The organism is Legionella gratiana (assembly GCF_001467695.1).
GTDB lineage: Bacteria > Pseudomonadota > Gammaproteobacteria > Legionellales > Legionellaceae > Legionella > Legionella gratiana.
In genome coordinates, this window is sequence record NZ_LNYE01000022.1 from 1 (window position 1) to 115343 (window position 115343).

Here is a 115343-nt window from a genome sequence, read left to right on the forward strand (position 1 = left end):
TCAAACGACTACTGAAGAAGACTGGATGTATGATACACCCAAACTCGATGATGTAGTAACGACGGTATCTGTGAGCCTTGATGGGGAACTTGTGTATTTATGTGTCAAGAAGGATGGCGAGAAGCTATGACTGGAACGATTGCGCTTTACAATAAAGCAGGGGAACGCTTGCATACGATTTATTTGGGTGCTGCACCCGAGTATGGTAAAGCCTCCTTTTTAGAGAGGCTTGAGCGAGAGGTTTATCACATTAATTTGTTGGATTAGCAGAAATCGGCTAAATTTATAAGGGGATAGTACATCAATCGGAGGTCACACCCAGTAATTCAGGCTGTACTTTTAACTCACTAAGTTTCAGCTTATCTATTAATGGTTGTATATTCATTCTTTACTGCCGCGAATTAAATTCAGAATAAAGTTAACCCGATCTTTGATGGGGCCGAATGGGACGTCAACCAGTTGGTATCCCAGTTTGGTATAAATCTGTCTCAAGTCATCTTCAAATAATTGCGCTTCTTCAAAGCTTAGCTTTCGTTCAGCATCATTAACATAGATGTCTTGCCAAGCTGGCAGGAAAAATACTGTAGTGTTGTATTGATAAATCTGACTCGCTTGAAGTTCTGCGCCACTATTCAAACCAAAGTTTTTACTATAAGCAATGATGTCTGGAATACCTCTATCAAAAAATACGATGTCATATTTGGAAGCATTTTCATAATCCATGAGCATACAAGAAAGCATCAGCTCCTTAAATAAAAAAGGATTTCTATCATAAACACCCTCTCCATCAATGAGTCGTTGTTGAGCCAATATCTTCCTGGCAGGTTCTTCTATCACTGAAAAGCCCTTTTTAGATAACGCTGTCAATATAGAAGACTTACCACTACCTGGTGAGCCAGTTAATATATAAAATCGATTCATTAAATGGTTCTCAAAATATTTCGTGGTTAAAAAACATCATCGTAAATCTTTGCGTAAAAAATAAAAAATTGAATTTTTATCAAAGCCTTTTCTTTCAAACTCAACGTAATATCCCAGTTTTTTATAGAAATCGAGTGCTTCCCAGTCAAATGTATTCACTGCTATAAAATTACATTCGCTTTCTTGAGCAAGCATTTCTGCTTTTTGCATCAATTGAGTGCCATAACCCATACCACGTAGGCTTTCTTTTACCCAAAGTTGCCCAACGAAAAGGCCCCCATACATATTATCTCCACCACACCCTCCAATTATAGTTCTATCCTTATCACGGATAAAAAAAGCAAAGAAATCCAGTGCTTTCATTCCCTTTTTTTGTTTGGCTATAGCTGTAATAGCATCGTTTAATAATTGGATATCTTTTGGTTTTGGGTTTGATTCATAGCTTATTTCATAATTCATGTCTATTTCCCTCGTTTGTTGCAGAAATATCAATCTATTTTGTGAAGTTTATATGACCGGGGCTATTTTTTCTTTCTTCAATCAGATTGATATAATTTGTTATCAAATCAGTAACTTCACCAATAGAAAAATTGGGGCAATATCGAGGATACTTTCTATTCAAACCACCTGAGTGCTTTTCTAATAGTTGCAGGTCATATTGGAACATATCCACTATATCAAATTTGTTTTTATCCCATCTATCATCTGGATGAACGCCAATACCACCGTCAAAAAGTAACCCATTTGGTAACCTAATTAATACATGCCAACACTCATCAGAATTTTTTACCATGATAAAGGCAATGTTTACTCTTTCAGTAAACTTTTGATTCCAAATAGTATAAAAAGCATTAGCAAAAGGGCCACATGGACCGGAGTTTATTGCCGGTTCTCCAAAATTTTCACCAGCAATTTTGACAAAGCCGTATAGGTTATTGATTTTTTTTGATAGTTCATTTAACAAAATCAAAGTGTTATGTTCCTTCATATTTAAGCCCTCTTAATCTATGCATGAGACAACAGAGGAAACATCAACTGATTTTCATCAAATAAAGCAGTTTTGCCTGTCTCAACAAAAAGCATTTCATCTTTTTCTTTTTCATCGATAGGAATTATCTCATAGGATGAACAATCCTTAGGGACAAAACCAAGTCGCACAGTATCTATGGTTTCATCGCTTAAAGCATGGATAATATCATCTAAATTTTGCTCTTTTTTGATGCTAAAATCCATAATATTTACTGAAACATTGGCAATGGCATGCTCCCCATCAAACAAGGTATAGGGGATGTATTTATCTCGCCAATAGCTGGATTGGTACCATTCTCCAAACGATAGATCAAAGGTTTTAACTGCAAGGTGATTAAACGCGGCGCGCTTTTGCTCATCTTGTTGATAACCCTTAAAAAAAGTAAGTTCTTTCATTCGCTCACCTTGTAGGCTATTTTGTTTGGATTTATGGATAATTTGATTGTGCTAATTTCCTGTAGCATCCAATCTGCACAAGGTTTTAACGATGCTTTGATATCTTCCCAATATTCATTTTCATCGCCGATGCAGATGGATTTAGCTCTGTACATTACACCTTGGTGAATTTGGGGCAAACGTTCTATTACCCAATCCGCAGCATCTGGTTTGGAGCAAATTGTATTAGTTTCTAAAGTACACCAAATTCGTGCCAGGGTGAGTAGCACATTTCGAGTATCATCCTTGATATCGGCTGCAAGTCTATCGAGATCTTGAAGCATCGCTTTAATAAAATCAGCGTAGGGAACTGGCGCTAAAATTTTTTCTGGCTGCTCCCCAAACAAGGTCTGGCTCTTCAATAAAACCTGAGTGATAATCAAGGCAAGATCAGGCATTTCAAGATTCGGGGGTTCAATCTCGCCCATTTCAAAAGAAGCTCTTAGCCATTCTCCATATTGAAAATCAAAACGAGGGGGATAATGCCAGGGGTTAACTGCTCCTTTTTCAACAACCGTCATTTCTATAGGCCGTTTTGCGCTTTTCATGTAAAGGCCTGATATGTGAAGCAGGTGTTTCGTCAATTCATTCTTTTCACTCAAGGTTGTGGCATGATGGGTTACAACGAATAAGTCAATATCACTGTATTTTTGTAAACCACCCACAAGGGCTGAACCATAGAGATAAACGCCCAAAAGATTGTCACCTAAAACTTTAGTGACTAAATTAATACATTCATTGATTTGTTGCGCATCAGGATTGGGTTCTATTTTTTCTTTAGGATAATTCATGGCAATAATCCAATTAAACGCATAGGTGCCTCGGTTGCTTGTTTGATTTTCAGTGGGAAGGCCATGACAAAACTACCTATAGAGGGTAATTGTTCACTATTTGCAATGTTTTCTATAATGTATCTTCCTGAGCTTAACAAGATGCGATGCACAGGATAACCAACATCTGGCCTGTCAGGTGACAATGTATCTATGCCTAATCCCACAATGCCCCGTGACACCAGCAAGGTGGCTGTTTCTGCCGAGACAGAGGGAAAATTAAGATTGTTACGATATTGAATCGGATTGTTCCAGAAGCGTGACCAGCCTGTTTTGATGATGACAAATGAATCAGGTTGAATAAGGCCATGCTTTTTTTCAAAATCAGCGATATCTTGAGGTGCCACACTGTAAAGATCATGTGCCTTTTGAGATACATCAATCACCACACAAGGAGCGGCTAATTGATCTATAGGAATTTGGTCTATAGATAGTCCATCAGGACAACAATGCGCGGGGGCATCCATATGTGTTCCCATTCCTGCTGGCATGGTGAGATGTTGCACGCGAAATGAGGTTTCGCTAGTACAATCTGCATAATCCAATACTATTGATGATGAAAAACCACAGTTTGCCTCCCAAGAAGGGCTGGTTTCATCTAAAGTATGGGTTAATTCGATGAGCTGATAGGGAAATTTCATTTTATTATTTCACTTTTTTGGTAAACCATAATATCAAATCATCATCCAAAGAAACCATTTTTCCTGGAGCAACTGGCTTATAGTCATAAGTGACTCCTTGCCCATCAGGAATATAGCCGCGTTTGATGTAGAGTCGTTGCGCTTGTCCGTAGCCCCCATCTTGTCCACCATATAAGCCAACGCCAAGACCTACATGAGAGTGTTGACTTGCTGCTTTTTCTTCAGCGACTGTTAGTAAAGTACTTCCTATTCCAAATTTGCGAAAAGAGGGTAATACATTTAAGTCCATAATTTCGGGGATTTGTTTCTGAGCAAAGGGTTCATAGAGTGATGTCCATTTTAGCGTAACATAGCCGGCAATTTGGTCTTGAAAATAAGCCAACCATACGACTCGCTCAGCCAGTTGTTGTTCTTGGTAATACTTTTCAAATAATGATGCAGGTTTTTGCCAATTTGCTTTTTGAAAGGCATCGACCAGAAAGGGGATATCAGATAAAGCCAGTGCTTTGATAGCAATTGGCTGTTGGTTTATTGCTAAAGGTTTAAGCTGTTTCATCATATATGCCATATTCCACTCATATCCGGCGGGTTTTAAATCAAAAAGAGATTTAAAACCAACCGACTGATAGAACCGATACGTTTTAAGATAATTCTCTTCTGATTCAGAAGGGCTTAGAGTTTCAACGGTTATAGTTTTAGCACCTTGCGTTACAGCAAAATGACAAGCTGCATCTATTAATTGCTTCCCAACACCTTGACGGTGAAAATCAGGTCTTACAGCCATCCAATAAATATTGGCATTATTCGGATAAGGAAAATCAATTGAAATGAGAGCAATATGGTTATCATTCCTTTTCGCGGCGAAATTTACACGTTTTGTAACACCTATGGCGTAATGTTCATTTGCTTCGGGTAATCCGAAGTACTCAGGTAACTCCGTAGTAATTGTTTGACACAAGGCTTTAGCTAGCTCACCTGTTATTTTTTCAATTTGAATCATAATATTTCCCTCTGTCGCAGTACTTCGAGCATCTCCTTCATATGATTTGATGGATAGGGTATTGACTTATCTTTCTGGATTTCTTTATAAAATTCATGCATTTTTCCCGCAATAGGAGCATTTATAGATAGTATTTCATTTATTTTATCAGGCAACTTAATTGAAAATTTATTTGTTAAGTAATCACTTAATGTTTTATCCCAATGTTCTTTTCCTGCATAGGCAGTTAGGACACCATGCAGCACATTGACTGAATAACTACATCGATCATAATATTCATGATCTTTTACAAAATTATGTTCGGTTATTGATAAATCAAATTTCTTTGACAATGCCAAACCAAAATCACTGAGGTAAATGTCATCCTCATCAGCTAAAATGTTATGAAAATGAGCATCCATATGAAGAAAACCTTTTTTTTGCATAAATTCTAAAGCCGTTCCAAATGATTTATTCAATTTTTCCAGATGGTTAATTGAATCCAATTCAGCGATACTTGATGACAAAACTTCTTTTAAATGTTGGTGTAAATTTCTCGGAAAATGCTCAAGAAATAATAGCACACTGGTGTTGGCGTTATTCAGACTATGTATACGCTCTTGGATGTTTTAGTTGTTTTCCCAATAATTTAAATATTTTTGTAATTGTTGATTGCTCATACACGCTAATGTGTTAGAGACAATAGTATATTTCTCAATTCGTTTTGATTCAGTATTCATTCTGGTGCATTTCTGGTTTATACCCTTAGAACTAAATCTTCATTAGGTGATTGTAATATAATGCTTTGAATAAATTGTATCATATAGTGCGATTGAAGTAGGTGCTGAATATTTGCAATGGTGTTTTAGTCTGTTTTTTACAACTTATTGGTAGAGGAATTCGAATTTTGTATAGTTCTCCACCATTTACTATCATAAAAGCTTGTCCTTTAGGTAAAGAAATAACATCATCCACTCCAATCATCGGCACAGAAGAAGTTTGAACCCGATCTTCATTAGTCGTATTAAAATAAACACCATCATCCCCATGAGGGCTATCATTGACCATAGAAACTTGCGTATGCCCAACAACGCCAACTTGAGCGTAGCACTTTAACCAGTAAATTGGCTGTTTCTTCATTTTTAACAGGCAGCATAATTAGGGTATTAAAATATCGCGCTAAAGTGGATGAATTATTTTTTAAACACCAAGCTTAACCAAGCAACGGGTCAAAATAAATGGTAAAAATAGTTCGAGTCAAGACTATTTTTTTATTTTTTATTTGTATAAGATAGCTAGGTCTAAATTCTTTTTAATATCCTTTTCTGTGGATATCTATTTTTACCAAATAATTAATGATTAATCAGCAACATATAAGACATCCTTGATGTGTCTGATTTATATCGCTTTTAAATCTCCTCAACTTCATTTAAGTTATTCACATTTTCTGTGGATAAGTCTGTTTATAGGCAGTCAAACATCTTGTGGAATTAGAGATTAATCCGATGATTCATCATTTACCAATGTGTTGTTTATATCAATGTATAAGGAAAATTAAAAGGTACTACACTTAAAAAAACGGTTGAGAACATAATTAACTATCCTTATCTTTTTTCAACCATTGTATCATCAATTTTCTTTTAATCTTCTCAACAAGAAATAGATAACTAATTGCGGCAAAGATTAAAAAAATAAAGAAAGTCATAGGAAGAGGTACAAATCCTAATGAAGCTGCAAGCGGACTAAATGGTAAATATATGCTTATGGCAACTACTGAACATATCGTAAGAGTTAACGGCAGACTAGGTTTACTGCTCAATGGTGAATTAACGGTACGAATAACAAAAATAACCAGTGTTTGTGTTGTTAAAGACTCGATAAACCAACCTGTCTGAAATAACGATTCTGATGCTTTAAAATAGCTTAACATGACCCAAAATGTAATAAAATCAAAAAGAGAGCTAATAGGTCCAATATAAATCATAAAGCGCCGGATAATATCGATATTCCAATGTTTGGGTTTGGTAATAAAACTAGGGTCCACATTATCAGAAGGAATAGTAATTTGTGACATATCATAAAGCAGGTTATTAAGAAGTATTTGAGTAGGTTTCATTGGCAAAAAAGGTAAGAAGGGTATTGCAAATGCCATACTTAGCATGTTACCAAAATTTGAACTGGTTCCCATCATTAAATATTTCATTATGTTTCCAAACGATTTACGTCCTTCTATAATGCCATTTAATAAAACTTTTAAATTATGCTCCAATAAAATAATACTGGCAGTTTCTCGAGCAACATCCACTGCCTCAGAAACAGAAATACCTACATCAGCAATGTGAAGCGATGGTGCATCATTAATGCCATCGCCAATATAACCTACTACGTGATTGTTAGAGCGAAGTGCCCGTATAATTCGTTGTTTTTGCTGGGGAGAAACTCGAGCAAAAATTTCAATTTCTTCGACAACTTTTTCTAGAGTTAAATCTGACATTTGATCTATTTGTTCACCGATTAGAATTTTTTCAGTAAGAAGACCAACTTTATTACCAATATGTTGAGTAACAAGCTCATTATCACCTGTTAATATTTTAACTTTTACCCCAGCATTCTTAAGATCAGAAATCATCTCTTGTGCATCCTCCAAAGGGGGATCTAAAAAAGCTAAAAAACCAACTAAGGCCAAATCGGTTTCATCACTGACCTGATAACTTGCTTTCATTTTTGTTTCATTATATGCAATTGCTAAAACACGATAGCCTTCTTGGCTTAATGAATGAAAAAGATTTAAATATTGTTCTTTGATTTTGTCGTCTATTAATTTATTTTGATCTCCAATTTTATATTTTTTACAAACTGTAAGGATGCTTTCAGGAGCTCCTTTGGTGATTATTAAATTGGTTTTATCTTTTTTAACAACGATACTTGAGCGTCTTCTTTCGAAATCAAAAGGAATCTCATCAATTTTTGTATAACCCTGTTGAATAGGGTGTTCATGATGTAGAATTGCTGCATCAAGTGGATTAATTCCTGATTTATTTAGTAACGCATTATCTAAAGGATTTTTTATATTTGTTGCAAATAAACTGCTAAGATAAGCGAGCAATAAAACATATTCGGATTTTCCTCCCAAAATATCGATGTATTGTTCCAATGTCATTTCGCCTTTAGTTAGGGTTCCTGTTTTATCAGAACATAAAATATCGATACTACCGAAATTTTGTATGGCTGCTAAATTTTTAACAATAACCTTTCGCTTTGCCATATTTAAAGCGCCTACTGCCAGAGTTACTGTTGTAATCATTGGTAAAAATTCTGGAGTCAGACCTACTGCCAACGCAATAGAGAATAATAACGATTCAAGTGCAGGACGCTTAAGGAATATATTGATTAAAAAGACAAAAAGAATGAGAAAAATAACTGTTCTCATAATAAAAAAACTAAAATGTAGAACGCCTTTCTCAAATTCGGTTTGAGGCGCAGTCACCGATAGAGTCTGTGCAATTTCACCAAATAAAGTATGCTTTCCTGTTTTCAAAACTAAGGCAGTTGCATGACCACTCACTATGGAAGAACCAGAGAATACCGCATTTATTGCTTCAGCAGGATTTTTAGGGGCGGTTGAAAGTACAATTGATTCTTTTTCTACAGGTAAAGACTCCCCTGTTAGTGCTGCTTGTTGAGTATGCAAATCTTTAGATTGAAGCAATAAACAATCAGCAGGTACTATATCGCCAGCAGTTAAAAGAATAACATCACCCGGAACTAACTCACTGCAGATTAAATTACATGTTTTACCGTTTCGTAAGACACTGGTTTTTATTGCTACATGTTGTTGTAATTTTTGAGCGGCTACTAACGAGCGATGCGTCTGAAAAAAATCAAGCACAACACTTACACTGATTATTATGAAGATGATAAATGCATTCGTTGATGTACCTGTAAAAAATGAAATTAAAGCAGCAATTATTAATATAATTACTAGTGGATTTATTGAGTGAGAAATTGCTTCTAAAATATGAGAGCGAACTGGCTTGGTTATAAATTTATTAGGTCCGTACAACTTAAAGCGTAGTTTAGCCTCTCTGGTAGTGAGTCCATTTAGTGAGCTTTTTAATTCACTTAAAGCTTGCTGATGCTCTAATGTTAAAAAATTACTCAAACTTTTATCCATTATTTAATCCAACAAAGAGCTGTTTATTCATTGTAGCCATTTTTATATTTTTTTTCTTATAGTTATAGCTAATTTGCTATAGCTATCATGGTACTTATGTCCATCTTGAATTAAAGGATGGCTTTTTACGTGCGAGAACGGTTTCGGTGCTTAATAATGATTGGCTTACAGCAATTTTTTAGCTGTCTCAAAGTCTTTTGCTACTTGTGCCATTCAAATTTGAAGTGAGTTTTGTTTTCATATTTGTTTTCTTTCATCATTTAGTATGGAGGAGATATTGGTTTCTGTGCAAGTTCATCTTTTAATGATATTTTTAATATAGACTTTGCTCCTTAAGATTAAATTATTATAAACAGCCATAGAATAGAAGAGATAAGTCTCTGTGCTAATGGAGAAATCATTGATTGACCAAAAGTATAAAAAGGAACGAGTAACCATAACGAACATTTTTCTAATTTTTTTAAAATTGGGATGCATAAGCTTTGGTGGCCCCATAGCGCATCTTGGTTATTTCCGTGATGAGTTTGTAGGTCGATTAAAATGGCTGAGTGACCATGCCTACGCTGATTTGGTCGCATTATGTCAATTTTTGCCAGGGCCAGCGAGTAGCCAAGTGGGTATTGCACTTGGCCTGTCAAAAGGTGGTGTTCGTGGTGCCATTGCTGCCTGGTTTGGATTTACTCTGCCTTCTGCTTTGCTGATGGTGATATTTGGCCTTGCTCTTATCAAGATGGGTATTCATGATAATCCTCCCTGGATTCATGGCTTGAAAGTAGTTGCTGTGGCGGTTGTTGCTCAAGCACTTTGGGGCATGAGCGTTTCTTTATGTTCTGACAAAACAAGAGCAAGCCTTGCAGTATTGGCTTGCATTGGTTCAAGCATCATTCCTTATGCCAGTGGACAAATAGCGATGATAGTGCTTGGAGGTCTTTTTGGTTTGTTTTTTCTTTCGCCTGAACAATCACTCCCAAGCAGCGAATTGACTGTTAAGCTTAGCAGGCGAACAGGGATTATTGTGTTGCTTACTTTCTTTATATTGCTCACTCTATTACCGCTTTTGTCTTTTTATATCGCAAACTATCCTATGCAATTATTTGAATCCTTTTATCGTGCTGGTTCTTTGGTCTTTGGTGGGGGACATGTGGTTTTACCTCTATTACAAGCCAAGGTTGTTCCGAATGGTTGGGTCGATAATTCTCTTTTTCTTGCGGGATATGGTGCCGCACAAGCATTACCTGGCCCTCTTTTTACGTTTGCAGCGTTCCTTGGAGCAGTATCGACAAGTACCCCAAATGGATGGCTTGGGGCAACTATTGCCTTAGGTGCTATTTTTCTGCCTTCGTTTTTATTGATAATTGGAGCATTACCTTTATGGGAAAACCTGCGTCAACACCCCTCCATGCAAAAAGCCATACTGGGAATTAATCCATCCGTTGTTGGTTTGTTATTAACAGCATTCTATCAACCCGTTTGGACCAGCGCGATTTTCTCGTTAAATGATTATTTGTTAGCAATGACCGCTTTTCTTTTGCTGCAATTTTGGCGTGTTCCAGCATGGATTGTTGTCCTTTTTTGTGCGATATCGGCCGGATTAGGATGGCATTAAACCAGATTAGTCGCTTGGAAATGCCCCAAGTAGGCTGATTTTAACATAAGGCACTATTTATGACTGAAGCAATTAAAATTCCAAATCTAGATGAAATTCGCGAAGCCAGAAAACTTCTTGGTGATAAAATTTTGCTAACTCCTGTTTGGGAATGGAAGGGGCAAGAAAAAGATAATCTTTTTGAAAAGAATACTGAATTATTTCTCAAGCTTGAAACACTTCAATATGGTGGTTGTTTTAAACTTCGTGGCGCCTTATTAAACATGATGGCTCTAAAGGCTAGTGAATTAAAAAAGGGAGTTACTGCTATAAGTGCTGGAAATCATGCAATTGCAGTAGCATATGCTGCAAAACAATTAGGTATTAATGCGAAAGTTGTTATTCCAAAAACAGCTAACAAATTTCGGGTTCAACGTTGTCAATCTTATGGTGCCGAAATAATTTATTGTGACACCATTAATGAAGGCTTTAACATGGTTCAAGAAATTGCAAAGCAGGAGGCTCGAGCCTTTATTCATCCATTTGAAGGTTATCATACTGCATTGGGAACTGCTACATTGGGTTTGGAGTTTGCGGAACAAACTAAAGGATTAGATGCTGTTGTTATAGCTATAGGAGGTGGTGGTTTATGCGCCGGGGTTTCAAATGCATTCAAGCAAGCCCAACTATCTTGCAAAATCTATGGAGTTGAGCCAGAAGGTGCAGATACAATGAATCGAAGTTTCAAAGCGAATCAACCAATGGCTATTAATAAAATTCAAACTATTGCAGACAGCCTTGGTGCACCTAAAGCGGAACCCTATAGCTTCCATTTATGTAAACTGAATGTCGATAAATTAGTAACCGTTAGTGATCAGGAACTGATTACTGCAATGAAATTAATTGCAGAAGAACTTAAAATGATGGTTGAGCCAGCTTGTGCAGCCGGTATTGCCGCATGTCTTGGTCCTTTAAAAAATGAGCTTCATGGAAAAAGGGTAGGGATTATTTTTTGTGGGAGTAATATTGATATCAGTACTTTTTGTAGTCATTGTAATTAGAAGATTACTCTAATTCAAAGTTGATATTTTATTCGAGTACGCCGCAGAGCTTTCCCAAGGTTTAGTTAATTTAAGTCTTCGAAAGGTGGAGTCTCTTTTACGAGTATTATCAATAATTAGGTTTAGCAAGTAAAAATGACTTAGTTAAAAAAATATTCTCAAACGAACAGGCGAACTTAAAGCGACTCGTTATTTTTTAAATCTCAAGGGGTTTCATCAAGTTATATTATGAATCCGTCTTCTGGGGGACACTTTTTAAGGTCTTACTTTCACAGTACAAACCTGGCTTAGTTTGTCCTACCTATTTGACATTAAATTGTTCGATATTTATACTGTCTCAAGTAATTTGCAAGAGAGTTCCATGCTAATAACGATCCATTCCTTTTTCAACGTCCTTTTTAGATTGCTAAAATCTTCTGGTAAACAAGTATTCTTTTTTGGAGTAGCTGCAACGTTAATTTCAAATGCTCTTTTTGCAGATACAAATTATCCGCATGAACGGTTAGAACTTGAGAATTTTTACAAAGCAACTAACGGGTCAAATTGGATTAGACAAGATAATTGGCTTTCTGATTCCATTTCATACTGTGAATGGCATGGGGTACTATGTGATACAAATGGGCATGTAACGGAACTGCAGCTGTATGATAATGGGCTAGAGGGATCGTTGCCAGAGACACTATGTAATTTAACAGAGCTGAAAACACTATACCTGAGCTTTAATCACATAGGAGGGCGTATTCCTGCAACGATAGGTCAATGCAAAAAACTTGAAAATATTTGGCTTAAATCCAATCAGATAGGCGGTGAGATTCCTGACAGTATTGGTGACGTTGAAAATTTGAAATGGCTTGATTTACATGTCAATAAATTATCGGGAGCTATTCCGTCCTCCATCGGGAATTTACACCAACTTGAAATATTACGACTTGATGATAATAAACTGAATGGAATCCTGCCCGATTCTCTTTATATGCTTAAGAATTTGAAAGAACTTTATTTATTTAACAACCATATTTCAGGTTCCATAAGCACTAAAATAGAACAACTAATGCATTTGGAACATATTTATATTGGACACAATCAATTCAGTGGGATTCTGCCGGATACAATCACAAAACTCCACTTTCTGAAAACATTGCGTGTTGAACATAATGCGTTGGAAGGTACACTTCCTGTTGACATTGGCAATATAGCTAACCTGCAAGTATTGCGTCTTGATCATAATCAATTCACAGGCAAGGTCCCGGACAGTTTATTAAATAGAGAGCATGAACTTCAAGTTGTTGATTATTCAAATAATAATTTTGAGTAATTCTTCCAATGTTAGAAAAGCAGCTTAAAGTGCGAACTGTTATGCATAGTTGCTATAATCTTCGATACGCATTGGAAATGAAGTTATTGGTTTTCACTCATATTATTTTTAATAAGACATTTGAAAAACCTAGTTCTTCATGTGCAATTGCTATATTACCTAAGATAGTTTAGGACCTCTTATCATATGATTTTAGTTAAGATAAGCGACTCCTTAGTCCTGTAAAGACGCAGATGGAATTTTGTTGGAGAATAGATGGCTATTTCATGGATTAGAAAATTCATTAAGCTTGAAGCAGTAGATGGCATTCTTTTATTGGCTGTAGCTGCGTTAGGGATATTCTTTGAAAATTCACCGTGGAGGTCTATTTTTGTTTTTGCCTATTCGACTCCCTTATTTGCAGTCGAGAATATTCATTTTCCAAACTCCTTACAAAGTATTATTAATAATGGATTAATGACAATTTTTTTCTTAAGTATTACTCTTGAGATTAAACGTGAGCTATTAAAAGGTGAATTAAGTACCTATAGAAGAGCAATATTGCCTGTTATTGCCGCAATAGGAGGTATGGTAGTTCCAGCATTTATTTATATAGTAATCAATTTTAACAATCCTCAATATTTTCCTGGCTGGGCCATTCCAACTGCAACCGATATAGCATTTTCGTTAGCTGTATTAACACTACTAGGTTCACGTATACCGTCTTCTTTAAAAATTTTTTTATTAGCATTAGCACTCATCGATGACTTGGGTGCCATTATCATCATTGCATTTTTTTATACACATCACTTGAATTTATGGTGGTTATTTTATTCTTTAGGATGTATTGGATTTTTATTTGTACTTAATTATTTTCGTGTTAGTAATTTTTTTCCTTATGCCATTATTGGAATACTTTTGTGGGTTTGTTTTATTTATTCAGGTATCCATGGCACTCTTGCAGGAGTGTTTGTAGGATTTGCTGTTCCCCTAACTTCATCATTTACTCGTTTAGAGGAGCAGTTAGACGATTGGGTTGCTTATGGGGTATTACCATTATTTGTATTCGTAAATGCGGGTTTCCCGTTGTCAATTTTTACGCTTAATAATTTATCTCTTAGCGTTTCCATTGGGGTAATTTTGGGATTATTTATTGGTAAACCAATTGGAATTTTTGTTGCAAGTTGGATAAGCACGAAATTAGGCGTAGCTCATCTACCAAAGCATGTAACCTGGATTCAGATGTTAGGTGTAGCATTTCTTTGTGGTATGGGGTTTACGGTGAGTCTGTTTATTGAAACCTTGGCGTTTCCAGCTCAGCAGCAACAGTTGCATCTCATAATAAACGCTGCAATCGTGTTGGCTTCATTACTTTCTGGACTTAGCGGTTATTTAATTTTAAGGTATTTGACGCCAAAGCATCCTCGATAGATTTAACTAAATAATTTATCTTGGCTTGTTTCTAAAAAAGAGATGAGCTTTTTGAAATCAAAAGTCCTAATCACCTATCAAGCTAAACGTGACTCCCTTAAAAATGATCTTAAGCAGCCAGCGATAGAGCCGGGATGTTCCTGTTGTACAGTACGAGTTTGAGTCATTGTCGCATCATACATTCGCTTATAGCCCAATGCTGCAAAAATCCCAGTTAGTTGCGTGGCAATTTTTAGAGCGTCTAATAAATCGTGTTCTTGATGTAGATCTAACCATGGTGAAATCCATTTTCTTTGTAAGACTTCATAAATTTTGTCGCCTGGTTTTATTCCATGAAAATAAGTTATATTCCATAAGCAGCCGCTTAACGATAAAAACGGATGAGCGATAACGGTTTCTCCCCAGTCAATAATACTGATATTTCCAGTTTTTTGATTGAGCACCATATTATTTTCCTGAAAATCACAATGATTCATTGTTTCAGGAATCTGATATTTGGCTAGGGATTCACAGAGAGTAGTACCAAATTCGTCAGCATTCTCTAGCTCTGTAATTTCTTCCTGGGACAAACCATCACTTAGTAACAGCTCTTCTTGATCTATTAACTCATGATATAACAAAGGGATTTTTCCAATCCGCCAATCAGGAATTTTCAAGCCTATTAATTGGGGTATTTTGTTCTCTACAGTTCGTTGAATTTTTGTGTAATTTAGAACCCCAGTATTAAGTAGGGCAGCATCAACTTTTTCTTTAAACAGTTGTCGTAAGGTCACATCACCACAAGACGTCATCAAAAAACAACATAACTGTTTATTTTCAGCGATTGGTGTTGGAATATGAGAGCAGTCTTGTTCATACAGGTATGTTAATATCTGAGATTCAGTGGATAATTCTAGTGGTGTTTTTTTTAGGTAGAAAGTGTTTTTTGAGGTAGTTATTTTATATACTACGGAATAAGAAGTTTCAGTAATTTTTTGATGACTGATAATGGTACTATCATTGTGAGATACCAAATATTCAAGAGCCCATTTTAAAGCGAGTTCAATTTCTATTTGCTCTTGATTCACTATTTTCTCAAAACAACCTTCACTTAGTTTGACTTTAATATATAAAATCATTCAAGTCCAAAAATTGGAACTATTTATTTTAGTAATGCCAATCGATATTTTCCTATTTCATAAAAACCAAGAGATTTATAAGCGCAAATAGCAGAATTTTCATTGGTGAACAAAATTGCTCTTTTGACTTGTCGGGCGGCAGCTTGTTTTAGGCAAAGATACACAGCAATTCTGGCAAAACCTTTATTTCTTAATGAAGGCGGGGTATAAACGGGGCCGATCTGTACAATATCAGGTAGATTGGCATTAAATCCACATAAGGAAACTGGGGTATTATTTACAAACAAAACCCATCGATTTTGGCTAAGCTGAGTATCTTGAATTTCATCAATAATGGATTGTTCAAGTTTGGGATTATTCACATCGTCGCCAAGCGCTTCTATATGATAAGCGATCAGCCATTTTTTTATGACATCCACTTCACAATCTTGCACTGTTTTAAGTGAGCAGTTATATGAATGAATTGCTTGGGGTACTATCATTTTTTCAAGATTCAGTAAGAATAATTTTTCCTGATAATTAATAGCAAACAGTGATGATTGTAAGCCAAGCCTCTCAATGACAAAGTTGGCTTGAGAGTCTTCACCAAGTATCCCAGCAATTGGTCTTGACCTTTTACGTTTAAATTCATCTATTAATGCTGATAATGCAGCAAAATTTTCAGCTTGCATCATCACATTACCATTCCAATAATGAGCTAAAACACCATTCAGTTGGCTGTGATTGAAAGAGCCGTAATATTCTCCGTGAAATGGTGCATCTTGGTAGGTAATTCCTGAGTGGTATAAATTATTTCTAATGAACATGGTCGTTTCTTGATAATGATTGAGATAGAATGACAATTCATCCATATGCAATTCCTCTAGTTTTTTTATCACAATCATTTTTTTCCTCGGTATGATCAATATTTTTAATACACTTTAAGACCTATGTTAAGATAAACTGAATTTCAAAAAAACCACAAACCAAATAGATGTACCCTGCTTTTTAAAGAGGAGATTCTTAAAAATGTTAAAAAAGGAAATAATTTCTCATTATATGGGCAAAGAACATGTTGTTGTAGTATTGGAAGAGGCTGTGAATTCCTAATAGAAGAGGTAAATCATTATGTTAGCCAAATGTTCTGTTTTTATTGCTACCAGTCTTGATGGTTTTATTGCTAGAGATGATGGGTCTATTGATTGGTTAATAAAAGCAAACACGGTAGTGTCGCCAGGCGAAGATGGTGGCTATAAAGAATTCATATCAACAGTCGATGGACTGGTTATGGGAAGGCATTCATTCGAGAAGGTATTATCGTTTGAACCTTGGCCATACGATGATCTTCCAATCGTAGTCATGAGTAGTCACCTCATAGAAATACCTAACCACTTAAAAAATAAGGTTTCGACATCATCCGAAGCACCCACTGATTTAGTCAGGCGATTAACAAGAGAGGGTTTTAAACATCTTTATATTGATGGCGGTATTACTATCCAAAACTTTATTGCTGATAATCTAATCAATGAATTAACGATAACAATCGTTCCAGTATTGTTGGGCTCTGGTTGTTCGTTATTTGGCCCATTGACCCATGATATAGAGCTTGATCATATTGAAACTAAATGTATTGGCGGTGGTTTTACTCAATTGAAGTACCGTATTCATTCTATTGAAGACACCAGAACTATAAAGCAAAAAAATAAGAGCAACGTCTATCTTGTTTATGATGAAATTATCGATTGGTTTGATAGTCATCGTAATAAAGAACTTGATATGGAAAAATTCTATTTAGAGCTATTACAAAATTATATTTCGTCAGGAGCTGAAATATTAGATGTTGGCTGTGGAACTGGGGAACCAATAGCACAGTTTTTAATTAAAAAAGGTTATAAAGTAACCGGTGTTGATGCCAGTGAAAAAATGATTCATTTATGCAAAAAGCGGTTTCCAAATGGGGAATGGCTGCTTGCTGATATGCGTACTCTAAATTTACAAGGTAAATTTCATGCGATAATTGCCTGGCACAGCCTTTTCCATTTACCTCATGATGATCAACGAATGACATTAAAATCTCTTGCATCTTTAGTGGAACCAAATGGTTTATTAATATTTACATCAGGACCCGAATACGGAGAAGTCTGGGGTGATAACGGAGGACATGATTTATATCATGCTTCTCTTTCTGCCGAAGAATATACTCAAATCCTTCTAGATTGTAATTTTAAAGTACTTATACACAAAGTTAGAGATCCGGAATGTGGGGATGCAACTGTCTGGGTTGCCCAAAAGAACGAATAAAAATAATTTATAAACGGGTCTTTTCAGAAATGAATGATGATGATTTAGTGTTGTGGTTTACGAAATTCCGAGAGCAAACATGGCATCGCGGCGGCTTCATATCTATATCGGAGTGCCACTTGATTTAACAACGATAAACGTAACTAAATAGTTCTAAATAAAAGCAGTTCGATATAAAAAATCACTTTATTTTTTATATCGAACTGACGTTAAATAACTCACCTTATGCAGTAATAGCTTGACTCTATAGCTAATCCTTTGTTTATACAAAAGTTGAAAAGAACTCATTTACCCGTTACCATAATTAATTGTTTGCATACAAATGATTTGAATAAAAATAAAAATGGGGGGTATTTGTAGTATCTGAGTATTCAACCTAGAGAGATCTTCTCAAAAAATATTGGAAGTAGCTTTCAATACATCAATTACTAGCACTCTCTAAAAAATTAACCAGGGGAGGATTATCAAATGGATAATCAAATGAACAATCTCTTAAAATTAACTAAGAATATTTCGCAATTGGCTTGTACGCCTGAGCAGGAGGAAATTTTTTTTAAAAGTAATGGCGTTTTGACATTAGGAGTAGAAATTGAGCTGCAACTCATCGACTCTGAAAACTATAATTTATGCTCAAGAGCTACTGATGTATTGGGTGCTACAGCCCACCTCGAAAAAATTAAGCCAGAATTTTATTTAAGTACCATAGAAGTGAATACGGATAAATGCATTACTACCCAGGAAGTTGAAGAGGATCTCTATAAAACACTTGCTTCCCTACAAGAGGCAACAAAAAATTTAGGAATTTTATTTTCAACAACAGGTTCTCACCCCTTCTCAAGATATGTTGATTGGGTTATTTCGCCGACAGCTCGCTATCAAGATTTAATCGATCGCAATCAATGGCTTACACGTCGTATGAGCGTATATGGTCTTCATGTGCATCTCGGTATGTCCAGTGGTGAAGATTGCATTCGATTTAATAACTTTTTCATGTATTTTTTACCTCATTTATTGGCATTTTCCTCCAGCTCCCCTTTTTGGCAAGGAATTGATACTGGACTTGCTTCATGTCGTCCCACTACTTATGAGGCTCTTCCGACTGCAGGGCAGCCCTATCATGTCCGCACATGGCAAGACTTCGAAAACTTATATAAAACATTAAAGTTATGCGGTTCAATTAAATCGCTTAAAGATTTATGGTGGGATTTAAGACCAAGCCCTGGTTTTGGAACATTGGAAATTCGTGTATGTGATGGCGCTGCAACACTTGCGGAAACATTGGCGTTAGTTGCATTAATTCATACTCTTGCGCACTGGTTCGCTGATAATGGAAGTTGGCTTGAATCAGTAGCTTATCCGCCTTATTGGCTTTCTCGGGAAAATAAATGGAGAGCGATCCGTTATGGTTTGGATGCTGAATTAGTAATGAATACGGAGGGAAAAACCAAGTTAATGCGTGAAGATATCAATGAATGGATTGAAAAATTAAACCCATATATCAAACAGTTAGGCTATCAAAATTATTTTTCTATACTGCAAATGATTCTGGACTTTGGCACAAGTTCCGAACGCCAACGAAAAGTATTTGGCCACTATCGTTGTCTTAAAGAGATAGTCAGGCACAACGTAAACGAGTTTTTATTACAAACTCCTTTATACCCATGTAAATCTGCTCTTACAGAAGCCCAATAAACGAATCATTCTTTAATAAAAATAAAGTCGAGGAAGACATCTATGACACAAGTGACCTATACATCAAAAAAACTAGGTGATGTAATCATTAAAAGTGAATTGAATCAACATACAATTTGCTCAAAAAGATTGGTGGCCAAATCCCTTAACCAAGATGAAGCGCGTTTTCTAGTGGATAAATACATTCATCTTTTAGAAAACCCTGAAAATACACGGTTGTTTGGTGAAGGAGAACCCTGGACACCTACTGCAGTAGAAAAGTTTATCCAAGATGAAATGAACTGCTGGAACTCCGGTAACAAGTTTTCCGTGTTTTCAATTTACCTTTCTGCTACTCAAGAGTTTATTGGGTATCTCCATATAAAACATTCTTTAAAAGATTTCTCGAATGTAGGAATTGGTCATCCTAATGTTGGGGAACTTATTTATATTATTGATCAAGCGTTTTGGGGAAAAGGGTATGGAACAGAAATTGCAATCTTAGGAAAAAAATTTATTAAACACATTATTTCTGAAAGTGCTAATGAAACTTTAGAAAAGAACATTAAAGAAATTGTTGCTACAGCTCATCCATTAAATGAAGGCTCAAAAAAAATTTTACAGAAAACACTAAAAAATCAGGAGCAACACGAGTTTACTAAATTTAATGGTCAGCCACGTCTATTATTTTTTAAGCCCTTAAAAACTAATGTTATTTGGGCAGATGAATCTAACGCTTTAACTGCAAAATTAGACCTATAGACGCTGTGACGATTTCTGGAGCTTGTGTTGTCTAGGAAATCGATTATAACTCATCAAGTCTTAACGATTGTTTGATCATCCAAAAATCCTTCCAAGGATCTTCTTTTAATTGTTTTAATCGTTTGGGAAGGGTTTTTATGGTATAACTATTTTCCTCTTTATTATCACTTAATTCATTCCATGAAAGTGGAGTTGCAATAGGTGCATGAAGTCTTGCTCGAGTAGAATAGGGGCTTATGGCAGTTGCTGTACGTTGATTGCGTAAATAATCCACAAAAATTTTTCCGCCACGTTTTGATTTAGTCATTTTGCTGATGTAGTTTTTAGGATTTAATTTCTCTAAAAACTGGACAAAAATATGGGTAAATTGCTTTACTTCCTCCCATTCGTATTCAGGTAAAATGGGAATGACTACGTGAAGTCCTTTACCTCCAGTACTTTTTACAAACGATTTTAGCTTATATTGGTCTAAATGGTCGCGAATGTCGAATGCAGCCTTAACTACATGAGACCAATGCACATCAGGAGCTGGATCTAAATCAATAATAATGATATCGGGCTGTTCCAGATGCTTAATTGTACTGCCCCAAGGGTGAATTTCTAAAACACCCATTTGGACAAGACTTAATAACCCTTGCCTATCATTTAAATAAATATAGCGTTCATGCTCTTCGTCCGTAGGATCTTCAATGGGATGAAGTGCTTTTTCAGTAGCTTTAGTGTAATGGCGTTGATAAAAACATTCGTTGTAATGCGAAGGACAACGCACTAAGGTTAAGGGTCTTAGAGATAAATAAGGAAGAATATAATCACTTACTGTTTCATAATAGTTCAGCAGATCTTGTTTGCTAATACCATCTTCAGGATAAAGAATTTTATCAGGATGCGTCAGTTTAAATGTAGAATTTTTCTTGATTTTTGGTGTAGCTTTCTCTTTTTTTGTCTTTCCTAAGAGAAGTTCAGATTCACGAACTACTTCGATGGCTTTTTTATCTAATCGCATTCCCTTAAAACTAGGATGGCGCAAAAGACCGTCTTTAGTCCATTGCGTAAATTCTACTTCACAGACCAAAAGAGGTTTTAGCCAATGGGCCTGAGTTGAACCAGGAGGATTGCTGGTAAATGGATTGGTTTTGGCTTTATTTTGCGATAGTAGTTGATTGATTTCATTTAATGATTGGGTATTAAAACCTGTGCCCACATTTCCAGTGTAATCCAATGTACCTTCTTTATTGTATACGCCTAGAAAGAGCGAGCCAAAATGTGCGCGTCCTTCTTTAGGGGAGGTGTAACCTCCAATGACAAACTCTTGTCGTTTAAGGCATTTAATTTTTAACCAATCTTTGCTTCGTTTCGAAAGGTAGGTTCCATCCACACGCTTAGAAATAATTCCTTCTAAGTCATAATTACAAGAATATTCATAAAGCTCTTTCCCTTCTTTAATGATATGATCACTGTAATGAAGATGAGGTATATTAGCAGTTAGAATATTTTTTAAAATTGATTTGCGCTCAATCAAGGGGAGTCCCCGTAAATCATAACCCTCAAAATACAGTACATCAAAAAGAAAATAAATGAAGTGAGCTTGTTCTTTATTTTGAATGGAGTTTTGTAATAATTGAAAATCAGAACGTCCATTAGCATCTAATACGACTACTTCTCCATCAAGAACGATTTGCTCAAAAGGCAGTTGATTTACTGCTTCGGCAATAGGCTGTAATTCATGAGTCCAATCTTTATTATTTCGCGATTTCAAGAGTACTTCAGAACCATTTTTAAAGGCTAAAATACGATAACCATCCAATTTAATTTCATGAGCCCATTGACTTCCTTTTGGTGGTTTGTCGACTAAAGTTGCGAGTTGGGGCGTAATAAACTCAGGAAAGTTAGTTTTGTTTAGTCCTTCAGGTAAGACAATTGTGGGTTTTACTTTAGTTCTTTGTTTCGATTTCTTGGATTTAACTGCTTTGGCTTCGGAGTTTTGCCAGAGATGGGTGTAATGTTCTGCAATTTCCTCTATGGAATAGTCTGATTTAACACTTTTCGTTAAAGTACGCGTGATATCATAGTCTTTTTCTTCTTTAGCGTATTTATCGTCGTATTTAATCAAAAACCAGTGTTTTTCATCTTTAAATCGAATTAAATCCCAACGACCATTTAATTTTTGAGCATGAAGCTTAAAACGCAAATGTCCTTTTTCATAGGCTGCATAAGGATTATCATCCAAAGGTTCCCATGTTCCTTCATCCCAGAGCATCACCGTTCCTCCTCCGTACTGGCCTTTAGGAATAATGCCTTCGAATGAACCATATTCAATAGGATGATCTTCCACGTGTATGGCGAGACGTTTGATTTTGGGATCTAGACTTGGTCCTTTAGGAATTGCCCAGCTTTTTAAGAGACCATGCAATTCAAGACGAAAATCGTAATGAAGATGGCTTGCTGCATGTTTTTGAATCACATAGAGGCGGTGATTCTCTTTGGTGACCTTACCTTTAGGTTCAGAAGTTTTGGTAAAATTTCTTTTTTTATGATATTGACTAAGCTCCATTGCACACTTCCTTATTTTTTAGCACTTTTTTTAGGTGCAGGAGATTTGCCCGATTTTTTCTTTTTCATGCTTTCTTTTAAAAGCGATACAAAATCAACCACAGCATCATGACTTCGAACAGTTTTAGTTACTTTTTTACCTTGTTGTGTTATGCCTTTAATTTGTTCATCAAGCCATTTTTGCATCGTTTCGCGGTATTCATTATGATATTTTTCTGGTTCCCAAGTGGTACTCATATCGTTGATTAAATTTACCGCCATCGTTACTTCTTTGTCTGAAATTTTATAGGTTTTTATATTTTCTTTGGGAACATTGAGCTCTTCTTCAGAGCGCAGTTCATCTTTAAAATGAATAAGATATAAAAGGAGAGCATGGTCATGTGGAAGAATAATACTCAAATATTCTTTGGTATGTAATATGGTTTTAGCGACACCCACTTTATTTGTTTTTTTTAAAGCCTCACGTAAAAGCACATAAGCTTTTTTATTTTTTCCTTCTGGAATTAAGTAATAGGGCTTTGTGTAATAGAGACTGTCAATTTCTTTGCTATCCACAAATTCTTCGATATCAATGGTTTTAAAGAGATCCGGACTTGCTTTTTCAAATGCTTCTTCATTGACGATAATGTAATTGCCTTTATCGTATTCATAACCTTTAACAATGGCATTCCATGGCACTTCTTTTCCTGTTTCTTCGTCTACTCGTTGATAGCGTACACGTGCTTTCGTTTTGGAATTTAATAAATGAAAGTGTATTTCATTGTTTTCTTCTGTGGAGACCAATGAAATTGGAATAGAGACCAATCCAAAAGAAATATCACCTTTCCAAATTGAGCGCGCCATCCTTAGCTCCTAATTTATGGGGTACATGAGCATTATCTTTTAAAAAATAATACAGTGATTGTTTAATTTTAGAACAAAATTGAATTTTATATTGGATAAAATCGTTTTCATCATAAAAAAATGAAGAGTACCAAGGATAAATCCATGCTAACCTCTTAAAGGACCTGAAAATTCCCTAGTATTGGTTGTCTAAAATTATAAGTTTTCACGGATGATAATATTTTGACTTATGGCTTACCTTAGCTTGTATTATGATCGTTATTTATTTTAACTTAGTTTTTAAAGGAGATATCTGCTATGGAGGAGGGGGATGTTTGGGGTATTCATTATAAAAATATCCTAGAAATCCGTTTGGTAGGCAAAACAAATTTTTTGATTGCTTATTAATTCCATAGCTCTTCATGCCATAAACTTTTATTGAAAGAAAGGAGAGTCGGAATGCCATATAAAAAAACCAATGAATTACCTGATAGCGTTAAGGATAACTTGCCTAAACATGCACAAGAAATTTATAAGGAAGCTTATAATAATGCATGGGATCACTATGATGAGCCTGATAAAAGGCAGGGTAATCGTGATAGAGAAGAGACTGCTCATGCAGTTGCCTGGAGCGCAGTAAAAAAAGAATATGAAAAAAACTCTGCAGGAAAGTGGGTAAAAAAATAACTGATTTCAAAGAGATGCTTTGAAAATGAGTAAAGTTTTTTGATTCACATGAAGCCACTTAAATGAGCGGCTTCTTATATTGGATGATGCAGCTCATTGATGTAATGAAGATCAGATTGCTGCAAGCAGCCTAATCAACTTCCTATTTTAGCATTCTAAATAAGAACAGTTCGAGATAAAAAATTACTTTATTTTTGTTGAACTCACGTTAATTAATCATTCTCTTCCGAAATGTATTATGAATTTTATTCTCTTTGACATCACCTGGGCTTAAGTCTTTGTGTGCAAAATATAAGCATATTTAGGTTGGAGAATTGAATATGAATACAGAAAATTTATTACAGACTAATGAAGAAACAAAAATTGACAAAAAAATCCATTTTATATGGGTCGGTCACATCATGCCTCAAAAAAATATCCAGGCTGTATCCGAATGGGCTGAGAAGAACCCAGGATATGAAACGATTATTTGGGTTGATAAAAAAATAGCACCTTCAAAAGAACTTGAGTTTTTTATTGAAGAAATGAAAGCCAAAGGCATCACGGTAAAAGACATTAATGAAGAAGGAGTATGCCGAGACAGCATACGTCATGAACTCGATCAGGAATCACCTAATTATGGAATGGCAAGTGATATGTTACGATTAAATATTCTAACTGCAGAAGGAGGAATTTATTTAGATTCAGATATCTTATGTTCTGCTCCTTTCCCAGATGAAATTCATGCTCCTTTTGGATTTTTATTATCTTCCTGGTCTCAAGGAACAAATAATGCTTTTTGCAATGATATTATTTTATGCAGCAAAGGAAATCAAATAATTCGGCAATTAGCTGATGCAATTGAGCAGTCCTATATTGAAAAGGATTCCTTTGAATTCAATAATGAGTATGCATCAATGAAGGAAACCAAAGGGGAAAAAGTCGCCAAAACATTAGGGGTAACTGGTCCAGGATTTTTGTTTCATCAATTAAAAAAAATGAGAATCTTGAACGAAAAAAGTCAATTAGATGAGGTTCATTGGGAATTACAAGATCAACGTTATTTAATTGATGGGAGTGCAGAGGAACCAAAATATTTTTATGTACCTTATAACAATAAAAATGACGCCAGCTGGATTCCCAGCATTAAAAGACCAGGGATAGAAAACATGAGCTTTCAAAAAAGACTGGAAAATGCAGTTCAACTGATAACTTTTGATATTGAGCATACTGGTATTTTTAATTTGGATCATTATTCGAATGAACTAAAAGAGAAAAAAAACAGCTGGTGTATTGCTGAAGAAATACCTTCAGAATTGCAGTCTGATTCTTATTTGCTAATTAAGCCTAAAAATAAAACTGAAGCATGGGTTCTTTATTATGTTAGTGAAGATAAAAAATTAAATCCGATAACCTTACCAGCTATTAGAGGTGCTATTAAACTTTCCGAGCTCTCGGATCCTCTTAGAAAATTTCATATGACATTGAGTCAAGTTTGTGATCCTGTAAATCCAACAGTTTATGAATTGAAAAAAATTGGAAGAGCTCTGATGGAGCTTCAACCTAATCAAGATCAATATCAATGCAAAAATAGATGGCCTGGTGTTGAAGACATTGCACAGGAACTTTGGCAAAGAATCACTTCAGATAAAAAGTTAAGTGAGAAAATTAAGCAATGTTCCACTCAATTTGAATGGTTAACACCTAAGGTGATTGAGTTAACTTTGGCAAGAGCGCCGGAAATCGAAAAAAAGGTTGAAACGGAGACTGCTTTTAAAAAACAAAAAAGGACCTCACTGAAAATGGCTGAAGAGGATATAACTCAAGAAGAGGATTTGGAACGTGGGCGTGTCAAATTAGCCGCTGAAAATTTATCTGAAGAGAGGAATAAAGCTGCTGATGCCTTAATTCATGATATTATCCAGGGTATTATTAAATTGGATGGAAAATTAGGTCTATTTGGTGGAAACAAACGCCAGTTGGAAGACGGTAAAGTGATTAAAATACCAAATGGTGCTGCTCTTATATTTGATGATTATAAAAAATATAAACGAGAAGAGTTAACAGCTGAAGAAGCGTTGCAATCTATGATAAGAATCGCGAAACTATCTGATAAATTTAATAGCCATACTTTCTTTAATCAAAGACAACCAGAAACAGGTCAACTTTATAAGAGAGTAGCTTCATATTATCCACTAACTCTCATACCTATCTCTTTAAAGTAGTTTAGTACTTCTTGGCTATTCAATTTATCACTCTGATAAGCAGGTCTGATTAAATAAACACGTCCTGCTTTAGCCTTGTAAATTGCTTTAAAATTATTTTCTAAATCGCTTAGTAAAGTCAGACTGGAATTTTCCGATAAAGAAAAGTCAGTGGGTGCAATGAGGTAAGTATTCGCTAAAAATCCCAAAGAACGCCGTAAGTCTTCACTTTCTGCAAGTATAGTGTCTTGCTGAACCATGAGCCTTCTCCTGAATAAATAGTAACAAGTGAAATGGTAACATAAGATTGGAGCTTGGTTGATATTTTTAAATAAAGAACAATTAAAGATCGGCTTTCTTATCCTTCATTACTTTTTAAGTCAAATGGAACGTTGGTTCACCTTCATTTTTGGGGAAATGTTAGTAAGTGGACTAGAATTATCAGTAATCCTACATTATTGGCAGATATGTTATGGAAAACTATTTGATAAAAACCAAACATCTGGGTATACGCTTAATTAGAAAAGATGATGACAAATATTTAAAACTTATAGAAAGAGATCCCGAAGTAAAAGAGTTTTTTCCTGAAGGTCTTTTAAGCGATAAAGAAATAAAGGATGGTATTAATAAATGCTTGGCTATTTATAAGGAAAAGCATTTGCCTTGCCTGATTATTTTTAAGCGATTTACTGACGAATTTGTAGGGGAGTCCTATTTCAATCAATTAGAAACTGGAGAGATAAAAGTAGGGTATCTTTTACATCAAAAATTTTGGAATAAAGGCTATGCCACAGAAATATTAAAGGCACTTCTTAACTGGGCAAAAGAACATATAGATACAGATTATATCATAGCCTATGCTGATAAAAATAATACTGCTTCGTTTCGGGTTATGCAAAAATGTGGAATGAAATATTATAAAAAGGGGCGTTATCGGGATATGGATTGTTACTTTTACCGAATTCGCAACCAATAAATTTAGGATCTGTTTATAGAGCCTAAACTTTGTGGATTAACACAGAAAAAAGTAATCACATTTTTAATTACTTTTGCACCTATATTAAGTTGTTCGATAGCTATAAATTCATTAGGATTATGGGCTTGCTTGATATCACCAGGACCACAAATAACAGTAGGTATATGCGCATTTTGAATGATGCCCGCTTCCGTTCCATAAGAAACTTTTAAGCGTTCTTTTATTCCAGTCACTGCACGAACTATCCTCATAATCGATGAGTTTTCAACGGCATGAAATCCAGGTGCATCAGAAGTTTCATCAAAATAAATCGTTGCTTCAGAATAGGTTTTTCTCATCTCAGGTAAGAGTTCATTATTCATATAATTTTCAATTTGATTGCGAAAATTAACAATAGGAAATTGATTGATATAACGAACCTCAAGAATAAATTCACAAACTTCAGGAATGACATTCGTTGCTATTCCACCACTGATAATATTGGTGGTTATAGTACTGAATGGACAATCAAAATCATAATCAAAGGGTCCATTTTCTTTTACATAATAAGCGATTGAATTGATATAAGAAATTAAACGACTTCCATATTCAATTGCATTACATCCTTCAAAAGCAAGAGAAGAATGAGCTGCTTTTCCCTGTATCTGACAATGATACAGTTTTCTAGCTTTTCCGCCTATTATTGGTCGCATATTAGAAGGTTCACCAACAATACAACCCTCTGGCTGAATACTATTTTTTTTCAAAAAATCAATTAAATACGTCACTCCAACACAACCTATTTCTTCATCACAAGTAAACGCAAAGTGAATCGGTTTCACTAGTTCTAATTTTTTAAATTCAGGCACAAGAGCGAGAATAACTGCAAGAAACCCCTTCATATCACAGGTGCCACGGCCATAAATTTTATTATCTAACTTTGTGGCTACAAAAGGGTCGGTATTCCATATCTGCCCGCTTACAGGGACTACATCAGTATGACCAGAAAGAAGAATACCTCCTTGTGTTTGACCATTACTTGCGGGAATCGTTGCAAATAAATTAACTCTGGATTCTGCTGGTCCAGGTATAATTTGGGACTGAATATCATGTTGTTTAAACCAGGCATCAATTGCATCAATGATTTCTAAATTCGAAGTATTGGAAATAGAATTGAAGCTGATAAGCTGAGTGAGCCATTGTAATATATCCATTGCATCCCTTTATTGAATAATTTATAGTCAATTTGGTCTATAAATCACAGATAGTCAAGGTCATTGGACGCTTATGCAAGGGATGCCCTGATAATAAAGGATTCTTCCCAGTCTGTTTTATCCTATATTCATAGGATACTCACTTTTTCTAAGTTTATATGTATCCCTAATTTAAAAACCTAGTCTATTTTATTTAGATTATAATTAACTCAAGGAGTGCTTAGTTCTCAAGGAGATTTTTATGAGAAGACTGCCATTTAAAAAGTCCTCAGTCCTATCAATTGGTGTTGAATTAGAACTTCAACTTATTGATCCCCACTCCTGTTCACTCACTTCTAAAGCCAAGGAGCTAATCAGAACTATTAAAGCTGGTCCGTATCAAATTAGAATCAAACCTGAGATAACGCAAAGTATGATTGAAATTAATACTTCGATTCATCAATCACCCAAAACCATGTTACAAGAATTATTTGAATTGCAATCCTATTTGTTAACACAGGCTTCTGGTCTTGAGATCGCTATTTGCGGTGGCGGAAGCCATCCTTTTCAAACATGGTCTATGCAAAAAATATTCCCAACATTAAGATATAAAAATATTTTAAGAAAATATCGCTATTTATCCAAAATGGCTACCGAATTTGGTCAGCATATACATATTGGCTGTGGCAGTTCCGATGATGCACTTTATCTTACTCATGCGCTCTCGCGATATGTTCCCCAATTAATTGCAATATCCGCTTCATCCCCTTTTTACCAAGGGGTTAATACCTATTTTTGTTCATCTCGATCGGTATGTTTTAATGCATTTCCCTTAAGTGGGGTTATACCTTATTTAATTAATTGGAATGAGTTCTCGGATTATTTTTATAAAATGCGTAACCTAGATATTATAAACAGCATGAAGGATTTTTATTGGGATATTAGGCCTAAACCCGAGTTTGGTACAGTTGAAATTAGAGTTTTTGATACACCATTGACGATCAAAAAAACGGTTTTAATTACTGCGTATGTGCAAGCACTGGCAATGTATTTATTGGAGGAAAGGCCCATTCAGGTAAACCATGATTTATATTATCTCTACAATTATAACCGATTTGAAGCTTGTCGATATGGTTTTGAAGGTAGTTTTATTAATCCTTATACAATGAAGAGTGATTTAATTATTAACGATATAGCTAATACAGTTGAGACAATCAAAAAATATACAAGTCAATTGGGAAATACTGACTATGTTGACCAATTATTTGATAACGTAATCAATAAGGTGAATGATGCCTTTATATTATTACAAATATTAAAGCAAGTAGGTACTTTGCCAAACGTTGTTGCAGAGCAATGCAAAATATGGTCCGAAGAAATGAACAAATAAAACTCATTTACTGAGGGGATATTGATGGATAATATGATGATGGAATTGAATGAAAAAGAAAATGAGTTAAACCTTACTCAACTTCTAGCAAAAAGTTTGGGTGGTTTTCTGAAGCAGCCTGAGCTGGAGCTTTTAACCAAGCATGCTAAAATTTCTTCATTCGTATCCGGCGAAACTATTTTTCGTCAAGGAAAAAGAACAGGCGGTGTCTATGTTATCCTTGAAGGTACTGTTCTTGTAACAGCGCAAATAATGAACCAAGGGGTGACTAATATGGAAACCCTACAGCCAGGTCATTTTTTAACAGTAACTTGTTTTATTGAGAATGCTCCTTGTCCTACATCGTTTATAGCATCCAGTACGGTTCAATGCTTACTAATACCTCTTAGTTACTTTGAATTGCTTTCTTCTGAATTTCCGGAAACCAGATATAAAATATTACAGGTTATTGCAAAACAGAGTTGTAAACGTTTAAAAACAATACATGACACGATTACTTCATTTATTTCTGATTCTGATATGACGAGTTTGTCATTTTTTGAACGAATTATTTATTCATTAAATCAACCTAAAAAAATTATTTTTAACGAAAGTATTATCGATAAGAGCCAAATAGAAGATCTATTTTTATTTAAATCATTTACTAAAAATGAAATTGAGATTTTGCTGAAACATTTCGTTATCCTGGATGCGCCAAAAAATTGTAAATTGATCAATGCAAGAGATAAAACTGCCTTATGCTATCTGGTTATCTATGGTGCTATTCAATCATGTATCATGAAAGACGATAAACTGGCTAAATTGTCTGTGATTGGTCCTGGAACGTTACTTGCCAGTATTGGTTGTATTGAAAATAAAGAGTTATTTAATTTTACATACATTACCTGCGAACAGACTATTTTATGCAAGTTATCTGAATCAGCTTTACAACTGATTCAAGAAAATCATCCTCAACTTTGGTATAAATTATTTGATTTAATTTTTGGCTCACTGGCAGCACTGAAGAAATCTATTTATAAACTGGATATAAGACTAAATATAGAAAACTACAATAGGTAAAATAATATGTGCAGAATATTGACTTATCTTGGCAAACCGATCGTGGTCGAAGAGTTACTCTATAAGCCAGATAATTCATTTATTAAACAAAGTTATAATCCAAAATACATGTCACATTTACTTAATCTGGCGGGATTTGGGATGGCTGCTTGGGATTATACCTCGCATAATCCCAAATTTCCTTATTTATATAAAACTCCTCAATTGCCTTTTTATGATAGCAATTTACATAATCTTGCTTCTAAAATTACACCCTATTGTTTTTTAGCTCATTTACGTGGAGTTACTTATCATGAATCACAGATTATCTCCACCCAAAATGTGCATCCCTTCATTTTTCCAGGATCAAATGTGGTTCTTGCTCATAATGGGTCGTTAAGCAATTTTGACATGATGCGTTATGATTTACTTGAATACATCGCTCCTGAATATAAAAAATATATTTATGGAACTACGGATAGCGAATGGATTTTTTCTATTTTTTTGTCCCAATTACCAAGTCCTACAGGCGTTTATCAAACTGAAGATATTATTAAAGCGATTCTTGAAACTTTAAAAATACTTCAGCGTGTTCGTCAAAAAAGAAAAATAAAATTCAATTCACCCGTTAATCTCTTTATAACAGATGGAGAGTTCATTGCGTCCACTCGATTTGTTCTGGATTATGGATGGCCTGAGCCAGATGAATTTCCCTCCACCCATTCGGAGTATCATTCTTTGTGGTATACCTATGGTGAGAGTTATGGGGTGTATGATAATGAATACAAAATGAAAAAAGGCATTACAAAAAAAAGCATCATTATTGCTTCTGAACCTTTAACTGAAGATACAACGACCTGGCTTGAGGTCCCCGAATATACCCTTATTGTTGCAAGACAATCTGGAGATGAAATTAATATAACCTCTCAAGATATTAATATATAATTTCTTAATGAGCATTAGAAAAATAAATAATACACTCTATTCTACTCTGGAATATCTTTAGGGTATCGGTTTTCTTTTTTCTTACACGGTTTAAGAAAAAAATTTTCTACTACCTCACTTTGATTAATAAAGCCTTAATAATTGATCGATAAAATATCAATAATTGACCAGAGTGTATTTATTTTATATGACAGTAAGCAAGCGTGAGCCTAAAAAATCCATAACCCACTTTGTTGTATTTGGCGATAGCCTTTCTGACGGTAAAAACATGGGAGAAAAGTTTTCTTTTCTCGGTTCATGGGTAAAAAGCTTATGGCTCAAAGCATTAGGATTAGATAAGTCTCCTCATGAGCGCTTTACTAATGGTTATACGTGGGCAGATTCGCTTAGAGCAACTCTTATTAGCAAGTTTCTTAATGACGACAAAATAAAAAAAGATTCAATACATCGTTTTGGAAAATATAATCTGAATAATGCAGATATCAGCGATGATGTTCTTTCTCAATCACCTTATAAACGAAAAAGATATACTTTGGATGAAGTTAGAGCTGAATCAAACGAAGTGAAACGTAAGAAACGCGTAGAAGATCGAGAAGAAGGGCATCTATTTACGACAAGGCAAGAGGATGCCCCTGAGGACCTGATAAATCCTGGGCATATAGTCGATAATACCGATATCGCTGATGTTGCAATCGCGTACCGGCATAAAACGAAGTCCCAACGTACCGCTCTTCATAAAAAATTGGGACTTTTAAAAGCTCCTGTTCTTCAAGAATCTTCTGATGATGTATCTGATCAGGTCATTACTGATCCTCGTTACAGCAAATACATTCAAGAATATTACTCACTCGATGATGGCCGTACTGCTCAATATAATGGGCAAACGTTCTTCAAAAATTACAGTCAGGGCGGTGCAACATCTTATGATTACAGCTGGAAGGGGCTTTTTCTTTCCTTGCTTTCACCGTTTACTTCGATAAAGCTATTTTTTACCCGCTTAATTGTATCCAACTTATCAAAGCAGGTAGATCAGTTCTTAGCTGATATTGAGAAACAAGAGGATTATGAGGATAAAGAAAAGACACTGATTACTGTATTTTCTGGCGCTAATGATTTAATCACAGTTAACTCCGAACCCACAAAAGAAGCAGCGGATCTTGCAGTACAAAGTAATATCGATAACATTGAGAAATTGATTCAACAAGGTTATAAAAATATTGTTCTTTGTAATTTGCCTGATTTATCATTAACCCCGCGTTTTCAGGGGACATCAAAAGAAGGCCAAGCTCACGAAATAACAGCATATTTTAATACGCAGCTTGAAGAGAAATACAAAGAATTACAAGATAAATACCCTAGCTGTTCCATTGATTTTTTCAATATCAATTCTGTCTTTACTAAGATATATACTGATGTTCGCGATAACCCACAATCAGAATATGCTCAATACTTTGACCGCAAAAAACTAAAAGAAGCTTATAAAGATTCAGCGGACTATACAATGACTCCTGAAAGAACATCTCCAGGTTCTAAACATATGTTTTGGGATGATGTACATCCAACTGCTACGATGCACGCCTTGTTGATGTCTGAATTTTATAAAAGTAAAGAAATTTTAGGTAAATATAAAATTGCAGCGCCATTAGAACAAAGTCCTGAGCAATTATGCAAAAAATTCAGACAAAAATATCATGAAAAATTAAATGATTCTTGGTTTGGATTGTCGCATTCAAATAAAGAACTTTCTATTAATTATAAAGAACCAGCTAAAGCGCTGGAGACTATATTGCGCTTTGCACTTGATAAAAATAACAAAAAAGCAGACTACATACGCAAAGCAATGATTGATCTAGGTTGGTGGGTAAATAATGAGCCAAACATGTGTATCCCTGCTCTGGCCGATGCCATGTGGATTTTAGATCCTAATTTAGCACGGAAGTTAGAGGCAAAATTGGATCCTCATTTGGAACAACCACAATCTAATTCGCCTAGAATGATGATGGGAGCCTTAAAGGGGGAAGTACCTCATCACAAAACAGTTTCTTCAGACCTTGCTTTGCCACCTGAAGTTGAGAAAAAATTAAAAATGATGCAAAAGTCTCCTAATAAAGATAAGGAAGTTACTTTGCCTAAACCAAAAATAAGTTCCACTTTGGAAACACAGGAACATTCAACAAGAGATACTGCTTTGACTTTCATTTAAGCATTCATTTTAGAGCCCGAATTCATAGTTCCTCTTTTTATTGGTTGAAAGGTGAATACAACGGCTCTAATCTCAGAGTAGTTATTACGTTTCTTTACTCGTAATGAAAACCCATTAATACTATAATTCATTAGTATCTGTTGACGATTGGTTCCTATTGCCTACGTGTCGCGCTTTATGCGCAACATTCAGTGTTGCAGAAATCTAAATGTTGGTTCAATAGACTTACACCGTTTGGATCCCGTGTAACGCAGGGACGTAGGGGAGCAGAAACTCTAATCAAATGAGGATAAGTTTTAATGTATCTTGAATCCAATCAAATTGTATTCTCGCCGTCAGATCTGACTCTATTTATGGAGAGCCCTTTTGCTTCATGGATGGAACATCTCGCAATGACTCATCCACACTTAGTACCTACTCCTGACGAATGTGATGAGCTGCTCAGTGTTTTGCATGAGATGGGAAATCAACATGAATCAGAAGTATTCGCTGCATTTGAAGCTAGAGGATTAACGATTGCTAATTTGTATAAGCGGACTGATTCATATCAAGCCACTATGGATGCTATGAAAAATGGGATAGATGTAATTTATCAAGCCCATTTGGAATTGTCTCCATTTAGAGGATATGCTGATTTTTTGATTAAAATCCAAGGGAAAAGTATTTTTGGAGATTATTGCTATGAAATTTGGGATACTAAATTAGCGAAGTCTGTTAAGGTTGATTTTCTGGTGCAATTATGTTGTTATGCTGAAATGCTTGGCGTAATGCAACAAGCAAGAGTAAAGCATATCACCCTTGTTCTGGGTAACAAGGAACAAAAACGATTCCGTCTTAATGAGTATTTTTACTTCTACCAAAATCTTAAACACAAGTTTTTGTCGGTACATCAACACTTCGATCCTGCTAAATATCCCGATCCGGCTTTGTCTAAAAGTTGGGGAAGATGGAGTACACATGCCGAGAGTCTTCTATTAAAAGCAGATCATCTGATTCAGGTTGCTACGATTACCTCAGGACAAATCAAAAAACTGGATCAAGCAGGCATCCATACTATGACTGCTTTAGCAAATTCTGATTATAAAACTGTAAAAGGAATAAAACCTGAACTATTCGAGCGGTTAAAAGCTCAGGCTAAAATTCAAAAAGAGAGTATTGGAAAGGATATTCCAGTTTATCAGTTAATTCATCATGAAAATGGAAAAAAATTGGGATTGGCTCTGCTACCTCCAAATTCAAAAAATGATATCTTTTTTGATATCGAAGGATTTCCTTTAGAAGAAGGAGGCTTGGAATATCTTTGGGGTGTGACTTATTTTGATGATAATCATCAACGTCAATACATGGATTTTTGGGCACATGATCACGATCAGGAAAAAGAAAGTTTTAGATCATTTGTTGAATGGGTCTATAAAAGATGGCAGCAAGATCCTTCCATGCACATATATCATTATGCAAGCTATGAAATAACAGCTTGCCGCAAACTAATGAGTAGATATGGCGTGTGCGAGTATGAAGTGGATCAGTTATTGCGCAATGAAGTATTTGTTGATTTATATAAAATCATAAAGGGTGCGCTATTAATTGGTGAATCGCGTTACTCCATTAAAAATGTGGAACACTTATACCGTGCTAAACGAGATACAGAAGTAGGTTCTGGTAGCGATTCAGTAGTTGTTTACGAGCGGTGGCGAGAAAACCCTGATGGTGATACTTGGCAAACATCAAAAATACTAAACGATATTCGCTCTTACAATATTGATGATTGTAACTCTACTCAGGAGTTGGTTGTCTGGTTAAGAGAAAAACAGGAAGCTTATGGTATTTGTTTTCTTGGCAAAACGGAATTGATCGAACCCGAAATTAAAGAAGAAATCAACGAGCGTATTATACTTCGTGACAGATTGCTTGAACAAGCATTACAAGCACATGTTGAAGGCCAAGAACAGTTATCTAAAATTTATTCTGTTATGGCATGGTCAATTGAATTTCATAGACGTGAATCCAAGCCTGTTTTTTGGCGGCTATTTGATCGATTAGGGTTAAGTGAGGAAGAGTTACTTGAAGATATAGATTGCCTGGCCTATTGTCTACGAACTGAAAAACCAGCCTATAAGCCTACTCCAAAAGCTCGTAATTTAGTTTACGAATATTCGTTTGATCCTGATCAGGAATTTAAAGGTAATGCAAAAGAGTATTACTTGTTAGGCTATGAGGCATCTGATGGTAAAAACTTAAAAGCTACTTACTGTGATGAAGGCAGTGATTTGGATCAGGGGATTATAGCACTTCAAATAAAAAATGAACCTGAAAGCCCTATTACCTTGATTCCAAATGAATATGTTAATCCTGATCCAATACCTCAGGCGATTATAAAACAGGCAGAGAAATTTGCCAAAGGAGCGTTAGCTCAATCTGCTATTGTTGATTTTTTAGGTAAATCTATCCCAAGGATTAAGGGACACACATCGGGTCAAGCAATAGCTTCAAGCCATGATCCCAATCAACGATTGAATGAGATTATTCAAGCAGTTATTAATTTGAATAATAGTTATCTGACTATTCAAGGTCCACCGGGGTCTGGAAAGACCTATACGGGTAAACATTTAATTGCTGAACTGATTAAAAAAGGAAAAAAAGTAGGTATATCTTCCAACAGCCATAAAGCCATAAACAATTTATTGATTAACACCGCCAAGTACTGCCATAAAGAAGGAATTATTGGGCATTTTGCGTGTACACGTAATACGGATTCAGTTATTGATGAATTGCAGATTAGTGTGCTGGAAAATAAATGTATAGCTGGCTTTTTGCAACCAGGATGTGTCGTAGGAACTACGGCTTGGGGTTTTTCCAGAGATGATCTTGAACATGCGTTTGATTATCTTTTTATTGATGAGGCAGGGCAAGTTAGTGTTGCAAACTTGATTGCTATGAGTAGATCAACCTCCAACATCATTTTAATGGGGGATCAGATGCAATTGGGGCAACCTTCTCAAGGCAGCCATCCAGAAGATAGTGGGTTGTCCATTCTCGATTATCTGTTGCATTCGACTCCGACTATTCCTGATTCAATGGGCGTATTTTTGGGGACAACTTATCGTATGCACTCGGCGGTCAATCAATTTATAAGTGAGGCTATATATGAAGGTAAACTTGAAACTGCTTCAGACAATGATGAGCAATTAATATCTATTCCTGTTGGATATCAGGGAGTTTTGAACAAAGAGGCAGGAATTATCACGGTACCCGTTGTGCATGAAGGTAATACTCAAGCCAGTGATGAAGAAGTAGAACAAATAGTTTCTTTAGCCCATGAGTTATTGGGGCGGATTTTTAGCACCAAAAACGGTCAACAAAGAACAATTGATTGGGAAGACATACTTTTTGTTGCTCCATATAATTATCAAGTTAATAAACTAAAAGCAGCCCTTGGAGATAAAGCAAGAGTAGGTAGTGTTGACAAATTCCAAGGACAAGAAGCACCAGTTGTATTTTTAAGTATGTGTGCAAGCAGTGCTCATGAGTCGCCTCGTGGTTTAAATTTTCTTTTTGATAAAAATCGCATTAATGTTGCAGTTTCAAGAGCACAATGTATGGTTGTGATTGTGTATTCTCCAGCATTGTTGGATTCTATACCAAAAAATGTAGAACAAATCAGTATGATGAATATTTTTTGTCAATTAGTAAAATCACCTTATTCAAAATAATTCAACATTTCTATCCTCCTCTTACTGTAACATAAGACGCTATACTCTTAGGGGTACCAAATTCTATTTTATCTCAACTGAAGCATTTTTATTGTCTTTTATGTCGAGCTCACGTTAATGGCACTAAGTGAATCGTTTTTTGACTAAATCCTTCTCATGTCGACTTCCCTCGGGAAGTAGGGCCGGCCTTAACTTAGTGCCATTAGAACTCACGTTAGTCAGGAACAATATGTAATGCGACTCCTGTAAATTCTTTCTTAAAGTTTTCGAAACTGTCATAATATTCTGCAAATGAAGGATACAGTTTCACTGCACCATTCTCAGGATCAATGACTTGAAACTGATCTTGCCATATCCTTGCAAACAAGACATGAAGGCCCTGGTTACTCAACGATCGAGATATAAGAAAGGTAAATCCTCCTTTAAAAAACTCGTTGTTTATCGAATAGGGATCTTCTATTTTTTGTATACTATATTGATTTATTTTATTTTTATTCTGATTAAACAGAGTATATTGATTTATAATATGTTGCGATAATTCAGGACGATTATTTTTAATTCTATTGCTTAGGTCTAATAAATCTTCAGTTTTTTCTACAAAATCTAGGCCGATCATTTTTATTTTATATTGGCTTAGATAGAGAATTACCTTTTCAATATCTGATTGTTTGCCAGGTTCTAACCAAATTTGCTTATAAATTTGCAGTTCTTGAGTCCGCGTGGGTTCATGAATCAGTTTAAGTTCTTTCAAAACCATTAAAATACTACAGGCAAAACATGAATTTGGAAAAGTTTGTGTCAAAGGGATAAACTCGATATCAGAGAGGCTGTATAATGATTTTTCAATGCTATTTAATATTTTCGATAATTCAATATCTTCTAAAGCATAATCAGTCAATTCATTCGATGAGACAATTAATTCTTCCAGACCCGAGATTAAGTGCCTACACAGTGCTTTGTTTTCAACCAAAATATGTTTTTTAATCTCTTGAGCAATATATTTTGTCTTATTAAAGCTTAGGTTGATATCCATTTTTTTTTGTTCTATCTCAAGACATATTTCGTTAAGACAATTTATAATTTCTCGTTGAAGAGAGATAGGAATATCTTTACCAAATGTGATAACAATATTCTGTTCCAAATCATACTTACCTAATGAGTGAGTAGGCTCTCTCATTTTTTTCAGAAAAGACTGCAAAGAAATTAAAATCGCATCACAGTTTGATTTTTTAAGATAAATGTTCATGGCCTTTTCCTATTCAAAATAATAAAAAATACGTTAATTCAACGTTTTTTGGGTTGATTATTATGTGATGTTCATCTTTTTCCACGCTTTGTTAAATTTTTTAGTAACCAATGAAAAAAATCTCGGGCGAGTTGCCTCACCAACGTATTCTTGCTTATTGTTACCAAGAGAGAAGACTCTGATGTCGTTGCTTTCTCACGTGAGGTCTGGGGTGTAGGTGTATCGATTGCTGTGCTTTGTTTTTCTGTAAGTATTTCTGCAGCGGAATGTGGATTTTCCGGACGGGAATAGCGTTGGTACAAATGAGATTTGTTAAGTATTTGTTGTACTTCATTATCAGTTAATACACCCATTCTCGATTCTGGCGGCCTAATCATGCAGTGAATTAACGGAGTTGGTTCTCCTTCAGCGTCAAGAGCACTCAAAAGTGCCTCTCCAATGCTTAAAGCAGTTAGCATTTTTTCTGTATCATAATAGGTTGATGGAGGGAAGTTTTGTGCCACTAATTTCATTGCTTGTCGATCTTTTGCCGTAAATGCACGTAGTGCGTGTTGAATTTTTAATCCCAGTTGTCCTAAAATAGCATCAGGAATATCGTTTGGCGTTTGAGTACAAAATATCAAACCAACCCCTTTGGAGCGAATTAATTTAACGATAGTTTCTAAAGTATTTAATAGGACTTTGCTGGCATTTTTGAAAATTAAATGCGCCTCATCAATAAATAAAACGAGTTTAGGCTTATCAGGATCCCCTAACTCAGGTAGTTGACGATAAATATCAGTAAGTAACTTTAACATAAACGTTGAAAACAACTGAGGCCTATCCTGCATGTCCATTAAACGAACAATAGAGATCATTCCCTGGCCGTTTTCGTTATATTGTAATAAATCATCAATTTTAAAAGCGGGCTCCCCAAAAAAATGCTGGCCGCCTTGAGATTCTAACTCGACAATTTTGCGCATAATAGAACCTATCGAAGCTGTAGCAACACTACCATATTGTGATTCTATTTCTGCATTACCTTTTTTACTTTGTACGTATTGCAATAAGGATTTAAAATCGTGCAGATCAACTAGAGGCATAGAGTGGTCTTTAGCATATTCAAAAATAATAGTGATTACTCCAGCCTGAGTTTCATTAATTCCTAACATCCTTGAAAACAAAAGGGGACCAAAGTCAGAAACAGTTGCACGTAAAGGAACACCAGGAACATCGCTTAGTGTCAGCAGCTCCACTGGGTATCCACGAGGCGTATAGGATACTTGCAGGGATTGGCATCGAGCCTCGATATCAGGCGTATCATTTCCTGGTTTTGCCAAACCGGAAATATCTCCTTTAATATCCATCACCAGACAAGGTACTCCAGCCAAGGACAATTGCTCGGAAAGCACTTGCATGGTTTTTGTTTTTCCACTACCTGTTGCGCCGGCAATTAAACCATGTCGGTTAAATGATTTGAGTACGAGATGAACAGGGGCATTTGTTACTACTTTATCTTCAATAAGAATGCCTCCCAGTTGCAAGGAAGCGATACTTTTGGGTACTTGATAGGGAGTACTTAGATCCTCATACATACAAACATCCTTGTTAGGGTTCATATGAATTAATTATACGCATTAATTTAAATTCTTGCCGTATATAAAAGCATTCCAGCTCCAAATATTCTTGAGAGAAAAATTGTTGAGAATTAAGTGAGAAGTCCAGGCTAGTAGAAAAATTCATCCGAATTGGAATGACTTATTAACTTCTTGTTAATGTTACACAAGTAAACTTTCTATATAACACTATAGAACTCATGGAAATTAAATGAAAATTCATTATATTTTTGATGTTGATGATACCTTTATGGTAAATGTTTCTGGAAATTTGATTTTCAATCAATCTATTATCGATTGGTTAAAAAAGAATGATATAAAATCCATTTCTTTATTAACTAGAATGGATGCCAAAAATTTATCAATTACTAGTCCTATTCGAGTTGAACTCATTAATTATCTGAATCAAAACGGAATTAAGGTAGAGCGTGTATATACTCCTTTAGACTTATTATTCAGATCCATTAACCCTAATTTACCTCTTGGGGGAGCTTATGAGAGTTATATGTTCCCAGTAGAGGTTGCTGTGATGAGCATCAAACAAATTGATGAAAAAATATTCAACTCTTGTGCGATTGCTCATGGAAAATACAATGAAATAGAAGCAATGAAATTTTTATTAACTCAAGGCATTCTAAATCCTAAAGAAAAGTTAATAGAAATTAATGAAGAAAAGAAAAAGAAAATTATGGGTGAAGTGGATAACTATTTTAATGAGCAGTATCAAAATGGTTATAAGCATCAAAATGGTGTTGTTGATTTTGATGTGATTCATGAATTGTTCATTCATTTTAAATTGGCCGCCCAAAAAAATCCGAATATAGAATTTCAAGAATTGTTAAATCAATATGAACAAGATTATCAAGAGAGGCAACAAGCAATACCTCAATTAGAGCCAAAACAACAATCAGCTCTTGATAACTATTTTAATGTCTTAAAGAAATACAGAAATTTAAATTATCATGCGCATTTAATAAAAAATAGAGTGCAAGCTGATGATTGTGAGTTTAGCAAAGGACAAGTTTATGAAACTCTTGTTACGGAGTCAGCGATTGGTTCTCAAGATGTTGTTTTTTTTGTTGATGATTCGAAAAGAGAGCATGCTTCTTTAATTGAAGCCCATAAAAATAATAATTTTAAACATCGACTGCTCTATTCTTTTCCTCCATTATCCATGGAATTTAATCAAGAAACATGTGTATCAATGGATAATTTTGAAAGTATTATTACACTGCAAAAACTTAGAGTCGATCTTGGTACTCATATTAATGGCACAGATCCCCTAAGCGTGAACAAGCTTAAAAGCTGCGTTGCACTATTAAATAACTATGGAATAGAATTGCAAAATAAAGGGCAACATCAGATCGCCGCTAATTATTTTAAAGCTGCTTTTATGTTCAGCCCAGCCACAGATGATTTTGCTTTTATTCGCGAGTCAATAATTAATAATTATCTAATAAACTATGATTATCTTAACAAAAATGCCGTTCCTGATAATGCTGATGAAGATAATCTACTTATTACTTCCATTCTGAGTGATATCAACAATCAACCCAGTTTTGCGACTAAAATAAAAGGCGTCGAATTTGAGTTGGCGTTACATCGCAAACAGCATCCCTTTTTCTATGCAGAATCACAAAGTCGGTTTCAGCTTCGTCAAGTCTTCTTTAATAAGTTCACTTCGGTCCAAGTTGATGAAGCCTTTGAACAAAAAATTATTAACAAACTCAGAATGATTCATGAGGAACATAGTGAAGAGGCACGTATGTTTATTAAAGAATTGGAGAATAAAATCTTGCCTCAAGCCTTTAAAACATCTTTAGAAAGTCTTTTACAAAGAGCGGATGCAAACAATCATCCAATTGACTATACGAGCAGCGGCTGACATTTGTGCCTACTTCAAGCGGGATAACGTGAGTTCGACATAAAAGGCATTTTCTATACCTTTTATGTCGAACTCACGTTATTGAACAACTTTCTGACGATCGTCATCTTATGGTTTTTTGTGTAGGGTGACAAGATTTCTATACTAACCTAATTCGTTAAACTCTAGGGTTATGCAATAGATTTTTTGATAATTTCATATGAATTTCTTAAATTAAAAATATTACTCTATACTATAACATAAGTAAAAAGGAGGTATTAAACATGACATCTGGAAGACCTGGTAGCGAAACAATCGATGATACCATCATCAAAACTCTAAATACCTTATTAGAGCTTGAGATGGCAGGTGTAGTGCGTTATACCCATTACTCATTTATGATCTTTGGTTTTAATCGTATCCCTATCTGTAAATGGATGCGTGATCAAGCTCAAGAATGTTTAAATCATGCTCATTTGATAGGCGAACTAATTACCCATTTTTCCTATCATCCTACGCTTAAAATTGGTAAATTATTAGAAACTCATGAACATAATATTAGCCATATTTTAGAAGAGTCTCTTGAACATGAAAAACAAGGTTTGAATTTATACCATCAATTATTACATCAGGCGGAAAAAAAATCGGTGCTCATTGAAGAGTTCGCAAGAAAAATGATTCAAGAAGAAGAAATGCACCTTGGTGAAATATATAAAATGCTTAACCCTCAAGGAGTTTTCAAAGACTAAGGGAGAGGGTAAATGCCCCCCTTTGAATGTTGAATGGACTACAAAAGGAACTATGCGTTTATCAAAAGGAGAAATCTTAATAGGTCAGTAATAAATGTACGTTTACATGAAATACGTGCATACCTGTTTTTTGCTAGGGACAAGTTCGTTTAGCCACCATAAAAGGCATAGATATGCCTTTTATGTCAAACTCATGTTAATTGTAAGTGTAATTGATTTCGGGTTCAATACTGCTGTTTTCAAGTGTAGGAGGCTTGGATAACAATCCATAATGAAGCATGCTTGATATTGGCCATTGTAACTGTTGTATTTAACGTTCTCATCCTCGATAATTTTATAATTAATACATATGCATCATTTTTTGACCCAATTAAAATTGAAAATATGTATAAGCAGAGCTTCCTAAATATCTATAACTTTCTTCATCCTGTCTGACGCTCATCTTTAAATTTTGCTCAATCAAAAAAATGTTTACGTAGAATGGCTATGCGCACATTTTTTTTCAATCACAAAATATAAATATGAACCCCATCCAGGCGAATAAAATTATAGATATTTCGTGAGCTCTGCTTATCTGGCTGACTGTGAGATGATTAATAATTTACCTTTTGCATTACTTTATATTATAATTGCCAATTTTTTGGAATAAGAGAACTATAATGCCTTCAAATCAATTGTTTTTATTATGCGAACAAATTGAAAAGCAAAATACGGATCATTTCGGTAAATTTTATATGTATGTTGCTTTGTTAAATACAGTAACGGTAAGAAATAAATCTTTTGCTGATAGTTTACCTAAGTATTCAAGGGGATTAGCATTTTGGAGAGATAATCGTTTAAACATTGGAGAAATACCTATTGAGTTTACGAAGCAACTCGATAGGTATGCTCGTGAGTTTATTAATCCACAACCTCATTGGTCGAACACTGTTCATAATCTTGTTCTAGCTTATGTTCGTAAAGGGAAGGTTTCAGATCTCACGTATATTATTGATCAAATGCTCCATCATTTAACAGCGATACAAGGTCACCAAAGTCATAATAATAATATTTACAATCACATTAATTTTGAAGAAAAAAAAGAAGGTTTGATTGCATTTATTCAACAAATTTCAATGCTTAATCAGCAATTACTGTCTGCAGTGGATAGTGGTTGTAATACTGCATTATCTTTATTAGTGATTACTGCAGGAGCAGTATTGGTTTTAGCTTCCGTTTTTTCTCTTATTCCTACAGTTATTGGTTTGGGTCTTGTATTGGGAGGATCATATGCTGCATATCATTTTTTGACTCAAGCACAGGAACAAACGGAGTTGTTGGAAGAACAAATGAAACAAGTAGCACAAAAAATGCAGCAACTACCCAGAGATGAGAGCCTATTTGGTGATGAAAATTACAATGCTTTTTATGCTGCAGTAATTAAACCATTACCTTATGCAGCATTGACAGCAGCCGAGCAATTAATGTTTGATGACTCTCAAAAGGACGAATTAACTGGGCAACGCGAGGCTTTAGATCAGGTGTGTGCCATTTTATCGTATTGATCCATGATGAATTTGGGTTATCTTAACTCTATCATAGAGTTAAGATAACTGAGGTATATGTTGAGACTCTTCTTTTTGAGTATTCGCGATTTTTTTACTTTCGAAAAAAGTATCACGCAAAAAATTGTAGCCCGACTTTGTAATCTTACTTCCTAATAAACTGGCACCTACAGCAGTACCTACGCTAATCGAAGCTTCAATGAGACTCATTGGGGTTGTTAATAAATTAATACCGAGTGTAACTCCTGTAGTTATATGATTCGAGGTTTCTTTACTGAAACCACCATAGGTATTGAGTAGATATCCAGCTATAGGAGTTGCAATTGCTTGAGCAGGGGAGGTACCTATTGCGATAAGCAAAAGCGCTCGAATAGCTTGATTAATCCAATAGATGTAATCAGGGCGATAATGAAGATTCTGCAAATAGTCAGTTACTCCTTCGTTGACTAATGTGATCAATACGGAGAGTAAAAGGCCTTGTTGTGCTGCATCGGTAATTAATTGGATAAGCTCAGGAGAAAATAATTCGGATAGTTTGATGGCGTTCACAACGTCACTGATGGACGTAGTATTATTAAACTCGGTATGATGGAATGTTTGGGGCGGTATTAAACTGGTACTGGAAAATGTTTGAGGACTATTCATGAAACATTGGTCTGGAGTACAGTAGGGTCCAGATGCTCTTGAATTAGTCGAGCTATTGAAAATCCCATAAAACCATCTATCCTCTGATTTTTCCTTTTCTTCTTGTTTTTCAGTATCCATTTATAGCTCCTTAAAAATTGTACCTAATAAATGTACTATAAGCGTAGGTGATGTAAGAGGTTTATTTACTTGATTTTCCAACAACATAGCCGAGTAATGCAGAGATTATTGCAGTAATCACTATTGTGGCCCATTTCCTTTCATCATCAAGACTTTTAACATCAAAAAGTACGGAAACACAATAACCAAAAACACCTAAAATCATAATTAAAACGATAAAGAAAAGCAGGCACTCTTTTATTCGTCTGATTTTGGCATCTTTCGGATGTTCTGAGTTCTTTTTTTGCTCCATGTCCATAGCTAAACCTTATTGGTAAGTCCAAGATAATAATACACCTCTCGAGCATCATAACAAATACCATAAAATATAAAGATGATTTATGTGTCTTCATGTATTTTATTGTTCGAATTAGGTATGATTAGCCCACCAGAAAACCATGAGACAATTATGAAAAAAATAGTTCTTCTTCTTTTTATTGTGTTACTTCCGTTAAATGTTTTTGCTAGTGATGAAGTAAATCCTAATTCTTCTTTCAATAATGATTGTGAAAACTTAAAAGATCCTGACGAAAGAAAAGATTGTTTAAATATTGAAAAAAGAAATGAAGCAGAACAAAATTTTAGAAATTTTGAACAGGATAACCAAACTCCCTATCAACAAGATTTTTGAGAAACGCAAATAATTTATTGCAAATTACGCAATTGAAATTGTTGTTGTCATTTTATTTCAAATCTTGAAAACATAAGGGATTGATTATTGAAAATGAGGGAAATTAACTAAAATTAATCTCATTTTCAAATCCAATATATTTCTCTAAAAAAAAATTTACCGAGAAAATGATCTGTTTTTGAACTATATATACATATAGAGATCATTTTTGAAGTCAAGGAGGAGTATAATGAAAAAGCAGATCGTTACATCTTCAGCTTTATTGATGTCCTTAAGTCTGATAGGTTGTAACACAATGAATGATGTGAGCCAATATAGTAATTCAACTGTAGGCGCCGGTGTAAAATATGGTGCTACGGCTGTGGGTACTGGTGTAGGTTATATAGCGGATACTGGTGCTTTTATAGGCAACGGTGTTGGGAAAGTAGTAGGGACTGGAGTTGGATTTCTATCGGGTCAACCTGCTAATTACCGCAATGTTAGTACCTATCAAAATAATAAAATTATTTATCACAACGGACACCGTTATATGTTGAAAGGTGGTCGTTATGTTCTTGTTCGTTAAACATTCTTTTGGGCTCTTCTCAGAGAAATTCAAGAAGAGCCTTTTCTAGGACTTATACCTCATTCATTTTGAGGTTCTCCACTCAAACGCTTCAAGTCCATCGACTATGTTGTTAGTGGGGGTAAAGACTTCATGAGATTCAATAGGCTTAACAAGATCTTTAGCTACGAGAACAGTGTCAGGTGGCGCATGTTTTTGCATGTGTCCTGCAATGTCAATGACTCTATCGCTAAACTCTTCCAATGGTGTTGATAAATCATAATACACAAAACCAGTATTGATTCCACAACGAACATGAAAATCTTGTTTCATCATTTTAGTTGATTTATTAAAATCAGGCAGACTTGATAAAATGTCTTTCGCAGCATCGAATGCTTGTTCTGTTGTATTAAAACAACTCATGACACCATCAGGTGTCCAGGCGGCTTTAATATAGCCATGTTCCTTAAACTTACATAAAATGAAATCGTGATATTGATTAAAATCATTCTCAACTATCACTGGATCTTCGCCGAGCTTCATGTTAGTAGAATCTACCACGTCGATTGCTAAAAACGAGAGATTTCTTCCTGTCTTTTCGAGTTCTTGCTTCAGTTGGATAAACTCTTTCAATAACGTTTGTCTGTTTTTTTCTTTGAGTTTTCCGGGTTTGGCAATGGTTTCTTCCATCTTTTTCACTAAAGTTTGTTGTTCTTTTGTTATGGCTCGAGTTTTAAATTCTTTTAAATTAAGCCTCATTTTAACTTTTTGTAGAGAGAGAATGTAATTAGAAAGAAAGGATGAAATAATTAATAAGCCCATTATTGGAATCAATCTGGAAAGATCCCAACCCGCTATTTGTGTCGGAATATGGCGTTTTATAGTTGCATTAACTACTTTGTCTGTTTGAAGTATGGGTTTTAAATAAGGATATGAGGATAAGTTACTGATATAAGGGGCAACAATTCCCAAAAATATCGTGAGTATTAAGCACCAAACTAGGAGCCTGAGTCCCCTTAAAATAAAAAGTCCAAAGAGATAAACTGCTTTCATTTTTAAGCCAACTTATCTTTAATTTGATATAATTATAGTTGATTTTTTTCAAAGTATTTTATTTTTTCATTAATTTCTCTTGATGATTGGGATTTAATTGATTCAATATTTTTAAGTATTTATTATAATCTTTATGGAAATAAATAATACAATAGGGTAAAATTTAAATTAGTTTAATTTTTAGAATGCTTAAATAATGCCTAATACAGATACTCGTCGTGTAAGAGAAGATTATTGGTATACTTCCGCCCAAATTATAGATGTTGGCAATGCTTGGCAATTAGGAAGCCCAGAACGGCTTTTTTTATATTCCTCTAGAGAATATCCAGACCGTACTGCTTTTGAAGCCTGCCATGTTCCTCAATGGGATGACTTGCCCAAAAAAATACTTTTGCCTTTAAATCTAGGTGGCAATCATTGGACTGCGATTGCTATTGATGTAAGCCAGGGAGCGAATCATCGAGTAAATGTTACTATTTGGTATACTGATTCATTGAATGCTAATGTGAATTTTGCAAACCATGCTCCTCTAGTTCGACAAGAAATTGCACGAGTCGAAGGTATTTTTCGCCAAAGATATGGGTCAGATCAATTGACGATGAGATCAGCAATTTATCCTTATACCTGGACACAACCAGATGGTTCTTCCTGTGGCCCTTACTCACTTGCTAATGGTGTTCGATGTCTCGATAATCGTAGGCAAGAAGCTAACCCGGGAAGAAAAGCAGTTCGAGAGCAACAACTTGACATGATGACTCAAGGCACAGCAATAAACAGTTGCTCTACATGTAATGCAGTTGATGAGATACTGTTGGATTGGATTATTGATCGTGCTCAAAATGGTGAACCTTTGCAGGTAATAACAGAGGATGACGTCCTTGATATTTGTGCTTATTATGCATATAAACATAATCGAGAACTTAATGAAATAATTCAGATATTTCATAATGAATACTGTTCTGGAACTATAAACCCGTCATTTCGTCCCAATCAAGTAAATGTGCGTGTAAGAGAAATTATTGGTGAACTTGGAATTCAATCCACCCATTATACGGAGGTTCCCACTCAAAAACATCCGATTTATACAGGGTATGAAGACGATTATTCAGAGTTAAGTATTGAAGAGTTGATTGAGATATATCAATTAAATGAACCGGTGCAACAAGTTGCTGCTTTAATTGCTCAAGAAAATGTTTCTCAAAAAATAGATAGTTTACGCAAAATCTTATCTGAAAGCATAGAAGATGAGGTGTATGCATTGGAATTAATGCAACAAATTACACTGCAAATGTATCGAGGCCATCAAGCAGAAGCTGAAAACTTAATGAAGGATGTTTTAGGCAATGAACAACATAGGCACCATCTAGATGCGTGTTTTAGAGTGATTTCTGATGTTATTGGGATGAGGAAATTTTCTCAAGATAATGATGAGAAATTTATATATCTAGCGAGTGCCTATAAATCTTTAGCTGATGCAATGAGCCAGGTTAAAACAGTCGATCTTAAAACACCCAAAAATGTTTTAGATGCTCATGTTTCCTTATTACAAGGAGCAATTGATAGAAATAATGCATCTTTACTAAGACAAGTTTGCTTTGCTATTAAAGATTTTAGTTCAGCATTTCTTGAATTTATCACAGGCGGAATTTGGCAATCTGATATTAAGCGTATCACGGTCATTAGCGAACGCTTGAAAACGAAACAGGGAAATATAAGTATAGAACAACTTCAGCAAGAACGACATGCAATTGAAACAATTTTAAATGCAAAAGCAAGTTTAGAAAGAGAGTTAGGTAATGATCTAACGTTTCAAAATCCGAAGTTAACTGATTAATAGCAGTGAGATGTTCAGGAAGATAAATAGAGTTTATTAACATCAAAATTATTATTAAAAATCAGCTCAATTAGATTAAATTTTTTGAGTTTTAATATTTGCTTAACAATTACTCTTTATAATTAAATTTCGGCCTAAATACAATAATTTATTTGGTGAATATATGTACAATAAAAAAGATGAAACTATTAAAGCTCGAGTAAAACATGCAGTTGATGTTTCTGGAAGCTTTGATAACTGTTTTTTTCATAATTACGCGCTTTATTTATTAACTAACCATCTACCCTTTCCTAAAGATTTATTTAACTTTAAATCAATTTTGGAGCAAGAAAGTAAGGCAGAAAAATTATCTCGTTTTTTTCCTAATCAAAAATCATTGAATCAAATTTCCTTATTAGACACCTCAAAAGATCACTCTTCAAATTATCTTTTTGAAAAAACATTGATTTTGGGCTTTTTATTAAGAGAGTGGTTACCATCTCAACTCATGGAACATCCAGAATTAGGTAATGAAATGTTAAAAGGAGAGCATGGTGTAATAACTGGCTTCCAAAACTATAAAGAATATAGATCATTTATGTCTAAGGAAGATTTACGTACCTCAGAATTTAGTGTTTTATACGAAGCTAACCAAGAATTTTTAGAATATTTTTTTAATCGTTCACAAGGAAAGGTAGATAAAAGCTCACCTTTTGAAGAGTATTTTGCTCACGCATCTTCAGATGCAGAGGCAATTAGAAATTATTGGAATATAGAAGGGTTTGCAATCTATTGTAAATACATGGCTCAACCGCAGGTAAAATTATCTCATATTGAAATTATGGCAATGATGAAGGTTATTAATCAACCATTGACCATTTATGATCGTTCGACTGCTGCAGTTGTGGATGAGTATCGTACCTTAGATGCAAGTTCCCCTAAGTTTGAAGTAGCCCTTCATGCTACAGAAGGTCATTATTTTCTTTTAAAAACCGAAGAGACACAAGAAGATTTAGAAGAATATGAACAAAGCCATCGACAATATAAAGCAGATCGAAGTGAACTTCTTGCTCACTCAGAGAAACCTGTTTCTTCTTTATTAGTTAGAGCTACTTGCCCTAAAGGACATTTGGATGATGAGCCTTTTGATGCATTAGTTGAACGTCTTTCTGAATTAGAAAATCTACGTAAACAAGACGATTTGGAGCAGGTGAGCCAAAAGCCAACCACGGAAAACCATAACGTCGACCGTAACGTAAATCATAACTTCCTTTTAAATTTGGGTGCTTCAATAGTTGGAACAACTGCTACATTAGTTACTCTGATGGGGATAGCAATAGTAACTGGGGAATATGATCCAGGTCCCAGCTTGATGGAAGAGGCAGTAGCGACTACTGTTATTGGAACTGTTGCAGGTTTAGGTTATAGTTTGTATAATTTTTTTACATCAAATACTAAGTCTACTGCTCAGCCAGAACAAGATTACAATTTAACACAAAAGCAAAAGCTGAATTAATTAACATAAGATTTGGACATCCACAGTATTTCCATGCCATGGATGTCCAAATAAAAGCAATTCAATGTATGGATTCAAATGCACCAGGCGTACCGCCTAATCCTGCTTTATCTTTCAGTAAATCTTCTTGCCTACTACATCTTAAGCTTGATTGCCAGTGGCTTACGTATTACTTCGGTTCTTCGAAACAGCTTTGCATTTTCGTATTAAATCAACAATAAGTACTGATCGCTGATGGAGCGTTTGATATAAATAATTTATATGAACTGAATCCATATGATGCATCTTTGATTTTGCAAGTGACATGGTTTACGTAATAACATCGGTTTAGCAACATTAAAAACATCTTCATATTTTTGATGTTGATCTCATGTTACTTATTTTTGGAGGATAAACTATGCCAAAGCTTCATCATAATTTTGAACTCGTAGCCGTAAAAAACAAGTTACCTGAGAAAATAGCTTCTTCTCTATCAAAAGGGATTACTGAAAAAAAAATCTTAGAAGATCAATTTGGTGCTTATTATTTGATTAAAAAACCTGATACCTTGACTGTATACGATGTGTTTAAAGGTTATCTTTCAGATGAGCAACTGGAAAATCCTGATTTTGATCCCAAGAAACATATTTTTTCAATACAGCTTGAAGGTGCTTTCTTGGAGATTGTAATTCCTCGTATGGCAAAAAAAATGTTTGAAGGGATTTTAATTGTTCCTGAAAATTACCTTCATGTAGAAGATAAATCTATTGGGGTCATCTCCAAATTCATCAATAACTTTTCAGAGTTTTTGTCGCAAAAGGATGCAATCAAAATCGAATCTCTATTTGATCGAGAACATTTACCCAAACGTAACGATTTATCTCTTACTCCAGAAGAAGCTATGATCATTGGCCAATTGTATGCAGTGGCTTTGGTTTTTAATTTGTGGGATCTATTGAACTCTAAATTGCTCAATTCAGGTTATTGCCTAAGAGAGGGTATAAAACAAGCAGCAATCGTTGATTTTGGTTGTGGTGCTACTCTTAGTTATAAAGGGAGGCATGCTGATACTCTTGCTATGGATGATCCTAATTTTTTACCCGCTAAAAAAATCGATTATTCATTTTTTGGACAATATTATCGTGATCATTACCGTCATGGTTATGCTTTACCCTTTGATCAATTAGTCGCTCCTCTTTTGCCTCATACAATAATTTCAGATTTATTTAACATGTCAGGAAAGGACCCTATTAGTCAAGCGATGCTCGAAGGCTTTTGTCACGCAATCACTACAGCTGAGAAAAATATGGCTCAAAATCCTTGTTTATTGGAAGAGGGATTAGCAGAATCCTATACCGCAATTACTTTAGACTCCTCCGTACAAGCAGATGAATTACAATCTCATTTAAATACAGAGTTTTATAGCATAAAGCCCAAAAAAGACTCTCACTCGTTAATTCATTTGCTTCAACAGCGTCTTATCAGTGCCAAAATGTTAATTTCCAAATTTCAAGCTGGAATTTCTGCAACTTCGATTCAAGAGGAAATACGAGATTATTATTATCATTCTCAAAAGTTGTGAAAATCTTAAGCGATCTGTGAGACAACGTCTTAATTGAACGTAGTTCGACATAAAAAGCATTTCTATGCCTTTTATGTCGAACTCGCGTTAATTTAATCTTTTGATTTTTTATATGCTTGTTTCTAAAATAGCTAACCTTTTAATTCAAAGGAGTTGAGTAATGAGTTACAAATTTAGTTTTGGATTTGCATTTTTAATCAGTGCGCCATCCCTTTTATTTGCTGATGATACGCTAATTTTTGCTGTTGATATTATTCGTCATGGTGATAGAACACCAATTATTTCTATACCTACTGTTAACTATCAATGGAAAGAAGGACCTGGTCAGTTAACTGCAGAAGGTATGCGACAAGAATATAATATGGGTAAGGAGTTTCGTAAAAGATACATTGAGCAATCACATTTATTGCCAGAATATTATGAATATGGAACGATGTATGTTCGATCAACCGCATATGATCGTACCTTGATGAGTGCAGAGTCATTATTAATGGGCTTATATCCCTTGGGAACAGGACCAAAGGTAGCAGACTCTTCTCCTGCTTTACCACACGGGTTTCAGCCTATTCCTATTTTCAGCGCACCTGCAAAATACGATGATATTATTATTCAGCAGATCAGTTCCGAAGAGCGCTCAAAACTCTTTGAACAATATGTTTATTCAACAAAAGAATGGCAACAAAAAAACAATGAGCTAAAAGATAAATACCCACTTTGGAGTCATCTGACCGGAATCCCAATTGCCAATTTAGCTGAGTTACAATTATTGGGCGATTCCTTATATATTCACCAAATTCATCATGCACCAATGCCTGAAGGGCTAACGGCTAATGATGTTGAAACAATTATCAATGCCAGTAACTGGGCTTTTATGGCACAAGAAAAGCCAAAACAAGTAGCAAATGCTTACAGTACTAAGATCATGACCCATATTGCGCATTATCTTTATAGCGGAAGTCAGAAAAAATCTAAATTAAAATATGTTTTATTATCTGCTCACGATACAACTATTACGAGTGCTTTAAGCTTTATGGGAGCTCCTTTGGAGACAGCACCACCTTATGCTTCAAATCTCAATTTCTCACTCTACGAAAGTGATTCTGCGGGTTACACAGTAAAAGTCACTTATAATGGTAACCCAGTTTCAATTCCTGCTTGTGGCGGATATGTATGTGAGTTACAACAATTTATGGGATTAGTGAATTTTAGTCAAAATAACCCGTAATTGCGCACGTAAAAGATTCGACATAAAAGGCATAAAAAAGCCGTTTATGTCGCTAAACGAACGTTATCCCGTAAAGCTTGCGTGGTTTCCTTTACCAAAAGATAAGATGCTTTAAATTCGATACCGTGATTTTGTGCTCAACAGAAGCTCCTCGCTTTTTCGGGTCCATTGTTTGTAATCAATTATTACCAGCTATAATTCGTGGATTATAGTTATCTGTTAAGTTTTAGGCCTGCTTTCGCGAATATCTGAAACTTCATTAAGAAGTTTATCACCTTCCGTTGCCTTAGATCCAAATAAGTGCTTATAGGCAAAATAGCCTCCCACTCCTATTCCAATTATTGCAGCAGCACCTACGCCTAATGCTTTAATGAAAGTTTCTAATCCAGAATCTCTTCTTTTTGTTAATATCTTTTTATTTTCTTTAAGGTGTTCAAGAAATTCCTGAGGGCTCTTATCTAGCTTTTTAGAGGCCTCTGTTATGACTTGATGTTTTTTTAAAGCATCAACAATTTTGGGTTTATGTGAAAATAATTGGTTAATATTTTCAACATTATGTTTTGAATCATATTGATTTATTAAATTGCAAGCTATCATCTTTTTAGCCCATTTGATATCGTCAGGCAGTGGGGCTGGCGCGTTAAATTGTGTTTTTATTAATTGTCCGTAAACCTCACTTAGAAAATTTTTATCTGTTATCTTATTTATTTCTTTTTTAATCTCTTTTTCTAAATAATTTTTATAGTTACTAGTCGCATCTTCATATCTCTGAGTTTTCTCCTCTTCAAATTTTTTTTCTTCTTTAATTTTTCCTAATAATTTATCTAATTTTAATGCCTCTTCCGTACCAAACCACTCTTCCCACTGGTATTTTGAGGTAAGTTTAGAGTTTAATCCCCAGTGCGGACGTTGACCCGAAGATTGTTGCTTTTGAAGGTGTGCAATAATTTGGGAAACATCGTTTAAATTAAAAAGAGCTTGTACAACATCTTCAGGCAAAGACTTTTTACAAAACATCAGCACTTCTTTTTCGGCTGGTGAAACTAAAACTTCTAAATTCTTATCAAGCTTGTATCTACACATCATTTTCTCTATTAATTAATAAAATTGATTCCCCCAAATTGTTCTTTTATAGATTAATTATAGCCTATATTGATAAGGGTAACGCTTTTAAACTGGTGATGTATTACTCTTCTCGATTTTTCATGGAGTTAGTTGTGGCAGTTATTGAAGTGAGAGGTACTGTGAATTTTCGGTAGAGCATCATAATCAAACTTTCATCAATTAACTTATTGATTTTATGTGGTTAGCTCTTTAGTTCCAAATAGAAACAGTTCGACATAAAAAATTACTTATTTTTTATGTCGAACTCACGTTAACTAAGTTCTCGTCACCCTTCGCGAAAGCGGAGGGTATAGGAGCACAAATCTTGTCTTAAATACACTCTAATGAGATGCTCTTTCGAATGTACTTATAAGTATTTTTCTTTGATATGAGCAAAATAATAATCTGAGTTCAATTCCTCGCCTGTTGCTTGGCGTATCAGCTCTTGATAAGGATATAATCTACCCTTTTGGTGAAGATTTTCTCTTAGCCATCCTAATAAAGGCTTAAATTGGCCTTCCTTTACTTGATCTTTAATGTCAGGAATTGATTTTTTTAATGCGGCAAACAGCTGTGCAGCAATTAAGGCACCAAAGGTATAAGCAGGAAAATAGCCAAAAATTCCTGATGGCCAATGAACGTCTTGCATAACTCCATTTTTATCATCACCTAGAGTTGATAAGCCTAAATATTTTTGCATATAGGAGTTCCATACCGAGGGTAAATCATCAATCGTAATTTCAGCAGCAAATAGTAATTGTTCTATTTCATACCGAAGGATTACATGTAAGGGATAGGTGACCTCATCTGCATCAACACGAATAAAGCCTGGTTGGACTCGTGTATAATGATAAAACACATTGTCTGTGGTTATATTTTGGGCTTCGGGAAAATATTTTTGCACAAGAGGAGTGATAAAATGGATAAATGCTAAACTTCGGCAGATTTGCATTTCAATAAGCAATGATTGACTTTCATGTACCGACATCCCCAAGGAATGACCTACAGGTTGAGTCCTCCATTCGTTTAACAATCCTTGTTCGTATAAAGCATGGCCTGTTTCATGAGTAATTGCCATTAAAGACGATAAAAACTCATGTTGATTATAACGTGTGGTGATGCGTACATCACTTGAAATTCCTCCGCAGAATGGGTGATGACTTATATCTAATCGACCATGATTAAAATCAAAGCCCAAATGAGACATGATTTCCATTCCCAGTTGTTTTTGTTGTTCGATAGGGAAATGGCCTGAAATGGGTTTTAGTTCACGCTGGTTTTGTTTTTCGAGGATCTTTGGAATAAGTGATGGTAATTCTTGTTTTAAAGCGTTAAAAATAGGAGTGATCGTCTTACAATCTAAATCAGGCGAATATTCATCAATTAAAACATCCAAAGATGATTTATGAAATACTTGTGACTTGATATCAGTAATGGTTTTAACCTTTTTAAATAATTTCTCCAAATAAGGTTTAAATGTTTTCCAATCATTTTTTGAGCGTAATTCTCGCCAAGCCTGAGCACAAATTAACGATTCATTAGTATATTCTTCAATTAATTTTGCAGGAATGCAGGTTGATTGCTGATATTTTTTCTCTATCCAATAGAGATTTCTTTGCTGCCAAAGCGATAATTCTTCTAGATCTTTTGCCTGTTTGATTAACTCAGCTACTTTTTTATGGGTTAACCATCCATGTTGAACTGCACTTAAAGTAGCTAAAGCTTCTGCACGTGCTTTTCCGCCACCGGCAGGCATCATCGCTGCTTCATCCCAGGAAACAATAGCTGCTAAATTTTCAAAATCATAATATTTCTTTAAATGGTGTTCTAATTTTTGGTATGCATTCATTAATAACTCTCTCCCTGGATGCTTAAAACACCCAATAATTTTCTCAATTAATGAAACATTAACATGCTAGGCTACTTTGTCGTGTTTCTTCTGTTGGTGCTTCAAACTGTACCACACGTTGATGAAATTTCATCACTGTAGAGCGATGTGCAATACTGATCACTGTTGTTTTAGGTAATTTTTCTTTTAGAAGGCTATAAAGTTGATCTTCACTTTGCTCATCTAATGAAGCAGTAGCTTCGTCTAAAAAGAGCCAATCAGGTTTCTTTAATAGGGCTCTTGCAAAAGAAATTCGTTGTTGTTGACCAAGGGATAGTCTTTTTGACCAAGTATCTTTTTTATCTAATTCTGGAATAAACCGGTCCATATTTCCACCCACTGCAAGTAATGCAGCATTATATTGTTCCTCTGTATAGGTGCTGATTGAATCAGGATAAGCAAGTATGGCTTTTAATGAGTCATGAGGAATTAATGGTCTTTGAGGTAAGAAATACGTTTTCTGTTGTTGGGGAATATTAATTTCTCCTTTGCCATGCCCCCATGTATTACGAATTGCTTTGAAAAAGGTACTTTTACCAAAACCCGAAGGTGCTTTAATCAATGTATTTTCGCCAGGTTTAAACTCTAAATTTAAATCGCGCATCATGTAGCGAGGATTTGCAGTATGTGGATAGGCAATATTTAAATTTTTTATGATTAATGCATTTGATTGAGACTGATGAATACGAATATTTTTTTGGCTTACTTTGCTATTTTCATTATCCAACTCCTCTTCAAGTTCGATAATTCGCTCGATACTCGTTTGATATTTTTTTAGGGAGGTATAGGAGTCAACGAACCAATTTAAAGCCTTGCTGACTTCACCAAAAGCAACTCCAACTTGCATAATTTGGTTAAAGTTGATTAATCCTGTGAAGTAAGCGGGGGCAGTAAAGAAATAAGGTAATATTTCAGCAATATAATTATAACTTGTTTGAAAAGCGGAAACTTTGAGTTTAACCCCGAGCTTTTGAAAAGCATTTTGAGAGATATGATCTAAATCTTTTGCTAATCTTTTTTGATGGTATTTTTCTCCAGCCTCAAGAGCGATATTTTCAGATTCATTATGAACAAATTCCAAATCTTTCCTAAATTTTGCTTCTAAACGCTCTTCTTTTTGGTTCATCATTGTTAATGATTTGCCTAACACATGAGTAATGACGCTATTGATTAATGCAACAAATAAGGAAGTCCATACTAAATATCCGGGGATAATAATCGTAGCGCCAAATACTACTATGGGGAGGGAGCTACCAAGGATCCATAAAGTTCCAATAAAGGCAGCTAAAGTTAATGAAGATCTGAGAAAATCAGTACTTAATGAAAGAGTGCGGTCTACAAAGTTTTCAATGTTATCTTGAATGCGTTGATCGGGATTATCAATATGAGTTGAAATACGTGCTAAATCTAAATAATTTTTTTTCCCAAAGAGGTATTTGTTAATAAACTTTGTGGTTAACCATGACCGCCATTGAATGGACAATGTTTCGGTTAAATAATCCATTAAAGTACCTACAGCAACAATAGCTGCACTGGTTAAAGCGATTATGCCGCTGTAAAAAAGAAATCCAGTAAGTTCTTTTGCGGTAAGTGCTGTCCAAAATCCTAAAAATCCCCAGGGCAGGCAGGCTGCTAACCCAACAAGGGCAAGGATGCACAGTATCATGCCTCCAAGTAAGAGCCAGGCAGTTAATTTTTGATCAGAGTTAATAAAATAATCACTAAATAATTGAAATGCCTTTTTAAGATAAGATGGTTTAGTTGAGTTTTTTTTCATTTGATTGGTCGTATAATGAATTATTTGGGCAAAAGACATCATTTGATTCTCTTACTATCATACTTTTTTGATTTTCGAAAGCAATAAAAAAAACAAAATTTGTTTATTTGCTCTACCAAAATTTGTAAGTTAATTGTAAACTTGCCCCCGAAAAAAACATTTTATTAATAAAATGCTCTTTTTTCATATTTCAATTTTGTTTTATTTGTTAGTTTAACTTTTAAGGAGATTTGTATGCGCGAGCGTATAGAGGTTAATTCAGAAGAGAATTTGGAAAAAAGTACTGAAGAAACTGTAGAACAAAAAGTGGAGCAAAACTCAGAAGAAGTCAAAGAGAATCTTTCTCAAAGCTCAGAATCTACAGAAGAAAAAAACACAACTTCTGAACAAACCGAGCAGCCAAGAACACAAAATGCTCAAGCAAGAAACCTAAATAGCTTTTTTGGCCGTAGAATCTACATGCCTTGCCCAGAAGGTGCACAAGATCACCTCCATTTTATTGGTTTAGATGATGATGGATTAGTTATGGGTATCATACATGGTGATGAGCGTGTTCTGGCAATGCTTGCGCTAAGCTCAATGATGGAAATGTTAGGTGCTGCAAACGAAGATGATAGCGAAAACGAAGAAGAAAAGAGCAGCTCTTTAAGCATGTAATTATGCAGTCCACGGTCTAATACTCAGGCCGTGGAGTTTTTCTCAAGCATATCTATACTAATATCAATACAAAGAGCAAAGGATGCTACTATTGAAAATAATTAAAAGAACTTTTTTTATTTTTCCATTAACTACCTTATTGCTTGTTTGCAAAATAAGTTCGGCTAATGGTTCATCTGAAATTAATACGCCTTATGTAGAAGTCAATAAACTTGCTGAGATTGATAAGATTGGAACAAAAGTTAATCCATCTCAATTGCCAAGTCCATACAATGACTTATTGACTCAACCATTAATGACCAAAGCCATTGAAAAATATTATGGTCGGACGGCAATTGTAAAAACAATTGAGGCCCACTTAGAACAATCGAGTACTATCTATCATCGCTCTATTATCATGTTGGTGGATAAGAATAAGGAACGAAATCAGCCTGAACTGGCACAGACAAAAAAAGAAGTAATTGTTGCTGAATTAGCGTTTATTACGATAAATTTTAATGAACTTCCAAAAACACTTGTGGATGATGTACTCCATACGAACATTCCTTTTGGTAGATTGCTAACCCAGTATGATGTGCAAGTACTGACTCAAGATCGAAATTATTTTAAAGTAAGCTGTAATAGAACTTTAGCAACATTCATTCATTGTCCTCTAAATCAATCTGTTTATGGTAGAACTAATACCATTATTAGAGCCGATAACAAAAAATGGCTCGCACATGTTGTGGAGATTTTGCCCAACCCATCGCAATAGCAATTATCAGTTTACTGGGCTGAGCATTGCAAATTATCAACCCAGTAAATCGAAGCAGAGAGGCGATCTTTTTATCCCCCGCTTGCGCCAAATAGATCACTATCCGTTGTGTTGGATACCACACTCATCAAGCTTGGTTCGGACCAAGTGCTTCCTCCATCGATAGAGGTGTAGCTATAGGGGATAAAACCTCCTGATGCATTCGATCCATGCCCTATTGCAATACATATTTGGCCTATGCTGTAGCAAAATACTGTATTTAATTTATTACTATCTGAATTGCTTGGTCCGTTAAGAAGTATAGGACTCCCCCAAGTGGCGCCACCATTTGTGCTTGTATAAATTAAATTGGCATTCACTCCACTGGAGTAAATCGTAGCTCCAGCAGCCACACATTGTAATCCCTGACTATCGCAGGAAACCCCTTTAATCTCGCTGTTCAAACTATTTAACGGCACATTAGGCAACACCGCACTCTTCCAGGTTATACCTGCATCTGTTGTTTGATAACTTACTGGCACAGCCGCTGGTGAAGAAGCATCTGTTTGAGCATAACCCGCACTTACACATTGTTTACCTGTTGATGAGCAAGCGACACTGAATAATACACCACTCTGGTAGCCTTGGGCGGTTGGTAAGGTTGGGAGTACAGCAGGTAGCCAGGAGTTCCCTCCATTGAGTGAAGTATAGGTAACTGGTGCATCCTCTCCGTTAATAACTGCCCAGCCAGTAGCAATACAGATTAAACCATCTTGAGAACAACTGACGCCCCATAATTGCGTAGAGTTATTGTCTGGTGGAAGCGGTTGATTCGAGGAAAGTGTCCAGGTCACTCCATTGTTAGTGGAAATCATACTTAAGCCGTTTACCACTCCAGGAAACTCTACTAGACCAACTGCTACACATCGACCGGTCGCGGAGCAATTTAAACTATTGATTTCAACTTTTGTATTCCCAACTGGTCCATTAACCGTAATTGGATTTCCCCAAGATCTTCCTCCATTCGTAGAGATATAAAATAATGCTGCACTATCAGTATATCCCCCAGTGACGCAAAGTCTTGAATTACAGGAAACTGCTCCAAGTTTGACACTGGTTGCACCCGTTGGAAAAGTTGGAAGAATAGAGTCACTCCAGGTTAAACCAAGATTATCACTAAAATAGGTTAGAGGGTTTAATATGTTGTTTATGGTGACGCTACCCACCGTGGCAGTATTGTTTATAAGCGTTGAGAAGTATCGCTGGCATGTTACGGGTTCAACTCCATTCAAACAAAGCTCCAATTCAATTGGTCCATTTTTACCTGTAATGACAATTTGTTTTGCCTGCGTGTTACTAACTCGAAACAAACAGCGGTTATTTAAAACCTGATCACAATTTGCCTTAGAAAAATAAGCGTTTCTTGAAATTACTTTCAAACTGGCTTGAGGGTAAAGATGATTGGGCACTACGGTTTTAATTGAAAATACCGAGCCATGTGCATTAATCTTGAAAAAACGACCTGGATTGGCCATATTTTCTTGGCTAAATAAAAACATCAACAAGGCAAAAATGATAAATTTCTTTCTACACATTTGTAATCCTTTTTGTGAAGAGGGTTGTAAATGATGATACCACGGCGTTTTCATGGATAAAAACCCCTCACATTATGATTCCCATAATTCATCAATTAATCAAGCCTGTTTATTTGTTTGTGTATGAATGTTCTTCCCCACGCATACAGAGTTCATAGAGACGCTGAATACTGATTTACAGTCTTGTTTTCTGCCGAATTTAGCATAATGATGTAAATACTTCTGTTGCACTGTTGCTCTTATAACGTAAAATACTCTCGGGATTGGTTACAAACAGGAACTGTTTGTATTTTATTTCTTAATTTTTAAGGAAAAAAAATGAAAGGAAAATCATTTATCGGATTGATGGTTAGTGCACTCTCTTTGACTACAGCAGCTCATGCTGATTTTACTTTTTATTCAAGTACCAATGATTGTAAAAATGTCTCTGGAAATTGGAAGGGAGCAGGAACAGCAACTCATAATAGGTGGATAAAGTGCCATTATGAAGGATCGGGAACAATAAGTGAGTTAGACAGCGCAGGTAATTTTACACTAGAGGTGGAGGCGCGTAAGCTTTCGGGATCGACTTTTTGCCCCTCATATACTAAACATGCATTGACGGGGGTATGTACTAATGGTCAAGTTACCGTAAAGACAGAATATGGTAATTTAACAGGTAATTTTTCAACAAATTCGGGTAGCTCCAACGGTACTCTAACAGTTCTTCCTGGTATTGACGTGGACGTAGAAATTCTATTTCAACGAGTAGCCAAATGATAATGAGACAACTTGGGGAGCAAGGCAGCCCCAGGTTTTTAATGAGTGCTCTCGGAGTATGTCTTTCTTTATTAAGAGTCAGATAAAAAATACTTGTCATTGCGAACAAAGTGAAGCAATCCAGCTCAAGTCTTCAATGCAATACCGATCTAGATTGCTTCACCAAGGCTCTTAACGAACGTCACAATTTGTATAAAAATTGCGAAGTTCGTGCGGTACGTTTTTCAGACCCTGTATATCGGCTCGTAACGACGAAAATACACAGACAATTACTTATGGGTAATTGGAAGATTATGTGAACGCTTACTCTTTTTACATTTAGGCTAATAAAATAACCTCAAATTAACTCTCGTTAATTAAGCGAATTTTTTAAAGCAACAATATGCTGATAAGCCTCGTTGATTCTTTCTTGGCTTATCTCGCCTGAATTGACTTTAGCTTCAATGAGATCGATCACCTGTTTGGGATCTTGTGGTGCTATAGGTAAATTATTACCAAATAGTAACATATCTGCACCGGCATTTATTGCTAATACTAATGCTCGTTCAAGTCCATAATTATCACTAATAGCTTTCATTTGCATATCATCAGTAATAATAACCCCTTTAAAATGAAGTTGCTTGCGTAAAAGATCAGTTAAAATTTTATGAGATAGTGTTGCGGGTATTCCAGAAGGATCCAATTGTCGATTTACAAGATGTGCTGTCATAACAATACCGCAGGAGGTAGATGAACTTAGTAGTTGCTCAAAAGGCTCTAATTCATAGGTTTGCCACGTATCGGTTACATCCACAAATCCCAGGTGTGAATCCTTGGTTGAGCTGCCATGGCCTGGAAAATGTTTATAAGCACATTGGATTTTTTGATTTAAGAAATGTTGCGTATAGATACGGGCATAACGAATGACCTGTTTGGGATCGCTGGAAAAGCTTCTTTCTATTTTGCCAATAATAGGATTGTCTGGATTGACATTTACATCAAGCTCAGGAGCAAAATTTACATTAAACCCCGCTTTTTTTAACGTTTGAGTCATTGATTCCGCAGTAGATTCTGCTTCATTAAGCGATTTTTTTCCTATTTCAGCTGCTGACAAAACGGTAGGAAATCCATACTGTTCTCCTAAGCGATTTACTTTCCCCCCTTCATAATCTACGGAAATAAGTAATGGCAGCTGGGGACGATGATGTTTTAAATTAGCTTGTTGAGTAAAATATTGCAAATTGCTATTCAGTTGATGAACTTGCTCTGGGCTTTCAATATTTTTATCAAAATTATTTGTGTGATAATTATAATCAAATAAAATAACGCCACCAATATTTTCTTCTTCGATAGTTTTTACTATTGGAGATTGATCATTGATTTTTTTTCCTTCAAAACCAATAAGAAGCATTTGGCCAATTTTATCGCGTAAACTCACTTCAGATGTAGTGCTAGCAATACAGCTTACAGAAAAGCATAAAAGCAGCAATAAAGAAATTAAAGAGCTCATTCTTGTCCTTAATATTAACTAAATGGTTTAAATTTTATCACTTATTTTTCGAGTATGATACATGATTATGTAAATAATTGCGCTTTTATCGCATTAATGTACATTTTATCGATAACTTCTATAATTAGGGAGGCAGGTCCAACTGCAGTAGATGATGTTGGTCCAACACATTCTGCATAAAAACGGACGGAACTTTTTGCTGCTAAAAACGGATCTTTAATGACACTATGAAAAGCGCTGATAATTCCTGAAAGTAAATTTCCTATTCCTGCCACTTTCTGTAAAAGCTCAGAGTCAAAATTAAATTGAGCCATTTGTTGCGAATCAACAACGATATGCCTTTTTCCACTAACTACTACAGCCATATTATATTTTTTTGATAATGATTTTGTATTTTCTATAATAATTTTCTCATCGATAAGATGCATGCTATCTTGGATTGCAAGTTCTCCTGTAAGTAAGCTTGCAATTTCATTGGGGTAGCCACGGAGAATGGAAATTTGATGATTTTTAATCATACTAATTGCCGCATCCGTTCTGTATCGGCTTGCACCAGATCCTACAGGATCTAAGATAATGGGCACATCCAGTTGTTTTGCCATCTTGCAGATATGATTACATAGTTTAATAAATGAATTGTCTAATTTTCCTAGATTGATCACTACTGATCCTGAAATTTTCAATAATTCTTCAAGCTCTTGTTCTGCGTTGCACATGATGGGAAACCCACCAATACTGCGTATGCCACTAGCGACATATCCCATAGGGAAATAGTTTGTGATGGTTAATATGAAGGGTTTTTGTTGCCTAATTTTTCTTAACGCTTCATTTACTTCTGGGGTCATAGGAAATCCATTTTTAAATTGTTTTCATTAAAGATACTTCAAATCATATATAAAGAAAGAGTAGAAGGTTATAGAAATGCCTTGCCTTGATAAAGGCAAGGCCGATTTAATAAGTATCAATAGCAACGTAATTGACCCCAAACATTTCGCCAACATCCTGGATGATAAGGAGCTGGTCGTGCATCGGGGCCTGGACTGTTAAGTACACATACTCCATAAGCGTTTCTATGCCAACCGTGTCCACATCCTTGAGCTGCATCTGCAATTGATGTATAGCTTACAGCAAAGAGTAAAGAACCAATAATAATACCCGAACGTAATACTTTTGAAATGCAAGTATTTGTATTCATTACATCCTCCTTGGTTTTGCTTTTTTTTCTCTCAATTTAAGTATAGTAAAAATTAAGTTTAATTTTTTTTATATAGGGATGTCGGTTTATAATCACCTCGATTGACCTAGAAACACATTGTGTTTTTTACGAATTTATTGAGCTCTTCTAACGAAATTTCTTTAAATCATATAGCCTTATTTCTCTCCTTTTCTCTTAAAATTAAGATAAACTTTCTTATCCAAAAACCAATAATAGATTTCTATGACTAATCAAATATGTATGCGGTGTTACGTTTCGGGAAAAGTCCAAGGAGTATGGTATCGAGCATCTGCTCAATCGGAAGCGAGAAAGCTAGGTATTACTGGCTGGGCACGAAATCTTGATGATGGACGTGTGGAAGTTTTCGCTTGTGGTACCGTTAACCAGCTGCAAATATTCTACGAATGGTTAAAAATGGGGCCTCAGCATGCTGTTGTGCAGGAGTGTACTTATGAAGAGCTTATCTGGCAGCAGTATAGTGGTTTTGATACGTTTTAGAGTGCTTTATTTTGTGAAGATCCTCTAAGGGAGTACATTTGCCAGACTTATTAAGACGTCTAACTATATGATTTGATAAAATGTCCTATAGATTTAACGAGCTGAAAAACTTGATCGGGCACAAAGAGTTCTAATTGAGCAAAAACATGGATCATTCCCTTAAATTCTTCTAATTGAACAGCAACACCTAATGCATCTATTTTTTTTGCAAAGGCAATAGCTTCATCAAATAAAGGATCGTATTCAGCTGCAGCAATATAGCATGGTGGTAATAATTCTAAGTGTTTGAAATAAATTGGCGAAGCTTGAATACGATCTCCCCCATTTCGAAAATAATTATCGAAATACCATTTAATTTTTTCTCGAGTCAGTAAAAAACCTTCCCCATTGTGTTGATATGAGTCATAGTTCATTGAAAAATCAACTGATGGGTAGATTAATGCTAATCCTTTAATCTCATTATCGCCGCGCTCTTTCATTTGATGACAAACCGAAAGTGCTAAATTGCCCCCCGCGCTATCACCAACCATAAATACGTGATTTGTATTTACTTGAAAACCTTCTAATAACTGCACTCTTTGTTCAAATACAGCAAGGCAATCGAGAAGTCCTGCTGGGTAAGGGAATTCTGGAGCTAGCCTATATCCCACTGAAACAACAACAGAATTACTAGCCACAGCAATTCGTCGGCAAAGAGCATCATGAGTTTCTATGCTACCTGATAAATGTCCACCACCATGGAAATAAAGGATCAAGGGCAATTTTTTTTGTGGGGCAGGGTGGTAAATTCGGGTTGCTATTTCATGATCAATAAATTTAATTTCTTTATTACTTATTAATGGAACAAATGTTTTGGGTTGCAGCGCAAAGGCTTCAGCTGTTTTTTCTGCAAGCTCACGTACTTCTTCCGGCGTATATACCGGTGATTTTGTATTCACTAAATCTAAAAAATTTTGTAGTGAACGTGGGATATTATTATGCATTTGTGCGGTGTGCTCCAATAATAAAAAATTATCTCCATATATGAAAACACCTCATGTATCATGTAATGGCACTAAGTTAAGCGTTTTTGAGTAAATTCCTCTCATCTCGACATTCCGAGTCTTGTCCACGGGCTCCAGGAATCTCGCGCTAGGATTAGATCTCTGGAGCCAATGGACAAGCCACGGGAAGTAGGACAGGCCTTAACTTGTCATTAATATGTAATACACTTAAGAGGATTTATATTCCTTAGTTTATTTTAGCAGCATTCTTTGCCTTCTTTAGCACTTCTCGTGATTAGCATTACAACAGTAAGTAGCCAAATTGCACTCAAGATAGTAATAAAGCGTACTAAAGGATTGACTTGCAAATAGCCCATTACGATGACACTCAATGTTGCAAAACACATATTAACGAAACTCATCATGGCTGCAGCACTGGCTTTATCTGTAAGGGCATTTGATGCTACTAAAGAACCACCGGAAAATAATAATCCACTGAATAAATATAAGCTAGCTGTGGTCAGGAAAAACCATAATGATGATTGACTTGCAATGGACCACATGATTAATAGATTACCGATTCCAAACGCGACCCCTACAAAACCAATAACAATGACTCGCTGTGCCGATAAACGAGCAAGTAATTGTTTGGTTAATAACCCCCCTAAAAGCATGCCAACAATATTAAGACCATTCCAGTAGCCATACTCAGCAGCTGACAATTTCAATAACTCTTCGGCTATTTGAGGACCTGCTGCTGCAAAACAGTAAGATATTGCAGAACAGCAGCCAACAACTAAAGAAAAAATCACAAGCTGCCCCGATGTAAGTGCCGTGTAATAGTCCCGAATAATGGTTACAACATGAATCGGTTTAGGATGAACAAGTGTTTCACTAAAGATAGAGGTCCCCCAAAGCATGATGATGCCATGTGCAAGTAGAAACCAGAAGCATCCTTGCCAATGAAGGTATTCGGTAATTATTCCTCCAACCATTACAGCAATTCCGATGCCTAGTGCAAAGGATAATACGGTATAAGCCATAGCAGTTTTTCGTTGTGACTCAGGTAGCCATTCATTGATGAGCATGAAAGTACATGCAAGTCCGCTAGCTGAGCCTAGTGCAGTGAGGAGTCGGCCACTTACGAGTATCCAATAATTATTTTGAAAAATAGCGAACAAGCAAATACTAATTCCTACTAAATTAATCATTAGGCCTATGCGTAATGCTTTTAAACGTCCAAATTGATTGGCAAGGGGCGCATACATTAATTGACCAACAACATAGCCAATTAAAAATGCAGAGATTACCCATTCAATAGCACCGGGGCTTAAGTTATATTGAGTTTGAATTTGCGGTAAAGCAGGGGTAATAATTGCAGCGGAGACAGATGCAATAGAAATATAGTTGAGCAGCCAAAATAGATTAAATAAGGATTTTTTTTCTGGCTCAGACATGACTATCCTTAAAATAGCTTTTTAACAGGGGGGGACGAATTATAAAAATTTTCTTTTTTTTGTCAATAATTTTTTTTAAGACGATTGAGCAAATCACTGTTACAAAAATATTCTTTTGATAAATCGCTTCTTTCGTAGTTCTCCAAGCGCAGCGGAACAGGCGAGTTTAACTTTTAAGCATGCGAAAAAACGCACCTTTGGCTTGGAGCAGTTCTTCATAATTTCCTGATTCAATGCAACGCCCTTGTTCAATGACATGGATCATATCAGCATGACGAATGGTGCTTAAACGATGAGCTACTACTATGCGTGTAATAGGGAGGCTATGGAGAAATTGCTGAATTTCATATTGAACTTTGTTATCAAGCGCACTAGTCGCTTCATCCAATAATAAAATACGTGGTTTTGCACTAATGGCACGAGCTAAATTAATGCGTTGCATTTCACCGCCAGAAAGGGTCTGTATGCCATCATTAATTAAAGTATCTATACCCATTGGCAAATCATGAATCACCTCTTCCAGTCCTACTTGCTTTATAATTTCCCAGGCTTCCTCACGAGAAAGATGCGTATTACGTCCAGCGATATTTTCAAAGATAGTGCCGGGAATAATTTTAGTGGACTGCAGTATTACCCCAATATGAGAGCGCAAATAGTTGATGTCGATTTGTTGTAAATCAATACCATTATATTTAATCGATCCGGAGTCAATTGTTTCCAAGTTCAGTAATAAACGCAACAAGGTAGATTTCCCGGCCCCTGATGAACCAACGATTGCTACAAAAGATTGAGGTTCAATGGTTAGATTAAAATCAATAAACAATGGTTTTTCGCTTTGAGGATAACGAAACAGGACCTGATTAAAAACAATATTTCCCTTAAAAATTGAGTCATCACTGGCAGGAATTGACTTTTCCAAAGGCTCATGAAAAATAGGTTGAACTTTATGATAAAGCGGCGCTATTTCGATACATTCAACCAGGGTATTAGCCAATAGAATTAAAGCGGAAAAGAATTGTGTAAAGGCAGCATTAAAAATAATGAATTGTCCAAAGCTGAGTTGAGTGCCTAGCCAAATGACTAAACCGTAGATAGTCAGGGTACTTATTCCCATCCACCCTAAACTGAATACCTGTAAATAATTTTGATATTGAAGCGCATTGCGGTGATGTTTCATTTTTGCACTGAAAAATTGTCCCCACCATTGAAAAGCATGCTGTTCTTCATGATTAACACGAATTTTAGCAATACTATTAATAAAGCTCAACAATGTGCTATTTAAATGAATTTCTTGATTGACGACTTCTCGCTGTTCACGCAAAGTTCGGCGATTTATAAACCAAGTTACAATAATCATCACTAGCAAGAAGGCAATAACTGTTATGCTTAATTGAGTATTAATTGAAAACATGATAATCAGATTCAAAATGGATAATAGTGATGTAACAAAGGCCTGAATCGATCCGGATTGAAGTTGCTCCTGAATTGCATTGAGAACGCTGCAACGAAAATGCAAGTCACCTGCAGAAAATCGACGGAAAAAAGGCAGGGGGAGACGCAGCAGGCGATCCCAAAGTGACACTTGTATGCGGTATTGGGTTTTAATAGTCAGTTGCAAGAATAATATGGTTTGCATCAGTTGAATGATAATAAGCACCATGATTACCAATGACAGTAAAAGGGTTGTCTGTAATAAATAGTTAATATTCGCTTGTGGAATGATGCTGTCGAGCAAATAACCCGTGAAGAGAGGTATCGTTAATAACAAAACACTAATAAACAACTGTAGTACGATGATGTGAGTTATTTCTTTTTTGAAAGGATAAAACAGAAAAGATAATAAATCTTTAATACGTATATTATCTTTTGGCAAGGTTGGACAAAACAGATAAGCTTTTGATGCAATTTCATTCACCATTTTCGAAGTGAGTTTGCGGGGTTTTTCTTCTTCCGGATCAAGCAAAAAATAGCCTAATCTACCCTGATAAAGTAAAGCGCAAGGACGATTGTTATAAAGGGCAATAAAAGGCCCGCAATCATAATTTTGCCAGTTTTTTTTCAGACGAAATTCACGTAAATGCAATTGATTATTATGTGCAATAGTTTTCAGCAAAGAATGCAATTCCAATGGAGTGGCTGGAGCAATGGTCGTGTTTGTTAATTTTAGTCCTGATACTTTTGCGATGATTTGACATAAAGCAAGGCAACGTTTTTCAAAATCAAGTGATTGATGAGCATGAGCATGGTGATTAATAACTTCCTGAAGAATACGTTCACAATCAGGCGGAAGTTGCTCGATATTATTCATATTTTTTCCATCCTGGCTTGTTCATAATAAATCCCCTTAAGTTCCATTAACTCGGTATGCGTTCCTTGTTCAGCGATACATCCATTGTGCAATACCAGAATTTGATCGCAATTTCGTATTGCATGAAGACGATGCGCAATAATGAATAAGGTACAATTCAGGGCAATGAAATTTTGATAAATAATTGATTCAGTATGAAGATCCAGTGCAGCAGTGGCCTCATCCAAAATAAGTAATTGGGGTTTTCGCAGTAAGGCTCTAACAATTTCCAAACGCTGGCATTGACCACCGCTTAAATTACTTCCTCCTTCAGTTATGCTCATCTCCAAACCACCGCGGGACCGGATTTCTTCTTCAAGGTTCACCAGACGTAACAAAGGATAAATTTCTTGATCGGGGATGTGAGGGTTCCAAAAGGTTAAGTTATCGCGCAAGCTGCCTTGAAAGAAAAAAGCATTTTGATCGACATAAGCAATAAATTGGCTCAATGCCTGACGACTTAAATGGGCGAGTGGATAGTTATTAATAAGAATTTGTCCTGTGTTCGCATGAAACAAACCACAAATTAATTGGGCAAGAGTCGATTTACCACTACCACTAGCCCCAACCAATGCAACACGCTGTCCCGCAAATACTGAGAGGGATAATTCATTGATTATTGGAGGATCCAGAGGAGAATAGCTATAGGATAAAGTTTGAATCTGTAAAATCGTATCTGATTTTTTTTGTAAAAAATCGGATTTAAAGGTGTCTTCAACTTCAAAATGAGAATCAATTTTGGTATCCATAACATCATTCAAACGAACCAAATCCCCACGTATTTCATTAATTGTATTAATAAAACCAATTAATTGATTCAATGGACCAAGGGTAAGCCCCGCAAGAGCCTGCAGTGCGATAATTGTTCCAACAGTAATTTGGCCAATCATTGTCAGATAAGCCCCTAAACAGAGAATAATCAGAGTAATGCAAAATCCGATAGATTGTGGAAATAAATTAATCAACATCTTACACCAGGTGATTCGTTGCTCTGATTGCAAAAGACCAGTGTAATGACCTAGCCAGCGATTAAAAAAATGATCTTCTAAAGCGCCTACTCGGATTGTTTCAATAATTTGCAATCCATTCATTTCAATGCCATAGAGTTTGCCTTGCTCCTGAGCAAAGCGTCGGCTTAAATTAATTAGATAGCGTTTGGTGTTAATCAGTATAATGATGTTGGCCACGATCAGTAAAATAACGATAATGCCTATTGGCCAGCTCAGGATTAGAATAATTGTGCTGTAGGCAAGGATTTCGATGCAATGTACCAATGCATCAGGTACGTCTTCTGCAAGTGTTGCCGATACATGTTCATTGACTTGCTGGCGATCGATGATGTCACCCGTTGAACGTTGTTGAAAATAGCGCATGGGGATGTGCAAAAGATGCCATAAAAAAGACATGGTATTGATCATTTCCAATTTAATTTTCAAACGAATTAGCGATTGTCGTTGTAACCAGATTAGTAATATCTCAATGAGTGTGGCTGTGCCAATACCAAGAAAAATGGGTAGAATTAAACTGGTTTGATGATTGGTCAAAAGCTCGTCAATGAAGATTTTGGTGAATAAAGGAATAGCTGCTTTGGGTAAGATTAAAAAGAGAGTGATCAAGCTAATGAATAATAACGCAATTTGATTGTGCCCTACTCGTTGCCAAAGTAAATGAAATGTGCCAGGTTCAGGTTGGCCGCTGCGAATAAATGTTTCTCCGGGCTCAATCTCCAAAACAACCCCGGTATATCCTTCTTCAAATTCGTCCCAGTCAACAATTCTTGAACCTTTCGCTGGATCATTTAGATATACTTTTTGTTGATTATACCCTTCCACAATTAAAAAATGATTGAACTCCCAGAAGACAATAAAAGGCACTTCAACCTGGTTTAATTCGTCGATATCCAAATTATAACCATGAGCGTTCATCCCATAATGCCGAGCTGCTCTAACAATATTGATTGCTGTTGTGCCGTCACGAGACACGCTACAAACGGAACGAATTTCTTCTGATGTAACAAATTTACCATAATAGGCCATGATAATAGCCAGTGCTGTTGAGCCACATTCAGTTGCCTCCATTTGTAAAATGACGGGCGTTTTAGCGCGCCTTTGGCTCATTTTTCGAGGATTCATCTATTTTATCCTGAACAGTTGATTTAAAGGTTAAATGCATCAGAATATTAATTGGTTTTTTGACTTCTACATCAAACAGAGCATCCACCAACGTACCTTGGGTTAAGTGAATTAATGGTCCTTGTGAAGTGGTCCACTGGTAACCAGTGGGTGTTGCAGGATTTTTTAGTAACAGTACTCGGACTGCTAATTGTGGCTCCTCTGGTAAAAGGGCATTGACCATCTGTTGATTTTTTAGCAAGGTGAGCATCATTTGTGGCGTTACGGGTAAGGGTGAGATTGATTCAACTTTTCCCTTTATTGCGCCAAACTCAAATTTATTAATCATTGCTGGTGCGATTTGTGCCTTCATACCAGGTTTGATCAATTTCCCTTTGCTGGCTGGTACGAAAACAAGTGCATATAAATTTTGATCCGTGGGTATGATGCTGATCAAGGGATGCCCTGGTTGAACATAATCCCCTGATTTAACGCGAATTTCCGCAATAATTCCAGAAGTAGGACTTTTAACAAGATTGGTTTGTTGCCAACGTTTTTTTATTAATTGATATTCATGCTCTTCTTTATAAATAATCAGAGCCAGCTCTTTCTGACGTTCTTGCCATTTGTCTTGTAATTCAACAAGATTGCTTTGCATAAGAATCAGATCAGCTTCATGGGAGTTAATTTCTTGCAGCAATCTGTAATATTCAATACGTGTTTCAGTTACATTGGGTAAATCAAGGATTCCTTTTTTCATTGCTTTTTCTTTAAGAATCAATAATACCTCGAGCTGTTTTAATTTTTCCTTTGCTGCTTGCAAACTAGCATTAATTTTAACAATCTGCTCTTCCTGTTTGGCTTTTAAATCTTTTACCACGAAATCAGCGCGTTTAGATAAAACTTGCTGTTCGTGCTTGAGTTTCTTCAGATAATTTTCTTGCAACTGTAATTGTGTGGCCAGATCGCTGTTTATTGTGGCCAAAATGGTGTCTTTGGGAATATGTTGTCCGACACGCACATTAATTTGTTGCACAAAACCAGCATTCTCTGCGGCCTGAACTGTTTCAATGTCACCGCTCAGACTCATTAATACTCCTTTTCCAGAAGTACGGATGAAGAGTTTTCCCCAAATTAGCCAAATTAAACATCCTCCAATTATCAAGATTAATACCAGGAATTTAAGCCAGTTTTTTAAAGTGATTACTTGAAGTGTATCATCCAGTGGCACTGGATTATTAATATGTTCTAACGCTTTTTTACGAAATTTGATCGAACCTTTATTGTTACTCATGGTTTTGCATCTGAAAAAGTTTATCTTGTGTTTTGCGCAAACGCTGAGCCAAAACAGGTAATAATTGCAAGGCAATCTCCGGATAAGCTTGCAATTGTGCTTTGAAATCCCAGGCAGAAATGGCAATTGTACTGGTTGGTTCCAATGCAATGACATTGGCCGAGCGAGGAAGTTCATCAATAATTGCCAGTTCGCCCAGAATTTCTCCCGGTCCTAACTGGGCAATAACAAGTTTTCTGTCATCCCCCAATATGCGGAAAATTTCTACCTTGCCGGAAATCAAAATAAAACATTGATCGCCAATCTGTCCTTCCTTCATTAAATAATCATCTGTCACAAATTGTTTTTCATTACCGAGAGCGGCAATACGCCATAAAATACGTTCATTAAGTTTGAAGAAAATCGAAGATTTTTTTAAAGCATCTATTGCATTCATGATGCATCCTTAGTTTGATTGACGATATTAGAATGCAATTAAAGTATAGGACAGAACAAAAATTTTTGAGGAAATTGAAACGGTAAAATCAACTTAAATCCGTTGCTGGTTTGACAAGCCAGCAACAAAAATTGTAGAATTTATAGACATGAAACCTGGCCGTCAGACGTTACATATAATTTGTCTATCATTAAAGAGGTCTTATTAACACTCCTGCTATTTGCAATGATTGCTCACCGAGCTTTTTTAACTGCTCCAAAATCTGCCAAAGGTTCCTTTACTCTTATATCGGCTTTTTCGGCGGAAGCTATTTGTGCCTTAATGTCAGCAGTTGACGCAGCGTCTCTAGCAGATAACCTTACTGCTCTTTTTGCTTGTAGCATGTCCAAACGGCCCTGACCTTCGACTTTACCTATGGCCCCACCTGCAATATTTTGCAATGATTCCTCAGAAAGAGCCTCCTTTTTCCCTTTCTCTTTGAGCGGATTAAGATGTTTACGTTTCATTTTCGATACCTCACAAATCAAGAGTCCATATATATTATAGACCACGTCAACAATAAATTTCTCAATTACCAATAGCTTCAATGTCTCTGCTTGTCGCAATAATTTTTTTCGATTTTATTCCCGTGGTTTTTTGATGATTTTCTTAAGATTACCTTAATGTTTTTTTTATTAGGTAAAATAGCTGCTCATGCAGTGTTATATAGGGCTAACCTATTCCATAGACGCTTTACGGAATGTTCTAACCACTTCATTGGTTTGATTATCAATGATTTCACCATGTATGTCATAAAAATTTCCATTGACATGGGTTAGCATCCATGTATAAAGCTTCTCCAGATCATTTCCGGTTTGGGTCGCAATTTTTTCTTCTTTACAGTACACATGTGCAGTGAATTGCTCTTTCATTTTAAGAATCCTTGATCCAAACCTTATATTATTAAGTTTAGTTGTTTTTCTTCTATTCACCACGTTTTAAGGGGAGTATTGAACTATAATTTAAATAGAGGGGATGTAGTTTAGGAGATTAAAATGAATACCAATTTTTTAGCTACTGTAATCGGTTGGTATTTTGTGATTATGAGTCTGCTTTTACTTGTAAGACGCGACATTGTAGTAACAGCAATGAAAGAATTGATGGGACAACGAGCTGTAATGTTGGTTGTTGGAATTATCACATTAATTATTGGTCTTTTAATGGTTATAAGCCATAATGTTTGGGTTATGGGATGGCCTGTTATAGTGACTATCATCGCATGGCTGATACTTATTGGTGGCATATTCAGACTCTATTGTCCGGATACCGTTTATAAAATTTGGAATAAAGCTATAGACAAATCGGAGAAATTGAACGTTTGCGCTGTAATCACATTAATTATCGGTCTTTTTTTACTGTATAAAGTTTACTTTGGTTGGTAATATTTTGCCTTAGACGGGGAGATTTGGTTGGATGAAGCAGTTCCTTGAATGTTACAGATAGGTTCGTGTAAAAAATTGTAGTAGTACTTTCATAACCTGAGTCAGTTCCTAGGACCAACCAAATCTCCCCATGATTATTTGTAGTGACTGTATAGTTGGCAATTTTAGCTTGCATTTCTTCATTAGGTGAATAGGGTAAGGTTTTTAGTCTATAGATTGAGTCTTGAGTATCTACTCCAATGGTTCCAATAAGGAGCATATCTTTGCCATCAAGCTCTTGATTTCCTTTATCTAAATCGATTTGATAGTAATTATTGTCTACATAGCGTTGTGGTTCTTTGGAGACAGCTCCAATTTTTACATACACTGAGTCACCAGGAGAGCCACCTACCCCTGAAGATCCTCCTATGGCATTGGACGCAAATTCTAAGGAAAAACTAACATGATAATTTGTATTGGGTTTTAAACCTGTTACCTTTTTATAGGCATACATGAATAAATCATCACTATGATTATTACCCGATATTTTTAATCCATGAAGTTGGGTATTAATTTCATGAGGTAATGTTGCATTGTGCTTAAATTGAAGTTCAAAAAATTGTTCTTGGCCTTTGGGATAATCTGCATAAGAAACTTTAAAATTTTCCGCTTTGGAAAACGTATATTTATAAGTTCTTATATCTGGAGTATTCCAAGCAAATGCTGAAAGAGTATTTACCAGAAAATAAAGGAATAAAGAAGATTTTTTTATCATTTTATCTAACTTCCTGATCAATGAATGAGCATTTTAGAATTAAAATATCCATGGAGCAAGAAAATTCTATCTCGCATTGTACGTTTGAATTGGAAAATAGAGCTGGATCCCGTATAAATGCTGCGCATCCCCGCTTTCGCTGGGGACAAGCTTTACGAGATAACGTTCATTTAGCGACATAAAAAGCATTTCTATATCTTTTATGTCGGATTCATGTAAGCTAATAACGGGGTAGAGTGATCTTCTTGGTAGTATTCATTATAGAAATAGTTTAAATCGTCAAGAAGTTCTTTTAGTGCTTCAACTTGATAATTGTGTGCTTGGGCGTTTTTATCTAATTGACGGTATGTTTCTACAAAATTTTCATACGCACATTCGGTTTCTAAGTTATCTTTATCTTTAACCTTTTGTAGTTCAATAAATATATCGTCAACTTGAGTTTTGATTTGCTCATAATCTTCCTTGTTTCCAGAGGCTTCGGTGTTTATTTCGGATTCATTTCGTGATTGATATAACAAATAAAGAACAAGGAAACCAATTGGAACTAAAGCGAGCAATCCCCAATACTGGGTGTTAGTGGGTTCACAAGGTTGTATTCTACATTCCTGAACAATCTGATTTTCTGAACCCGAGGTAATGGTGAGTGGTTGATAGGGCGTTCGACATACAGGATTTTCGTAAGGTTGGGCTATGAAGCACATGTCATCTGCAGGCAGTTTTTGCTGAGAGGCTTGAAAAAATGAGGGATTTGATTTTGATTGCAAAGGAGATTGAGAATAAGACAGAGAAGGGGATAACCGTTTAATTTCTTGAGGTTTTTTAGGAGGTTCCAAACCTTTGAGTTCATATTGAACTTTGACCCATTGATGCATTGAATTTATCAAGGTGTTTAATTCTTGTGTCTTTCCTGCAATTGTCTCGAAGTTGGTTGTTTTTACCTTTGGTGCATTTAAATGAACAATGACTTGACGGACATGCTCTTTTAGAGCTTGATTGGTTTTGATGAGATCGGTTGTTGTTGATGGGAATTGTGCTAGAGTATCTTGATTGTGAATGAATGTATTTAGTTTCTCTTGTTCAGAAGTTAACAGTTTTTTTAAAAATGATAAGTTTTGTTCGTGCTGAATGGCATTATGGTATGCTTGGGTATTGGCTTGAATGATTTCATCAATATGTACGGAGGAATCGTCAATAAAGAGTTCAATTTGCTCAAGCAACGAAGATAATTGTTCTTTAAATTGATAAACCGTATATACTTCCCCAGCTTGGCCTAACAGATCTATAGTTTGTGAAATAACTTTTTGGAACTGATCAAGTTCATGCAAATCCGATATTGCATTTGCATAATGATCCAAGATTTTATCCTGCATATTAATTAGTTCGAAATTAGGGCAATTTTTAAGTTGTTCGATGGTTAATTTTAATGTTGATATAGGGCTTTCTATAAGGGCGGTAGAAGAGCATTTACCGCATTCTTTCACTGCTTGAGTCGGGTAGGCTTTTAAATCATCGGATTGATCAATGGCAAAAGTATAGGAATGAGGGTTTACTGGATTAATATTAAGTGCGAAATGCAATATTCTATTTCGGTCAGCAGATAACTGTTTGATTGTTTTTGATAATTCGCCAAGGCGATCTCTTAATAGTTGTGACTCGAGCATTTGTGCTAATTGAGGCTGAATCTGGGTTTCAATCGCATTGCGAAAGTTTGCTAAAAATAATCTATCGGAACCAACAAAAGGCGAAATATTTTTTTCTACAGCACGAACATAACGGGTAAGATATTCTAATTGTTCTTTCGTTTGTTTGATGTTGGCGTTTTGACTTATTCCTTTCAAGATATGATTGAGATCCAGTAAGAAAAAATTTACGGGCTGATTGAGATGATTTTGATGTAGCTCTTTATTTCTTAATAATAAGTAATCTCCTGTTTTTTGCATTAAATCGTACAACGCAGGCCATTGCATACGTTGACTGTCAATGGGTTGGACATGGAAATCATCTCTGGTTAAAACATGTCGTGTTTTATAAGCATTGGAATAAAACCAAGAATGTTCATAAACATTTATTAATGCTTGTGAGTCATCGGAAAACCATGAGCTAGGATTGGCTAAATAATCCGTATGAATACCAGAATTAGCACGAGTTTTGAGTATCCATGCTCTCTGATTTAATTCTTCTTCAGTATAACAGGCCTCAGAATGTAGCCAAAAACGAGCTTGGTTGGGGATGGGTTGGTAAGATGCGTGGTATGGATATTTTTCTTTAGTCATTTTTCTCATCCTTGAGAGAGTACAATAAATCCAATTCATTGTATGGTTGATAACTAATTAGAGTATTTTTGAATCAATTAATTTGATAACATTCTTTTTGATTAGATGCAATAGGAAAGAATAGGTTTCATAACTATGGTGCAGTATAGTTTTTTTTGTTAAATTAACGAGAGTTCGACATAAAAAGGCATAAAAATGCCTTTTTATGTCGCTAAACGAACGTTATCCCGTAAAATGCGCCGCATTTATACGGGATCCAGTTCTAAATAAAAGCAGTTCGATATAAAAAATCACTTCATTTTTTATATCGAACTGTCAATTATATTTTTAACTTAGCTGGGTTGTTTATGCCTTCTTTTGATATAGTTTCTGAAATCGATAAAGTTGAATTGCGTCATGCCGTTGATAATGCAGTACGTGAGATGGGTACCCGTTTTGACTTTCGTGGAGTAGAATCAAGCATTGAATTAAATGAGCTTACTGTTACTTTGCGCGCAGAATCAGATTTCCAAGTCAGACAATTAGAAGATTTATTCCGTAATCACTGTAGTAAAAGAAATGTTGATGCCTCTGGTGTTGATATAGAAGATGACCCCGTACACAGTGGAAAGTTTTTTTCTTTAAACATGACTTTTAAACAGGGAATCGATCAACCCACAGCTAAAGAAATTGTGAAATGTATTAAAGAATCCAAGGCCAAAGTTCAAACATCTATCCAAGGTGATAAAGTACGGGTTACAGGGAAAAAACGCGACGATTTACAAGAAACTATCGCTCTTTTGAAAAAATCAAACATCAAATTGCCCCTCCAATATGAAAATTTTCGAGATTGATCTTAGGGCGGGCGTAATAGCTCAGATGGAGGGTGATCTCTTACGGACGGGCTTTCGCTGAGAGACTCTTTACAAGTTACTTTTAATTCACAATCTCATCAATTTTAGCGGAGATTCTTGCTAATAAATAAGGATCATTTTTCGCTAGACTACGGGCTACTTTAAGTTGGGCTACTGCAGCTCTTTTTTGCCCTTCTAGTAGCAAACATTGGGCTTGAGTAAAATAAGCATATCCTTTTTTATGAGTTTGAGCTTGTGCTCGAGCTAACTGGCGACATAGTGGAAGATCTTGTTTGTATTTTCTACTTCCTTTAAGCAAGAGAGCAGTTGCTTTTTCATTTTGGTTCGCAGCCAGTAAGCCGTCAGCATAGGCCATAAGCGCTGCATAATTATCTGGGTAATTTTTTTGTATTTCCTCTAACCGAGAAAGCGCTGATTTATATTGTGTTAAACCTGTTTCAGCTTGTGCCATAGCAATTTGAAAATAGAGATTGTCCTGTTGTTCTAATAATGGAGTCAGAATTGCAGAGGCTTGGGTATATTTGTTTGTGTTAATTAATGCTAGTGCATGCCCATATTGACAGGCATAAGCAGGAGTTCTTTTGGTGCATTGATGTTCGTAATAATCAAGTAAGCGTTTTGGATCACGTATGACCGAGGTACGAATTATTTCTTTGACTAAGGCATAATCATTAGAGTCAGGATACTTCTTGCGCGCAAATGATGCCGTGCGACTGTCGGCTTCAGCGATCCTATCTCCATCCAAAGGGTGAGATCGCAGAATAGCAGGTACATTTGCAGTATAATAATAACGTGAGTTTTCCTGCATTTTTTTAAAAAAAGCAGCCATGCTATGTGGATTATATCCAGCTTTAATCAGCATATCGATGCCAATTCTATCGGCTTCTTTTTCTTTAGATCGGACAAAATTGACGTTATCTTGTGAAAATCCTGATAAGGCCCCCATCATTCCGGCCATTCCTACAGTGGGATTGATTACTCCCAACGCCGCGGAAGCAAGCAGCGTTGCAAGCATAGGAATACGCATTTGTTTTTGATGCTCTATCATGCTGTAGAGATGGTGTAAACGCACATGTGCAATTTCATGGGCCATGACTCCAGCAAGTTCGCTTTCACTGGTAGTGGTTAAAATCAGTTGTGAATTAATACCGATATGCCCACCTGGACCAGCAAAAGCGTTGATTTCATTTGATTTTACGATAAAGAAATCAGGCGGTTTAATATGACCTGCTTGAGCAAGATTTTTCCCAACATGATTAATGTATTGGGATGCTAAAGGATTTCGCTCTACGCTGTCTGATTGATTAATTTGTTGGACGAATTCTTTTTCTAATTGATCTAATTCGTTTGTTGAATAAGGCGATAATCGTTCAGCAGCTAAAGAAGGCTGAGTCAAAATACTGATTAACAAAATCCAGCAGATGTTTTTCTTAATGTTCAATTTAATCATTAGGCTACTCAAAAATTGAATAATTTGTTATCATTCACGCATTGTAACTACTCATCTTCTTTTAGTTAGCTCAGGCCGCTTTCTGAAATGACAAGCTAAGTGCAAGAGCAGTTACTAGCATTTTATAAAGGTACTCAATAATGCACAAAAAGTTTTTGCTCGCAGCACTTGAACAAGCCCGTCTTGGGCAAGGTCATTGCGCCCCTAATCCCTGTGTTGGTGCGGTTGCTGTGCAAAATGGAACTATTATAGCACAAGCATGTCATCGAGGTGCAGGGACTCCGCATGCAGAACAATTATTGTTAACACAAATTCCCCCTAAAACACCAGGGGTTAGCGTGTATATTTCTCTTGAGCCATGCAATCATTGGGGGAGAACGCCTCCTTGTGTGGACGCGATTATTAATCATGGTGTTGAGGAAGTTATTTTTGCATATTTAGATCCTAATCCAATTGTTGCTAAAAATAATTCTTCAGAAAAACTGCGTGCACGAGGAATCAAGGTGACGCATTATCCAGTAGAAGAAATTACTGAATTTTATAAAAGTTATACTTATTGGACTTTAAGGCAAAAACCTAGAGTAACTGTTAAAATAGCGCAAACATTAAATGGTAAAATTGGTCAAGCTGAAGGAGAACGTGTTATTCTATCAAATGCTTTATGTGAGCAATTTACTCATCAAAAGAGAGCTGCTACTGATGTAATTCTTACTACGGCTAGAACAGTACAGTTGGATAATCCTAGAATGAATGTTCGCTTAGGCAATGAAGAACAGAAAAAAACAATTGCAATTATTGACAGACATTTATGTCTTAATCAAGATGTTCAAATTTTTTCAACTACGACTCATTGCCATATTTTTCATTGTAATGAGCAGAAAATTTCTTATCCCAACAGTACTTTTCATTTAATGCCTGAGAAAAATGGGGTTATGGATTTAAATGCTGTAATAAAGCATTTAGGGACGTTGGGATATCATGATGTTTGGGTGGAAGCGGGTGGTGCTCTTTTTAGTGCATTACATCGGGAAGGATTAGTTCATCGAACTTATTTATATATTGTTCCCACTAGTTTGGATCACAGTGCAATTTCAGCGTACCAGCAAAGTGGGGTATTTAGCCGAGCGCATACTGTTTCTTGGCATGCTATGGACGACAACATGATAGCATGTTTGGATTGGCGGGAGGATGAAACAAATGAGGTCGCGTTATGAAGCATTCATTAGTTACAATTGAACACGCAGTGGAAACACTCAAAGCAGGTAAAATGATTATTTTAATGGATGATGAAGATAGAGAAAATGAAGGGGATTTGGTTGTAGCTGCAGAATATGCAACTCCAGAAGTAATTAATTTTATGTCTCGACAAGGTTGTGGTTTGATCTGCTTGTCTATGGCTGAGGAACTCATTGATAAATTACAATTGCCTATGATGGCACAATATAATAAATCGCCTTATGGCACAGCATTTACTGTATCAATTGAGGCAGCAAAAGGCGTATCAACAGGTATTTCAGCTAAAGACAGATCTGAAACAATTAAGGTAGCAATTAATCCTGAAAGTGGTCCAACAGATGTTATTTCTCCAGGACATATTTTTCCTTTGCGGGCCAAGAAAAAAGGAGTATTAGAAAGGCCTGGACAAACAGAAGGTAGCGTTGATTTAGCAAGGTTAGCAGGTTTGACTCCTGCTGCAGTAATTTGTGAAATTATTAATGAAGATGGTACCATGAGCCGGCGTGATGAATTAATTTCATTTTCTAAAAAGCATGATATTCCATTGGTTACCATCAAGGATTTGATTGAATATAGAATTCGTCATGAGGTGTTAGTCAAAGCTGCGGCATCAACACGTATCCCTTTGCAGAATAAAGGTGATTTTGAGATGACTGTATTTGCAAATGAACTGGATCAAGCAGAACATTTTGCGTTAGTTAAACCTCCTTTATTTGTGAATCGAGTTCCTTTGGTGCGAATTCATTCGGAATGTATTACAGGAGATATTTTTGGCTCTTGTAAATGCGATTGTGGTAAACAGCTGGAGCAATCGCTTTCTATGATTGCAGAAGAAGGAGGGATATTAATTTATTTACGCCAGGAAGGCCGAGGAATTGGTTTAGCAAATAAATTAAAAGCGTATGCCTTGCAAGAGCAAGGTTTAGATACAGTTGATGCGAATCACCAATTGGGTCTACCTGTTGACAGTAGAAATTATGCTATTGCTTATCAAGTGCTTAAGTATTTAGGTATTGAAGCAATTCGATTATTAACTAATAATCCATCAAAAATTGCTGCTGTTGACCGTTATGGAATAAAGGTTACTGAGAGAGTGCCTTTAGAGATAGAGCCTACTAAGGAAAGTCACAAATATTTAAAAACTAAAAAAGAGAGAATGGGGCATTTGTTGGCAATAAATTAGCAGGATACAAGGTCAATTATGACAAATTTTATTTTTATTACAGGAGGAGTAGTATCTTCCTTAGGAAAAGGTATTGCAGCTGCGTCACTCGCTGCTGTTCTTGAGGCACGTGGTCTTAAAGTGACCCTAATCAAGCTTGATCCCTATATTAATGTTGATCCAGGAACAATGAGTCCGTTTCAGCATGGTGAAGTTTTTGTGACCCATGACGGCGCAGAAACGGATTTAGACTTAGGGCATTATGAACGTTTTGTGAATACAACCATGACAAAACGTAATAATTTTACTTCAGGAAAGATTTACGAAACGGTTATTAAAAAAGAAAGGCGTGGCGACTATTTAGGTGGAACGGTTCAGGTCATTCCTCATATTACTAATGAAATCAAACGATGCATCAAATTAGGTGCTGATGATTTTGATGTGGCTATGGTAGAAATTGGTGGAACTGTAGGTGATATAGAGTCATTACCCTTTCTTGAGGCTATTCGCCAAATGCGCATTGAATTAGGTTCACAACGGACTTTATTTATACACCTCACATTAGTTCCTTATATTGCTACTTCGGGTGAGACAAAAACAAAACCCACCCAACATTCGGTGAAAGAATTACGTTCCATAGGGATTCAACCCGATATCTTGATTTGTCGATCTGAAAAAATATTGCCTATGGCTGATCGAGCTAAAATTGCCTTATTTACTAACGTTGAGAAAGAAGGGGTTATTCCTCTTGAAGATGCTCCAAGTATTTATCAAATTCCAAGAGTCTTATACGAGCATGGCTTAGATGATATTGTGGTTAAGAAATTGGGACTGGATGTAAAACCAGCTGATTTAAGCGAATGGGATCGTGTTGTGGCAATGCAGGCGATTCAAACTATGACTGTCAAAATTGCGATGGTTGGTAAATACATTGAATTGAACGATGCTTATAAATCAATTAATGAAGCGTTACTTCATGCTGGAATTCATACTCAAACAAAGGTTGATATTGTTTATTTGGATGCGGAGATTATCGAAAAACATGGTGCATCGCTTTTAGAAAGTGTCGATGCCATTCTTGTTCCAGGTGGATTTGGTGAGCGAGGTATCGAAGGAAAAATTAAATCCATCCAATATGCCCGTGAGAACAAGGTTCCATTTTTAGGAATTTGCTTAGGAATGCAAACTGCTGTAATTGAGTTTTCTAGGAATGTTATTGGCTTAAAAGGAGCAAACTCTACTGAATTTAATAAGAATACTCCATATCCGGTGCTTGGGTTAATTAGTGAATGGATGGATGCGGATGGTTCAAAGCAACTTCGTGATGAGCATGTTGATTTAGGTGGAACAATGCGCTTGGGAGCGCAATTATGTCAGTTGGAAGAAGGAACTTTGGCTCGTAAGGTATATGGAAAACCACAAATCATCGAGCGTCATCGACATCGTTATGAAGTCAATAATAAGTATGTTGAAAGTTTAGTGGAACATGGTCTGGTTATCTCTGGTCGATCAGCAGATAACTCTTTAGTTGAAATGGTAGAGTTAGCAGATCATCCCTGGTTTTTGGCATGCCAATTTCATCCTGAATTTACATCAACTCCGAGAGCAAGTCATCCATTGTTTAAACAATTTGTACTTGCTGCTCGAGAGAAACATCAAGGAAAAAATAAAGAATGAAATTATGTGGATTTGAAGTGGGTTTAAGTAGCCCTTTATTTTTAATTGCTGGTCCTTGTGTCATCGAAAGTGAAGGATTAGCGTTAGAAACGGCAGGTTATTTAAAGGAAGTATGTAGTGAATTACAAATTCCTTTTATTTATAAATCCTCATTTGATAAAGCAAATCGTTCTTCTATATCCAGTTATAGAGGTCCTGGTTTTGAAAAAGGATTGTCTATTTTAGAAAAAGTAAAAAAACAAGTTGATGTTCCTGTTTTAACGGATGTTCATGAAGATACACCTTTGTTGGAGGTGTCTAGTGTTGTTGATGTATTACAAACACCAGCTTTTTTATGCAGACAAACTAATTTTATTCAAAAAGTAGCAGCAATGAATAAGCCTGTTAATATCAAAAAAGGTCAGTTTCTTGCTCCTTGGGAAATGAAACATGTGATTGCTAAAGCAAAAGCCACAGGAAATGACCAGATTATGGCGTGTGAGCGTGGAGTGAGTTTTGGTTATAATAATTTGGTTTCAGATATGCGTTCTTTAGCGATAATGCGTGATACTGGGTGTCCTGTTGTTTATGATGCAACGCATTCAGTGCAATTGCCAGGTGGAAATAATGGGGCTTCAGGTGGGCAACGAGAATTTATTCCCATTCTTGCTCGTGCTGCGGTAGCTGCAGGTATTTCAGGCTTGTTTATGGAAACGCATCCTGATCCGGATAAGGCATTAAGTGATGGTCCAAACAGTTGGCCTTTAGCTAAAATGAAACCATTATTAGAGTCATTAAAAGCATTAGATGTTGTTTATAAAAATTATGGTGAAGTTGAACCTTTTGTTTAGAGTTATTTTTTTATTTCTGGATTTTTCTAGGTTTCTACCCGCGAGAAACCTAGGCTGTAGGATAAAGCGCTTTATTATATGAGAAGCTCTAATGTTATAAGAGTAAATGAGCTATAATTTGATTAAGTAATTTTTTTGAGGTTGATTATGTCTAATTCTAAATGGGATGAAATTCATAAAAAGGCACAAGAGGAAAATCTGAAATCAGATGTGGAAAAAGAAGTTGAGAATAAATACGATTCAGAGGATACAGAAGCTGAGAGGCTCTATATTCGTAATACCCAGATAGGTGGCGCTGTAGATACAAAAGAAGAATTAGATGCCCAGAAGCATAATTTAGGCCCTAAAGATACTCCTATAGAAAATGATGAGCCTAATACTCCTAAGCCTTAAAGTGGTTTACTGATCTCGATATTCACTATTTATTACCTTATCTACAAAAGAGCAAATAGGTTTTAGACCTACCACGCTAAATTCGTCCATTGGACTGTGCTTTTGAGAAAATTTCAATATAAGAATCATAAGGTTGATTGCTGATGCTGAGCATGAATTGAAATTTTTATACTAAACTTGATATAAGTGTAACTCTTATATAGAAGACAGTGTTATGGATCCCGAAATTAAAAAAAATTTAATGCGGCTTTATTTACAAACTCTTTATGCTGAAGAGTTTGAAGAGTCCTGGCTTGATGATATGGAACGTTCTGAACTTCTTGATAGAACTATTGAATATATTAATGAGAATTCCTTAAATCTAAACGAGCTCACACCAGGAGACCCAAAATTCAAGATTTTTGTTGTACTGGCGAAACAGGCAGTAGAGTTCAATGATGAAACTCCTCCAGCGATTGTTGTTTATGATGAAGATGCACTGGATGACGAAATTCAGCTGTGGGCATCGCTTCGTAATGCTGATTACATAAGTAGAAAAACTAATCCCCAACCCATCAGCGCTGATGAGGAGCTTAACAAACTAAAAGAGCAGGCATATGAAGTTTTATTAGAGACAACAAAAACTATTTTACCCAATGCAGATATATCGACACCGAAAAAACTCAAAGAAGCCATTGACTGGTTTGAAAAAAAATATAAAGAAGAAAATAGCGAAGAAAAAGCCAAATGTAAGAGTATTCTCTCTCTTCTAAAAAATATCGATAAAATTTCAAAACTTGAAATTATTGATATACCTAATGAACAAGGAGAGCCTGTACAATTTTGCACAATGGCGGAATCTGCTGGTGGCGTTACTGCAAAAATATCTGTTACACCTCGCGAAGTGGTCCTAGAAAAACTTCAAAACATTGTGGCGAAAGGAACAGATCTTAATTTTACTGACTTTCGTCAACATACAAGGGATTACGAATTAAAAACACAAGGGATACTTAAATTACCAAAACATGGTGAAACTATTGAAGTACAACGAGAAGCAATTGCATTAAATATTGCTCGAATTCTTGGTTTTACCACTACCCAGTCGACCATGGTTAACCATAAGGGCAAGGTTGCGCTCTATGTTCCTTTTGATGATATTCAATTAATGAAAGAATTCGCGCAAGGTGAAACACAAAGAATTATAGTGCCTAGTGGAATAACAAAAATTGGAACTATCGGAGATCCTTATTTACATCATTCTACCATTACTCCAGTAGGAAATGGGTTACATTGTGACACGACGCTCCATGATTTTGGCCACAAAGTAGGATTTTCCTTTCTTTGTAATGATACAGATTTTATCGGTGCCTATAATCAAAACAAAGCCATTATTGGAGGTAAAGAACTCTATATATTTGATCAGGTGGTTATGAGTAGCGATAAAATGGATTTTGATACCCGCCTCAGTATGGTTCCTATTGGAGTAAAACGCCATTCTCGCCATAATCAAGGTAGAAATCGAAGTCTTGTCGAAGACTCTTCATTTGATACTAAATTTGATGGGATTGTTCATCTTATAAATAATCAAGAAAGAATCAATGTAATGTTGGATAACATTATTGGCACTCATACTGCGAACCTAGTCTCTACTCAAGAAAAGATTAATCAGCTTGAGCGACTTAAATTAGAGCGGGGATCGTTAAAACGAGAAGAAAATGAACAATTGACCTCCTTAAAAAGTCAGAAAAGTGAATTAATAAAATTAAAAGTAGATGCTGAGACTATCAAGGAAACTATCAATAATCGGTTTGTGACAATGTTTAAAAACTTTCCTATTATTAATGGAAAGCCCATGACTGGTGAGCGATTTATAACCCATCAAAATGAGATAAAACCTGCCTTAGAATTAGAAAAGCTCGCTAATAATCCGGTACTATTTTCTGATGACGGTCGTCCTTATCGAAATCCATGGACCACAAGAAATACAATTCGGATCACCGCTATTGAAGAGCACGGTAATGATATGCATTTAACCTTTAATGAATGTAATCGCAGCCATCTTATTAATATTCTTGAAAGCGCAGGTGTAGAATCTTGTGAATTTAATGGCAATACATTAATTATTTCAAAAGAAGAATTACAAAAAATTAATGAAAACAGTATCTATCCAGAACGCGCACCTTTTAGCATGGATACAGACTATCTTAATATGAACGATATAAAGCGTATGAGTGCGGGCTATTCTGGCAGCAATCTTAAATTTGCTACAAAATTAATTGAGCATTATCAAACTCGAATACAAATGGCGGAAGAAGATCCTTCAAAAAAAGTCGAAGCGATGTACGATACTCTTCATGCCATTAAGGGAAATTCGGGGTTTGAGAAACATCTTCAGCTTAAGCTCCAATTAGATATACAACAAAAGCTACGACCGATAATATTGGATTTAATCACTGAGAAAGAGTTGCAAGAAGGCATGGAAGATAAGCTTGCCAAAGCTTATGAAGCTGCTGTTAAATTGGATAGGGTGAATTATTTCAATCATGTATTAATGCGATTTGTAACAAATCCGGTAAACACCAATCAAAAAGCACTCGATGAATACTTAGAGAGGTGTATACAACATGGAGATTTAGCAACTGATTATAATACCGCTAAAACTGAAAGTAAGGCCATGGGCAAAGAATCAAAGCTAGCATATGAGTTAATACCAACTCGTGTTCATAATTCGATGCAAAAGCTTGGAGTACCAGTGCTCGATCAAGATTGGCAAACAAAGGATCCTTTAAAATCAGAGGAGGAGCAATTAGACAAGGAAAAAGAAAAAATCGTGGATATGAATTTGTCTGAAGAGCAAATAATAGAAAATAATCCATCGCAAATTACTCCACCAGAAATAACTATAAAGTTTAATTAACGTCAGTTCGATATAAAAAATAAATTTATTTTTTATATCGAACTGCTTTTATTTAAACCAGATCGCTTTAGTGACATAAAAAGGCATAGAAATACCTTTTATATCGAACTTACGTTAATTAGCAAGTCTATGTCGGAAAGAATATCGCTTGATGTAGACGCGAAATCCGAGGTATGCTGAAAGGATGTGAACTATTCCATTCTTGACATAAATTGTTTTTTTATGATACATTTTGAACAAATTTTGTGGCTCGGTATTTTATGACAAATGATCAAGCTGTTAAACTTTTGGCACTTAAGGTGCGGTTGGAAAATTTTGTTGAAGACTCAAATGATTTGAATCACGGAGAGGTCTTATCCAGTTTAACCCCATTAAAACTCACAGAATTAAATGAGTTTTGTCAGCAACATCCAACGATTCGCAAAATAATAGCTTTACCTGATTTTGATGCATTTTGGGAAGCGCAACGCGAAGCCATTCGTGTAAAAAATCTTCCACAATTTCGTTTTAAGAAGTCATCCCGATTAAGTGACATGGAGATCACTTTAGGCTATCTCAATTATTACCTATCATTAAGTCCCTCTGAAAAAAAAGAGTATTATTTACAGCGTGCAATAGCGTATCATTCATATCATGCTTTTAAGACTTATGCACATGAATGTTCCATGCAAATGTCTTCTAAAGAAGAAGATGAGGAGGCATTCTTTAATGTGCTTCACATGTTACCTGTTTTTGAAAAAGAGGCTGAGTGGCTTGGCACTCCTGCCTACTTGATTATTGCCAACTTATATTTTAAAGCAGCTCTTTGTTTAATAGAAAAACATAAAGCATTTGAAGCTTCGGCAGCGTTCCAATTTACCATGAAGTATTTATGCCTTGCTTCTCGAGTTGAGTCAGAATCCCAGAATGACATTCATAATGCATATTTTTCCCGAGGATTAGCACAAAGTAATCCATTTAAATTATCTACTATTTATGAAATGCGCCAAGCTTGTATTCAAAAAGCAGGGAAATATTTAGATAAAAACACCCTTGATGTTGCAATGAACTCTGCTAAGTTAACTCTGATAACATTCCCTAGCGTAGAGCAATCGTATCCTAAAAAAATCAATTCAGTCATCCAACAAGCAATTTTAAAGGATTCCCCTGAATTAATTCAACTTGCTTTGTGCTCGGAAGAGGATTCAGAAAGCAAACTATTGAATGACTCGCATCTCCTTTTTGCTGTACGACATGGTAAAATTAACAGTGTCCGTTATTTACTTGCCCAAGGTTTGAATCCTCAAACAATGGATGAAGATAAAAACACCTCTTTGCATATTGCTGCGATAATAAAGAATCACGGCATTTATCGCCTACTGCAAGCTGCTTCTCCAGAGCTTGCAGAAGTAAAAAATGCATTTCAAATGACTCCAATTGATATCCTTAAAGAAACCAAGCAATTATCATTTTTCTCACCCCAAGAACAATTGCAATCAAAATTAGCGTCTGCCATTTTAAATGAGGCAATGGAGGATTTGACTGATTGTTTGCAACTCGGAGCGTCACCTGATGTGATTTTGCCTTCTGGTATTTCTCCACTTGCTCAGATGATGAGCACATTAAATATTAAAGGAATTCAATTATTACAAAACGCAGGTGCTTCTTTGAAGTTGGAAGATGCACAAGGAGAGACGCCTTTTTTTCACCTACTTAAAAAAGAATGTTCTTCTGATGAAAGAAAAAATCGTTATATTTATTTTCGACATTTAATGAATCTTGGTATTAACATTAATCACCAAAATAGTGTGGGGGAAACCTTGCTAATCCAAGCGGTCCGTAGGGAAGATTACCAAAGTGTTTTATTTTTATTAGAGCAACCAGATGTTAATGCAAAGATAACAGATATACATGGCCTAAATGCCATGGATTATGCAAAAAAAGCTTCAGATTCGAAAATTGCGCGATATTTTGATTTGATAGGGCTTAATCAAGACTCACAAGAAGAGCAAGAGCATTTATTATCATCTAAATTGATCAATAGAGAACTGCGCTTTTTTAAAACGACAGGAGCTACTCCTTCTGTTCTAGATTGCGTAGAGAAATCTCCAAGTTTAAGATGATCATGTCTTTTTTGACAGCGGGGACAGAAACAATTATGTAATAGCTCAGGTATCCCATGCTGAATAGAGCACAAGCGGTCAAATTTGAGCTCAGGTTGCGAAAAAATCTCGCAAAAAGTACGCAGTATCGATTAATGCTACTAAGTTAAGGCCCGGGCCTACTTCCACAGGCAAGCAACCAGGGCTATGAATCAGAGAGTAACGATCGGAATTAACCGATATCACACATAGTAGATACTGCATGATAGCCCGCATCAACATGAACTACTTCGCCAGTAATGCCTGAAGCTAAATTAGAACATAGAAATGCGGCTGTGTTACCTACCTCTTCAATAGTTACGTTTCGCTGAAGTGGAGTAATTTGAGCATAAGCACTTTGAATTTTACGAAAGTCTTTAATACCTGCAGCCGCAAGAGTTTTAATCGGTCCTGCTGAGATCGCATTCACCCTTACCCCTTTACGACCAAGACTTGCTGCTAAATAACGTACGGAAGCTTCTAAACTAGCCTTTGCTACTCCCATTACATTGTAATTCGGCACTGCTTTTTCCGCACCATAATAACTGAGTGTTAAAAGAGAACCTTGGGTTTCTTCCATCATAGGTAACGCTGCTTTCGCAAGACCAATAAGGCTATATGCGCTAATATCATGGGCAATTTTAAAGCCTTCTCGTGAGCAAGACTCAACAAAATCGCCACTAATTTGATCTGCTGGAGCATAAGCAACCGAGTGAATGAGAATATCTAACTGATTCCAGTGCTTACGTAAATTGGAGAACAAATCTTCGATTTCTTTATCATGGGCTACATCACAAGGAAAGGTTAGTGTGGAATTGAATTCAGCCGCCATGCTTTCCACACGATCTTGTAAACGCTCATTTTGATAGGTAAATGCTAACTCAGCTCCTTGTTCATGAAATGCTTTGGCAATGCCGTAAGCAATTGAGCGATTACTTGCTAAACCAATAATGAGTGCTTTTTTACCCGCTAAAAATCCCACCATTTTCTCCCATAGTTCTAATTAGTGTGTGATGCTAATAATTCACGCATTTTAGCTTGAATCATTTCTATAGCAATTCTATTTTCTCCGCCACGAGGAACAATGATATCTGCATAGCGGCTTGAAGGCTCAATAAATTGCAAATACATAGGGCGTACAGTTGTTTCATATTGATGTACTACAGATTCAAAGGTTCTATGTCGTTCAACAACATCTCTTTTTAAACGTCGGGTTAAACATACATCTAGAGGAGTAGACATAAAAATTCGAATATCCATTATGTCACGTAACTCCTTATCACTAAAGAGCAAAATTCCTTCAAGAACAATGATGGCGTGTTGACCAACAGTTCTTGTTTCAGGTAAACGAAGATGCTGAGAGTGAGAATAAATAGGAATTTCAACTGCCTTACCTTGTCTTAACTGACGCAAATGTTCGCAAAGCAAAGCATGGTCAAATGAGTCTGGGTGATCGTAGTTTACTTTTTCTCTTTCAGCAAAAGGCAAATGGCCATGATCTTTATAATAAGCATCTTCAGAGATAACTACTACTTGCTCTGAACCTAACTCACTAACAATAGTATTCGCTAAAAGACTTTTACCTGATGCAGAAGGGCCTGAAATCCCAATAATTATTGCTTGTTTGTTCATGATGATATCGCTAGAAATTTCATGCAAATAGTAAAGGTTTTTTAGGTCAAATTCAATCTTTAATTGGGGTTTCCTGCTTCGTAAATTAGCGCTTGTTTAACGACATAAAAAGCATTTCTATACCTTTTATGTCGAACTCACGTTAATTAAAGGCGTGCACTACTTCTGATAAAGGTTGTCCGACTGCTGCAGATGGATATTTTATCAGCAACAATGCAGATAAGGTCGGTGCAATATCTGTTGTGAAAGTCGGTCGAAAAATACGTTGTGGTGTAAAGGATGGATGTGCAAATAATAAAGGCACATAACTATCGTATTGCCAAGGGCTACCATGAGCGACTCGATCTTTATATTTTAAACCATAAGATTGATTGGGTGGTTGAACAATATAAACATCTCCAGATCGATAAGGGTAGTACATTTTGTTTACTTTAGCACTAAGCCAATCTTTTTCGAGATGGGTAATAGGCAGTGCATATGCTTTAAATATGCCAGGTTTTAAAGTTAAGGCTTGAGCTAGAAAATGTTTTACCTCATCCAGCTTAAGTTTTTGTTGTGTCATTATTTTATTGTTGAGATAAATAAAAGGGGGCGTGATAGACATGAGCGCTTGTTCTGGGAGCTTATATTGCTTTTTTAATACACTATGGATGTATTGTTCCATTTCAGGAATGTTAATTGGATTAATTTCTTCAAAATGATGCGCTTTAAGATAGGTTGGTCCGTCGTTTACGCCATGATCGGCGGTCAGTACAATGAGTGTATTATTTAAGCCAACTTGCTTATCAACGACTGCAAAAAGATGTGCTAATGTTTTGTCTAATTCAAGTAAATTATCTTCAGCCTCAAGACTATTAGGGCCAAATTGATGACCAATTGCATCTACTGCGGAAAAACTAATAGCGAGGTAATCGGTCTTATCAGAAGACTTGCCTAATTGTTCTTCGATTAAAAGATGCTCTGCAAAATCAGCAGTTAATTGATCTGCTTTAGGCGTTCTTGATAAGAATTTAAAGTATTCTGGATTTGGGGCTTGAGTTACATGATGTGGAAAAGTTTGTCCAAAAAGCTCATCCTCATGATGAAATCCTGGAGAGTTTGCATTTTGATATTCTGATTTAGGACGACTCAGATTCCAATCAAAATCTTGAGCATGATAGTTTTTATTCCAATTTTTTACCCATTGAGGGTATTGGATGTAGTAATAATCGCTGGTAACAAAACCACCATTAGTTGTATCAAACCAAAATGCTTTACCCGCATGACCAGCTAAGGTAATTGCGGCGCGATCCTTTAAAGAGACTCCAAAGGCACGTCCTTTTTGAGACAATATGATTTCATCACTCAAAGTAGAAGTATATAAATTTTTAGGTGAACGACCTGGTACGGCAATATGGGTGTGGGGAGTGTGGAGGATGTTGGCTTTTAAATCTTCCATACAATAGACCATTTGTTGCGTTTTTCGGTCATACCATTCATTATTGATGACACCATGTAATGCAGGAACACTTCCTGTGGCAACTGTGGCATGGCCAGCACAAGTTGTTGTATTGGCATGTGGGTGATGTGTATTATGATAATCAAGAGCATGGTTTAATAAATAATTAAATCCCTCATTACCAAATTGTTGTTGATGTTGGTAAATTAAATCACCACGTAACTGATCAATGACTAGTTGTATGATCAACTTGGGTTGATTTGTTTGAGCATAAGTTGAAATACAACCTAAAATAAAAAAAATCGCACAGATGTAATTTTGCATAAATAATCCTACAAGGGACAAAAGATTTGAAACGAGTAGATAGGGTAATCAAAAGCGATTAAAAAACAAGACCTCATCAGTTTTTTCTATCTTCTAAGTACGTTGAGTTTCGAATTTTTAGCTATAAATTTATGATGATTACTTATTGATTTTTAAAGATTAAAAATTAAGTAAGCAGTAAAAAGAAAATGCATGACTGTATTGATGAATTGGTTTACACTTCGGTCGTTGGAGTAAATTTTACTAATTCCCGATTCATGGAGTTTAAGGAGAGCAGAAATGGGTTTTCAGTATGTAGCATATAAATCATTGGAAAAATATATTAAGGAAAGTATAGCAACCGAATTAAAACATCATAAGATTTATGAGAAAGATTTAAAAACCGCATTAAGAACTCTTTATAAAACTCATCCGGAAAGAGCCACACAGTGTAAGTATCTTCTTGCTGTCATAGGAGGTCTTAATCGATCAGACATTGAAAATAAAACCTGTATTCTTAATGCAGCTGCATTTTATGTTTGGAATCAAATTGATGAAAGCTATCAAGGTGTTGTCACTCCAGTTTTTCTGCGTCCAACGAATAGTAATTTATTTAATTCATTAACAACATCATTGAGTCTTACCAAAGACAATTTTCCAGATTCAAAAGATTTACAGGACATGTATAATGCACTAAGTCAATTTATGCATGCACATGTATATTTAGATTCTAATCCCAGAAATGGTTATTTAGAAGATCGCCAGCAGATTTTTTCAAAAAAGAGAATTAGAGGATATGAAGTTGAAAAAGTACTCGTTGATTTGCTACAAAAAATCAATGCATTGCAGTTAGAGCAAGTGAAAATCGCTAAAGAGGAGCAGTTAGCTAAAGAACCTGATAAGAAACCAGCAACGCAGACTTTTGGTTTATTTGCAGAGAAGGGCGGCGCAACTAAGATTGATCTCCGCAACGATCCTGAAGAGCAACCAATACAAACATACAGCCGCTAAATAATAGATAGACTTCATACTTAAGACGCCATTACCTGAACGGATACTAGGTATGAATATCCTAAAAATTGGAATTGGTGTTACAGACACTAATTCCAAAAAATTTCATCGTTTTCTCTGGCAAGACTAATTAGAAATTATGTATTTTCTCTATAGGATAGCCAGATGAGGCCCATTCAAGTATTCCTCCATTAACGGAATAAACTTCTTGATATCCTAAGGTTATTAAGGATTGGGCTGCGTATAAAGATCTTACTCCTGCTTTACAATGCAAATAAATGGCTTGATTTTTATTAGGAATTTTAGACTCAATGGAGGAGATAATACTGTCTTTGGGTATATGAATTGCGCCTGGTATATGAAATTCTTCCCATTCATTTAATTCCCGCACATCAATTAAACAAAGATCAGGATAATTTTTCATTTTATTTTTAAGTTCATGCACATTTATTGTTTTAATATTAGGGTTTATCATAACGAATTTCTCTTACCGGTCTTGTTAATGTGGAGTGATGTAATAACCAATAAATCGCTGCTATAAATACACCACCTATTAAGGTTGTAAATGCCCAAGTAGCTGCAGAAACTAGAACAGGTCGTTGTCCTAATTGATTCATATTTCCAGCATCATGTGCTACAGCACCAGCAAAAATTAAATGTAAAATGCCATTAATTAAGGTCATAAGATAAAGAAAAGTTTGTATTTGTGCAGCAAATTGTTGTGCTAGTTCATTAATCATAAACAGAGGTTCCTTTGATTTGTTTGTGAATTTAATTTACATAACTGCAATATATGATAACAGAAAATTAATAAGATCTTTTATTTCTATGTTAACCTCGGTAACATCTTTGAAAAAATAATAAGAGAAAAAGTATGAATGCAGATGAAATTCCTGTTCCTCATTTGACTACTGCACATTCTGGACCTTTGTTTCATGTGGAAAAAATTGTTTTAAATCAAATTGCTGCCATTGAAACTTGGTTTAGGCATCAATGGAAAAAAACTCCTCCGCCATTAACATCTTCTGTTGACTTACGGCATGCTGGTTTTAAAATAGCTCCTGTGGATACCAATTTGTTTCCAGCAGGATTTAATAATTTAAATGTTGAGTTTCTTCCATTATGCATTCAGGCAACACAGTCTGTATTAATCGATTATCTTACTGATTGTACTCGGATTTTATTGATTCCTGAAAGTCACACTCGTAATAAATTTTATTTACAAAGTCTTAATGTATTAAAGACGATTTTTATAAAGGCTGGTTTTATCTTACGTATCGGCAGCCTAGATCCAGAAATAACTGAGCCCAAGGAAGTTGTTCTGGAAAGCGGTGAAACTTTACTGCTTGAACCGATACAACGTCAGGGTGACCGTGTAGGTTTAGCCGATTTTAATCCTTGTTTTATCTTATTAAATAATGACTTATCTCAAGGTGTCCCCGAAATTCTACAAGATATACAGCAAAAAATAAGACCTACAGCACAATTAGGATGGTTTTCAAGATTAAAATCCAATCATTTCAATTTTTATGATGAAGTAGCTAACGAGTTTTCTGAATTGGTCGGTATGGATCCTTGGTTAATCAATCCCTATTTTAGTGCTATAGAAGGTATTGATTTTATGGCACAAGAAGGTATCGATAAATTAGCCATTGAAGTGGATAAAATCTTAACCTTAATGAAAGATAAATATGAGACTTATGGCATCAAAGAGAATCCATTTGTTGTCATTAAGGCTGATAATGGCACTTATGGAATGAGTGTTATGATGGTGCATAATGCAGAAGAAGTTCGCTTACTCAACAGAAAACAACGCACTCGGATGTCGGCAAGTAAAGGAGGGCGTAAAGTAGACAGAGTTATTGTTCAAGAAGGTGTATATACTTTTGAAACTATGCCAAATGGTTCTGTTGCCGAGCCAGTAGTTTATATGATTGGTCAGTTTGTTGTTGGTGGATTTTATAGAGTTCATAAAGAACGTGGTATCGATGAAAATCTGAATGCACCAGGAATGCATTTTGAGCCTTTGGCTTTTGCTCAAGCGTGTAATATGCCTTGTGATGACTTGACTGAAGTGGATTATCCAAATCGTTTTTATGTTTATGGTGTTATCGCTCGTTTAGCAGCTCTTGCTGCAGCAAAGGAAATTGCAGCAATAGGAGGTGAATAATGAAATTAGGGATATTACTCGATCCAATAGAACAATTAAAACCTCATAAAGATACTTCTCTTGCTCTACTCCAAAGAGCGCAAGAGTTAGGATGGTCTTGTGTTGTTTTTACCCAAGAAGATTTATTCTGCAAAGAAGGGCGAGCTTTTGCTCAAGTCTATGAGTTACGTATTGGTGATTTGTACAGTAACGATTGGGCAAAGATGACAAATCTAGGGGAAAAGCCTCTAAGTGCATTTGATATCATTTTGATGCGCAAGGATCCTCCTTTTAATACGGAATATATTTACACTACTTATTTCTTGGAGCTTGCGGCACATGAAGGTGTTTTAGTTGCAAATGATCCACAGGCTTTACGTGATGCCAATGAGAAATTTTTTACTTTGAATTTTCCACAATGTTGTCCTACAACATTTGTTTCTAGAAATATAAAACAATTGAAAGCATTTTGGGAAGAGCATAGACAGGTGATTTTTAAGCCCTTGGAAGGAATGGGAGGAAATTCAGTATTTCATGTCGAAGAACAAGGAAAAAATTTGGCAGTGATTTTAGAGGTCTTAACTAAAAACCAAACACAAACCATCATTGCTCAACGTTATATTCATGAAATAAAGACAACAGGAGATAAACGTATTTTGTTAATTAATGGCCAACCGATTCCTTATGCTTTGGCTCGTATACCTGCTGAAGGAGATTTACGGGGAAATTTGGCCGCAGGAGCTCGAGGAGAAGTGATCCCTATCACAGCTCGAGATAGATGGCTTTGTGAACAAATTGCTCCTACTCTTAAGGCAAAGGGTTTATATTTTGTGGGTATTGATGTGATTGGAGATTATTTAACCGAAATTAACGTTACAAGTCCGACCTGCTTGCGTGAAATAGAAGCCGAAACAGATTTGGATATTGCCGGCGATTTTTTAAGTTGTCTTGAGACAATTTATCGTAGTAGATAAATTTTTAACTTGTGACCAAGATTCGGCTGCTTTTGCAGAGGATAACGATCGCTCAATAATCGTATCCTGAACGCCGACCGATAATCATTGAGTAGTTATTCATCTACATAATCACTCCCAACTTCTGCAGCAGCCTCCTGCTCTTCTTTTTTATTGGCAACATAAGGAGCCCCATAATCCTGTTCAGTGCCAGCAATAAGATGATTTCTATATTGTAAATATGCATCGCGCATAAACGCGTATTTATCTAGGGCTTCATCCATGATGCGATCTGTATCCAATAGTTGGGAGCGCAAATCAATATAACGAAGTGCTAACAAACTGTAGACGACTGCATCATCATTAATATAAACATAAGGGCTGTACAACGCAAATTGGAAAAGCCATCCAGCTCCGTCGCGCAGTGTGCTTGGACCTAAAAAGGGTATAACAAGATAAGGAGAATTTTTATCGCCCCATTTGGCCAATGTAAGACCCAAATCATTTGAATGAGGAGGTAAACCAAAGGTTTTCGCTACATCAAATAAGCCACCTACACCTAAAGAAGAGTTTATGATAAATCGCCACGAGTCTCGAATGGCCCATTTTCCTTGTGCTTGTAAGAGATCATTTCCTACAGTAGGAATAAGATCGAGATTATTGTAAAAATTATTGATGCTTTTACGGACAGGAGCAGGAATTACGGCTCTATATACTTTTGCTGGGGGTTTTAAAAATAAATGGTCAAGTGCGGTATTAAATTTGTATACTTTGCGGTTAAAAGGCTCAAAAGGATCTGCGGGATTAGTTCCTTTACAAACACAACCAGATAAAATTAGACTACTAGTAAAACTGATAACTGAGATGAATCGCATGATTTTTTTTATTATTTATTTTATTAGAGATGTTACACGAGTTTACTGCTCTTGCAAACTATTCAGTTAGCTCAACGTGAATAAGAAAGATGAGCAATCTAGGGCATGATTCTACTCTCGATATATGTTAAAACTTTAATAGAAAAGTTACTGGACCATCATTACATAAATGAACGTGCATGTTGGCGCCAAAACATCCACTTTGTATCTTTGGATAGACTTGCGCGGCGCGAGTAAGTAAATTATCAAATAATTGCTGCCCAAGTTCTGGGGGTGCTGCGTTTGAAAAGCTGGGACGCAAGCCTTTTTGGGTGTCTGCCATTAACGTAAATTGAGGTACTAATAATAAACCGCCATTGACTTCTTTAAGACTTAAATTCATTTTGCCTTGACTGTCCTCAAAAATACGGTAATTAATACACTTATCTAACATTTTATTGATATTCTGTTCTGTATCATTAGGTTCAAAACCACAAAGTATTAGTAATCCTTGATCAATTTTAGCTACAGTTTCATCAGCAATATTTACTTGAGCATGAGATACTCTTTGAATTACAACTAGCATGCATCGAGCCCTTGTTTGGAGATCTCTTTACTTGCATAAATTAAAGCATCAATAATTCCAGATTCTCTATCTGAATGTCCTGCATCACGAACGATCCTTAAATTAGATGCGGGTATCGCTTGATGAAGTTCAAAAGCGCTAGCTAAAGGAGAAATTAAATCAAAGCGTCCATGAACAATGTATGTTGGAATATGTCTTATCTTGTGAACATTAGCCAATACTTGATTTTCTTCAATGAAAAAGTGATTTTTCATATAATGAGACTCTAAGGTTGCAAGAGTTAAAGCAAAATGAGGATCACTAAATTGATCAATAACATATAAATGAGGTTGTAAACTGCTGCACCGAGCTTCCCATAACGCCCAGGATTTCGCCGCGCTCATACGTGCTAATTCGTTTGATCCTTGTAAACAATGGGCATAGTATTGTGGAATTTCATTCAGCATATTATCTGGAACACTACTTGTAAATTCTTGCCAATAATCAGGATAAAATAAATTGGTACCGCGTTTATAAAACCAATCACAATCTTGTTGTCTTCCTAAAAAAATTTGATGCAATTGTAATGCTTTGATTTGTTGCGGGAATTTTTGCGCGTATAGCAATGCAAGTAATGAACCCCAACCTCCACCAGATAATACAAATCCAGACAATCCCAAAAAATCTCTAATGGCATCGATGTCATCAAGTAAGAAATGAGTTGTGTTTTCACGAAGTTCTAAATGTGGTGTAGATCGCCCACATCCACGTTGATCAAAAAGTATGATTCGATAATGCTGAGGATCAAAAAAACGTCTTAGATATCCATCTCCCGAAGAAACGCCTGGACCAGCATGAAGCACCATGACAGGAAGTCCGTTTGGATTTCCTGTTTCTTCAATATAAAGTGTATGCAACTCACTGACTTTTAATTCATGTTGTGCATAAGGTTTTATTGATGGATAGAGCGAATGCATATTAGTCCTTTTGCGAAATTTGTCATATTGCCTTATTTTGCGCTGTGAAGCGCTTGAAAGCAATATAAACCTAAAAAAATCAGTTGACTTTTGTAATAGAGGTCAATTGTTTTTTTAGGTTTAATTTTATAATCCGTCAGCCCATATTAGGATCTTCTTTTTGTTGGATTGATTGCGTTTTTTGAATACATGTTAACACTTTTAGAAACTGTTAGAATGGAGCTAGAGTGCAGGTTGGATGAAAAAGATTATAATTATTATGATACCTTAGTATTTTCTTTTCCTTGCGGGAAAAAGAATCTATTAATAGAATACACCATCGGTTATTTCCTGGAATTAATTATGACTCTTTCTGCAATTCTTAAAGAATTGAATGAGCGACAACGTGAAGCAGTTACTGCTTCACTTGGTAATACATTGGTTCTGGCTGGTGCAGGAAGCGGGAAGACTAAAGTTCTGGTGAGCCGCATTGCTTGGTTGATTGCAGAACAGCACATATCACCCCATGGTATTTTGGCAGTAACGTTTACCAACAAAGCAGCTGGTGAAATGAGGGCGCGGTTAAACAGTATGTTAAATACGCCTATATTGGGGTTGTGGGTAGGAACATTTCATGGGTTATGCCACCGCTTACTTCGTCGTCATTACAAAGAAGCTCATTTACCTGAATTATTTCATATTCTTGATGCAGAAGATCAAGCGCGCATGATTAAACGAGTCATTACTTCTTTAAATCTCGATTCGGAACAATGGCCAGTAAAGCAAGCACAGTCTTTTATTAATGGACAGAAAGATGAAGGGATACGACCACAGCATGTGCATACCTTATCTTATGGACCGGGCAAAACATTACTGACTATTTATAGAGCGTATGAACAAGCGTGTCAGACTGCAGGAGTGATTGACTTTGCGGAATTGTTACTGCGAGCTCATGAGTTATTACGGGATAACCCAGAAATTCTTTATCATTACCGCCAACGGTTTCAAGCAATTTTAGTTGATGAATTTCAGGATACTAATGCGATTCAATATGCATGGATACGTCTTCTTGCTGGCGAACATACCGCTGTTTTGGCCGTAGGTGACGATGATCAATCCATTTATGGTTGGCGTGGCGCTAAGGTTGAGAATATTCAACAATTTACTCAAGATTTTAAAAATACACAGGTTATCCGCTTAGAACAAAATTATCGTTCAACAACAACCATACTTGATGCGGCAAATGCTCTAATTACCAATAATCACTCCCGAATGGGAAAGGATTTATGGACTGATGGAGCAACTGGAGAAAAAATTCTTGTTTATAGTGCGTTTAATGAGCTGGATGAAGCACGTTTCGTCTGTGAACGTATTATGATGGAAATCAATCAAGGTACCAGCACGGATGAAATTGCTGTTTTATATCGGTCAAATGCACAATCTAGAGTTTTAGAAGAGGCGCTTTTACGTGCAAGAATTGCTTATCGTATTTATGGGGGGGTACGCTTCTTTGATCGTGCCGAAGTAAAGGATGCTTTAGCGTATTTACGTTTATTGGTGAATCCTGATGATGATCCCGCTTTTGATCGTGTTGTTAATTTCCCAACTCGCGGTATCGGTGAAAAAACGCTTGATGATTTGCGTTATTATGCAAAATCAGAACAATGTTCTTTATGGCATGCAGCTAAAACTTTATTGAAATCGGGTGAAATGGCACAGCGTGCAGGTTCAGCATTAGCAAGATTTATAGAGTTAATCGAGCAATTGCAACAAAATACAGTAGAAATGGAGCTGGATGAGCAGCTCTCCACAGTGATTTTATTAAGTGGGTTACATGCACATTTCAGTAAAATCAAAGGAGATAAATCAGAGTCTCGGCTCGATAACTTACAAGAATTGATTAATGCCGCGAAACAATTTCGATATGAGCAAGAAGAAGAGGAAGCCATTCCTTTAGTGAATGCATTTTTAGCACATGCTTCTTTAGAAGCAGGAGAAATGCAAGCAGGTGAACATGAGCGTTACGTACATTTGATGACGCTCCATGCTGCTAAGGGTCTTGAATTTCCTGTCGTGTTTTTGGTGGGTATGGAGGAGGGTGTTTTTCCAGGGAAACAATCTTTGGAGGAACCTGGCCGTTTGGAAGAAGAGCGTCGATTATGTTATGTGGGTATGACTCGGGCTATGCGGAAGCTGATTTTATCTTATGCTGAAATAAGACGCCAGTATGGGCGAGAAGAATATCATCGACCCTCACGATTTTTAAGAGAATTACCACAGGAGTTACTCGATGAGATTCGTGTAAAAGCGAGTTTTCAATCGCCCGTTATTTCTCGAAATAAACCTTCATCCGTACCCCAAACATTAGGGTTACCTCTGGGGCAAAACGTGACTCATGCAAAATTTGGCCAAGGAGTGGTGTTAGCAGTTGAGGGCAGTGGCGCACATACGCGCGTTCAGGTGAAATTTAGCGGACATGGTGTAAAATGGCTTGTCTTAGCCTACGCTAATTTGGCTGTTGCAACATAAGTTATCAGCCTGGTTTAATGACTGTACTTAAAATCTAGGTTTTGTCTTTGCCTGAGCTGCAGTAAAATAAGTACAATGACATCCTAACTATTGAATTTTTTTTAAGTGGATGCTAGGGTGCCGTTTGTAAAGGATTTTGGTAATATCCTAGAAAAAGCAGTGGAGTCCTACTGCTTTTTCTAGGATTATGTTAACTATTAAATAAGGGGAACTGCGTGAAATTTAAAAGCTTATTAACAGTAGGAGCACTAACAGTGTCTATGGCATCATCTGCAATAGCAGCAGATACTAATTCTGCGACTCCTATGTCTGATGCACAAAAGAAAGAAATTGAAAAAGTAGTGCATGACTATTTAGTAGCTAATCCAGAAGTACTGTTGGAAGTTTCGCAAGCATTGCAACAGAAGCAACAACAAAACATGCAGCAACAAGCTCAATCTGCAATTAAAGAAAATACCGATCAATTATTCCAAGGTAAAACTACCGTAGTGGGTAATCCTAAAGGTAATGTTACTATAGTAGAATTTTTTGACTATCAATGCATTCATTGCAAAAAAATGTCCCCAGTTATCGACAGTTTGCTTAAGAAAGACAGTGACTTACGCGTTGTTTATAAAGAGTTCCCTATTTTTGGTAAGAGCTCTGAGCTTGCTTCCAGGGCTGCTTTAGCTGCTGGTATGCAGGGTAAATATCAAGCAATGCATAATGCGCTGATTTCTATTGATAAGCGTTTGAATGATCAAATCGTAATGGCAACTGCTAAGTCTTTAGGTTTAGACATGAAGAAGTTAAAAACGGACATGCAAAGCAAAGAAGTCACAGCCGTTTTAGATGCTAACCGTGAATTGGCAGAAAAATTACACTTGATGGGTACTCCAGCATTTATTATTGCTTCAACTCCAAATGGCCAGTTTAAAGCAGGTTCTGAACCTTCATTTATACCTGGTGCTGCGAGCGAGGAATCCTTACAAGAATTAATTAAAAAAGCCGCTGGTAATTCATAAGACCGTTGTATATATTAATGGCACAAAGTTAAGCTTTTTTAAGTAAACTCTTCACATCTCGACGTCCCCGCGCCTTGTCCGCGGGATCCAGAAATCTCGCGCTGGGATTAGATCTCTGGATCTCGTGGGCAAGCCACGGGACGTAGGCACGGACTTAATTGAGTGTTATTTATAGCTGGGTGCAGCGAAGCAGAGCCCGGAAAATTTGTGTTAAAAACCCAGGTTCTGTTTCGCTGCACCTAGGTTATGTTGAGACCTTCATGACAAAACCAACTACATTTCAGGATATTATTCTAACGTTGCAGCAATATTGGGCTGCTCAGGGATGTGTCATTTTACAACCATTTGATATGGAAGTTGGCGCGGGTACTTTTCACCCTGCTACTTTCTTGCGAGCAATAGGCCCTGAACCCTGGTATGCAGCGTATGTTCAACCTTCTCGAAGACCTACAGACGGTCGTTATGGAGATAATCCAAATCGAGTGCAGCATTATTATCAATTTCAAGTGGTACTCAAGCCTTCACCTTTGGATATACAAGATAAGTACTTGGATTCTTTACGTGCTTTAGGAGTAGACCCTTTGGCAGATGATATTCGTTTTGTTGAAGATAACTGGGAATCTCCTACGCTGGGCGCTTGGGGCTTAGGTTGGGAAGTTTGGCAAAATGGTATGGAAGTTTCTCAATTTACTTATTTTCAGCAAGCGGGTGGTCTAGTATGTAAACCCGTAACCGGTGAGTTGACTTATGGGTTAGAACGATTAGCAATGTACCTATTGGGAGTAGATAATTTATTTGACCTCCCCTGGAGTAATACAGCTAACGGAATGATTACTTATGGCAATGTGTTTCATCAGAATGAAGTTGAAATGTCTGCTTATAACTTTGAGCATGCGAATGTAGAAAAGTTATTTAAGCAGTTTGATTATTATGAGAGTGAAGCACAAAAATTAATTTCGTTACAATTGCCTTTGCCCGCCTATGAAATGGTGATTAAAGCATCGCATTCGTTCAATTTACTTGATGCACGCAAAGCAATCTCAGTTACTGAAAGACAGCGTTATATTTTACGAGTAAGGCATTTATCAAGAGCAGTGGCTCAAGCTTATTATCAGGCGCGCGAAGCTTTAGGCTTTCCTATGCTTAATCAAAAGGTGTGTGATGGTCAATGATTTTATTTTTGAATTAGGTTGTGAAGAGTTACCTTCTGGTTCGGTTTGGCCTTTGGCTGATGAATTTGCCAATCAATTATTAGCTGCGTTAGATAAAGCACAATTAGCTTATGGGCAAGTAAAACGTTATGCTACACCGAGGCGTATCGCTGTTATTATTTTAGGGTTACAAGCAGAACAAAAAAGCCAAAGTAATACTCGGCGAGGCCCAGCATTGGCTGCTGCTTATGATAAGGAAGGCAAACCTACGCCAGCATTACATGGTTTTGCAAAATCTTGTGGTGTTGAAGTGGAGCAGTTGACCCGATTAGAAACAGAAAAAGGGGCTTGGATAGTCTATGAGACACAGAGTCAAGGAAATAAAACTAAAGATTTGTTACCCACTCTGATCAGCCAATCTTTAACTGTGCTACCGATTCCAAAGCCTATGCGTTGGGGTTCGGGTGATGATGAATTTGCAAGGCCCGTGCATTGGGTAGTCACTCTTTATGGGGATGAGGTTATAGAGCATACTCTTTTAGGAATTCAAAGTGGTCGCTTCAGTAGGGGACATCGTTTTCACCATCCTCAACAAATTGCTATCCATTCAGCACAAAGTTATGAATCACAAATGAAAGAAGCATTTGTCATTGCTGATTTTGCTACCCGTAGACAAATCATTCAAGAACAAGTAAACCAATTGGCCGCATCTTATCAAGCAACGGCTATTATGCCTGAAAACTTGCTTGATGAAGTGACATCCATTGTAGAATGGCCTCAGGCATTAATGGCTGATTTTGAAAAAGAATTTCTTGAAGTTCCGGCTGAATCATTAATTGCATCAATGCAATTACATCAAAAGTGTTTTGCTTTAAAAGACAAACAAGGAAAATTATTACCTCATTTTATTACTGTTTCTAACATTGTTAGTTCTAATCCTAAACAAGTGATTATGGGGAATGAAAAGGTAATGCGTGCTCGTTTAAGTGATGCAGCATTCTTTTTTAGGCAAGATAAGAAACAACCTTTAAGTCAACGAATTCCAGGAACAGAACATGTTGTTTTTCAAGCAAAATTAGGGAGCTTATTAGAAAAGGCATTGCGAGTTGAAACAATGATGACTTATTTAAGTCCCGCGCTGCATTTAGAAATTCACCAAGCGCAACGTGCTGCACAGTTGAGCAAATGTGATTTGTTAACGGGTATGGTAGGGGAGTTCCCTGAATTACAGGGTTTAATGGGCTATTATTACGCATTAAATGATGGTGAAGATCAAGTTGTTGCACACGCGCTTAATGAACAATACATGCCACGCTTTTCTGCGGATAGTTTACCTGGGTCTGATTTAGGTCTGGCCTTATCTTTAGCAGATAGAATTGATACTTTAGTGGGTATTTTTGCTATTGGCCAAAAGCCCTCTGGAGTAAAAGATCCGTTTAAATTGCGTCGTCATGCTTTGGCTGTGGTTCGATTGCTCATTTCTACACCTGCGCCTCTTAATTTAAGTACTTTGATTGAGCAAGCAATTATTCATTATGGAACAACCATATCTATTGAGCCAAATCTATGTGATGAATTAAAGTTTTTTATCTTAGATCGCCTGCAATCCTATTATCAAGGCCAAGGATTAAGCATCGATTTAGTGCATGCTGTGCGTGCGCGTCAAGATGAATGGCTTTATGATTTGGATAAACGATTAAGTGCGTTACAAGTGTTTGTTACACTTCCTGAGGCTTCATCTCTTTCTGCTGCATGTAAACGAGTAAATAATTTGCTTGCTCAAGCAGAGAACCACGTTTTGCCTCCGATCAAAGAGCAACTTCTTGAAGAAGAAGTTGAAAAGTCTTTACATACACACATAAAACATATTGCTCAAGCAGTGGAACCTTTATATCGCTCTGCTGATTATAGTGCGCTGTTGAAATTACTCGCGAGCTTGAGGGAGCCTGTTGATGCATTTTTTGATAAAGTGATGGTAATGGTTGACGATGAAACAATAAAGTCTAATCGTTTAGCACTTTTAGTGTGCTTGCAGGATTTATTGCAAGGTGTTGCGGATATTTCATTATTGCAAATATGATAGATATTATGGCTGTAGGCTATGAGCTTGATAATTTATATGACAAAGCACAAAATCTTGCGAAACAGCTAAATTTTGTTTTAGACAAGCATGCAAATCCTTGTCTTTTTGTAACTGCAGACAAACTGGCATTGAAAATACCCGGTTTTTCACCTATTTCGGCTGAATTAAGCAGTGCTTTCTGGAGTAAGCGAAAAGCAGAAGGAAAAAAACAAGGTTTAGTTCGTGCTTGTAAACCATGTCCTGGACTTAAAATTATTGATGCAACTGCGGGATGGGGACGAGACGCCGCGGTATTAGGTAGTTTTGGGGCTGAGGTATTGATGATAGAGCGCCATGCCGTCATGGCTTCTTTATTATCGGATGCATTATCGAGGAGAAGTGAGTCTGATCAACAGCAAATACATCTATCTCTTTATTTTGGCGATGCTTATTCTTATTTTAAAGTACTTGAAGAGGAAAATTATCCTGATGTAATTTATATTGATCCTATGCATCCTGAACGTAGTAAATCAGCATTAGTAAAAAAAGAGATGCAGGCACTGCAGCAAATAATCGGACCTGATGATGATGCTCGGGATTTAATTCAGTTGGCAATAGCACGAACGAAACAAAGAGTTGTAGTAAAATGGCCACAAAAAAGTAATCCTTTATTGCCGGTAAATGCACAAGTCTCTGGTAAAACAGTACGATTTGATATTTATTTTTCAAAAAAAACAGGTTGATATCAAAAATCACTTTATTTTTTATATCGAACTGATGTTAACTAGCATTTTATTGGTATAAATTTAGCATAATGTTCTATACTTGAATTATATGCTATATTTATAATCAATATTTATGCCGCCACCAGATACGCAAGAGGAATTCTCTTATACTAACCGAAAAACTTCAGTACGAGAAAAAATTGATACTGATATTGCGAAAAAAATTAAAAAGGCAACAAGGCAATTAAAACAACTATTAAAAGCCACTCGTTCTGAAGACGAGAAGAAAGAGATCCAAGCCCAACTTGATAAAATTAACTCGCTTAAATTGGTGATAATCCCTACGCAAGAAGGTAATAAACGATATTATTCTATTGCTGATACTGCTGGCGGAGTGACGCAAAAAACCTGTTTAATCGATGAAGATACCTTAAAGAACAATTTAGAAAAACTTGCTCAAGCGCAAAATATTGATGATGTAATGCAAAATAAAATTCGAATGAATGCCATTCTTAAGCATCCTAAAGCAACCCTACTTGACAGACTCATGAATACTGGAGAAGGAGATGATACGGAAGTGCAAAGAGAAGCTATCGGCTTAAAGATTGCACGGCTGTTAGGTTTTTCCAATGTTACAGACTGTACTATGGTTTATCATGATACTGGTAATGGACGCCATCCTTGCTTATTTGTGCCATTTGGTGACATGAAATTAATGACTGAATTTATTGAAGATAAACGTAGTATGCATGGCAGACTCAAGAAGAAGTATTTTGATTCGGTGGAAGATTTTGGCCAATACAGTGCTTATTTTATGCTGTCTGGAGATCCTGATTTTATAGGGAAAAAAGGTGGAAATAAAGGTTTAACGGGTACTGATCCCAAAAAAATGTATTTTTTTGATCAAGTATTTATGGCAACCAATAATTTTGGTTTGGATAGAGCATTTAATTTAATTCCTACAAATTTTCTCTCTAATTTACCTAATTTTATTTCTCGTCATTTTATGGGCAGAAATAAGTCCGTAGTCAATGATTCCAGTTTTGAAGAAAAAATCCAAGGTGCTATTGGGATTTTGCAAAAAAAAGAAGACATTAAAAATATGTTTAAAGAGATTGCCAAAGCAAATTCTGAGATGCCTGACGATCCTACGGTAAAAAAACTGCAAAAAGATACCAAAGAATGTCGTAAAAGCTTTAATGATAGAATTCGCAGTATTGAAAAACTTTTTCCACCTATTAAAATCAATGGCTCTTCAAAACAAGTTGGAGATTTAGTAAAAGCTAAGGATGATGACAATCTAAAGTTATTAAAAAAATCAATGCTAGTAACGCAATTAATCAATAAACCCAAGCTGTATGATAAGTCGGGTAAACCTTATAGAGCGCCTTTTTTTACGAATCCATCAACCTATGTGAAGCACGTATCCATTAGCGGCGATCAGGTAACCATTTCATTTGATCGACGATTTGGTTCACCTCTTTCTGAGAGTAAAAAAGCGATTTTACGACAACAAGGTTTTAAGATTTCCCCGGACGGAAAATCAGCAATTACTTCAAAAGAGAACTTATTAAAGCTCAATGAACACAGCTATTTTAAAGAACAAGAAAATGAGATTGATCCAAAACATAACTATATTCAACCTGAAAAAATGAAAGCTCTCGCGAATATCTATAATGAAAGTGATAGGGGAGTACAAATACTAATTTCTTCTCTACGCGATCTTGATAAACCCACCGCACTTAAAAATGTATTAAAAAACTGGGGGCAATTACCTTTTAAAAATAAAGGATTTGCCGCTCATGTGCAACAATGTTTTTTATATGAGGCAATGAAAGTACTACTTAACCAAAATCCCGAAAAAGAGGAAGAACTAAAAAGTGGATTTCAATTGGCTAAGCGAGAGGGAAAACTAGATAGCTATGTACAAGAAAAATTACTATCGATAGTACCATCAAAAAAGAAGGCTTCGGATTTTAGAACGGTGTACAAACAAGATCGTGAACAATCATTATCAAAACCTACAGAAACTAATATTGATAATAAACCACCTCAGGATCTCAACATGTCATTTTAGAATAGAAGTCCATTGTATTATTTAGATTGCTTTCGTATTTTGTATCAGTGTTCAATTTTAGCCGAACTCTGCAAGCTCTTCTCTAAGACGTTTTTCCTCAAATAAATCTTCGATGCGTCTTCTTCGTTCTAATTTAGTTGAGGCAGTCGTTTCGGTGGATAGAGTTGTATCGACATTAAAATCTTCGATTTCCATCTCATTATCGTCAAATTCACGTGGGTCCATAGCCATCTCCTTAGCCTTCAACCGTTAGTAATTGTATAAAATACCAGAATTTGAGCTCAGGAAACAGTGGAATTTTTTGAGCATTTGAGAAAAGATATTTTAATTTTTCCTTGTCCAAGTGTTTTGATCACTGAGACAAGGCATGAACTTTCAGCTAGGGCCCCTTAAGAACCTTATCTACACGTTCTTCTAATTGTTTTTCATCCTTTTCCGCAGCACGTTTTTCTTCCTCACTTTTGCCTTTATATTTCGCATTATGTAAATCGCTCTTCAGTGCATTAGTGATTTCAGGTGGAGATTTTTTTGAGGTAACTAGAGCATCTTTTCTAGAATCAAGTTCTATTTTTCGTTGTTTAGCTTGCTCATGAAGCGCGCTTAGTTTGGGCCCATCATCTTTGAAAAGTTCGTTTATATTTACTTCTCTACCCTTGCTATCTATTAACACAATACGCTGCGGTTTCTTAGGTTTTCCGTCTGGACCATATTCTACAGGAGGGAATCCGGCTTCTAAACATGCTTCATAAGCTTGTTTGAGTCTTAGCTTTTCTGTATAGGGATCGTTTGGAAAATCAACAGTCATTTTAATGCCGTTGAATCCTGCGGCTCTAATCATTTGAGCCATGGCTATCATATCTGCTTTTGGTTTTTCTTGGTTCGCTGGATAGCTTAGATAGTATCCAGGATCAAAAATTCTAGGAGAAAATTCTATAGTCCAAAGACCTGGTTTTTTTTGCTCTATTTTTTTTCCTGTTAAGGTGTATATGAATTGTAAATCCTTAGGATCGATGGCAGAAATGTTCATCCCACTATCACTTATGTTGCCGATAGCGATGTCCTCATCTTCTGGTGTTTTCCCTAGCCTTTTTTGCATTTCCTGTCGGGCTGCCTCTATTTGAGCATACATTTCTTGGCGTTTTCTGGCATCTGATTGTCCCGCAGCATATTTTTCGAGTTGTGCTGCAAGTATAAATAGTTCCATTTGGTTTTTAGATGCATTAGTCAATAAGGATTCGTTTGCCTTTGTTGCTGTATCAAAGGCGTCTAATTGTGTCTTATGAGTGTTTTCAAGGTCTTTGATGAGTTTATCTTTTATTTCCTTTATTTTGTCTTCATCATCAATGTTTGAAACAATTTTCAAATTAGGGGTTTGACTTTCTATCTCTTTTTTAAATCGTTCGAGTTCGATTTTTTGTTGAGCTGCAATGGCGTTTCTTGCATTAGTTTGGATTCTTATTAGTTCATCTGTAATATCTTGTACGGAATAGGGGTCAGGGACTTTCTGCATTATATCTTTGAATGCGAGCATTGATGCATTATAGGATTCTTTAGCTTTGTCGTAAAACTCTTCCTTTTGAAACGCTCTTTTAAACGCCTCTTGGATCTCGATCTTTTCCGGCTCTTTTCCTTGCAGCAGTTTATTAAACGTATTTTCTTTATCTTCACCAATTTGTACTTTAAAACCCGTATAATCACGTACTCTATCATGATCATGATTGTTAAAGGCTGTTGTTTGAAAATCAAATTCAGATAAGCCAATTTTATGGCGAAATTTTTGCAGATGTGCTTTTTCTGCCTCGGGTGTAAGTTCTCTTAGGATTTTTCGTGAATCGAGAAAGTCAAATACGCCTTTTCTGAATGTCATAGAGTCTACCTCAAAAGCTTTTGGGTTAAGTAAAGTATATCATCTTTTCATTAAGATAGAATTAATGATTAGCTTAGGTTGGTATGTGCTCATTATAGTTTAAATTTATCTTTTTTGTATATAATTGAGTTAATTTTAATAGGGAGGTATACGTTTGGGTCTAATTTGACTCAAACGTTTGCTCTCCTGTTTTTTCAGCAAATTCGATTGATATTTTTACTACCAGGCGGGAATAGCTGCATCACCAAATATGTTTTTAGCTTTTTCTTTCACTTCCTCAGAGTTGAATGCTTTAACAAATAACGCTAATTTCGCTTTCTTGGGTGAATCACTACGGATGACAATAACATTAGCATAGGGTGAATCTTTATCTTCACTAAATAAAGAATCTTGAGAAGGGCTTAAGCCCGCAGGAAGCGCAAAAGTTGTATTAATTACAGCGGCGTCTACATCCGGCAGAACTCGTGGTAATTGGGCTGCATCCATTTCTTTAAATTGAAGTTTTTTAGGGTTTGTAGCAATATCTTTTAGACCTGTATCATGAGTATTTTTTAAAGTAATGAGATTTGCTTTTTCCAATAATTGCAAAGCACGCATTTCATTGCTTGGATCATTAGGTAGTGCAATTACCGCTCCTTCAGGTAATTGTGTTAAAGAAGTATATTTTTTGGAGTAAATACCCATAGGATAAACAAAGGTTCTTCCTATGGCTTCAAAGGTGTAACCATGAGCTTTCATTGCGGCATTGAGGTACGGCAAGTGTTGATAAACATTGGCATCCAAGCTCCCGTCTTGTAATGCTTCGTTAGGTAAGTTGTAATCATTAAATGTGACGATTTTTATGTTTAAACGGTATTTGTTTTTGGCTATTTCTTTTGCTGTTTCAACTAATGCTGTTTCGGGTCCGGCAATAGCACCTATCACTAAAGTATTGGGTGGTGAAGGTTTATGACAAGCAACAAGGCCTAATAATAAAACACAATAAGCTAAAATTCGCATTTAAAACTCCAAAGTTGAGATTATATATCACCGTGTAGGATCTGATGGCACTAATTTAAGCCTTAACTTAGATCAATGATGTAAAAAACGCTTTGCCAAATAATCGCCGATCATTTGTGTTAGTTGTACCATTATAATTAAAATAATAACTGTAGATATCATAACTCCAGCATCAAAGCGTTGATATCCATAGTTAATTGCCAAGGTCCCCAAACCACCCGCTCCAACTGTTCCTGCCATGGCTGAATAATTAACCAAAGTAATTGCTGTAACAGTAATGGCATGAATTAAGGCTGGTTTTGCCTCTGGCAATAAAATATGCAAAATGATCTGTCGTGTATTTGCACCCATTGCATGTCCCGTTTCGATAAGTCCTAGAGGTAAGCTGCGATACACATTATCTACCAGTCTCGCGAAAAAGGGGATTGCTCCTATAGTTAGAGGCACAATCGCTGCATTTATTCCTATTGAAGTACCTACTATAAGGCGTGTAAAAGGAATGATTGCTACTAACAAAATAATAAAAGGAATGGAACGCGTCATATTAATTACAGCAGACAATATTTTATTCACACGCGGCATTGGTTTGACCTGACTGGATGAGTAGAGCCATGTCCCTAACGGTAAGCCGAGCATCACCGCAAATAGAGTACTTAAGACTACCATGTACAGTGTTTCGCCTGTCGCAATTAATAAATCATATGCCATCGGGAAGGACATAGCCTAATACCTCCACAGTTAATTTGGCTTGCTCACAGCGTTCAATGAATGCTTCGAGTAAAAATTGATGTGCAGTGAGCTCAACAACTAAAACACCACAAGTTACTGTATCATAACGATCAATGTTTGCGAGTAAGATATTAATATCTAGATTTAACTCACGACTTGTTTGACTAATAAAGGGTACTGTTGCTTCTTCACCCTGAAAAAACAAACGCAGTAAAGGTTTATCAGTGGCATAGTCTGCAAGTCTGTTCGTAAGGCATTCGGGTAATTCAGGGCTTAGCTGAGCATAGAGCATACCGCGAGCTAGACTGTCCTGTTTATTAAATACATTGGCAAGAGAGGTTATTTCCGCTAATTCACCATTAACCATGACTGCTAATCGTTTACAGATGCGTTTCACGACATTCATTTCATGAGTAATGAGTACAATAGTAATGCCATAAAGAGCATTAATTTTTTTTAATAATGCTAAAATGGAATCTGTTGTTTCTGGATCTAATGCGGATGTTGCCTCGTCACAAAGCAAAATTTTAGGCGAGCAACTTAAGGCGCGGGCAATTGCTACTCTTTGTTTTTGCCCTCCACTAAGTTGTGCTGGATAGGCTAATTTCTTCTCAGAGAGTTCAACGATAGGGAGTAACTCTTCAATTTTTCTGCGGATAAACTCCTCATCCAGACCTTGAATACGCATGGGGAGCGCAATATTATCGTATACGTTCTTAGAGTTGAGTAAATTAAAGTGCTGAAAAATCATAGCCATCTTATGACGAGCCAAAGCTAAATCTTTCCGTGAAAGAGTTGTCAAGTATTGATTATCAATGACGACATCACCTTGATCAGGACGTTCCAGTAGATTGATACATCTTAATAAAGTAGATTTTCCTGCACCACTTTTACCAA

97 protein-coding genes and 2 pseudogenes (1 of these 99 running past the window's edge) are annotated in these 115343 nt (G+C 36.0%); 47 read left to right on the forward strand and 52 right to left on the reverse strand.

Annotation, left to right across the window (positions count from 1 at the left end; translation table 11 throughout):
- A pseudogene (locus Lgra_RS07875) lies at positions 1-258 on the forward strand (ISKra4 family transposase); the annotation flags it as partial.
- A 123-nt stretch (positions 259-381) separates the two neighbouring features.
- Here the strand turns inward: Lgra_RS07875 and Lgra_RS07880 are convergent.
- The 10 genes and pseudogenes from Lgra_RS07880 to mgtA form a co-directional block, all read right to left on the reverse strand.
- Complete coding sequence (locus Lgra_RS07880; protein ID WP_058498726.1) at positions 382-921, reverse strand: AAA family ATPase; 540 nt, start codon at positions 919-921, stop codon at positions 382-384.
- Positions 922-957: 36 nt separating this feature from the next.
- Positions 958-1380 (reverse strand): GNAT family N-acetyltransferase, encoded by a 423-nt coding sequence (locus Lgra_RS07885; RefSeq protein ID WP_058498727.1) that lies wholly within the window; start codon positions 1378-1380, stop codon positions 958-960.
- Between the two features lie 34 nt (positions 1381-1414).
- A complete protein-coding gene (locus Lgra_RS07890) occupies positions 1415-1909 on the reverse strand; it encodes a hypothetical protein (RefSeq protein WP_058498728.1) in 495 nt (164 codons plus the stop codon).
- A 17-nt stretch (positions 1910-1926) separates the two neighbouring features.
- The gene (locus tag Lgra_RS07895; protein WP_058498729.1) at positions 1927-2346 is read right to left on the reverse strand and encodes a hypothetical protein; all 420 of its coding nucleotides are present in this window, start codon (positions 2344-2346) and stop codon (positions 1927-1929) included.
- Positions 2343-3176: an aminoglycoside adenylyltransferase family protein gene (locus Lgra_RS07900; protein ID WP_058498730.1), complete on the reverse strand. Its 834-nt coding sequence runs from the start codon at positions 3174-3176 to the stop codon at positions 2343-2345. The genes Lgra_RS07895 and Lgra_RS07900 overlap by 4 nt, the downstream gene beginning before the upstream one ends.
- Positions 3173-3856 (reverse strand): cyclase family protein, encoded by a 684-nt coding sequence (locus Lgra_RS07905; RefSeq protein ID WP_058498731.1) that lies wholly within the window; start codon positions 3854-3856, stop codon positions 3173-3175. The genes Lgra_RS07900 and Lgra_RS07905 overlap by 4 nt, the downstream gene beginning before the upstream one ends.
- Before the next feature lie 4 nt (positions 3857-3860).
- On the reverse strand, positions 3861-4856 hold the full coding sequence (locus Lgra_RS07910) for a GNAT family N-acetyltransferase (protein ID WP_058498732.1): 996 nt from the start codon (positions 4854-4856) through the stop codon (positions 3861-3863).
- Entirely contained in the window at positions 4853-5362 is a 510-nt protein-coding gene (locus tag Lgra_RS07915; protein ID WP_238584394.1) for a BUD32 family EKC/KEOPS complex subunit, read from the reverse strand. The genes Lgra_RS07910 and Lgra_RS07915 overlap by 4 nt, the downstream gene beginning before the upstream one ends.
- Positions 5363-5654: 292 nt before the next feature.
- Positions 5655-6006 (reverse strand): annotated as a pseudogene (locus Lgra_RS07920) (type IV conjugative transfer system coupling protein TraD); the annotation flags it as partial.
- A 423-nt stretch (positions 6007-6429) separates the two neighbouring features.
- A complete protein-coding gene (gene mgtA, locus Lgra_RS07925; RefSeq protein ID WP_058498735.1) occupies positions 6430-9009 on the reverse strand; it encodes a magnesium-translocating P-type ATPase in 2580 nt (859 codons plus the stop codon).
- A 400-nt stretch (positions 9010-9409) separates the two neighbouring features.
- Between mgtA and chrA the strand changes: the two genes are divergently transcribed.
- The 4 genes from chrA to nhaA all read left to right on the forward strand — a co-directional run bounded on the left by chrA (position 9410) and on the right by nhaA (position 14380).
- Positions 9410-10615 (forward strand): chromate efflux transporter, encoded by a 1206-nt coding sequence (chrA, locus tag Lgra_RS07930; protein ID WP_238584395.1) that lies wholly within the window; start codon positions 9410-9412, stop codon positions 10613-10615.
- A 59-nt stretch (positions 10616-10674) separates the two neighbouring features.
- The gene (locus tag Lgra_RS07935; protein WP_058498737.1) at positions 10675-11655 is read left to right on the forward strand and encodes a threonine ammonia-lyase; all 981 of its coding nucleotides are present in this window, start codon (positions 10675-10677) and stop codon (positions 11653-11655) included.
- 361 nt (positions 11656-12016) lie between these two features.
- Positions 12017-12970, forward strand: a complete 954-nt coding sequence (locus Lgra_RS07940) for a leucine-rich repeat domain-containing protein (RefSeq protein WP_238584396.1) — start codon at positions 12017-12019, stop codon at positions 12968-12970.
- Positions 12971-13225: 255 nt separating this feature from the next.
- On the forward strand, positions 13226-14380 hold the full coding sequence (gene nhaA, locus Lgra_RS07945) for a Na+/H+ antiporter NhaA (RefSeq protein WP_058498738.1): 1155 nt from the start codon (positions 13226-13228) through the stop codon (positions 14378-14380).
- 77 nt (positions 14381-14457) lie between these two features.
- Here nhaA and Lgra_RS07950 read toward each other — a convergent pair whose 3' ends face one another.
- Positions 14458-15498, reverse strand: coding sequence for a phosphotransferase (locus Lgra_RS07950; protein ID WP_238584397.1), 1041 nt, complete (start codon positions 15496-15498; stop codon positions 14458-14460).
- Between the two features lie 23 nt (positions 15499-15521).
- Complete coding sequence (locus Lgra_RS07955) at positions 15522-16382, reverse strand: GNAT family N-acetyltransferase (RefSeq protein WP_058498739.1); 861 nt, start codon at positions 16380-16382, stop codon at positions 15522-15524.
- 223 nt (positions 16383-16605) lie between these two features.
- On the opposite strand from Lgra_RS07955, the gene Lgra_RS17445 reads away from it, so the two are divergent.
- The 3 genes from Lgra_RS17445 (at position 16606) to Lgra_RS07975 (ending at position 20211) form a co-directional block, all read left to right on the forward strand.
- Entirely contained in the window at positions 16606-17778 is a 1173-nt protein-coding gene (locus Lgra_RS17445; protein ID WP_083502879.1) for a methyltransferase domain-containing protein, read from the forward strand.
- 468 nt (positions 17779-18246) lie between these two features.
- Positions 18247-19470: a carboxylate-amine ligase gene (locus tag Lgra_RS07970; RefSeq protein ID WP_058498740.1), complete on the forward strand. Its 1224-nt coding sequence runs from the start codon at positions 18247-18249 to the stop codon at positions 19468-19470.
- 42 nt (positions 19471-19512) lie between these two features.
- Complete coding sequence (locus tag Lgra_RS07975; RefSeq protein ID WP_058498741.1) at positions 19513-20211, forward strand: GNAT family N-acetyltransferase; 699 nt, start codon at positions 19513-19515, stop codon at positions 20209-20211.
- A gap of 43 nt (positions 20212-20254) precedes the next feature.
- Here the strand turns inward: Lgra_RS07975 and ligD are convergent, their stop codons facing one another.
- Both ligD and ku read right to left on the reverse strand, forming a co-directional pair.
- Entirely contained in the window at positions 20255-22762 is a 2508-nt protein-coding gene (ligD, locus tag Lgra_RS07980; RefSeq protein WP_058498742.1) for a DNA ligase D, read from the reverse strand.
- An 11-nt stretch (positions 22763-22773) separates the two neighbouring features.
- On the reverse strand, positions 22774-23604 hold the full coding sequence (gene ku / locus Lgra_RS07985; RefSeq protein WP_058498743.1) for a non-homologous end joining protein Ku: 831 nt from the start codon (positions 23602-23604) through the stop codon (positions 22774-22776).
- A 438-nt stretch (positions 23605-24042) separates the two neighbouring features.
- Here ku and Lgra_RS07990 point away from each other — a divergent pair, with 438 nt between their 5' ends.
- Together Lgra_RS07990 and Lgra_RS07995 are read left to right on the forward strand one after the other, a co-directional pair.
- Positions 24043-24270: a ChaB family protein gene (locus Lgra_RS07990; protein WP_058498744.1), complete on the forward strand. Its 228-nt coding sequence runs from the start codon at positions 24043-24045 to the stop codon at positions 24268-24270.
- Between the two features lie 320 nt (positions 24271-24590).
- The gene (locus Lgra_RS07995) at positions 24591-26474 is read left to right on the forward strand and encodes a glycosyltransferase family 32 protein (protein WP_058498745.1); all 1884 of its coding nucleotides are present in this window, start codon (positions 24591-24593) and stop codon (positions 26472-26474) included.
- Here the strand turns inward: Lgra_RS07995 and Lgra_RS08000 are convergent.
- A complete protein-coding gene (locus tag Lgra_RS08000; RefSeq protein ID WP_058498746.1) occupies positions 26438-26713 on the reverse strand; it encodes a hypothetical protein in 276 nt (91 codons plus the stop codon). The genes Lgra_RS07995 and Lgra_RS08000 overlap by 37 nt on opposite strands.
- Before the next feature lie 212 nt (positions 26714-26925).
- On the opposite strand from Lgra_RS08000, the gene Lgra_RS08005 reads away from it, so the two are divergent.
- Entirely contained in the window at positions 26926-27429 is a 504-nt protein-coding gene (locus Lgra_RS08005; protein ID WP_058498747.1) for a GNAT family N-acetyltransferase, read from the forward strand.
- A 2-nt stretch (positions 27430-27431) separates the two neighbouring features.
- Here the strand turns inward: Lgra_RS08005 and argE are convergent, their stop codons facing one another.
- On the reverse strand, positions 27432-28622 hold the full coding sequence (gene argE, locus Lgra_RS08010) for an acetylornithine deacetylase (RefSeq protein ID WP_058498748.1): 1191 nt from the start codon (positions 28620-28622) through the stop codon (positions 27432-27434).
- A 241-nt stretch (positions 28623-28863) separates the two neighbouring features.
- Between argE and Lgra_RS08015 the strand changes: the two genes are divergently transcribed.
- From Lgra_RS08015 to Lgra_RS08035, 5 genes are all read left to right on the forward strand, one after another.
- Positions 28864-29991 (forward strand): YbdK family carboxylate-amine ligase, encoded by a 1128-nt coding sequence (locus tag Lgra_RS08015; RefSeq protein WP_058498749.1) that lies wholly within the window; start codon positions 28864-28866, stop codon positions 29989-29991.
- A 24-nt stretch (positions 29992-30015) separates the two neighbouring features.
- Positions 30016-31050: a cyclic nucleotide-binding domain-containing protein gene (locus Lgra_RS08020; protein ID WP_058498750.1), complete on the forward strand. Its 1035-nt coding sequence runs from the start codon at positions 30016-30018 to the stop codon at positions 31048-31050.
- A 6-nt stretch (positions 31051-31056) separates the two neighbouring features.
- Positions 31057-31974 (forward strand): class II glutamine amidotransferase, encoded by a 918-nt coding sequence (locus Lgra_RS08025; RefSeq protein ID WP_058498751.1) that lies wholly within the window; start codon positions 31057-31059, stop codon positions 31972-31974.
- Positions 31975-32161: 187 nt separating this feature from the next.
- Entirely contained in the window at positions 32162-34177 is a 2016-nt protein-coding gene (locus Lgra_RS08030; RefSeq protein ID WP_058498752.1) for an SGNH/GDSL hydrolase family protein, read from the forward strand.
- 299 nt (positions 34178-34476) lie between these two features.
- Complete coding sequence (locus Lgra_RS08035) at positions 34477-37887, forward strand: TM0106 family RecB-like putative nuclease (RefSeq protein ID WP_058498753.1); 3411 nt, start codon at positions 34477-34479, stop codon at positions 37885-37887.
- 214 nt (positions 37888-38101) lie between these two features.
- On the opposite strand, the gene Lgra_RS08040 is transcribed toward Lgra_RS08035, so the two are convergent.
- The gene (locus tag Lgra_RS08040; RefSeq protein ID WP_238584398.1) at positions 38102-39133 is read right to left on the reverse strand and encodes a hypothetical protein; all 1032 of its coding nucleotides are present in this window, start codon (positions 39131-39133) and stop codon (positions 38102-38104) included.
- 71 nt (positions 39134-39204) lie between these two features.
- On the reverse strand, positions 39205-40707 hold the full coding sequence (locus tag Lgra_RS08045; RefSeq protein WP_058498754.1) for a helicase HerA-like domain-containing protein: 1503 nt from the start codon (positions 40705-40707) through the stop codon (positions 39205-39207).
- Between the two features lie 232 nt (positions 40708-40939).
- On the opposite strand from Lgra_RS08045, the gene Lgra_RS08050 reads away from it, so the two are divergent.
- The 3 genes from Lgra_RS08050 (at position 40940) to Lgra_RS08060 (ending at position 44885) form a co-directional block, all read left to right on the forward strand.
- Positions 40940-42613 carry a hypothetical protein gene (locus tag Lgra_RS08050; protein ID WP_058498755.1) on the forward strand — a complete coding sequence of 558 codons (1674 nt, stop codon included), beginning with the start codon at positions 40940-40942 and terminating at the stop codon, positions 42611-42613.
- A 263-nt stretch (positions 42614-42876) separates the two neighbouring features.
- Positions 42877-43341, forward strand: coding sequence for a ferritin-like domain-containing protein (locus Lgra_RS08055; RefSeq protein ID WP_058498756.1), 465 nt, complete (start codon positions 42877-42879; stop codon positions 43339-43341).
- Positions 43342-44000: 659 nt separating this feature from the next.
- Entirely contained in the window at positions 44001-44885 is an 885-nt protein-coding gene (locus Lgra_RS08060; RefSeq protein ID WP_058498757.1) for a hypothetical protein, read from the forward strand.
- Positions 44886-44924: 39 nt separating this feature from the next.
- Here the strand turns inward: Lgra_RS08060 and Lgra_RS08065 are convergent, their stop codons facing one another.
- Positions 44925-45650 carry a hypothetical protein gene (locus Lgra_RS08065; RefSeq protein WP_058498758.1) on the reverse strand — a complete coding sequence of 242 codons (726 nt, stop codon included), beginning with the start codon at positions 45648-45650 and terminating at the stop codon, positions 44925-44927.
- 61 nt (positions 45651-45711) lie between these two features.
- A complete protein-coding gene (locus Lgra_RS08070; RefSeq protein WP_058498759.1) occupies positions 45712-45948 on the reverse strand; it encodes a hypothetical protein in 237 nt (78 codons plus the stop codon).
- 150 nt (positions 45949-46098) lie between these two features.
- Between Lgra_RS08070 and Lgra_RS08075 the strand changes: the two genes are divergently transcribed.
- Positions 46099-46320, forward strand: a complete 222-nt coding sequence (locus Lgra_RS08075) for a hypothetical protein (protein WP_238584399.1) — start codon at positions 46099-46101, stop codon at positions 46318-46320.
- Positions 46321-46549: 229 nt separating this feature from the next.
- Positions 46550-46885: a hypothetical protein gene (locus Lgra_RS08080; protein ID WP_058498760.1), complete on the forward strand. Its 336-nt coding sequence runs from the start codon at positions 46550-46552 to the stop codon at positions 46883-46885.
- Between the two features lie 63 nt (positions 46886-46948).
- On the opposite strand, the gene Lgra_RS08085 is transcribed toward Lgra_RS08080, so the two are convergent.
- Positions 46949-47836, reverse strand: coding sequence for a hypothetical protein (locus Lgra_RS08085; RefSeq protein ID WP_238584400.1), 888 nt, complete (start codon positions 47834-47836; stop codon positions 46949-46951).
- A gap of 277 nt (positions 47837-48113) precedes the next feature.
- On the opposite strand from Lgra_RS08085, the gene Lgra_RS08090 reads away from it, so the two are divergent.
- The 4 genes from Lgra_RS08090 to Lgra_RS08105 all read left to right on the forward strand — a co-directional run bounded on the left by Lgra_RS08090 (position 48114) and on the right by Lgra_RS08105 (position 54032).
- The gene (locus tag Lgra_RS08090; protein ID WP_058498762.1) at positions 48114-49751 is read left to right on the forward strand and encodes a Ulp1 family isopeptidase; all 1638 of its coding nucleotides are present in this window, start codon (positions 48114-48116) and stop codon (positions 49749-49751) included.
- 163 nt (positions 49752-49914) lie between these two features.
- A complete protein-coding gene (gene ceg23 / locus Lgra_RS08095) occupies positions 49915-51246 on the forward strand; it encodes a Dot/Icm T4SS effector Ceg23 (RefSeq protein WP_058498763.1) in 1332 nt (443 codons plus the stop codon).
- Between the two features lie 397 nt (positions 51247-51643).
- Entirely contained in the window at positions 51644-52807 is a 1164-nt protein-coding gene (locus Lgra_RS08100) for a hypothetical protein (RefSeq protein ID WP_058498764.1), read from the forward strand.
- A gap of 160 nt (positions 52808-52967) precedes the next feature.
- On the forward strand, positions 52968-54032 hold the full coding sequence (locus tag Lgra_RS08105; RefSeq protein ID WP_058498765.1) for a histidine phosphatase family protein: 1065 nt from the start codon (positions 52968-52970) through the stop codon (positions 54030-54032).
- A 219-nt stretch (positions 54033-54251) separates the two neighbouring features.
- Here Lgra_RS08105 and Lgra_RS08110 read toward each other — a convergent pair whose 3' ends face one another.
- The 3 genes from Lgra_RS08110 to Lgra_RS08120 all read right to left on the reverse strand — a co-directional run bounded on the left by Lgra_RS08110 (position 54252) and on the right by Lgra_RS08120 (position 58843).
- The gene (locus Lgra_RS08110) at positions 54252-55115 is read right to left on the reverse strand and encodes a hypothetical protein (protein WP_058498766.1); all 864 of its coding nucleotides are present in this window, start codon (positions 55113-55115) and stop codon (positions 54252-54254) included.
- A gap of 388 nt (positions 55116-55503) precedes the next feature.
- Positions 55504-56985 (reverse strand): carboxypeptidase M32, encoded by a 1482-nt coding sequence (locus tag Lgra_RS08115; RefSeq protein WP_058498767.1) that lies wholly within the window; start codon positions 56983-56985, stop codon positions 55504-55506.
- 58 nt (positions 56986-57043) lie between these two features.
- A complete protein-coding gene (locus tag Lgra_RS08120) occupies positions 57044-58843 on the reverse strand; it encodes an ABC transporter ATP-binding protein/permease (protein WP_238584401.1) in 1800 nt (599 codons plus the stop codon).
- A 192-nt stretch (positions 58844-59035) separates the two neighbouring features.
- Here Lgra_RS08120 and Lgra_RS08125 point away from each other — a divergent pair, with 192 nt between their 5' ends.
- Positions 59036-59458, forward strand: a complete 423-nt coding sequence (locus Lgra_RS08125; RefSeq protein WP_058498768.1) for a hypothetical protein — start codon at positions 59036-59038, stop codon at positions 59456-59458.
- Between the two features lie 82 nt (positions 59459-59540).
- A complete protein-coding gene (locus Lgra_RS08130) occupies positions 59541-60212 on the forward strand; it encodes a hypothetical protein (RefSeq protein WP_058498769.1) in 672 nt (223 codons plus the stop codon).
- A gap of 71 nt (positions 60213-60283) precedes the next feature.
- Here Lgra_RS08130 and Lgra_RS08135 read toward each other — a convergent pair whose 3' ends face one another.
- Positions 60284-61840 (reverse strand): sialidase family protein, encoded by a 1557-nt coding sequence (locus tag Lgra_RS08135; RefSeq protein ID WP_058498770.1) that lies wholly within the window; start codon positions 61838-61840, stop codon positions 60284-60286.
- Positions 61841-62104: 264 nt separating this feature from the next.
- On the opposite strand from Lgra_RS08135, the gene Lgra_RS08140 reads away from it, so the two are divergent.
- Entirely contained in the window at positions 62105-62545 is a 441-nt protein-coding gene (locus Lgra_RS08140) for a hypothetical protein (protein WP_058498771.1), read from the forward strand.
- Positions 62546-62897: 352 nt separating this feature from the next.
- On the opposite strand, the gene Lgra_RS08145 is transcribed toward Lgra_RS08140, so the two are convergent.
- The 3 genes from Lgra_RS08145 to Lgra_RS08155 all read right to left on the reverse strand — a co-directional run bounded on the left by Lgra_RS08145 (position 62898) and on the right by Lgra_RS08155 (position 65229).
- Entirely contained in the window at positions 62898-64034 is a 1137-nt protein-coding gene (locus Lgra_RS08145) for a glycoside hydrolase family 3 protein (RefSeq protein ID WP_058498772.1), read from the reverse strand.
- A 65-nt stretch (positions 64035-64099) separates the two neighbouring features.
- A complete protein-coding gene (gene thiM / locus Lgra_RS08150) occupies positions 64100-64879 on the reverse strand; it encodes a hydroxyethylthiazole kinase (protein WP_058498773.1) in 780 nt (259 codons plus the stop codon).
- Positions 64880-64995: 116 nt separating this feature from the next.
- Positions 64996-65229, reverse strand: a complete 234-nt coding sequence (locus tag Lgra_RS08155) for a GCG_CRPN prefix-to-repeats domain-containing protein (RefSeq protein ID WP_058498774.1) — start codon at positions 65227-65229, stop codon at positions 64996-64998.
- A gap of 243 nt (positions 65230-65472) precedes the next feature.
- Here Lgra_RS08155 and Lgra_RS08160 point away from each other — a divergent pair, with 243 nt between their 5' ends.
- The gene (locus tag Lgra_RS08160) at positions 65473-65748 is read left to right on the forward strand and encodes an acylphosphatase (RefSeq protein ID WP_058498775.1); all 276 of its coding nucleotides are present in this window, start codon (positions 65473-65475) and stop codon (positions 65746-65748) included.
- Positions 65749-65807: 59 nt separating this feature from the next.
- Here the strand turns inward: Lgra_RS08160 and Lgra_RS08165 are convergent, their stop codons facing one another.
- The 8 genes from Lgra_RS08165 to Lgra_RS08200 form a co-directional block, all read right to left on the reverse strand.
- On the reverse strand, positions 65808-66731 hold the full coding sequence (locus tag Lgra_RS08165) for an alpha/beta hydrolase (RefSeq protein ID WP_058498776.1): 924 nt from the start codon (positions 66729-66731) through the stop codon (positions 65808-65810).
- A 257-nt stretch (positions 66732-66988) separates the two neighbouring features.
- Positions 66989-68188 (reverse strand): MFS transporter, encoded by a 1200-nt coding sequence (locus Lgra_RS08170; protein ID WP_058498777.1) that lies wholly within the window; start codon positions 68186-68188, stop codon positions 66989-66991.
- A gap of 166 nt (positions 68189-68354) precedes the next feature.
- Positions 68355-70496: an ATP-binding cassette domain-containing protein gene (locus Lgra_RS08175; RefSeq protein ID WP_058498778.1), complete on the reverse strand. Its 2142-nt coding sequence runs from the start codon at positions 70494-70496 to the stop codon at positions 68355-68357.
- Complete coding sequence (locus tag Lgra_RS08180) at positions 70493-72667, reverse strand: cysteine peptidase family C39 domain-containing protein (protein WP_058498779.1); 2175 nt, start codon at positions 72665-72667, stop codon at positions 70493-70495. Before Lgra_RS08180 ends, Lgra_RS08175 begins: the two co-directional genes overlap by 4 nt.
- On the reverse strand, positions 72633-73940 hold the full coding sequence (locus Lgra_RS08185) for an NHLP bacteriocin system secretion protein (RefSeq protein WP_058498780.1): 1308 nt from the start codon (positions 73938-73940) through the stop codon (positions 72633-72635). The genes Lgra_RS08180 and Lgra_RS08185 overlap by 35 nt, the downstream gene beginning before the upstream one ends.
- On the reverse strand, positions 73933-74376 hold the full coding sequence (locus Lgra_RS08190) for a Crp/Fnr family transcriptional regulator (protein WP_058498781.1): 444 nt from the start codon (positions 74374-74376) through the stop codon (positions 73933-73935). Before Lgra_RS08190 ends, Lgra_RS08185 begins: the two co-directional genes overlap by 8 nt.
- A 233-nt stretch (positions 74377-74609) precedes the next feature.
- A complete protein-coding gene (locus Lgra_RS08195) occupies positions 74610-74882 on the reverse strand; it encodes a hypothetical protein (RefSeq protein ID WP_131743502.1) in 273 nt (90 codons plus the stop codon).
- Between the two features lie 210 nt (positions 74883-75092).
- Positions 75093-75287 carry a hypothetical protein gene (locus Lgra_RS08200; protein WP_058498783.1) on the reverse strand — a complete coding sequence of 65 codons (195 nt, stop codon included), beginning with the start codon at positions 75285-75287 and terminating at the stop codon, positions 75093-75095.
- Between the two features lie 123 nt (positions 75288-75410).
- On the opposite strand from Lgra_RS08200, the gene Lgra_RS08205 reads away from it, so the two are divergent.
- A complete protein-coding gene (locus Lgra_RS08205; protein ID WP_058498784.1) occupies positions 75411-75797 on the forward strand; it encodes a hypothetical protein in 387 nt (128 codons plus the stop codon).
- Here the strand turns inward: Lgra_RS08205 and Lgra_RS08210 are convergent.
- Both Lgra_RS08210 and Lgra_RS08215 read right to left on the reverse strand, forming a co-directional pair.
- Positions 75754-76551 carry a hypothetical protein gene (locus Lgra_RS08210; RefSeq protein ID WP_238584402.1) on the reverse strand — a complete coding sequence of 266 codons (798 nt, stop codon included), beginning with the start codon at positions 76549-76551 and terminating at the stop codon, positions 75754-75756. The genes Lgra_RS08205 and Lgra_RS08210 overlap by 44 nt on opposite strands.
- A 200-nt stretch (positions 76552-76751) precedes the next feature.
- A complete protein-coding gene (locus Lgra_RS08215; protein ID WP_058498785.1) occupies positions 76752-78824 on the reverse strand; it encodes a hypothetical protein in 2073 nt (690 codons plus the stop codon).
- A 347-nt stretch (positions 78825-79171) separates the two neighbouring features.
- On the opposite strand from Lgra_RS08215, the gene Lgra_RS08220 reads away from it, so the two are divergent.
- Positions 79172-79657 (forward strand): YajQ family cyclic di-GMP-binding protein, encoded by a 486-nt coding sequence (locus tag Lgra_RS08220; protein ID WP_058498786.1) that lies wholly within the window; start codon positions 79172-79174, stop codon positions 79655-79657.
- Positions 79658-79739: 82 nt separating this feature from the next.
- On the opposite strand, the gene Lgra_RS08225 is transcribed toward Lgra_RS08220, so the two are convergent.
- A complete protein-coding gene (locus Lgra_RS08225; protein ID WP_058498787.1) occupies positions 79740-81128 on the reverse strand; it encodes a M48 family metalloprotease in 1389 nt (462 codons plus the stop codon).
- 140 nt (positions 81129-81268) lie between these two features.
- Here Lgra_RS08225 and ribD point away from each other — a divergent pair, with 140 nt between their 5' ends.
- From ribD to Lgra_RS08260, 7 genes are all read left to right on the forward strand, one after another.
- A complete protein-coding gene (ribD, locus tag Lgra_RS08230; protein WP_058498788.1) occupies positions 81269-82342 on the forward strand; it encodes a bifunctional diaminohydroxyphosphoribosylaminopyrimidine deaminase/5-amino-6-(5-phosphoribosylamino)uracil reductase RibD in 1074 nt (357 codons plus the stop codon).
- A complete protein-coding gene (gene ribB / locus Lgra_RS08235) occupies positions 82339-83547 on the forward strand; it encodes a 3,4-dihydroxy-2-butanone-4-phosphate synthase (RefSeq protein ID WP_058498789.1) in 1209 nt (402 codons plus the stop codon). The genes ribD and ribB overlap by 4 nt, the downstream gene beginning before the upstream one ends.
- An 18-nt stretch (positions 83548-83565) precedes the next feature.
- Positions 83566-85203 carry a CTP synthase gene (locus tag Lgra_RS08240; RefSeq protein ID WP_058498790.1) on the forward strand — a complete coding sequence of 546 codons (1638 nt, stop codon included), beginning with the start codon at positions 83566-83568 and terminating at the stop codon, positions 85201-85203.
- Positions 85200-86033, forward strand: a complete 834-nt coding sequence (gene kdsA / locus Lgra_RS08245) for a 3-deoxy-8-phosphooctulonate synthase (protein WP_058498791.1) — start codon at positions 85200-85202, stop codon at positions 86031-86033. Before Lgra_RS08240 ends, kdsA begins: the two co-directional genes overlap by 4 nt.
- Before the next feature lie 147 nt (positions 86034-86180).
- Positions 86181-86426: a hypothetical protein gene (locus Lgra_RS08250; RefSeq protein ID WP_058498792.1), complete on the forward strand. Its 246-nt coding sequence runs from the start codon at positions 86181-86183 to the stop codon at positions 86424-86426.
- Between the two features lie 214 nt (positions 86427-86640).
- Positions 86641-89322 (forward strand): hypothetical protein, encoded by a 2682-nt coding sequence (locus tag Lgra_RS08255; RefSeq protein ID WP_058498793.1) that lies wholly within the window; start codon positions 86641-86643, stop codon positions 89320-89322.
- Between the two features lie 260 nt (positions 89323-89582).
- The gene (locus Lgra_RS08260) at positions 89583-91424 is read left to right on the forward strand and encodes a DUF5630 domain-containing protein (protein ID WP_115385396.1); all 1842 of its coding nucleotides are present in this window, start codon (positions 89583-89585) and stop codon (positions 91422-91424) included.
- Positions 91425-91635: 211 nt separating this feature from the next.
- Here the strand turns inward: Lgra_RS08260 and Lgra_RS08265 are convergent, their stop codons facing one another.
- From Lgra_RS08265 to Lgra_RS08275, 3 genes are all read right to left on the reverse strand, one after another.
- Complete coding sequence (locus Lgra_RS08265; protein ID WP_115385397.1) at positions 91636-92427, reverse strand: enoyl-ACP reductase FabI; 792 nt, start codon at positions 92425-92427, stop codon at positions 91636-91638.
- Between the two features lie 14 nt (positions 92428-92441).
- Entirely contained in the window at positions 92442-93074 is a 633-nt protein-coding gene (gene udk, locus Lgra_RS08270) for a uridine kinase (protein ID WP_058498794.1), read from the reverse strand.
- Positions 93075-93216: 142 nt separating this feature from the next.
- The gene (locus tag Lgra_RS08275) at positions 93217-94836 is read right to left on the reverse strand and encodes an alkaline phosphatase family protein (protein ID WP_058498795.1); all 1620 of its coding nucleotides are present in this window, start codon (positions 94834-94836) and stop codon (positions 93217-93219) included.
- Positions 94837-95115: 279 nt separating this feature from the next.
- On the opposite strand from Lgra_RS08275, the gene Lgra_RS08280 reads away from it, so the two are divergent.
- Complete coding sequence (locus Lgra_RS08280) at positions 95116-95826, forward strand: hypothetical protein (protein WP_083502881.1); 711 nt, start codon at positions 95116-95118, stop codon at positions 95824-95826.
- 130 nt (positions 95827-95956) lie between these two features.
- Here the strand turns inward: Lgra_RS08280 and Lgra_RS08285 are convergent, their stop codons facing one another.
- Entirely contained in the window at positions 95957-96301 is a 345-nt protein-coding gene (locus Lgra_RS08285; RefSeq protein ID WP_058498796.1) for a rhodanese-like domain-containing protein, read from the reverse strand.
- Positions 96288-96566 carry a hypothetical protein gene (locus tag Lgra_RS08290; protein WP_058498797.1) on the reverse strand — a complete coding sequence of 93 codons (279 nt, stop codon included), beginning with the start codon at positions 96564-96566 and terminating at the stop codon, positions 96288-96290. The genes Lgra_RS08285 and Lgra_RS08290 overlap by 14 nt, the downstream gene beginning before the upstream one ends.
- Positions 96567-96700: 134 nt before the next feature.
- On the opposite strand from Lgra_RS08290, the gene gshA reads away from it, so the two are divergent.
- Both gshA and gshB read left to right on the forward strand, forming a co-directional pair.
- The gene (gene gshA / locus Lgra_RS08295) at positions 96701-97996 is read left to right on the forward strand and encodes a glutamate--cysteine ligase (RefSeq protein WP_058498798.1); all 1296 of its coding nucleotides are present in this window, start codon (positions 96701-96703) and stop codon (positions 97994-97996) included.
- Positions 97996-98949 carry a glutathione synthase gene (gene gshB / locus Lgra_RS08300; RefSeq protein ID WP_058498799.1) on the forward strand — a complete coding sequence of 318 codons (954 nt, stop codon included), beginning with the start codon at positions 97996-97998 and terminating at the stop codon, positions 98947-98949. Before gshA ends, gshB begins: the two co-directional genes overlap by 1 nt.
- Before the next feature lie 95 nt (positions 98950-99044).
- Here the strand turns inward: gshB and Lgra_RS08305 are convergent, their stop codons facing one another.
- The 3 genes from Lgra_RS08305 to pip all read right to left on the reverse strand — a co-directional run bounded on the left by Lgra_RS08305 (position 99045) and on the right by pip (position 101324).
- On the reverse strand, positions 99045-99803 hold the full coding sequence (locus tag Lgra_RS08305; protein ID WP_058498800.1) for an MlaA family lipoprotein: 759 nt from the start codon (positions 99801-99803) through the stop codon (positions 99045-99047).
- A gap of 127 nt (positions 99804-99930) precedes the next feature.
- Positions 99931-100368: a D-aminoacyl-tRNA deacylase gene (gene dtd, locus Lgra_RS08310; RefSeq protein WP_058498801.1), complete on the reverse strand. Its 438-nt coding sequence runs from the start codon at positions 100366-100368 to the stop codon at positions 99931-99933.
- Positions 100362-101324 (reverse strand): prolyl aminopeptidase, encoded by a 963-nt coding sequence (gene pip, locus Lgra_RS08315; RefSeq protein WP_058498802.1) that lies wholly within the window; start codon positions 101322-101324, stop codon positions 100362-100364. Before pip ends, dtd begins: the two co-directional genes overlap by 7 nt.
- A gap of 342 nt (positions 101325-101666) precedes the next feature.
- On the opposite strand from pip, the gene uvrD reads away from it, so the two are divergent.
- The 6 genes from uvrD to Lgra_RS08345 all read left to right on the forward strand — a co-directional run bounded on the left by uvrD (position 101667) and on the right by Lgra_RS08345 (position 110851).
- On the forward strand, positions 101667-103832 hold the full coding sequence (uvrD, locus tag Lgra_RS08320; protein ID WP_058499270.1) for a DNA helicase II: 2166 nt from the start codon (positions 101667-101669) through the stop codon (positions 103830-103832).
- Positions 103833-104047: 215 nt separating this feature from the next.
- Positions 104048-104836, forward strand: a complete 789-nt coding sequence (locus tag Lgra_RS08325) for a DsbA family protein (protein WP_058498803.1) — start codon at positions 104048-104050, stop codon at positions 104834-104836.
- Between the two features lie 260 nt (positions 104837-105096).
- Positions 105097-106008: a glycine--tRNA ligase subunit alpha gene (gene glyQ, locus Lgra_RS08330; protein ID WP_058498804.1), complete on the forward strand. Its 912-nt coding sequence runs from the start codon at positions 105097-105099 to the stop codon at positions 106006-106008.
- Positions 105998-108067 carry a glycine--tRNA ligase subunit beta gene (gene glyS / locus Lgra_RS08335; RefSeq protein WP_058498805.1) on the forward strand — a complete coding sequence of 690 codons (2070 nt, stop codon included), beginning with the start codon at positions 105998-106000 and terminating at the stop codon, positions 108065-108067. The genes glyQ and glyS overlap by 11 nt, the downstream gene beginning before the upstream one ends.
- Complete coding sequence (locus tag Lgra_RS08340; protein ID WP_058498806.1) at positions 108064-108792, forward strand: class I SAM-dependent methyltransferase; 729 nt, start codon at positions 108064-108066, stop codon at positions 108790-108792. The genes glyS and Lgra_RS08340 overlap by 4 nt, the downstream gene beginning before the upstream one ends.
- Before the next feature lie 115 nt (positions 108793-108907).
- Positions 108908-110851, forward strand: a complete 1944-nt coding sequence (locus tag Lgra_RS08345; protein WP_058498807.1) for a hypothetical protein — start codon at positions 108908-108910, stop codon at positions 110849-110851.
- Between the two features lie 57 nt (positions 110852-110908).
- Here the strand turns inward: Lgra_RS08345 and Lgra_RS17985 are convergent, their stop codons facing one another.
- From Lgra_RS17985 to Lgra_RS08365, 5 genes are all read right to left on the reverse strand, one after another.
- Entirely contained in the window at positions 110909-111076 is a 168-nt protein-coding gene (locus Lgra_RS17985; RefSeq protein WP_165482854.1) for a PA3496 family putative envelope integrity protein, read from the reverse strand.
- 154 nt (positions 111077-111230) lie between these two features.
- Positions 111231-112718: a hypothetical protein gene (locus Lgra_RS08350; RefSeq protein ID WP_058498808.1), complete on the reverse strand. Its 1488-nt coding sequence runs from the start codon at positions 112716-112718 to the stop codon at positions 111231-111233.
- A gap of 219 nt (positions 112719-112937) precedes the next feature.
- A complete protein-coding gene (locus Lgra_RS08355; RefSeq protein WP_058498809.1) occupies positions 112938-113717 on the reverse strand; it encodes a MetQ/NlpA family ABC transporter substrate-binding protein in 780 nt (259 codons plus the stop codon).
- Between the two features lie 72 nt (positions 113718-113789).
- Positions 113790-114437, reverse strand: a complete 648-nt coding sequence (locus Lgra_RS08360; protein ID WP_058498810.1) for a methionine ABC transporter permease — start codon at positions 114435-114437, stop codon at positions 113790-113792.
- On the reverse strand, positions 114415-115343 hold the 3' portion of the coding sequence (locus tag Lgra_RS08365) for a methionine ABC transporter ATP-binding protein (RefSeq protein WP_058498811.1). Its footprint extends 97 nt past the window's final position; the window shows 929 of its 1026 coding nt (coding positions 98-1026); the start codon falls outside the window, past its right edge; its stop codon occupies positions 114415-114417. The genes Lgra_RS08360 and Lgra_RS08365 overlap by 23 nt, the downstream gene beginning before the upstream one ends.

Coding starts and splice junctions, on each gene's coding strand:
- Lgra_RS08200 (WP_058498783.1), bottom strand. CDS start 75,287: ATGAAAGAGCAATTCACTGCACATGTGTACTGTAAAGAAGAAAAAATT.
- Lgra_RS07880 (WP_058498726.1), bottom strand. CDS start 921: ATGAATCGATTTTATATATTAACTGGCTCACCAGGTAGTGGTAAGTCT.
- Lgra_RS08205 (WP_058498784.1), top strand. CDS start 75,411: ATGAATACCAATTTTTTAGCTACTGTAATCGGTTGGTATTTTGTGATT.
- ribB (WP_058498789.1), top strand. CDS start 82,339: ATGAAGCATTCATTAGTTACAATTGAACACGCAGTGGAAACACTCAAA.
- Lgra_RS08265 (WP_115385397.1), bottom strand. CDS start 92,427: ATGGTGGGATTTTTAGCGGGTAAAAAAGCACTCATTATTGGTTTAGCA.
- Lgra_RS17445 (WP_083502879.1), top strand. CDS start 16,606: ATGTTAGCCAAATGTTCTGTTTTTATTGCTACCAGTCTTGATGGTTTT.
- Lgra_RS08055 (WP_058498756.1), top strand. CDS start 42,877: ATGACATCTGGAAGACCTGGTAGCGAAACAATCGATGATACCATCATC.
- Lgra_RS08360 (WP_058498810.1), bottom strand. CDS start 114,437: ATGTCCTTCCCGATGGCATATGATTTATTAATTGCGACAGGCGAAACA.
- Lgra_RS08275 (WP_058498795.1), bottom strand. CDS start 94,836: ATGCAAAATTACATCTGTGCGATTTTTTTTATTTTAGGTTGTATTTCA.
- glyQ (WP_058498804.1), top strand. CDS start 105,097: ATGACAAAACCAACTACATTTCAGGATATTATTCTAACGTTGCAGCAA.
- Lgra_RS08250 (WP_058498792.1), top strand. CDS start 86,181: ATGTCTAATTCTAAATGGGATGAAATTCATAAAAAGGCACAAGAGGAA.
- Lgra_RS08090 (WP_058498762.1), top strand. CDS start 48,114: ATGCCTAATACAGATACTCGTCGTGTAAGAGAAGATTATTGGTATACT.
- Lgra_RS07905 (WP_058498731.1), bottom strand. CDS start 3,856: ATGAAATTTCCCTATCAGCTCATCGAATTAACCCATACTTTAGATGAA.
- Lgra_RS08305 (WP_058498800.1), bottom strand. CDS start 99,803: ATGCGATTCATCTCAGTTATCAGTTTTACTAGTAGTCTAATTTTATCT.
- Lgra_RS08240 (WP_058498790.1), top strand. CDS start 83,566: ATGACAAATTTTATTTTTATTACAGGAGGAGTAGTATCTTCCTTAGGA.
- Lgra_RS07900 (WP_058498730.1), bottom strand. CDS start 3,176: ATGAATTATCCTAAAGAAAAAATAGAACCCAATCCTGATGCGCAACAA.
- Lgra_RS07950 (WP_238584397.1), bottom strand. CDS start 15,498: ATGATTTTATATATTAAAGTCAAACTAAGTGAAGGTTGTTTTGAGAAA.
- Lgra_RS08050 (WP_058498755.1), top strand. CDS start 40,940: ATGAAAATTCATTATATTTTTGATGTTGATGATACCTTTATGGTAAAT.
- Lgra_RS07910 (WP_058498732.1), bottom strand. CDS start 4,856: ATGATTCAAATTGAAAAAATAACAGGTGAGCTAGCTAAAGCCTTGTGT.
- thiM (WP_058498773.1), bottom strand. CDS start 64,879: ATGACCCCAGAAGTAAATGAAGCGTTAAGAAAAATTAGGCAACAAAAA.
- Lgra_RS08040 (WP_238584398.1), bottom strand. CDS start 39,133: ATGAACATTTATCTTAAAAAATCAAACTGTGATGCGATTTTAATTTCT.
- Lgra_RS08210 (WP_238584402.1), bottom strand. CDS start 76,551: ATGATAAAAAAATCTTCTTTATTCCTTTATTTTCTGGTAAATACTCTT.
- Lgra_RS07895 (WP_058498729.1), bottom strand. CDS start 2,346: ATGAAAGAACTTACTTTTTTTAAGGGTTATCAACAAGATGAGCAAAAG.
- Lgra_RS08115 (WP_058498767.1), bottom strand. CDS start 56,985: ATGAATGCATACCAAAAATTAGAACACCATTTAAAGAAATATTATGAT.
- Lgra_RS08355 (WP_058498809.1), bottom strand. CDS start 113,717: ATGCGAATTTTAGCTTATTGTGTTTTATTATTAGGCCTTGTTGCTTGT.
- kdsA (WP_058498791.1), top strand. CDS start 85,200: ATGAAATTATGTGGATTTGAAGTGGGTTTAAGTAGCCCTTTATTTTTA.
- Lgra_RS08190 (WP_058498781.1), bottom strand. CDS start 74,376: ATGAATGCAATAGATGCTTTAAAAAAATCTTCGATTTTCTTCAAACTT.
- ku (WP_058498743.1), bottom strand. CDS start 23,604: ATGGCGCGCTCAATTTGGAAAGGTGATATTTCTTTTGGATTGGTCTCT.
- Lgra_RS08025 (WP_058498751.1), top strand. CDS start 31,057: ATGTGCAGAATATTGACTTATCTTGGCAAACCGATCGTGGTCGAAGAG.
- Lgra_RS08140 (WP_058498771.1), top strand. CDS start 62,105: ATGAAAGGAAAATCATTTATCGGATTGATGGTTAGTGCACTCTCTTTG.
- Lgra_RS08350 (WP_058498808.1), bottom strand. CDS start 112,718: ATGACATTCAGAAAAGGCGTATTTGACTTTCTCGATTCACGAAAAATC.
- Lgra_RS08075 (WP_238584399.1), top strand. CDS start 46,099: ATGAAAAAAATAGTTCTTCTTCTTTTTATTGTGTTACTTCCGTTAAAT.
- Lgra_RS08015 (WP_058498749.1), top strand. CDS start 28,864: ATGAGAAGACTGCCATTTAAAAAGTCCTCAGTCCTATCAATTGGTGTT.
- Lgra_RS08170 (WP_058498777.1), bottom strand. CDS start 68,188: ATGTCTGAGCCAGAAAAAAAATCCTTATTTAATCTATTTTGGCTGCTC.
- Lgra_RS08260 (WP_115385396.1), top strand. CDS start 89,583: ATGACAAATGATCAAGCTGTTAAACTTTTGGCACTTAAGGTGCGGTTG.
- Lgra_RS07955 (WP_058498739.1), bottom strand. CDS start 16,382: ATGATTGTGATAAAAAAACTAGAGGAATTGCATATGGATGAATTGTCA.
- Lgra_RS08020 (WP_058498750.1), top strand. CDS start 30,016: ATGGATAATATGATGATGGAATTGAATGAAAAAGAAAATGAGTTAAAC.
- Lgra_RS07975 (WP_058498741.1), top strand. CDS start 19,513: ATGACACAAGTGACCTATACATCAAAAAAACTAGGTGATGTAATCATT.
- glyS (WP_058498805.1), top strand. CDS start 105,998: ATGGTCAATGATTTTATTTTTGAATTAGGTTGTGAAGAGTTACCTTCT.
- ribD (WP_058498788.1), top strand. CDS start 81,269: ATGCACAAAAAGTTTTTGCTCGCAGCACTTGAACAAGCCCGTCTTGGG.
- Lgra_RS08110 (WP_058498766.1), bottom strand. CDS start 55,115: ATGTGTAGATACAAGCTTGATAAGAATTTAGAAGTTTTAGTTTCACCA.
- Lgra_RS08130 (WP_058498769.1), top strand. CDS start 59,541: ATGCTACTATTGAAAATAATTAAAAGAACTTTTTTTATTTTTCCATTA.
- Lgra_RS08340 (WP_058498806.1), top strand. CDS start 108,064: ATGATAGATATTATGGCTGTAGGCTATGAGCTTGATAATTTATATGAC.
- pip (WP_058498802.1), bottom strand. CDS start 101,324: ATGCATTCGCTCTATCCATCAATAAAACCTTATGCACAACATGAATTA.
- gshB (WP_058498799.1), top strand. CDS start 97,996: ATGAAATTAGGGATATTACTCGATCCAATAGAACAATTAAAACCTCAT.
- udk (WP_058498794.1), bottom strand. CDS start 93,074: ATGAACAAACAAGCAATAATTATTGGGATTTCAGGCCCTTCTGCATCA.
- Lgra_RS07935 (WP_058498737.1), top strand. CDS start 10,675: ATGACTGAAGCAATTAAAATTCCAAATCTAGATGAAATTCGCGAAGCC.
- Lgra_RS08285 (WP_058498796.1), bottom strand. CDS start 96,301: ATGATAAACCCTAATATTAAAACAATAAATGTGCATGAACTTAAAAAT.
- Lgra_RS08120 (WP_238584401.1), bottom strand. CDS start 58,843: ATGATGTCTTTTGCCCAAATAATTCATTATACGACCAATCAAATGAAA.
- Lgra_RS08220 (WP_058498786.1), top strand. CDS start 79,172: ATGCCTTCTTTTGATATAGTTTCTGAAATCGATAAAGTTGAATTGCGT.
- Lgra_RS08045 (WP_058498754.1), bottom strand. CDS start 40,707: ATGTATGAGGATCTAAGTACTCCCTATCAAGTACCCAAAAGTATCGCT.
- Lgra_RS07890 (WP_058498728.1), bottom strand. CDS start 1,909: ATGAAGGAACATAACACTTTGATTTTGTTAAATGAACTATCAAAAAAA.
- Lgra_RS07970 (WP_058498740.1), top strand. CDS start 18,247: ATGGATAATCAAATGAACAATCTCTTAAAATTAACTAAGAATATTTCG.
- ceg23 (WP_058498763.1), top strand. CDS start 49,915: ATGTACAATAAAAAAGATGAAACTATTAAAGCTCGAGTAAAACATGCA.
- Lgra_RS07990 (WP_058498744.1), top strand. CDS start 24,043: ATGCCATATAAAAAAACCAATGAATTACCTGATAGCGTTAAGGATAAC.
- Lgra_RS08080 (WP_058498760.1), top strand. CDS start 46,550: ATGAAAAAGCAGATCGTTACATCTTCAGCTTTATTGATGTCCTTAAGT.
- Lgra_RS08195 (WP_131743502.1), bottom strand. CDS start 74,882: ATGAAACGTAAACATCTTAATCCGCTCAAAGAGAAAGGGAAAAAGGAG.
- Lgra_RS07940 (WP_238584396.1), top strand. CDS start 12,017: ATGCTAATAACGATCCATTCCTTTTTCAACGTCCTTTTTAGATTGCTA.
- Lgra_RS08345 (WP_058498807.1), top strand. CDS start 108,908: ATGCCGCCACCAGATACGCAAGAGGAATTCTCTTATACTAACCGAAAA.
- mgtA (WP_058498735.1), bottom strand. CDS start 9,009: ATGGATAAAAGTTTGAGTAATTTTTTAACATTAGAGCATCAGCAAGCT.
- dtd (WP_058498801.1), bottom strand. CDS start 100,368: ATGCTAGTTGTAATTCAAAGAGTATCTCATGCTCAAGTAAATATTGCT.
- Lgra_RS08035 (WP_058498753.1), top strand. CDS start 34,477: ATGTATCTTGAATCCAATCAAATTGTATTCTCGCCGTCAGATCTGACT.
- Lgra_RS08145 (WP_058498772.1), bottom strand. CDS start 64,034: ATGAGCTCTTTAATTTCTTTATTGCTGCTTTTATGCTTTTCTGTAAGC.
- gshA (WP_058498798.1), top strand. CDS start 96,701: ATGAATGCAGATGAAATTCCTGTTCCTCATTTGACTACTGCACATTCT.
- Lgra_RS17985 (WP_165482854.1), bottom strand. CDS start 111,076: ATGGACCCACGTGAATTTGACGATAATGAGATGGAAATCGAAGATTTT.
- uvrD (WP_058499270.1), top strand. CDS start 101,667: ATGACTCTTTCTGCAATTCTTAAAGAATTGAATGAGCGACAACGTGAA.
- Lgra_RS08100 (WP_058498764.1), top strand. CDS start 51,644: ATGCCAAAGCTTCATCATAATTTTGAACTCGTAGCCGTAAAAAACAAG.
- Lgra_RS08060 (WP_058498757.1), top strand. CDS start 44,001: ATGCCTTCAAATCAATTGTTTTTATTATGCGAACAAATTGAAAAGCAA.
- Lgra_RS07995 (WP_058498745.1), top strand. CDS start 24,591: ATGAATACAGAAAATTTATTACAGACTAATGAAGAAACAAAAATTGAC.
- Lgra_RS08135 (WP_058498770.1), bottom strand. CDS start 61,840: ATGAAAACGCCGTGGTATCATCATTTACAACCCTCTTCACAAAAAGGA.
- Lgra_RS08215 (WP_058498785.1), bottom strand. CDS start 78,824: ATGACTAAAGAAAAATATCCATACCACGCATCTTACCAACCCATCCCC.
- Lgra_RS08180 (WP_058498779.1), bottom strand. CDS start 72,667: ATGAATCCTCGAAAAATGAGCCAAAGGCGCGCTAAAACGCCCGTCATT.
- Lgra_RS08155 (WP_058498774.1), bottom strand. CDS start 65,229: ATGAATACAAATACTTGCATTTCAAAAGTATTACGTTCGGGTATTATT.
- Lgra_RS08125 (WP_058498768.1), top strand. CDS start 59,036: ATGCGCGAGCGTATAGAGGTTAATTCAGAAGAGAATTTGGAAAAAAGT.
- Lgra_RS08000 (WP_058498746.1), bottom strand. CDS start 26,713: ATGGTTCAGCAAGACACTATACTTGCAGAAAGTGAAGACTTACGGCGT.
- Lgra_RS07885 (WP_058498727.1), bottom strand. CDS start 1,380: ATGAATTATGAAATAAGCTATGAATCAAACCCAAAACCAAAAGATATC.
- Lgra_RS08165 (WP_058498776.1), bottom strand. CDS start 66,731: ATGCATAATAATATCCCACGTTCACTACAAAATTTTTTAGATTTAGTG.
- nhaA (WP_058498738.1), top strand. CDS start 13,226: ATGGCTATTTCATGGATTAGAAAATTCATTAAGCTTGAAGCAGTAGAT.
- Lgra_RS08105 (WP_058498765.1), top strand. CDS start 52,968: ATGAGTTACAAATTTAGTTTTGGATTTGCATTTTTAATCAGTGCGCCA.
- Lgra_RS08290 (WP_058498797.1), bottom strand. CDS start 96,566: ATGATTAATGAACTAGCACAACAATTTGCTGCACAAATACAAACTTTT.
- Lgra_RS08030 (WP_058498752.1), top strand. CDS start 32,162: ATGACAGTAAGCAAGCGTGAGCCTAAAAAATCCATAACCCACTTTGTT.
- Lgra_RS08005 (WP_058498747.1), top strand. CDS start 26,926: ATGGAAAACTATTTGATAAAAACCAAACATCTGGGTATACGCTTAATT.
- ligD (WP_058498742.1), bottom strand. CDS start 22,762: ATGGAGCTTAGTCAATATCATAAAAAAAGAAATTTTACCAAAACTTCT.
- Lgra_RS08280 (WP_083502881.1), top strand. CDS start 95,116: ATGGGTTTTCAGTATGTAGCATATAAATCATTGGAAAAATATATTAAG.
- Lgra_RS08255 (WP_058498793.1), top strand. CDS start 86,641: ATGGATCCCGAAATTAAAAAAAATTTAATGCGGCTTTATTTACAAACT.
- Lgra_RS08070 (WP_058498759.1), bottom strand. CDS start 45,948: ATGGACATGGAGCAAAAAAAGAACTCAGAACATCCGAAAGATGCCAAA.
- Lgra_RS08160 (WP_058498775.1), top strand. CDS start 65,473: ATGACTAATCAAATATGTATGCGGTGTTACGTTTCGGGAAAAGTCCAA.
- Lgra_RS08225 (WP_058498787.1), bottom strand. CDS start 81,128: ATGATTAAATTGAACATTAAGAAAAACATCTGCTGGATTTTGTTAATC.
- Lgra_RS08065 (WP_058498758.1), bottom strand. CDS start 45,650: ATGGATACTGAAAAACAAGAAGAAAAGGAAAAATCAGAGGATAGATGG.
- Lgra_RS08185 (WP_058498780.1), bottom strand. CDS start 73,940: ATGAGTAACAATAAAGGTTCGATCAAATTTCGTAAAAAAGCGTTAGAA.
- argE (WP_058498748.1), bottom strand. CDS start 28,622: ATGGATATATTACAATGGCTCACTCAGCTTATCAGCTTCAATTCTATT.
- Lgra_RS08175 (WP_058498778.1), bottom strand. CDS start 70,496: ATGAATAATATCGAGCAACTTCCGCCTGATTGTGAACGTATTCTTCAG.